Source organism: Phycicoccus sp. Soil748 (assembly GCF_001428025.1).
Taxonomy (GTDB): Bacteria; Actinomycetota; Actinomycetes; order Actinomycetales; family Dermatophilaceae; genus Pedococcus.
In genome coordinates this window covers 1-94966 of record NZ_LMSC01000009.1, presented here as the reverse complement: position 1 = coordinate 94966, position 94966 = coordinate 1, and the positions used below count along the sequence as shown (strand labels likewise).

At 72.3% G+C, this 94966-nt stretch carries 89 protein-coding genes, 2 tRNA genes and 1 other RNA gene; 66 read left to right on the top strand and 26 right to left on the bottom strand.

All coding sequences use genetic code 11. The features are described 5' to 3' along the window. From ASG70_RS20090 to ASG70_RS14400, 3 genes are all read left to right on the top strand, one after another. Positions 1–181: hypothetical protein (locus tag ASG70_RS20090; protein ID WP_235531515.1), on the top strand; the 181-nt coding region annotated here is incomplete at its 5' end. Next, positions 178–408, top strand: a complete 231-nt coding sequence (locus tag ASG70_RS14405; RefSeq protein ID WP_082590824.1) for an AlpA family transcriptional regulator — start codon at positions 178–180, stop codon at positions 406–408. The genes ASG70_RS20090 and ASG70_RS14405, both read left to right, overlap by 4 nt. Before the next feature lie 344 nt (positions 409–752). Next, complete coding sequence (locus ASG70_RS14400; RefSeq protein ID WP_235531537.1) at positions 753–1448, top strand: site-specific integrase; 696 nt, start codon at positions 753–755, stop codon at positions 1446–1448. Between the two features lie 37 nt (positions 1449–1485). Here the strand turns inward: ASG70_RS14400 and ASG70_RS14395 are convergent. Beyond that, positions 1486–1562: transfer RNA gene (locus tag ASG70_RS14395), tRNA-Ile, on the bottom strand. Positions 1563–1730: 168 nt separating this feature from the next. Between ASG70_RS14395 and ASG70_RS14390 the strand changes: the two genes are divergently transcribed. Then, positions 1731–2222 (top strand): hypothetical protein, encoded by a 492-nt coding sequence (locus tag ASG70_RS14390; protein ID WP_056884556.1) that lies wholly within the window; start codon positions 1731–1733, stop codon positions 2220–2222. Positions 2223–2523: 301 nt separating this feature from the next. Then, on the top strand, positions 2524–3000 hold the full coding sequence (locus ASG70_RS14385; RefSeq protein ID WP_082590822.1) for a DUF3145 domain-containing protein: 477 nt from the start codon (positions 2524–2526) through the stop codon (positions 2998–3000). Positions 3001–3098: 98 nt separating this feature from the next. On the opposite strand, the gene ASG70_RS14380 is transcribed toward ASG70_RS14385, so the two are convergent. Further along, positions 3099–3935, bottom strand: a complete 837-nt coding sequence (locus ASG70_RS14380) for a DUF1996 domain-containing protein (protein ID WP_056884555.1) — start codon at positions 3933–3935, stop codon at positions 3099–3101. A gap of 468 nt (positions 3936–4403) precedes the next feature. On the opposite strand from ASG70_RS14380, the gene ASG70_RS14375 reads away from it, so the two are divergent. After that, on the top strand, positions 4404–5042 hold the full coding sequence (locus tag ASG70_RS14375; protein ID WP_156400020.1) for a hypothetical protein: 639 nt from the start codon (positions 4404–4406) through the stop codon (positions 5040–5042). 1 nt (position 5043) lies between these two features. Here the strand turns inward: ASG70_RS14375 and ASG70_RS14370 are convergent, their stop codons facing one another. The 6 genes from ASG70_RS14370 to ASG70_RS14345 all read right to left on the bottom strand — a co-directional run bounded on the left by ASG70_RS14370 (position 5044) and on the right by ASG70_RS14345 (position 10818). Continuing rightward, positions 5044–5670, bottom strand: a complete 627-nt coding sequence (locus ASG70_RS14370) for a hypothetical protein (protein WP_056884553.1) — start codon at positions 5668–5670, stop codon at positions 5044–5046. 157 nt (positions 5671–5827) lie between these two features. Then, a complete protein-coding gene (gene fabF / locus ASG70_RS14365) occupies positions 5828–7072 on the bottom strand; it encodes a beta-ketoacyl-ACP synthase II (protein ID WP_056884552.1) in 1245 nt (414 codons plus the stop codon). 122 nt (positions 7073–7194) lie between these two features. Continuing rightward, positions 7195–7443 carry an acyl carrier protein gene (locus tag ASG70_RS14360; protein WP_056884551.1) on the bottom strand — a complete coding sequence of 83 codons (249 nt, stop codon included), beginning with the start codon at positions 7441–7443 and terminating at the stop codon, positions 7195–7197. A gap of 96 nt (positions 7444–7539) precedes the next feature. Continuing rightward, positions 7540–8559 carry a beta-ketoacyl-ACP synthase III gene (locus ASG70_RS14355; protein WP_056884550.1) on the bottom strand — a complete coding sequence of 340 codons (1020 nt, stop codon included), beginning with the start codon at positions 8557–8559 and terminating at the stop codon, positions 7540–7542. Position 8560: 1 nt separating this feature from the next. Then, positions 8561–9529 (bottom strand): ACP S-malonyltransferase, encoded by a 969-nt coding sequence (locus ASG70_RS14350; RefSeq protein ID WP_056884549.1) that lies wholly within the window; start codon positions 9527–9529, stop codon positions 8561–8563. 95 nt (positions 9530–9624) lie between these two features. Beyond that, a complete protein-coding gene (locus tag ASG70_RS14345; protein WP_056884548.1) occupies positions 9625–10818 on the bottom strand; it encodes a CdaR family transcriptional regulator in 1194 nt (397 codons plus the stop codon). 129 nt (positions 10819–10947) lie between these two features. Here ASG70_RS14345 and ASG70_RS14340 point away from each other — a divergent pair, with 129 nt between their 5' ends. Beyond that, positions 10948–12117, top strand: coding sequence for a glycerophosphodiester phosphodiesterase (locus tag ASG70_RS14340; protein WP_056884547.1), 1170 nt, complete (start codon positions 10948–10950; stop codon positions 12115–12117). 78 nt (positions 12118–12195) lie between these two features. Here the strand turns inward: ASG70_RS14340 and ASG70_RS14335 are convergent, their stop codons facing one another. Next, positions 12196–13086: an NAD(P)-dependent oxidoreductase gene (locus ASG70_RS14335; protein WP_056884546.1), complete on the bottom strand. Its 891-nt coding sequence runs from the start codon at positions 13084–13086 to the stop codon at positions 12196–12198. Between the two features lie 110 nt (positions 13087–13196). Then, entirely contained in the window at positions 13197–15962 is a 2766-nt protein-coding gene (gene aceE, locus ASG70_RS14330; RefSeq protein ID WP_056884545.1) for a pyruvate dehydrogenase (acetyl-transferring), homodimeric type, read from the bottom strand. A gap of 185 nt (positions 15963–16147) precedes the next feature. Between aceE and ASG70_RS14325 the strand changes: the two genes are divergently transcribed. After that, positions 16148–18289, top strand: a complete 2142-nt coding sequence (locus ASG70_RS14325; RefSeq protein ID WP_156400019.1) for an acyltransferase family protein — start codon at positions 16148–16150, stop codon at positions 18287–18289. 57 nt (positions 18290–18346) lie between these two features. Here the strand turns inward: ASG70_RS14325 and fdhD are convergent, their stop codons facing one another. Further along, positions 18347–19183, bottom strand: a complete 837-nt coding sequence (fdhD, locus tag ASG70_RS14320; RefSeq protein WP_056884543.1) for a formate dehydrogenase accessory sulfurtransferase FdhD — start codon at positions 19181–19183, stop codon at positions 18347–18349. A gap of 92 nt (positions 19184–19275) precedes the next feature. Between fdhD and ASG70_RS14315 the strand changes: the two genes are divergently transcribed. From ASG70_RS14315 to ASG70_RS14300, 4 genes are all read left to right on the top strand, one after another. After that, entirely contained in the window at positions 19276–19812 is a 537-nt protein-coding gene (locus ASG70_RS14315) for a PH domain-containing protein (protein ID WP_235531514.1), read from the top strand. A 32-nt stretch (positions 19813–19844) separates the two neighbouring features. Next, positions 19845–21350 carry a PH domain-containing protein gene (locus ASG70_RS14310; protein WP_156400018.1) on the top strand — a complete coding sequence of 502 codons (1506 nt, stop codon included), beginning with the start codon at positions 19845–19847 and terminating at the stop codon, positions 21348–21350. 120 nt (positions 21351–21470) lie between these two features. Further along, positions 21471–21896, top strand: coding sequence for a DUF3052 domain-containing protein (locus ASG70_RS14305; RefSeq protein WP_056884541.1), 426 nt, complete (start codon positions 21471–21473; stop codon positions 21894–21896). Positions 21897–21918: 22 nt separating this feature from the next. Beyond that, positions 21919–22389: a peroxiredoxin gene (locus tag ASG70_RS14300; protein WP_056884540.1), complete on the top strand. Its 471-nt coding sequence runs from the start codon at positions 21919–21921 to the stop codon at positions 22387–22389. A 75-nt stretch (positions 22390–22464) separates the two neighbouring features. Here ASG70_RS14300 and ASG70_RS14295 read toward each other — a convergent pair whose 3' ends face one another. Further along, positions 22465–25314 carry an immune inhibitor A domain-containing protein gene (locus ASG70_RS14295; protein WP_056884539.1) on the bottom strand — a complete coding sequence of 950 codons (2850 nt, stop codon included), beginning with the start codon at positions 25312–25314 and terminating at the stop codon, positions 22465–22467. 203 nt (positions 25315–25517) lie between these two features. Between ASG70_RS14295 and ASG70_RS14290 the strand changes: the two genes are divergently transcribed. The 6 genes from ASG70_RS14290 to ASG70_RS14265 all read left to right on the top strand — a co-directional run bounded on the left by ASG70_RS14290 (position 25518) and on the right by ASG70_RS14265 (position 30060). Next, a tRNA-Val gene (locus ASG70_RS14290) sits at positions 25518–25590 on the top strand. 1 nt (position 25591) lies between these two features. After that, the gene (locus tag ASG70_RS14285; protein WP_056884814.1) at positions 25592–26443 is read left to right on the top strand and encodes a Nif3-like dinuclear metal center hexameric protein; all 852 of its coding nucleotides are present in this window, start codon (positions 25592–25594) and stop codon (positions 26441–26443) included. Continuing rightward, the gene (locus ASG70_RS14280; protein WP_369818933.1) at positions 26398–27180 is read left to right on the top strand and encodes a zinc ribbon domain-containing protein; all 783 of its coding nucleotides are present in this window, start codon (positions 26398–26400) and stop codon (positions 27178–27180) included. The genes ASG70_RS14285 and ASG70_RS14280 overlap by 46 nt, the downstream gene beginning before the upstream one ends. 3 nt (positions 27181–27183) lie before the next feature. Next, on the top strand, positions 27184–28374 hold the full coding sequence (locus ASG70_RS14275; RefSeq protein WP_056884538.1) for a bifunctional RNase H/acid phosphatase: 1191 nt from the start codon (positions 27184–27186) through the stop codon (positions 28372–28374). 94 nt (positions 28375–28468) lie between these two features. Next, positions 28469–28882 carry a rhodanese-like domain-containing protein gene (locus ASG70_RS14270; protein WP_056884537.1) on the top strand — a complete coding sequence of 138 codons (414 nt, stop codon included), beginning with the start codon at positions 28469–28471 and terminating at the stop codon, positions 28880–28882. After that, entirely contained in the window at positions 28879–30060 is a 1182-nt protein-coding gene (locus ASG70_RS14265) for an O-succinylhomoserine sulfhydrylase (protein ID WP_056884536.1), read from the top strand. Before ASG70_RS14270 ends, ASG70_RS14265 begins: the two co-directional genes overlap by 4 nt. On the opposite strand, the gene ASG70_RS14260 is transcribed toward ASG70_RS14265, so the two are convergent. Together ASG70_RS14260 and ASG70_RS14255 are read right to left on the bottom strand one after the other, a co-directional pair. Then, complete coding sequence (locus tag ASG70_RS14260) at positions 30057–31154, bottom strand: SLC13 family permease (RefSeq protein WP_056884535.1); 1098 nt, start codon at positions 31152–31154, stop codon at positions 30057–30059. The two genes, ASG70_RS14265 and ASG70_RS14260, sit on opposite strands and share 4 nt — an antisense overlap. Before the next feature lie 10 nt (positions 31155–31164). After that, positions 31165–31914 carry a YaaA family protein gene (locus tag ASG70_RS14255; RefSeq protein WP_056884534.1) on the bottom strand — a complete coding sequence of 250 codons (750 nt, stop codon included), beginning with the start codon at positions 31912–31914 and terminating at the stop codon, positions 31165–31167. A gap of 55 nt (positions 31915–31969) precedes the next feature. Between ASG70_RS14255 and ASG70_RS14250 the strand changes: the two genes are divergently transcribed. Then, positions 31970–33418 carry an RNB domain-containing ribonuclease gene (locus ASG70_RS14250; RefSeq protein WP_056884533.1) on the top strand — a complete coding sequence of 483 codons (1449 nt, stop codon included), beginning with the start codon at positions 31970–31972 and terminating at the stop codon, positions 33416–33418. 19 nt (positions 33419–33437) lie between these two features. Here ASG70_RS14250 and ASG70_RS20445 read toward each other — a convergent pair whose 3' ends face one another. Continuing rightward, complete coding sequence (locus tag ASG70_RS20445) at positions 33438–34862, bottom strand: lytic transglycosylase domain-containing protein (protein WP_056884532.1); 1425 nt, start codon at positions 34860–34862, stop codon at positions 33438–33440. 191 nt (positions 34863–35053) lie between these two features. On the opposite strand from ASG70_RS20445, the gene rnpB reads away from it, so the two are divergent. From rnpB to ASG70_RS14230, 4 genes are all read left to right on the top strand, one after another. Further along, an RNA gene (rnpB, locus tag ASG70_RS16000) (RNase P RNA component class A) lies at positions 35054–35453 on the top strand. A 113-nt stretch (positions 35454–35566) separates the two neighbouring features. After that, positions 35567–35962 carry a YciI family protein gene (locus ASG70_RS14240; protein WP_255353851.1) on the top strand — a complete coding sequence of 132 codons (396 nt, stop codon included), beginning with the start codon at positions 35567–35569 and terminating at the stop codon, positions 35960–35962. A gap of 69 nt (positions 35963–36031) precedes the next feature. Further along, complete coding sequence (locus tag ASG70_RS14235) at positions 36032–37318, top strand: RNA polymerase sigma factor (protein ID WP_056884530.1); 1287 nt, start codon at positions 36032–36034, stop codon at positions 37316–37318. 45 nt (positions 37319–37363) lie between these two features. After that, positions 37364–38209, top strand: a complete 846-nt coding sequence (locus ASG70_RS14230; protein ID WP_056884529.1) for an alpha/beta fold hydrolase — start codon at positions 37364–37366, stop codon at positions 38207–38209. Positions 38210–38294: 85 nt separating this feature from the next. Here the strand turns inward: ASG70_RS14230 and ASG70_RS14225 are convergent, their stop codons facing one another. Continuing rightward, positions 38295–38492 (bottom strand): hypothetical protein, encoded by a 198-nt coding sequence (locus tag ASG70_RS14225; protein WP_156400017.1) that lies wholly within the window; start codon positions 38490–38492, stop codon positions 38295–38297. Between the two features lie 213 nt (positions 38493–38705). Beyond that, positions 38706–39587, bottom strand: a complete 882-nt coding sequence (locus tag ASG70_RS14220) for a DUF1996 domain-containing protein (RefSeq protein ID WP_056884527.1) — start codon at positions 39585–39587, stop codon at positions 38706–38708. A gap of 461 nt (positions 39588–40048) precedes the next feature. Here ASG70_RS14220 and ASG70_RS14215 point away from each other — a divergent pair, with 461 nt between their 5' ends. The 4 genes from ASG70_RS14215 (at position 40049) to ASG70_RS14200 (ending at position 44018) form a co-directional block, all read left to right on the top strand. After that, the gene (locus ASG70_RS14215) at positions 40049–40705 is read left to right on the top strand and encodes an ANTAR domain-containing protein (RefSeq protein WP_056884526.1); all 657 of its coding nucleotides are present in this window, start codon (positions 40049–40051) and stop codon (positions 40703–40705) included. A gap of 311 nt (positions 40706–41016) precedes the next feature. Next, positions 41017–41673, top strand: a complete 657-nt coding sequence (locus ASG70_RS14210; RefSeq protein ID WP_056884525.1) for an MBL fold metallo-hydrolase — start codon at positions 41017–41019, stop codon at positions 41671–41673. A gap of 27 nt (positions 41674–41700) precedes the next feature. Next, positions 41701–42471 carry an ABC transporter ATP-binding protein gene (locus ASG70_RS14205; RefSeq protein WP_056884524.1) on the top strand — a complete coding sequence of 257 codons (771 nt, stop codon included), beginning with the start codon at positions 41701–41703 and terminating at the stop codon, positions 42469–42471. Further along, positions 42447–44018, top strand: a complete 1572-nt coding sequence (locus ASG70_RS14200) for a hypothetical protein (protein WP_056884523.1) — start codon at positions 42447–42449, stop codon at positions 44016–44018. Before ASG70_RS14205 ends, ASG70_RS14200 begins: the two co-directional genes overlap by 25 nt. A gap of 35 nt (positions 44019–44053) precedes the next feature. Here ASG70_RS14200 and ppgK read toward each other — a convergent pair whose 3' ends face one another. Next, entirely contained in the window at positions 44054–44836 is a 783-nt protein-coding gene (gene ppgK, locus ASG70_RS14195; protein ID WP_056884522.1) for a polyphosphate--glucose phosphotransferase, read from the bottom strand. Between the two features lie 45 nt (positions 44837–44881). After that, positions 44882–45745, bottom strand: a complete 864-nt coding sequence (gene map / locus ASG70_RS14190; protein WP_056884521.1) for a type I methionyl aminopeptidase — start codon at positions 45743–45745, stop codon at positions 44882–44884. A 49-nt stretch (positions 45746–45794) separates the two neighbouring features. On the opposite strand from map, the gene ASG70_RS14185 reads away from it, so the two are divergent. Further along, entirely contained in the window at positions 45795–45983 is a 189-nt protein-coding gene (locus ASG70_RS14185; RefSeq protein ID WP_056884520.1) for a hypothetical protein, read from the top strand. A 16-nt stretch (positions 45984–45999) separates the two neighbouring features. On the opposite strand, the gene ASG70_RS14180 is transcribed toward ASG70_RS14185, so the two are convergent. Beyond that, a complete protein-coding gene (locus ASG70_RS14180) occupies positions 46000–46626 on the bottom strand; it encodes a bifunctional 2-polyprenyl-6-hydroxyphenol methylase/3-demethylubiquinol 3-O-methyltransferase UbiG (protein WP_056884519.1) in 627 nt (208 codons plus the stop codon). 76 nt (positions 46627–46702) lie between these two features. After that, on the bottom strand, positions 46703–47713 hold the full coding sequence (gene fgd / locus ASG70_RS14175) for a glucose-6-phosphate dehydrogenase (coenzyme-F420) (protein ID WP_056884518.1): 1011 nt from the start codon (positions 47711–47713) through the stop codon (positions 46703–46705). Positions 47714–47785: 72 nt separating this feature from the next. On the opposite strand from fgd, the gene ASG70_RS14170 reads away from it, so the two are divergent. After that, positions 47786–49087 carry an ArgE/DapE family deacylase gene (locus tag ASG70_RS14170; RefSeq protein WP_056884517.1) on the top strand — a complete coding sequence of 434 codons (1302 nt, stop codon included), beginning with the start codon at positions 47786–47788 and terminating at the stop codon, positions 49085–49087. Positions 49088–49133: 46 nt separating this feature from the next. Here the strand turns inward: ASG70_RS14170 and ASG70_RS14165 are convergent, their stop codons facing one another. Continuing rightward, positions 49134–50195: a M36 family metallopeptidase gene (locus tag ASG70_RS14165; protein WP_056884516.1), complete on the bottom strand. Its 1062-nt coding sequence runs from the start codon at positions 50193–50195 to the stop codon at positions 49134–49136. 105 nt (positions 50196–50300) lie between these two features. Then, positions 50301–51179, bottom strand: coding sequence for a 3-methyl-2-oxobutanoate hydroxymethyltransferase (panB, locus tag ASG70_RS14160; RefSeq protein WP_056884515.1), 879 nt, complete (start codon positions 51177–51179; stop codon positions 50301–50303). Between the two features lie 268 nt (positions 51180–51447). Here panB and ASG70_RS14155 point away from each other — a divergent pair, with 268 nt between their 5' ends. The 13 genes from ASG70_RS14155 to ASG70_RS14095 all read left to right on the top strand — a co-directional run bounded on the left by ASG70_RS14155 (position 51448) and on the right by ASG70_RS14095 (position 67631). After that, positions 51448–53760, top strand: a complete 2313-nt coding sequence (locus ASG70_RS14155; RefSeq protein ID WP_369818919.1) for an immune inhibitor A domain-containing protein — start codon at positions 51448–51450, stop codon at positions 53758–53760. Between the two features lie 171 nt (positions 53761–53931). Continuing rightward, entirely contained in the window at positions 53932–54225 is a 294-nt protein-coding gene (locus ASG70_RS14150) for a hypothetical protein (RefSeq protein ID WP_056884513.1), read from the top strand. Positions 54226–54235: 10 nt separating this feature from the next. Further along, a complete protein-coding gene (locus tag ASG70_RS14145; protein ID WP_082590814.1) occupies positions 54236–55786 on the top strand; it encodes an NAD(P)/FAD-dependent oxidoreductase in 1551 nt (516 codons plus the stop codon). Positions 55787–55841: 55 nt separating this feature from the next. Then, a complete protein-coding gene (gene glnA / locus ASG70_RS14140; RefSeq protein ID WP_056884511.1) occupies positions 55842–57179 on the top strand; it encodes a type I glutamate--ammonia ligase in 1338 nt (445 codons plus the stop codon). Beyond that, positions 57179–60205: a bifunctional [glutamine synthetase] adenylyltransferase/[glutamine synthetase]-adenylyl-L-tyrosine phosphorylase gene (locus ASG70_RS14135; protein ID WP_056884812.1), complete on the top strand. Its 3027-nt coding sequence runs from the start codon at positions 57179–57181 to the stop codon at positions 60203–60205. Before glnA ends, ASG70_RS14135 begins: the two co-directional genes overlap by 1 nt. Before the next feature lie 17 nt (positions 60206–60222). After that, positions 60223–61599 (top strand): MFS transporter, encoded by a 1377-nt coding sequence (locus tag ASG70_RS14130; protein ID WP_056884510.1) that lies wholly within the window; start codon positions 60223–60225, stop codon positions 61597–61599. A 54-nt stretch (positions 61600–61653) separates the two neighbouring features. After that, the gene (gene hisD, locus ASG70_RS14125; RefSeq protein ID WP_056884509.1) at positions 61654–62997 is read left to right on the top strand and encodes a histidinol dehydrogenase; all 1344 of its coding nucleotides are present in this window, start codon (positions 61654–61656) and stop codon (positions 62995–62997) included. 16 nt (positions 62998–63013) lie between these two features. Continuing rightward, a complete protein-coding gene (locus tag ASG70_RS14120; RefSeq protein ID WP_235531511.1) occupies positions 63014–64180 on the top strand; it encodes a histidinol-phosphate transaminase in 1167 nt (388 codons plus the stop codon). Continuing rightward, positions 64177–64791: an imidazoleglycerol-phosphate dehydratase HisB gene (gene hisB, locus ASG70_RS14115; protein WP_056884508.1), complete on the top strand. Its 615-nt coding sequence runs from the start codon at positions 64177–64179 to the stop codon at positions 64789–64791. The genes ASG70_RS14120 and hisB overlap by 4 nt, the downstream gene beginning before the upstream one ends. Further along, entirely contained in the window at positions 64788–65411 is a 624-nt protein-coding gene (locus ASG70_RS14110) for a hypothetical protein (RefSeq protein WP_156400016.1), read from the top strand. The genes hisB and ASG70_RS14110 overlap by 4 nt, the downstream gene beginning before the upstream one ends. Then, positions 65411–66049, top strand: a complete 639-nt coding sequence (hisH, locus tag ASG70_RS14105) for an imidazole glycerol phosphate synthase subunit HisH (protein WP_056884506.1) — start codon at positions 65411–65413, stop codon at positions 66047–66049. The genes ASG70_RS14110 and hisH overlap by 1 nt, the downstream gene beginning before the upstream one ends. A 119-nt stretch (positions 66050–66168) precedes the next feature. After that, entirely contained in the window at positions 66169–66903 is a 735-nt protein-coding gene (gene priA, locus ASG70_RS14100; RefSeq protein WP_056884505.1) for a bifunctional 1-(5-phosphoribosyl)-5-((5-phosphoribosylamino)methylideneamino)imidazole-4-carboxamide isomerase/phosphoribosylanthranilate isomerase PriA, read from the top strand. Further along, on the top strand, positions 66900–67631 hold the full coding sequence (locus ASG70_RS14095) for an SseB family protein (RefSeq protein ID WP_056884504.1): 732 nt from the start codon (positions 66900–66902) through the stop codon (positions 67629–67631). Before priA ends, ASG70_RS14095 begins: the two co-directional genes overlap by 4 nt. Before the next feature lie 6 nt (positions 67632–67637). Here the strand turns inward: ASG70_RS14095 and ASG70_RS14090 are convergent, their stop codons facing one another. Both ASG70_RS14090 and ASG70_RS14085 read right to left on the bottom strand, forming a co-directional pair. After that, a complete protein-coding gene (locus ASG70_RS14090) occupies positions 67638–67970 on the bottom strand; it encodes a DUF952 domain-containing protein (protein WP_056884503.1) in 333 nt (110 codons plus the stop codon). 57 nt (positions 67971–68027) lie between these two features. Further along, positions 68028–69617 (bottom strand): catalase, encoded by a 1590-nt coding sequence (locus ASG70_RS14085; RefSeq protein WP_056884502.1) that lies wholly within the window; start codon positions 69615–69617, stop codon positions 68028–68030. Between the two features lie 180 nt (positions 69618–69797). On the opposite strand from ASG70_RS14085, the gene ASG70_RS14080 reads away from it, so the two are divergent. After that, positions 69798–71042 (top strand): MFS transporter, encoded by a 1245-nt coding sequence (locus ASG70_RS14080; protein WP_056884501.1) that lies wholly within the window; start codon positions 69798–69800, stop codon positions 71040–71042. Positions 71043–71206: 164 nt separating this feature from the next. Here ASG70_RS14080 and ASG70_RS14075 read toward each other — a convergent pair whose 3' ends face one another. Further along, complete coding sequence (locus ASG70_RS14075; protein ID WP_235531536.1) at positions 71207–71536, bottom strand: DUF1844 domain-containing protein; 330 nt, start codon at positions 71534–71536, stop codon at positions 71207–71209. Positions 71537–71924: 388 nt separating this feature from the next. Here ASG70_RS14075 and infC point away from each other — a divergent pair, with 388 nt between their 5' ends. From infC to tyrS, 23 genes are all read left to right on the top strand, one after another. Next, positions 71925–72614 (top strand): translation initiation factor IF-3, encoded by a 690-nt coding sequence (gene infC / locus ASG70_RS14070; RefSeq protein WP_082590903.1) that lies wholly within the window; start codon positions 71925–71927, stop codon positions 72612–72614. A 117-nt stretch (positions 72615–72731) separates the two neighbouring features. After that, positions 72732–72926 (top strand): 50S ribosomal protein L35, encoded by a 195-nt coding sequence (rpmI, locus tag ASG70_RS14065; RefSeq protein ID WP_056884498.1) that lies wholly within the window; start codon positions 72732–72734, stop codon positions 72924–72926. A gap of 78 nt (positions 72927–73004) precedes the next feature. Further along, positions 73005–73385 carry a 50S ribosomal protein L20 gene (gene rplT / locus ASG70_RS14060; RefSeq protein ID WP_056884497.1) on the top strand — a complete coding sequence of 127 codons (381 nt, stop codon included), beginning with the start codon at positions 73005–73007 and terminating at the stop codon, positions 73383–73385. 35 nt (positions 73386–73420) lie between these two features. Beyond that, on the top strand, positions 73421–74230 hold the full coding sequence (locus ASG70_RS14055) for an RNA methyltransferase (protein ID WP_056884496.1): 810 nt from the start codon (positions 73421–73423) through the stop codon (positions 74228–74230). A 10-nt stretch (positions 74231–74240) separates the two neighbouring features. Then, complete coding sequence (locus ASG70_RS14050; protein ID WP_056884495.1) at positions 74241–75359, top strand: ATP-binding protein; 1119 nt, start codon at positions 74241–74243, stop codon at positions 75357–75359. A 255-nt stretch (positions 75360–75614) separates the two neighbouring features. Next, positions 75615–76709, top strand: coding sequence for a phenylalanine--tRNA ligase subunit alpha (pheS, locus tag ASG70_RS14045; RefSeq protein ID WP_056884494.1), 1095 nt, complete (start codon positions 75615–75617; stop codon positions 76707–76709). Then, positions 76709–79264, top strand: coding sequence for a phenylalanine--tRNA ligase subunit beta (gene pheT / locus ASG70_RS14040; RefSeq protein WP_056884493.1), 2556 nt, complete (start codon positions 76709–76711; stop codon positions 79262–79264). Before pheS ends, pheT begins: the two co-directional genes overlap by 1 nt. Positions 79265–79299: 35 nt before the next feature. Then, entirely contained in the window at positions 79300–80016 is a 717-nt protein-coding gene (locus ASG70_RS14035; protein WP_369818918.1) for an SDR family oxidoreductase, read from the top strand. Between the two features lie 91 nt (positions 80017–80107). Then, the gene (locus tag ASG70_RS14030; protein WP_056884491.1) at positions 80108–80953 is read left to right on the top strand and encodes a class I SAM-dependent methyltransferase; all 846 of its coding nucleotides are present in this window, start codon (positions 80108–80110) and stop codon (positions 80951–80953) included. Between the two features lie 87 nt (positions 80954–81040). Continuing rightward, a complete protein-coding gene (argC, locus tag ASG70_RS14025) occupies positions 81041–82084 on the top strand; it encodes an N-acetyl-gamma-glutamyl-phosphate reductase (protein ID WP_056884490.1) in 1044 nt (347 codons plus the stop codon). Beyond that, the gene (locus ASG70_RS14020) at positions 82081–82491 is read left to right on the top strand and encodes an ACT domain-containing protein (RefSeq protein ID WP_235531510.1); all 411 of its coding nucleotides are present in this window, start codon (positions 82081–82083) and stop codon (positions 82489–82491) included. Before argC ends, ASG70_RS14020 begins: the two co-directional genes overlap by 4 nt. Further along, positions 82488–83639, top strand: coding sequence for a bifunctional glutamate N-acetyltransferase/amino-acid acetyltransferase ArgJ (gene argJ / locus ASG70_RS14015; RefSeq protein WP_056884489.1), 1152 nt, complete (start codon positions 82488–82490; stop codon positions 83637–83639). Before ASG70_RS14020 ends, argJ begins: the two co-directional genes overlap by 4 nt. 8 nt (positions 83640–83647) lie before the next feature. Continuing rightward, a complete protein-coding gene (argB, locus tag ASG70_RS14010; protein WP_056884488.1) occupies positions 83648–84604 on the top strand; it encodes an acetylglutamate kinase in 957 nt (318 codons plus the stop codon). Between the two features lie 2 nt (positions 84605–84606). Further along, positions 84607–85809, top strand: a complete 1203-nt coding sequence (locus ASG70_RS14005) for an acetylornithine transaminase (RefSeq protein ID WP_056884809.1) — start codon at positions 84607–84609, stop codon at positions 85807–85809. Continuing rightward, positions 85806–86741, top strand: coding sequence for an ornithine carbamoyltransferase (argF, locus tag ASG70_RS14000; RefSeq protein WP_056884487.1), 936 nt, complete (start codon positions 85806–85808; stop codon positions 86739–86741). Before ASG70_RS14005 ends, argF begins: the two co-directional genes overlap by 4 nt. Beyond that, positions 86738–87232, top strand: coding sequence for a hypothetical protein (locus tag ASG70_RS13995; RefSeq protein WP_056884486.1), 495 nt, complete (start codon positions 86738–86740; stop codon positions 87230–87232). The genes argF and ASG70_RS13995 overlap by 4 nt, the downstream gene beginning before the upstream one ends. Before the next feature lie 113 nt (positions 87233–87345). After that, on the top strand, positions 87346–88815 hold the full coding sequence (gene argH / locus ASG70_RS13990) for an argininosuccinate lyase (RefSeq protein ID WP_056884485.1): 1470 nt from the start codon (positions 87346–87348) through the stop codon (positions 88813–88815). Between the two features lie 148 nt (positions 88816–88963). Next, positions 88964–89254 (top strand): hypothetical protein, encoded by a 291-nt coding sequence (locus ASG70_RS13985; RefSeq protein ID WP_056884484.1) that lies wholly within the window; start codon positions 88964–88966, stop codon positions 89252–89254. Position 89255: 1 nt separating this feature from the next. Further along, a complete protein-coding gene (locus ASG70_RS13980; protein WP_056884483.1) occupies positions 89256–90071 on the top strand; it encodes a hypothetical protein in 816 nt (271 codons plus the stop codon). Positions 90072–90080: 9 nt separating this feature from the next. Next, on the top strand, positions 90081–92048 hold the full coding sequence (locus ASG70_RS13975; protein WP_056884482.1) for a fumarate reductase/succinate dehydrogenase flavoprotein subunit: 1968 nt from the start codon (positions 90081–90083) through the stop codon (positions 92046–92048). Then, on the top strand, positions 92045–92797 hold the full coding sequence (locus tag ASG70_RS13970; protein WP_056884481.1) for a succinate dehydrogenase/fumarate reductase iron-sulfur subunit: 753 nt from the start codon (positions 92045–92047) through the stop codon (positions 92795–92797). Before ASG70_RS13975 ends, ASG70_RS13970 begins: the two co-directional genes overlap by 4 nt. Continuing rightward, positions 92761–93435 carry a DNA-3-methyladenine glycosylase gene (locus tag ASG70_RS13965; protein WP_235531509.1) on the top strand — a complete coding sequence of 225 codons (675 nt, stop codon included), beginning with the start codon at positions 92761–92763 and terminating at the stop codon, positions 93433–93435. Before ASG70_RS13970 ends, ASG70_RS13965 begins: the two co-directional genes overlap by 37 nt. A gap of 64 nt (positions 93436–93499) precedes the next feature. Continuing rightward, positions 93500–94780 (top strand): tyrosine--tRNA ligase, encoded by a 1281-nt coding sequence (tyrS, locus tag ASG70_RS13960; RefSeq protein WP_056884480.1) that lies wholly within the window; start codon positions 93500–93502, stop codon positions 94778–94780. Positions 94781–94966: the final 186 nt, after the last annotated feature.

The following is a 94966-nucleotide window of genomic DNA, read 5'->3' as shown; positions in this document are numbered from 1 at the left end:
GGCTGTGGACGACGACCAAGCCACCACCGTCGTCATCGGAGCATGGACCTACAGCCACACCGGGTGGGACACCCCCGGCGACGCAGCCCTCGCCAAAGCCGCCGCCGCGGCCGCCCGCGAACACGACCAGGAGCGAGTAGCGCAGCGGAAGGCACACATCGATAAGGAGGACAGGCAATGAGAAGACAACGGACGACCGATGAGCCGCCGAGACCGACGTCATCGAAGGTGGTGGCGATCGAGCCTCTGTGGACGATCCACGATGTCTCGAAGTACCTCGGCGTCCCGGTGGGGACCCTCTACCAGTGGCGCCATCGGGGGATGGGGCCGCCCGCGGTGCGCCTGGGCAAACACCTGCGCTACCAACCGGCCGCGGTCCGGACTTGGGTCACGGAGCAGGTGGCCTGACGATGGCCAGCATCACGAAGGACCCGCGCAACGGTCAATGGCTGGCCCGCTGGCGTGACCCGCAGCACCGGCAGCGCAAGAAGTCGTTCAGCAGGAAGGTCGACGCCGAGCGCTTCCTCGCGGCTCTCCTGGCTGAGATGAACCGCGGCAACTACCTCGACCCGGCGGCAGGCAAGGTCACCGTCGGGGAGTTCGCCAAGGTGTGGGTGGCCGGCCTTTCGCACCTGAAGNCCCGCCTGTCCGGCGTGGCTCCCTCGGACGTAGCGGCGTGGATCGGCGAGCTGACCGAGGGCGGGGCGAGGCCATCGACGGTCCGGCAGGTCCACCGCGTGTTCTCCCTGATCATGGATCTCGCCCTGCGCGACGGCCGCATCGGTCGCAACCCGGCTGTGGGGGTGCGATTGCCGAGAGCCGTGCGCGGAGAGCCACGCTTCCTCTCTCCGCCTGAGCTGACAGCACTCGTGCGCGCATCGGGGTCGGGTGGTCTGGCCATCTGCATCCTGGCTTTCACCGGCATCCGCTTCGGCGAGCTCACCGCCCTTCGGGTGGTCCGCGTGGACCTCGAGCGACGACGGCTGCACATCGCCGAGAGCGCCTCCGAGATCGGCGGCCGCCTCGTCTGGAGCACGACCAAGAACCACCAGACGCGGTCCGTTCCCGTTCCCCCTGGGCTGGTACCGATGCTCGCGGAAGCGGTCGCGGGCAAGGAGCCGGGGGACCTGGTCTTCATGTCGCCGCACGGGGGTCCGCTCCGACTGGGCAACTGGCGCACCCGAGTCTTCGACCCCGCGTGTGCCTCCGCCGGGATCGTCGGGCTGACTCCGCACGACCTGCGCCACACCGCCGCCTCCCTGGCCATCGCCGCTGGGGCGAACGTCAAGGCCGTCCAGCGGATGCTCGGGCACTCCTCGGCCGCGATGACGCTCGACGTCTACGCCGGACTGTTCGGTGACGACCTCGACACGGTGGCCGCTCTGCTCGATGCGCATGTGCCACAAATGCGCCACAGCGCTGAGATCACGGCTGCTGCCGGAGGTTGAAATGACGCCGCATAGGGCGCTGACCTGCATTGATGCATGGTGGGGCAGGTCGGGCTTGAACCGACGACCGACGGATTATGAGTCCGCTGCTCTGACCGACTGAGCTACTGCCCCGGGACGGCTCGCACCGCCAGGGCGAGATTGTGTCAGACCCGGTGACGACGGCGAGAACGCCCGCTCACAGCGAGCCACAGCCAGTGACAGCAGATCCACGGCCCAGCCCGGACGCTGCCACAGGGCGCCGCCCGACCGTGGAGCCCCACCCACCACGAGGAGCACTCCATGAAGATCCGCATCGTCCCCGTCGCCGCCGGCCTCGCCGCAGCCGCCGGCATCGCCCTCACCGGCGCGTCCCTGGCCAGCGCCGACACCAGCACCCCGGCCGCCTCGACCGCCTCCTACGGTGCCAGCGCCCCCGCAGCGGGCGAGGCACCAGCCGCAGCCAACGGCAACACCGACCCGACCAAGCCGATGCGCTCGGATGAGACGCTGCTCACCGGCGACGTGGCGGCCAGGGTCACCGCGGCCGCCAAGGCCAAGGAGCCGACCGCGACCATCGAGCGGGTCGAGACCGACTCCGACGGCGTGTACGAGGCGCACATGGTGCGCACGGACGGCACGCACATCATCGTGCAGGTCGACAAGAGCTACGCCATGACGGCCGTCCAGGAGGGCGGCGCTGGCGGCGGGCCCGGGGCACGGGGCGGCCAGGGCGGCGCACCCTCGCCGTCGTCCGGGCAGGCCTCGTCCTCGACGGCGCCCTCCGCCAGCTGAGCCGGGGACGCCCCGACAAGGCGGAACCCACCCGCGTCAGCGGGTAGTGCAGCACGGTCCACCCAGAAGAGGGGACGGTATGGCGTCGGGGCCACCCGACGCCGTACCGCACCAGGGGCCCACCGCCGACCGCCACCAGCGCCGCGGTGAGCACGCGAGGGATGTTTCGCTCGATACTGGTGATAGTGCTGGTGTCGCTGTGGTCCGTGGTGCACAATGGGCGCCAGCACAGCCAAACTGAAGAGTCGCGGCGACCAGCCGAGCCACCAGCAGTGCAGAGGTTCGTGGGGAAGACGTCCNGGTGTTCATTCACTCCACCCCGAAAGCGCTGTGCCCGCACATCACCTGGGCGCTGGAGTCCGCCCTCGACAGCCGGCTCTCCATCGAGTGGACGCCTCAACCTGCCGGTGCCGCCCTCGTCCGCGCGGAGTTCCCGTGGACTGGTGCACAAGGCACCGGCGCCAAGCTCGCCTCGACGCTGCGCGGGTGGGACAACCTGCGCTACGAGATCACCGAGGAGCCCAGCCCCGGTGCCGACGGGTCGCGGTGGTCGCACACCCCGTCCCTCGGGATCCACCACACGTGGACCTCGGCGGCCGGCGACGCGGTCGTCAACGAGGACCGGCTGCGCGAGGTGCTGCGCCTGTCGCAAGGCTCGCCCGAGGCGATGGCCGACATGCTCGAGGAGATCCTGGGCGCCGACTGGGACGCCGAGCTCGAGCCCTTCCGCTACGCCGGCGACGGCGCGCCCGTGCGCTGGCTGCACAAGGTCGGCTGAACACGCAAGTGCCCCCTCCCGCCGAAGGCAGGAGGGGGCACTCGTCGTGCTCGGGGCCGTCAGGACGGCCGGCCGTCACGAACCGGGGAGCGGTCCGGTCACGGCTGGCAGCTGGCGGTCGAGAAGCTCGACGAGGAGTTGATGCAGGTGGACACGAACTTCTCGAAGTCGGGCTGGCGCCAGGTGTTCCAGAAGTCGCCGTGCAGGGTCTCGCCGTCCTTGACCCCGGCGTGGGAGTCCGAGTCGAGCGAGATGTCGTTGCCGGCACCGGTGTAGGTGAACTGGAACGTCTCACGCAGCTCGACCATCTTGTTCGGGAAGCCGGACGGGCACGTGGAGACCCCGCTCTTCTTCACCGCGTAGGCGTAGTGGGCGTTGTCGTTGGTGTTACCCACGTCGGTCGACTTGTGGTTGGGCAGCACCCCGTCCCAGCAGGACGGGAAGTCGACGTGCGCCGTCAGCGTGTGACCCGGCTTGCCGGACTGGCCGACGCAGGACGGGATCGACGGGCCGGTCGGCACGCCGGAGTACTGGCCGCAGCCCCAGTCGTGCTTGGTGGCGACCAGACGCGTGTCCGCGGGGAAGGCCTTGGCCTGGCCGAAGTCCTTGTGGTCGAAGGACCGGTAGTACGCGGTGAACGCCTGCGCGGGGACGAGCTGGCCGGCCTTGGCGCCGGAGTTGTAACGCAGCGTGGGGACCCAGTAGCCGGCGGAGTCCGCCGACGTGGACTGGCCGAGGACGGCGGCGCAGTTGTTGGCCTTGCCGGCGAGGTCGGCGTAGTTGGCCTTGTCCGGGTTCGACAGCGAGTGCCAGGCGATGTTGCCGAAGAACTGGTGCTCGTGCTCGGAACCGGTGCCGTTGTGGTTGACGATGGGGTCGTAGCGTCCGACGGCGACCACGGGCTGGCTGTTCTCGTCACACTTGACCTTGCCCATTGCGTTAGCTGGGGCGGCCGACATGAGGGCTGTGACCGATACGAGGGCGATCAGAGCCAGGGCTATGCGTTGACGCATTCTTCTCCTTGGTTGGGGGAACGGCTGCGTCCGGGCATGCCAGAGCTCGGCACGCTGGACGGGCCCCTTTGGGGGGAGGGGCGCGCGCGTGACGGCATGACGACGCAGTCGTCGTCACGTTCGCCGACACATCTCGGCGCCGAACCGGGTCGCCCTGCGTTCGCCGGTCGGCACGACCCCGGGCACTCCGCGCTCACCGCGGATCACATCGGGGGCTCGACCCCGGAACGCGGGGCCAACGAGCAGCCGCGGACGAGAGTACATCATCTCCGCCCCTTCACCACATCGCTGATCTTTCGGACATCGGGCGAGCCGCTGACCTGCACGGTTCGGCGTCTGCCGAGTCCGTCTGTAGCCTCTTCGGCTGACCAACCGACCCGGAGGTGTCCCTTGACCCGTCGCGAAGCCGCGGCAAGGACGAGCGTGGTGGCGTCGGCCGCAGCAGGAGGCGTGATCCTGCTGTGGTCCGCCTGGCGCGTCCTGACCGCCCCACTACCCACCGCCGCCGCCACCGCAGCCTGGCTGCTGTGGGGGGTCTCGGTCGTCGCCCTGGTGACCTTCGTGCTCTACCTGCGCGAGATGGCCCGCCACGGGCTGGGATCGCGCCACGCCAGCTGGAAGCCGTTGCCCGGCGTGCTGCTGCTGTGGGTGGGCGGACTCACCGCCCTGGTGGCGTTCGGGTTCGTGCTGCCGGACCGCCCGGGCGACACGGCCCAGCCCGACGTGGACACCGCCGCGACCTCACCCAGCACGACCGCTGCGCCGGCCCCGGCGGCCACGAGCGCCCCGAGGACCTCGCCGACCACACCCCGCGCCACCCGAGCCGCGGTGGCACCCGCCCGGGCCACGTCGCAGCCGCAGCCCGTCTCGCCCCCCTCGACCGTGCAGTCGACGACCCGCACGGCGACGTCGGCACCCTCGCCGACCAGCACGACCCCCACGCCCACGGCAACCACCACCACCACGCCGTTGCTCGACATCGTCCTGCCGCCCGGCCGCGGGCACGCGAAGCCCCCGCACACCCGCTGAGCTAGCGGACGAGCTTGCCGAAGCGCTGGGCGAGCGTGAGCGGTGGCGCCTCGCCGGCGACGTCGAGCGGCCGGTCGGCCCGGCCCTCTCCGAGGGGCAGGAACGCCTTGCCGGCGCGGGCCCGGATGACGCTGAGCTCGTGCGGCCGGAACAGCTCCACGGGCAGCGCCCAGAAGGTGGGACGGTGCTCGATGACGACGACGTCGTCGTACTGGTGCACGGCGGTGACCAGCGAGTAGCCGTACTCCACCGCGGAGTCCAGGTCGCGGACCCTGATCGACTCCTGGCCCACGGTGACGGCGATGAAGCGGCCGGGCACCACCTCGCGCGCCAGCCACTCGTCGTGACGGCGCATCATGAGCAGGACGATCACGACGTAGGCGAGGACGCCCACTGCCGGCAGCCCTCCCATCAGCCACCACACCAGGGTGTCGGAGCGCTCCGCGTACTCCCAGGCGCAGACCAGGGACGCCACGGCGGCGACGACGAGGACAGGCACGACCTGCCGCAGGACCATCGGGCAGCGCAGCGTGTACCGCCACAGCCCGCGCCTCAGGCGCTCGGCGAGGTGGTCGTCGATGATGTGTACGCGTTCGCGGCCCCAGCCCCGCGCAGCGGTCGATCCCACCAACTCCGTGCCCCCTGACTCATCCGGGGCACACGCTACTGAGTCGACCGGGTCACGGCTTCGTCACCGGACAAACACCATCCGAACGGGGGACCAGCCCTTAACTGTGCTGGTCCGCCGCCCGGAAAGTGAATGCGTGGTGTGAGGCGCCCGACGGTCAGACCGAGGTGAAGACCACCGCGACGTTGTGGCCCCCGAAGCCGAACGAGTTGTTCAGGGCCGCGATGTCGCCCTGCGGCAGCTTGCGGGCCTCGCCGTGCACGACGTCGAGCTTGATGGCCGGGTCGAAGTCGTCGAGGTTGATCGTGGCCGGTGCCGTGCGGTGGTGCAGCGCGAGCACCGTCAGGACGCCCTCGAGCGCACCCGCGGCACCCAGGAGGTGACCGGTCATCGACTTCGTGGCGCTGACCGGCATGCCGTCGGCGTCGTCACCGAACGCGCGGCGGATGGCGTTGGACTCGGCGACGTCACCGACGGGCGTCGAGGTGGCGTGGGCGTTGACGTGCACGATGTCCTTGGCCTGCAAGCCTGCTCGCTGCACGGCCTCGACCATCGCACGGGACGCGCCGGCGCCCTCCGGCTCGGGCGCGGCAATGTGGTGGGAGTCGGCCGACATGCCGACGCCACCGATCTCGGCGTAGATCTTGGCGCCGCGGGCCTTGGCGGCCTCGTACTCCTCGAGCACCATCACCGCGGCACCCTCGCCGAGGACGAACCCGTCGCGGCCGGTGTCGTAGGGCCGGGACGCACGCTCCGGCTCGTCGTTGCGGGTCGACAGGGCCTGCATGGCGGCGAAGCCGGCGATGGGCAGCGCGTGCACGGCGCCCTCCGTGCCACCGGCGACCGCGATGTCGGCGCGGCCGGAGCGGATCATCTCGTAGGCGTAGCCCATGGCCTCGAGGCCCGAGGCGCAGGCCGACACGGGGGTGTGGGCACCGGCGCGGGCGCCGAGCTCGAGCGAGACCGCGGCCGAGGAGGCATTGGGCATGAGCATCGGGACGGCGAGGGGGAAGACCCGGCGAGGGCCCTTCTCCTTGAGGTTGTCCCACTGCGACAGCAGGGTCCACACGCCGCCGATGCCGGTGCCGATGCATGCGGCGAGACGCTCCGGGTCACCCTCGGGCGAGCCGGCGTCGGCCCAGGCCTCGCGGGCGGCGATGAGGGCGTACTGCGCGCTGGGATCCATGCGCCGGACCTCGACCTTGGTGAGGACCTGGTCGGCAGGCGTCTCCAGCGTCGCGGCGAACTTCACCGGGAGGTCGTACTTCTCCACCCACTCGTAGGGCATGGTCTTGGCGCCGGAGCGGCCGGCCAGGATGGCGTCCCACGTGTCGGGGACGTTGCCCCCCACCGGGGTGGTGGCTCCGAGGCCCGTGACGACGACGCGTCGTTCGGCGGTCATGGCTGGAGGTGCTCCTTCGTGAGGGGTGGAGGGAAGGGGTGGTGCTGCGGGGTGGGCGCCGGCGCCCCGGGTAGGGGGCGCGGCGCGCCACCCCGCGGTGGTGCGTGGTGGAGCGCCGGGGCTCAGGCCTGGTTCTTGGAGATGAAGGACACGGCGTCGCCGACCGTCTTGAGGTTCTTGACCTCGTCGTCGGGGATGCGCACGCCGAACTTCTCCTCGGCGTTGACGACGATCGTCATCATCGACAGGGAGTCGATGTCGAGGTCGTCGGTGAAGGACTTCTCCGACTGCACCGACTCGGTGTCCAGGCCGGTCTCCTCGTTGACGATCTCGGCCAGACCCTCGAGGATCTCCTGCTCGCTCTGCGCCATTCGGCTCAGCTCCTTCGTGTATCGACTGCTGTCGGGTGGGTGGTTGGCCCTGGTGTTCCGTGTTTCACCCGCGGGCCAGCGGGAGTCGTGGTGCCGCTAGGGCAGGACGATGACCTGCGCCGCGTAGACGAGGCCGGCGCCGAAGCCGATCTGCAGCGCGAGGCCTCCGTGGGGCGCCTCGCCCTCGCGCAGCATCCGCTCGGTGGCGAGCGGGATGGACGCGGCGGAGGTGTTGGCGGTCTCGGCGATGTCGCGGGCGACGGCGATGTCGGTCGGCAGCTTGAGCTGCTTGATCATCGCGTCGATGATCCGCATGTTGGCCTGGTGGGGGATGAACGCGTCGAGGTCCTCGGCCCGCACCCCGGCGGCGTCGAGCGCCTTCTGGGCCACGGGCGCCATACCCCACACGGCCCACCGGAAGACCGACTGGCCGGCCATCCCGATCGCGGGCCAACCCAGGTCCTTCTCGCGGACGTCGACCCAGGAGTCGCGCTGGGAGATGGTCTTCCACTGCGCGCCCTCGGAGCCCCAGACCGTGGGGCCGATGGCGGGGGTGTCCGACGGGCCCACGACGGCAGCGCCGGCGCCGTCGCCGAAGATGAACGCGGACCCGCGGTCGGTGAGGTCGGTGAAGTCCGACAGCTTCTCGACGCCGATCACCAGGACGTGGCGCGCGCTGCCGCCACGGACCATGTCGCTGGCGAGGCTGATGCCGTGGCAGTAGCCGGCGCAGGCGGCGGAGATGTCGAACGCCGCGGCCTGGATGCCGAGGCGGTCGGCCACGATCGGTGCAGCCGCCGGGGTCTGGTAGGGGTGGGTGACCGTGGCGACGATGACGGCGTCGATGGCCGACGGCTCGAGGCCGGCGGCGCGCAGGGCCTCGAGCGAGGCGGCGACGGACATGTCGACGACGGACTCGTCCTTGGCGGCGAAGCGGCGGCTCTTGATGCCGGACCGCTCCTGGATCCACTCGTCGGAGGAGTCGATGGCCTCGACGAGCTCGGCGTTCATCACGACACGCTCGGGGCGGTAGCCGCCGACGCCCATGATGCGCGAGAAGGCGGCGCCCTCGGGAGCGGTGATGGATCCGGTGCCCTTGGGGGAGGGAGTGGTCATGTCAGGCCTCGCGCTCGGGGGTGGTGGCCTCGGAGGCGGGGTCGCCGCCCTGCGCCGAGTCGGTGATCAGCTGCTGTGCCGCCGTGAGGTCGTCGGGCGTCTTGACGGCCACCGTGGTGACCCCCGGCATCCCGCGCTTGGCGAGGCCGGTGAGGGTGCCGGCGGGGCAGAGCTCGACGAGCGCGGTGACCCCGCTGTCGACCATGGTCTGCATGCACAGGTCCCAGCGCACGGGGCTGCTCACCTGGCGGACGAGGCGGGCCAGGGCGTCGGTGCCTCCTGCGACCGGGCGGCCGTCGGCGTTGGACAGCAGCGTCACCCCCGGGTCGCTGACGTCGAAGTCGGCGGCGAGGGTCTCCAGGGCGGCCACGGCAGGCGCCATGTGGTGGGTGTGGAACGCACCTGCGACCTGCAGCGGGATGACCCGGGCCCGGGCAGGCGGGTCGGCCGCGAGGGCGGCGAGCTGCTCGAGGGTGCCGGCGGCGACCGTCTGCCCGGCACCGTTGGCGTTGGCGGCGGTGAGCCCGTGGCGCTCGAGCACGGTCTGGACCTCCGCGGGATCGCCCCCGAGGACGGCGCTCATGCCGGTCGGAGCCTGCGCCGCGGCGGCGGCCATGCCGGTGCCGCGCTCACGGACGAAGACCATGGCGTCGTGGCCCGACAGCACGCCGGCCAGGCCTGCGGCCGTGATCTCGCCGACCGAGTGGCCGGCGGTGACGCCGACCGGACCGACCGGGCCGTCGGGCAGGAGCACCGCTGCGGCGGCGAGCCCGGCCGCGACGATGAGCGGCTGCGCGACCGCGGTGTCCTTGATCGTGTCGGCGTCGGAGGTGGTGCCGTGGGCGACCAGGTCCAGGCCGGCCACGTCGGACAGCGCCTCCAGGCGCTCACGGAACGGGGCCAGCTCGAGCCAGGGCGCGAGGAAGCCGGGGGTCTGGGAGCCCTGTCCGGGGCAGACGATGGCGAGCACGGTCCCAGCCTCGCGTGCGGACCTCGCCCGGGACGTGACCGTTTGGCACGAACATCCCGCGCGGGTTTTGGAGGTTTCCTCCAAAGAGGGGGGCGTCAGGCCGGTGGGGCGTAGCGCACGGCGGCGGGCACGGCACGGCTCAGCCGCCCGAGGGCGAGCGCGATCCGCACGGTGTGCGCGTCGTGGGGGTCGGTCAGCTGGTAGCCGGTGAGGTCGGCGATCTTGCCCAGGCGGTAGCGCACCGTGTTGGGGTGGACGAAGAGCAGGCGGGCCGTCCCCTCGAGCCCGCCGCCGGTCTCCAGGTAGGAGGCGGCGGTCTCGAGCAGGGCGCCGCCGCTGGTCGCGAGCGGGTGCCAGATGCGGTCGAGCAGGAGGGCGCGGGCGGGTGCGTCGCCGATGAGCACCCGCTCGGCCAGCAGGTCGTCGGCGGCCACCGGTCGCGGCGCCTCCGGCCACGCCTGGGCGCACGAGTGCCCCGCGAGGGCGGCCCGGGCGCTGCGCCCGGCGGCGAACAGGTGGGGCACGGTCGGGCCGACCACCACGGGCCCGTCGCCGAACTGGTCGCCGACCTCCCGCGCAGAGGCCATCGCGTCCTGCACGTTGCCGAGGATGCACACGAGGCGGCGGCCCTGGACCGCGACGAGGGTGTCCACGCCGACCCGTTCCGCCGCACGGCGCAGGCCGTCGACCACGCCGGCCGGGCTGCCCTCGGGCGTGCTGCCCGCGACGACGGCCACCCGGGTTGTGGTGCCCCATCCCAGCGCGGCGGCGCGCGACTGCATCGAGTCGTCGGCCTCGCCACGCAGGACGGCGTCGACGACCAGGCCCTCGAGGCGGGCGTCCCAGGCACCCCGGGCCTCGGCCGCGTGGGCATAGACCTCGGCGGCCGCGAAGGCGATCTCGCGTGAGTAGCGCAGCACCGACTCGCGCAGCGCCTGCTCCTCACCGGGCTCGGCCAGGGCGGTGGCGTCCTGCTCGACGACGTCGACGACCGACCGCACGAGGTCCAGCGTCTGCCGCAGGGTGATCGACCGGGTCAGCTCTCGCGGGGCGGTGCCGAAGACGTCGGCCGTGACCGGGGTCTGGTCGCCACCCTCACGCAGCCACGCGATGAACGCCGCGATGCCGGCCTGGGCGACCAGGCCGACCCAGGAGCGGTCCTCCGCCGACAGCGCGCGGTACCAGTCGTGGGCAGCCTCCATGCGCCTCGTGGCGCCGCTCGACAGCTCGCCGGCCGCGCGCTCCACCCGCTGGAGGGTGGCGGGAGAGGTGCGCAGGGCCGCAGGCATGCTCGGAGTCTATTTGTATGGGGCCCACAACCGCGTGCACGGGAGCGCGCCCAGGGTTCGGCACGGCTTCACCCGCCGGCCACCGCCGAGTCGCCCGCCGCGGACGGCCGGTTCCTAGCGTCCGGGGGCATGACCAGAACCCTGCCCGTCCTCGCCACCACTGCCGCACTCCTCCTGGCCGGCACCGTCGCCGCGTCGACCGCCGGTGCCGCACCGGCCGCCCGCCCGGGTCCGGGTGCCGGCACCAACCCGGGCTCCGCGCAGTACGTCCGCCAGGCACCCACCGCCCACCCGCTGGTCATCGCGCACCGCGGTGCCTCCGGCTACCGGCCCGAGCACACCACTGCGGCCTACGAGCTGGCGGTGGCCATGGGCGCCGACTACATCGAGCCCGACCTGGTGATGACCAGGGACGGCGTGCTCGTGGACCGCCACGAGCCGGAGATCTCCGGGACCACCGACGTCGCCGACCACCCCGAGTTCGCCGACCGCCGGACGACCAAGGTGCTCGACGGCGTGCGCACCACCGGCTGGTTCACCGAGGACTTCACCCTCGCCGAGCTCAGGACGCTGCGGGCCAAGGAGCGGCTGCCGCAGATCCGCCAGGAGAACACGCTCTACGACGGCCGCTACCCGGTGCCCACCTTCGCCGAGGTGCTGGCGCTGCGGGAGAAGCTCTCGCGGGAGTACGGCCGCCCGGTGGGGATCATCCCCGAGATCAAGCACTCGACGTACTTCCACGCCCAGGGCCTCGACCCCGAGACCGCGCTGATGAAGCTCGTGCGCCGCTACTCGCTCAACCGCCCGGACGCGCCCCTGTGGGTGCAGAGCTTCGAGCTGACCAACCTCGTCGCCCTGCGCCGGGACCACGGCTACCGGGCGAACGAGGTCTTCCTCGCCAGCGGGTCCGGGGCGCCGTTCGACCTGCAGAGCACCGGCGACCCGCGCACCTACGCCGACCTGCTGAGCCCGGCGGGACTGCGCGGCCTGGCGCGCACCGTCGACGGCATCGGCCCGGACAAGAACCTGGTCATCGCGCGCGAGGCTGACGGCAGCCTCGGTGCGCCGACCGGGCTCGTCGGTGCGGCGCACGCTTCGGGCCTGGCGGTGACGCCGTACACCTTCCGCGCCGAGAACACCTTCCTGCCGACCGACTACCGCGTCGGGACCGACCCTGCCGACTTCGGCCGGGCCGTCGACGAGGACGTGGCGTTCATGCGGGCCGGCGTCGACGGGCTGTTCTGCGACCAGCCCGACATCTGCGTCACCGCGCGCAAGCAGTTCCTCGGGCGCGACTGACCCTCAGCGGCACCTCAGCGGCACCTCAGCGGCACCTCGGCGGAACCGGGCGCTGGGCGCGCGCGAGTCCGTTCCGGCTCAGCCTGCGTGGTCGCGCCAGGAGTGCTGGGGGTCGTAGCCCAGCACGCGTCGCGCCTTGTCGATGCCGAGGAGCGTCTCGTGCTCGCCCAGCTCCTTGCGGACCTCGACACCGGGGAAGACCTCGGCGACGAGGTCCGCACTCGAGCGGCTCATCACCGTGTCGGCGTTGGCGATGACGAACACCTCGACGCCGGGCTCGGTGCGCTCCAGCCCCAGACGCACCGCCTGGGCGCCGTCGCGGGCGTCGATGTAGCCCCAGAGGTTCCACTTGCGCAGCGAGGCGTCGGCGTCGAAGGCGGGGAACGCTGCGTAGTCCTCGGGGTCCATGACGTTGGAGAACCGCAGGCCGACCATCGTCAGCTCGGGGTCCCAGCGGCAGAAGTGCCTCGCCATCTCCTCCTCGAGCGCCTTGTTGAGCGAGTAGGTCGACTCCGGTCGCGGGTCGTACTCCTCGTCGACGGGCACGTAGGGCGGGGGAGTGTCGAACGGCAGCCCGAGCACCGTCTCGCTGGACGCCCAGACGATGCTGCGGATCCGCAGCGCCCGGGCGGCCGCGAACACGTTGTAGGTCGCGGCCGAGTTGTTGGCGAAGGTGGCCGCGTTGGTGCTCAGGCCCGGTGCCGGGATGGCCGCGAGGTGCACGACCGCGTCGACGGGGGTCGGGTGCTCGTCGACGCCGCCGGACAGCGCCTCGAGGACCTGCCCGTAGTCGGTGAGGTCGACCGCCACGAACGGCGTCTCCGGCGAGGCCGGACGGGTCCGGTCGAGCGCCAGCACGTCGTAGCCGCGGTCGGCCAGGTGGGCGACGACGGTGCGGCCGAGCTTGCCGGAAGAACCCGTGACGGCGACCCGGCGGGCGGGCTGGGCGGACTGCGCGGAGGAGGTCATCCGACCATCCTGCCCCAGACGCACGTATGCCGCCCGCTCAGGATGAGCGGGCGGCATACCTGTTGTGCCACACGGAGATCCGTCACTGACGGACGGGTCGGGTTAGGCGGTCAGCTCTCGCCGCCGGCGTTGCCGGAGGTGCCGGCGGTGACGTCGAGCAGGCGGTAGCGGGCCGCCGCCTCGCGCGGGACGGAGCCGTCGATCTCGCCACGCTCGGCGAGCATCTGCAGCGTCCGCACCGCCATCGACGGGCCGTCGATGTGGAAGAAGCGGCGCGCCGCCGGCCGGGTGTCGGAGAACCCGAACCCGTCGGCACCGAGCGACGCGAAGTCACCGGGCACCCACTGCTGGATCTGGTCCTGCACTTGGCGCATGTAGTCGGACACCGCCACGACGGGGCCCCTGGTGTCGCGCAGGCGCTGCGTGACGTAGGGGACGCGGCGCTCCTCGTCAGGGTGGAGGAAGGCGTGCTCGTCGGCGGCGAGGCCGTCGCGACGCAGCTCGGTCCACGACGTCACCGACCAGACGTCCGCCACCACGCCCCAGTCGTTGCGCAGCAGCTCCTGGGCCTCGAGGGCCCACGGGACGCCGACGCCGGAGGCGAGAAGCTGGGCCCGCGGCGCGTCGTCGCCGAGGCCGTCGCTGGTGCCGCGGGCGAACAGGTACATGCCCTTGAGAATGCCCTCGCGGTCGACGTCCTCCGGCTCGGCCGGCTGGCTCATCGGCTCGTTGTAGACGGTGATGTAGTAGATGACGTTCTCGGGGTTGTCGCCGTACATGCGGCGCAGCCCGTCCTCCATGATGTGGCCGATCTCGAAGGCGAACGCGGGGTCGTAGGACACGACCGCCGGGTTGGTCGCCGCGAGGATCGGGCTGTGGCCGTCGGCGTGCTGCAGGCCCTCACCGGTCAGGGTGGTGCGGCCCGCTGTCGCGCCGATGAGGAAGCCGCGCGTCATCTGGTCGGCAGCCGCCCAGATCGAGTCGCCGGTGCGCTGGAACCCGAACATCGAGTAGAAGACGTAGATCGGGATCATCGGCTCGCCGTGCGTGGCGTAGGACGTGCCCGCCGCGGTGAAGGCCGCCATAGAGCCCGCCTCGTTGATGCCGAGGTGCAGGATCTGCCCGTCCTTGGCCTCCTTGTAGGCCAGCATCAGCTCGGCGTCGACCGACGTGTACTTCTGCCCGTGCGGGTTGTAGATCTTGATCGTCGGGAAGAACGAGTCCATCCCGAAGGTGCGCGCCTCGTCGGGGATGATCGGCACGACGCGCTTGCCGAACTCCTTGTCGCGCATGAGCTCCTTGAGCAGCCGCACGAAGGCCATGGTCGTGGCGACCTGCTGCTTGCCGGTGCCCTTCTTGACCACGGCGTACGCGGAGTGGTCGGGGAGCTTGAGCGGCTCGTGCTGGACACGACGTACCGGCAGCGGGCCGCCGAGCTTCTGGCGCCGCTCGCGCAGGTACTGGATGGTCGGGTCGTCCGGTCCCGGGTGGAAGTACGGGGGACGGTAGGGGTCCTTCTCGAGCTGCTCGTCGCTGACGGGGATCTTCAGGCTGTCGCGCAAGCCCTTGAGGTCGTCGAGGGTGAACTTCTTCATCTGGTGCGTGGCGTTGCGGCCGGCGAAGTGCGTCCCGAGCCCGTAGCCCTTGATCGTCTTCGCGAGGATGACGGTCGGCTGGCCGTTGTGGTTCATCGCGGCCTGGTAGGCGGCGAACACCTTGCGGTAGTCGTGGCCGCCGCGCTTGAGCTTCCACCAGATGTCCTCGTCGGACCAGTCCTTGACCATCTCGCGGGTGCGCGGGTCGCGGCCGAAGAAGTTCTCGCGGACGTACTTGCCGTCGTTGGCGCGGAAGGTCTGGTAGTCGCCGTCGCTCGTGGTGTTCATGATGTGCGCGAGGGCGCCGTCACGGTCCGCCGCGAGCAGCGGGTCCCAGCCGCGGCCCCAGACGACCTTGATGACGTTCCAGCCCGCGCCGCGGAAGAACGACTCGAGCTCCTGGATGATCTTGCCGTTGCCGCGGACCGGGCCGTCGAGGCGCTGCAGGTTGCAGTTGATGACGAAGGTGAGGTTGTCGAGCTCCTCGCCGGCCGCGAGCTGCAGCAGCCCACGGGACTCCGGCTCGTCCATCTCGCCGTCGCCGAGGAACGCCCAGACGTGCTGCTGGCTGGTGTCCTTGAGGCCGCGGTTGTGCAGGTACTTGTTGAACTGTGCCTGGTAGATCGCGTTCATCGGGCCGATGCCCATGGACACGGTCGGGAACTGCCAGAAGTCCGGCATGAGGCGCGGGTGCGGGTAGGACGGCAGCGCGAGCGGCTGGCCGGCCACGACGTGGCTGTGCTCCTGGCGGAAGCCGTCGAGCTGGTCCTCGGAGAGCCGGCCCTCGAGGAACGCCCGGGCGTACATGCCCGGGGAGGCGTGGCCCTGGAAGAACACCTGGTCGCCGCCGCCGGGGTGGTCGGCGCCGCGCCAGAAGTGGTTGAAACCCACCTCGTAGAGGGTGGCTGCCGAGGCGTACGTCGAGATGTGGCCGCCGACCCCGATGCCGGGGGCCTGGGCGCGGTGGACCATGACGCCGGCGTTCCAGCGCAGGTAGGCGCGGTAGCGGCGCTCGACCTCCTCGTCGCCGGGGAACCACGGCTCGGCCTCGGGGCTGATCGTGTTGATGTAGTCGGTCGCCGTCAGCGACGGCACCCCGACCTGCATCTCCCGAGCGCGCTCGAGCAACTTGAGCATGACGTAGCGGGCCCGCTGGCGACCGCCCTCCTCGATGACTCCGTCGAGGGAGTCGAGCCACTCCTGGGTCTCATCGGGGTCGATGTCCGGGAGCTGGCTGGGGATGCCGTTGAGAATGGGTCCGGCTTCCTCGCGTGCGGCCACGGTGGTGAGTCCTTTCTCGCGCCACGGTCGCGGGGTTGCCTGCGACCAGCACCCATCTTCCCCCCTTCCATGGCGAGGGTCACAACCCGGTCGGCCCTACTGGCCAGTATGCGGAGCACGCGGCAGTGCGCCCGGGGCGCGCGCCGATTTCACCCACGGCTCCCGAGTTGGGAGACTGGGTGCCGATGTCTTCCCTCCTGGTCAACCCCACCACCCCCGGTGAGGACTCCCGCAGTGCGCGTCGTGCCCGGTTCCGTGGCGACATCGAGGGCCTGCGCGCCGTGGCCGTCACCGCCGTCGTGGCGTTCCACGCGGGCCTCGGTCTCGTCAGCGGCGGCTTCGTCGGCGTCGACGTCTTCTTCGTCCTGTCGGGCTTCCTCATCACCGGCCTGCTCGTCGACGAGCTGGCCCGGACGGGGCGCATCTCCCTGACCCACTTCTACGCCCGGCGCGTGCGCCGACTGCTGCCGCTGGCGGCCCTCGTGCTGGCCACGACCGCGGCGGCCACCCAGGTCCTCGTGCCCGCCATCGACCGCGCGGGCGTCGCGGTCGACCTGGCCGCGGCCGCCCTCGGGGTGGCCAACTGGCGCTTCGCCCTCGAGGCGACGCAGTACATGGCCGACACCGACAAGTCGCCGGTCCTGCACTTCTGGTCCCTCGGGGTCGAGGAGCAGTTCTACGTCGTGTGGCCGCTGCTCCTCGTCGTGCTCATCGGCATGTCCGGGGTGGCGCGCAGGTCGTGGGCCGTGGCGTTCCGCCGCATGGCCTGGGCGCTCGGCGGGGTCTTCGTGGTCTCGCTCCTGCTGTCGATCCAGCAGACGAGCTCCGGTGCGGCCGGGGCCTACTACGGGCTCCACACCCGCGCCTGGGAGCTCGCCGCCGGTGGCGGGCTCGCCCTCGTGCGCCCGGTGCTCGGCCAGCTGACCCGGCGCGCGGCCACGGGTGCCGCCTGGCTGGGCGCAGCCCTCGTCGTGGGCTCTGTGCTCCTGATGGACGAGGCCACGCCGTTCCCGGGTCTCGCTGCGGCAGTGCCCGTGCTGGGCACTGTGCTGCTGTTGGTCGGAGGCGTCAAGGCCGGCGACCGGGGGGTCTCGGCGCTCCTGAGCCAGGCCGGGCCGCGGTTCGTCGGGCGCGTGTCGTACGCGTGGTACCTCTGGCACTGGCCCTGCCTGGTCCTCGCCGGGGCGCGGTGGCCAGAGGTCAGTGCCGACGGGGCGGCGTCCCCCGGCAACCACGCCCGGCCGCTGGTGGTGGTCGCGGCCCTGGTGGTGTCGTTCCTCCTCGCCGTGGCCAGCCACTACCTCGTCGAGCAGCCGCTGCGGGCCGCGCAGTTCCTCACCGTCTCGCGCCGCCGGTCGGCCCAGTGGGGTGGCGTCTTCGTCGCGACCTCCCTCGTCGCTGCGTGCGGCCTGGCCGTGAGCACCAAGCTCGCGGGGGAGCAGCCCGTGGCCGCGGTCGCCTCCGCCAAGGCCACCCGCGGAGCCACCGCCCACCTCGCCACCGACGTCGCGGGGCCTCGCACGCCGTCCGATGCGCGCGCGAGTCGGCCGAAGGACAGCACCCCGTGCTACACGGGGTACGCGACCACCGACGCGCCCCCGCCGGAGGAGTGCCGCATCGGGCCTGCCGACGGTGGGAAGAAGACCATCGCCCTGCTCGGTGACTCACACGCGCAGCAGTGGCTCCCGGCGCTCGCCCGGGCGGCCGAGGAGAAGGGCTGGACGGTCTACCACTACGCCAAGCCGTCGTGCACCATGACCGACGTCCCGATCTTCCACGTGCAGGCCAAGGGCCGCTACACCGCGTGCGAGGAGTGGCGTGGCCACGTCCTGGACCAGGTCTCGAAGATCGACGGGCTCGACGCCGTCGTCATCGGGCGCTGGAAGGACTACAAGGACATCGCCCTGCAGGCCGACGGCTCACGGGCGACGCCGGACACCATCGCCGACCTGTGGTCCAAGGGCTCCGCACGGACCTACCCGACGCTGGCGAAGGTGGCGCCGAGGATCGTGGTCATGACCGACACCCCGCGCCCGCCGCACGACGTGCCCGCGTGCCTGTCCCGCACCGAGGACGCGGCCGACTGCGCCTTCGACCGGACCGCGACGACGCACCAGGACGGTGCGCTCCTGGCGGCCGAGAAGGCGGCGGCGCCGAAGGCGTTCCGCACCATCGACCTGACGCCCGTGATCTGCCCGCAGCAGTCGTGCCCGGTCGTGTCGCCGGCAGGGTTGATCATGTACCGCGACTCCAACCACCTCACCGACGGCTACAGCGAGAGCCTCTGGAAGCTCATGGCCTCCGAGCTCACCAGGGCGATGGCCTGACGGGGAGCCCCGGCAGTGACCGGGTGGCAACCCGCCCGACCCGCACCCCCAGCAGCCTCAGGTGTCGAGGCGGTGCTCGCCGGCGTAGACGGTGAGGCGTGGGGCGCGGGCGAAGCCCACCAGGGTCAGGCCCGCCTCGCGGGCGAGGCCGACTGCGAGGGACGACGGGGCGGACACCGCCACCAGGGCGGGGATGCCGGCCATGACCGCCTTCTGCACGAGCTCGAAGCTGGCCCGGCCGCTCACCACGAGGACGTGCCCGGTCAGCGGCAGCCGCCCCTCTCGACCGGCCCAGCCGACGACCTTGTCGACGGCGTTGTGGCGGCCGACGTCCTCCCGCACGACGAGCGCCTGGCCGTCAGCCGTGAACAGGCCTGCGGCATGGAGCCCTCCCGTCCGGTCGAACGCCTTCTGGTGGGTGCGCAGCTCGTCGGGCATCGCCACGAGCGTCGCGGGGGACAGGCGCACGGGGTCGGCGTCCACGGCGTACGGGCGGCGCGTGGTGATGGCGTCGATGCTCGTCTTGCCGCACACCCCACAGGCGCTGGACGTGTACTCGTGGCGCTCGCTGCGCGACAGGTCCAGCGTCGCGCCGGGCGCCAGGGTCACGTCCACGACGTTGTAGGTGGGGGAGCCGGACTCGTCCTCGTCGAGGCAGTGCATCAGCGTCGCCACGTCGGCGGCGTCGCGCAGGGCGCCCTCGGTGAGCAGGTGCCCGATGGTGAGGTCGAAGTCGTCACCGGGCGTGCGCATCGTCACCGACATCGACGTGCCGCCCACGCGCATCTCGAGGGGCTCCTCGACCGCGACGGTGTCGGGCCGGGCTCTCGACACCACTCCGTCGGGGGTCACCTCGAGCCGGACCGCCGGAGTTCGCTGCGTCACCCTGCCCACACCCGCACACTATGCCGACGCCGGACGGGGTGCGCGGTGGCGTCCTGCCGAAGCGCCGGTCCACCGGGCCGCCGCCCGGTTAGGTTGGTGGCGTGAGCGACTCGACCTCTCCCGGGCCCCTGGACGGCACCGTCGACGCGCGGGTGGTGGTGCGGCTCCACGGTGACGGCGGCCTGCCGTGGCGGTCCGTGTCGCCGCGCCTGCGCACTGCCCGCCTCACCGTCGCGGCGTGCGTCCTCACCCCGCTGCTCGTCGTGGCGCTGCTGGTCGCCGTGCTCGCCTGGACGTGGGCCTGGGTCGTGGTCGCGGGACTCGTCCTCGCAGCAGGTGTCGCCGCGTGGGTCGTCACGCGCCAGGTGTCGGCGATCTCGTGGGCTGAGACGGCCGAGGAGCTGGTCGTCCGGCGCGGCCGGCTGTTCCGCTCGCTGGTGTCGGTGCCCTACGGCCGGCTGCAGTACGTCGACGTGCAGTCCGGCCCGCTGGTCCGTCGCCTCGGCATGGCGACCGTCGAGCTGCACACCGCCTCACCGGAGAGCGGCGGTCGCATCCCCGGTCTGCCCACGGCCGAGGCGGAGGCCCTGCGCGAACGGCTCGCCGCCCGCGGCGAGTCCCAGCGCGCGGGACTGTGAGCGACCCGGTGAGCGACCCGGTGAGGGACGGGGTGAGCGACGCGGTGTACGACTCCGTGGACGGGGCCGACCACGGGCCTGCCCCGGCGGTCGAAGAGGCCGACTGGCAGCACCTGCACCCGCTGTCCCCGCTGCTGCGCGGCGGCCTCGCGTTCCTCGCGGTGATGGCCTACGTCGTGTCGCAGCAGGCCGACCGGCTCGTGGGTGCCGCGGGCGACGACCCCACCGACGGGCACCTGGGGTGGGCCGCGATCGGGGTGCTCGTCGTCCTGCTGGCCATCGTCGGCGGCGCCTGGCTGTCGTGGCGGTTCTCCCGCTACCGGGTCACGGCCACCCTCATCGAGCTGCGCACCGGCTTCGTGTTCCGCCAGCACCGGCAGGTGCGGTTCGACCGGGTCCAGGCCGTCGACGTCGGGCGACCGCTGCTCGCCCGCCTGACGGGGCTGTCCGAGGTCGTGGTGCGCTCGGCCGGGGGGCGCGACTCGCACCTCACCCTGGCGTTCCTCTCCGACGCCCGCGCCCAGGAGGTCCGCGAACAGCTGGTCGCGCTCGCCGCCCGCGAGGACGAGCTGTCCCGTCCGCACGAGACCGCCGGCCGCCTCACTGACGAGCCCTTCGCCGACGCCGCCTCGGCCGAGGGGCCAGGACGAGTCGTCGCCGAACAGGTCGCCGAGGGGGTCGTGTCCGTGCCCAACAGCCGTGTCGTGCAGTCGATCCTCTTCACGGGCCAGTCCCTGCTGCTGGTCCTGGCGGTGCCCGCCCTCGTCGGCTCGATCCTCGGGGGCATCCCCGGGATGCTGGCCTGGCTCGGCCCGACCGCGCTGGCCATCGGGGGCGCCCAGGCCAAGCGGCTCACCCACGAGACCAACTTCGAGGTGGTCCACCAGGGCGACCGGCTGCGGCTGCGCCACGGGCTGACCGACCTGCGCACGACGACGGTGCCGCTGCACCGCATCCAGGCCGTCGAGGTGAGCCAGTCGCTGCCGTGGCGGTTGACCGGGTGGTGGCGGCTGCGGGTCAACGTCGCGGGCGCCGGCCGCGGCGACGACGAGACCGACACGGTGCTGCTGCCGGTGGGCACGCTCGACGAGGCGCTGGCCGTGCTGTCGCTGGTCCAGCCCGGCGCCGTAGCCCCCGTCGCGGTGGCCGCCCTGACGGGGCACGGCACGTCCCAGGGGTTCACGACGGCCACCCGACGTGCCCGCTTCCTCGACCCCCTCAGCTGGCGGCGGCGCGGGTATGCCGTGCTGCCGGACCTGCTCGTGACCCGGCGCGGGCTGCTCTACCGCAGCGCGCAGTTCGTGCCGCACGCCCGGGTGCAGTCGCTCGCGGTGACGCAGGGGCCGGTGGAGCGCGCCGCCGGCGTCGCCACCGTCCGGCTCGTCTCCACGCCGGGACCTGTGAGGCCGCTGGTCGCCCACCTCGACAGCGCCGACGCCGAACAGCTGCTGACCGAGCAGGTCGTGCGCTCCGCCCGTGCCCGCAACCGCGTGCACAGCCCGGCAGGCCAGTGGCCGGGGCGTCCACATCGCGGCTGAACAGCGGCGATTCCGTGGACCTGGTTGCGCAAACGGGCCGGACAGAGTGGACTGTGCGCCACAGTGGGGCAGCACGGTCGACACAGGGTCGACGCCCACGAGGAGAATCGGAGAAGGTACGTGAGCACGTCCGCGCAGACGGCGCCGCAGAGTGGGGCCGGCCGTCTGGGGTTCGCCGCAGGCCAGGTGATCCAGGAGTTCGGCTACGACACGGACGTCGACGACGACCTCCGGTTCGCCATCGAGGACCTCACGGGCACCGAGCTGGAGGACGAGGACTACGCCGACGTCGCCGACGCGGTCCTCATCTGGTGGCGTGAGGGCGACGGCGACCTCGTCGACGCCGTCGTCGACGCCCTGACCAACCTCGCCGAGGGCGCCTTCATCGTGGTCCTGGCCCCCAAGGCGGGTCGCCCGGGCCACGTCCAGGCCAGCGACATCGAGGAGGCCGCCACCACGGCCGGCCTGCACACCTCGGGCACCGTCAACGCCTGCGACGACTGGACCGGTACCCGCCTCGTCGCCCCCAAGTCGGTGCGTCGCTGAGATCGCTGGCAGACTGCCGGCCATGACCACACCGCTGTCCGTCGGGGACGTCGCGCCCGACTTCACGCTCAAGGACCAGAACGGCCAGGACGTCACCCTGTCGTCCTTCAAGGGCGCCAAGAACGTCGTCGTGGTGTTCTACCCCTTCGCCTTCTCCGGCATCTGCACCGGGGAGCTGTGCGAGATCCGCGACAACCTCGGCGCCTTCGTCTCCGACGACGTCCAGGTGCTCGCCATCTCGACCGACCACATGTTCAGCCAGCGCGCCTGGGCCGACAAGGAGGGCTACTTCTTCCCCCTGCTGTCGGACTTCTGGCCGCACGGGGCCGTGGCAGAGTCCTTCGGGGTCCTCAACGAGCAGGCCGGGGCCGCGCTGCGCGGCACGTTCCTGCTCGACCGCGAGGGGGTCGTGCGCTGGACCCTCATCAACGAGATCGGCCAGGGCCGTGACTTCACCGGCTACCACGAGGCGCTGCGCGAGCTGTCTGCCTGACACCTGACCCGGACAGGGCCGGTGCACCGTCTCGGTGCACCGGCCCTGCCGTGTTCCTGCCGTGTGTCCCCGCCGCTACGGCGTGGGCGGCGTGATGCGGATCTGCGCAGCCATGTTGTCCTGCATGGCCTTGGTGACCTTGACCACCGTGCCGTAGCCGACACCGTCGTCGGCGGGGTTGCCGGTGCCCAGCGGCGTGGCCACCCCGATGTCCTCACCGAACAGCTCGGGGATGAGCTTCCCGCGCTGGTCGACGATGCGGACGCTGTAGGGCGCGTTGTCCTGCGAGGGCACGACCGTCGAGGCGTCGGCGTCGCGGTAGAACAGCCGGCCGTCGTCGCGCAGCTCGAACCCGGGGTACCAGCCCTGGTCGTCGGTGAAGGTCGTCACCGCACCCTGGGCCGGGTGGGTGTTGCACTTCTCCACGGTGATCGCGTCGTCGGTCAGGCACTCCTTGAAGGAGTACGAGCCGAAGAGGTTGAACGCCGCGTTGGACGACTGCGGGCGCGACGGCAGGTTCTTCAGCGTCGTCGGGTCCAGGGCTGCCGCGGCGCCGGTGCGGCGCAGCGGGTCGAAGTGGCTGTCCACGATGAGCAGGCCGCCCTTGGCGCCCTCGCTCGGCAGTGACGTGAGGTTGTTCAGGACGTGGTTGGCGCTGCCGTAGGAGGTGTCGCGGTACCAGACCAGGGCGCCGGGGGCGTTGTACCTGATCTTCTCCACCTTCCATGCGCCGCCCTCACCGAGCTTCTGGTACGTGGTGTCGTAGGCGTACTTCAGGCCCTTGTCGAAGCCGTCGGTGTTGCGCCACTCGACCAGGTAGTACTGCGCCTGGCTGGAGGTGCCGGTGTCGAGCACCCAGCCGGCCCCGCTCGTGTCGACCCAGGTGCCGACGGTCGCGGTCCAGCCGTTGTTGGCCTCGGCGTCGTCGCTCCAGAGCGTCGAGCCACCCGCGGTGACCGCGAGGTCGTCGACGAACCAGCCCTTGTCCTCGAAGCCGGCGTCGGTGGCATACAGCATCCGCACCTTGACCGTCTTCCCGGCGTACGCGGCCAGGCTGATCCAGTCGTGCTCCCAGCCGTCTGTCGCACCGGTGAGGCCGTACTTCTTGCCGCCGTAGTCCTTCATCCGGCCGTTGGGGTCGGAGTACCCGTCGGGGGTGGACACCTCGGCGCCGGACTCGTCGAAGACCTTCTGCTCCGTCCAGGTCGCGCCACCGTCGGTGGACACCTCGACGAACCCGAAGTCCCAGTCGGCCTCGATGGAGTAGTCGTTCCACATCCAGAACCTGGCGTCGCCGGCTCCGGCGGGGACGGTGACGTCACGGGCGAGGGTGTTCTTCGCCCACGACTGGTCGGCGCTGGAGTACCACATGGTCGACCCGCTGTGCGGTGTCGCCAGGGTCAGGGTCTTGTTGGGCAGGTTGACCTTGATGCCGTCGGCCGTGCCCTTCGGGGTGCGGCTCGTCTGGCCCACGACGACCGTGCGCGACTTGTCGCCGGGGTTGACGACGACCGGGTCGGCCCAGCCGAGGACCCACTTGTCCCAGATGCCCATGTGCGTGGGGATCGACTGGAAGATCGGGCCGGAGTGCGAGCCCGAGCTCATGAGGTCCCAGAAGTCGACGTCGGAGTCGCCGCCGCTGGCGGTGTCGTAGAGGTCCGGCAGGCCGAGGTCGTGGCCGTACTCGTGGGCGAAGACGCCGACGCCGGAGTCCTCAGGTTGGACGATGTAGTTGCTCAACCGCAGGTTGGTCCCGGGGACCGGGGCACCACCGGCGACCGCCGAGGAGTGCGCCCAGATGGCGTACGGGCCCTCGGCGCCGCCACCACCGGACTTGTCCTCGCCGGCGTGGACCAGCACGACGTGGTCGATGACGCCGTCAGGCTCGAAGACGTTGCCGTCACCGTCGACGTCGCCCTGGTCCTCGACGTCGTAGTCGGCCCACGGGAAGCTCGGGTCGGCGGCGGCGAGCGCGGCGACCGCGTCGATGGGGAGCTGGCCCGGCCCGAGGGGGTTGCTCGGGTGGCCCTGCATGTCCTGGATCGCGCCGTACGTCCACTCACCGGTGGTGGGGTCCTGGAAGCAGCGGGTGGCGCCGTAGTAGGCCTCGGAGTGCGGCACGGTCACCCACGGGGTGGCGGCGCCGGTCACCGTGTAGGCGCCCTTGGACATCTCCTCGTACATGTTGCGCATCGTGTAGCCGGAGATGTCGAAGCCGGGCTTGCCGTCCGGGCCCTTGAGGTCGGTGCGGACGCGCTCGGTGATGCCCTGCTTCGTGTAGAGCATCGTGTTGTAGTGCTGGGACGAGAAGTCCTTGACCCACATGGAGTTGTTGTCGAGCAGGTCGGAGTCGGCGGGGTTGGGGATCTGGTTGTGGGTCGGTCCGTTCTGGACGTTGCCCTTGACGCAGGTCTCGGCGCCGAAGCCGTCGGGCACCATCGAACCCGAGAAGTCGTCGTTCGCCGACTCGTTGAACTCGACGAGGATCGTGAGGAGCTTGGCCTCCTGGGTGGTCTTCGCCTGCTTGAACTTGTTCTTGATCGCCTTCGGGCTCCTGCCCGACCGGATCGACTCGGCCTCCGCCTTGGCGAGCTGGCGCGCCGCCACGGGGTTGCCCTTGGCGTGCTTGGCGTCGTAGGCCTTGGCCTTGGCCAGCACCTCCGCGCGGCCCTTCGCCGCAGTCCCGGACTTCACGCTGCTGCCCGCCCGGACGTCGGTGCCGAAGGCCGCCTCCGCACGGGGGGCGACCGTGTTGAGGTAGTAGTCGCCACCGGGGGCGACGGGTGCGCTGGCCGGCGAGGGTGCGGGCGCCGCCGCCGTCGAACCCGAGGCGCCGACGGCCGCGAGGCCGGTGGCGACGAGTGCGACGGTGGGTACGACCGCAGCGGCCCGGAGCGAACGCCCCGTGATCCTGCGTTGCGTCATGTTTCCTCCATGTCTGCCCCGAGCCGTGCGGGTCCGCGGGCGCAGTGGACCCCTGCGGTGGGGTCCGAGTGCCGGGCATACTGCTCCCGCCCGGCCGTTTTGGGAAGGGACAGACGACGTATTCCGCGCAGTCCGGGAAGATTCACCGCTGCCACGCCCCACCTGCAACAATGGCGCCGCACGACCCAGCCGCGGTCGTGCGAGGGCCTGTAGCTCAGTTGGTAGAGCACCGCGTTTACACCGCGGGTGTCGTCGGTTCGAGCCCGGCCGGGCCCACGTGCACCCCACCCTCGCCGACGTCGTCCGCGCCCTCGAGGGCCTCTACCCGCCCTCCACCGCCCAGTCGTGGGACCAGGTCGGCCTCGTGTCGGGTGACCTCGCCCAGCCGGTCGAGCGGGTGCTCTTCGCCGTCGACCCGACGCTCGCGGTGATCGAGGAGGCCCGGACCCTGGGGGCCGACCTCCTGGTCACCCACCACCCGTTGCTGCTGCGGGGCGTCCACAGCGTCGCCACGTCGACCGCGAAGGGCGCGAGCGTCACGGCCCTGGTCGTCCACGACATCGCGCTCTACGTCGCCCACACCAACGCAGACTCCGCCTCACCGGGGGTCAACGACGCCCTGGCCGAGGCCTGCGGGCTCCGGGAGAGCGAGCCGCTGACGGTGGTCGAGGGCCGCCCGCTGGGCCGGGTGGGGCAGCTCGCGGAACCCACCACGCTCGAGGACTTCACGACGTCCCTCCAGCGTGCGCTGCCGCGCTCCCCGGGCGGGCTGCGCGTCGCCGGGCCGCCCGACGGCACCGTACGACGCGTGGCCGTGATGGGCGGCGCGGGCGACGACCTGTTCGACGCCGTCCGAGCAGCCGGGGCCGATGTCTACGTCACGGCCGACCTGCGCCACCACCCCGCGCTCGAGGCGCGGGAGGAGGCCCGAGGCGGCACGCCGTACCTCGTCGATGCCGGCCACTGGGCGACCGAGTCGCTGTGGCTGCAGGTGGCGGCGCAGCGGTTGCAGGACGCGCTTGCAGCGACGGACGAGGCGACAACTACAGTGGAGACCCACATTTCCACACTGCGCACCGACCCCTGGGACTTCGTCGTCGGTGCCGAGCCGCCCGGAGGTACGTCCTGAAAGCCGACCCGTCACGCCAGTGGAGGCTGCTCGACCTGCAGGCGATCGACACGCGACTCGACCAGATCGCCCACGCGACGAAGAACCTGCCGCAGCGCGCCCGCCTCGCCGAGCTCGAGCAGCGGGCCGCGGCCCTCGACTCGGAGCTGGTCCGCGCTCGCACCGAGCTCGGTGACATCGAGCGCGAGGTGTCCAAGGCGGAGTCCGACGTGCAGCTGGTCCGCGAGCGGTCCGCCCGCAACCGCTCTCGCCTCGACGCCGGCACCGGCTCGGCCAAGGACCTGCAGGCCCTCCAGCACGAGCTCGACTCCCTGGGCCGGCGGCAGGCCGAGCTCGAGGACGTCGAGATCGAGATCATGGAGCGCGCCGAGGGCGCCGAGGCCGAGGTGGCACGGCTCGAGGCCGAGCACGCCACGCTGGCCACCGAGCTCGAAGCCGCCAAGGTCGCCCGCGACGAGGCCCTGCGCGACTACGAGGCCGAGGCCACGAAGGTCGCTGCCCCGCGCGCCGACACCGTCGCCGGCGTGGGTGAGGACCTGGTGGCGCTCTACGAGAAGATCCGCACCCAGGCCGGTGGCCTCGGGGCGGCTGCCCTGCGCCAACGGCGTTGCGGCGGTTGCCAGCTCGAGCTCAACAACGTCGAGATGAACCGCATCAAGGCAGCTGCGGAAGACGAGGTCCTGCGCTGCGAGGAGTGCCGCCGGATCCTGGTCCGCACCTCCGAGTCCGGCCTCTGACCGGTGGGTCGCGCACTCGTCGTCGAGGCCGACGGCGGCTCCCGGGGCAACCCCGGGGTCGCCGGCTACGGGGCCCTCGTCCGTGACCCCTCCACGGGGCGCGTCCTCTGGGAGGGCGCGGCGCCGCTCGGCAGGGAGTCCAACAACGTCGCCGAGTACTCGGGCCTCATCGCCGGGCTGCGCGCCGCCCAGCGCATCGACCCGGCAGCCGAGGTGCTGGCCCGCCTCGACTCCAAGCTCGTGGTCGAGCAGATGGCGGGGCGCTGGAAGATCAAGCACGAGGACATGCGCCGCCTGGCCCTCGAGGCCAGGGAGCTCGCGGCCGAGCTGAAGCGAGCCGGGGGCTCGGTGGCCTACGCGTGGGTGCCCCGCGCCGAGAACAAGGACGCCGACGCCCTCTCCAACGCGGGCATGGACGGGCGCACCATCGACCGCATGCTCGAGGCGCCTTCGGAGCCGGACCGGCGCGCAGCCGTCGCCGACGAGGACGCGGTGGCCGAGGAGATCGTGCAGGAGATCGTGCAGGAGGTTGTGGAGGAGGTCGTCGACCCGACGCCCGCCGCAGTCCTGCCAGGGCCGGGCCACGGCCCGACGACCCGCATCGTCCTCGTGCGTCACGGCGTCACTGACTTCACGACCGCGGCCCGGCTCGACGGCCGCGGCGGCAGTGACCCCTCGCTCAACGACGCCGGTCGCGACCAGGCGGCGTCCGCCGGTCGCGCCCTGGCGCACCTGCTCGGCGGCTCGGAGGCGCGGCTGGTCACCTCGTCCCTGGCCCGCGCCCGGGAGACCGGCGCGGCGGTGGGGGAGGCCATCGGCGCCACCCCGGTCGTCGACGCCGCCTGGGACGAGCAGGACTTCGGCGACTGGGACGGCGCGAGCGTGCACGACCTGGCGCGCGAGCAGCCCGACGAGCTCGCCCGCCTGCGCCACGACGCGGCATACGCACGTCCCGGCGGCGAGACCCACGCCGAGCTGGCGGAGCGCGTCCTCGCGGCCTACTCGCGCGTCGTCGCTGCCGGCGGCACGACCGTCGTGGTCTGCCACCGCAAGCCCATCATGGTGGTCCTCGCCGACGTGCTGGGCATCCCGCACGACCGCGTGTGGCGGCTGGCCGCGGCTCCCGGCTCGCTCAACGCCCTCGAGGTCTGGCCCGACGGCACCGTGAGCGTGGTCTTCACCAACCGCACCTGAGCAGCTCAACCGCACCCTCGCCCGACCGCACCCTCGCTCGACCACCATGTGGCCCGCTCGTCTCGCCATGTGGCGGCCGTCCTAGGCTGGCGGCATGAGCTATGCGGGAGACGTCGCGCCCGAGGAGGCGTATGCAGCCCTGGCCGCGGACGAGGACGCCGTCCTCGTGGACGTGCGCACGAGCGCGGAGTGGAGCTACGTCGGGCTGCCCGACCTGACCGCCCTGGGCAAGAAGGTCGTCCTGGTGGAGTGGCAGCGCTACCCCGACGGCGCCGTCAACGGCGACTTCGTCGAGCAGTTGCGCGACGCCGGGCTGCCGGACGGCGCCCCGCTGTACTTCCTGTGCCGCTCCGGGGTGCGGTCGGTCGCCGCCGCCGAGGCCGCCACCGGCGCCGGGCTCGAGCCGTCGTTCAACGTCCTCGACGGCTTCGAGGGACCGCACGACGACCGGGGCCACCGCAGCGTCGCCGGGTGGAAGAACGCGGGCCTGCCGTGGAGGCAGGGATGAGCGAGGGCCGCACCTACCGCCCTGACACCCTCGCCGTGCGAGCAGGACTGGCGCGCAGCGGGTTCGACGAGACCTCCGAGGCGCTGTTCCTCACCTCCGGCTTCGTCTACGAGAGCGCCGAGCAGGCCGAGGCGGCGTTCAAGGACGAGGTCGACCACTTCATCTACTCCCGCTACGGCAACCCCACGGTGACCATGTTCGAGCAGCGGCTGCGCGAGCTCGAGGGCGCCGAGGCCTGCTTCGCCACCGCGTCGGGGATGTCGGCCGTGTTCGTCGCCCTGGCAGCCCTGCTCGGCCAGGGCGACCGCGTCGTCTCCTCGCGCGGGCTGTTCGGCTCGTGCTTCGTGATCCTCGACGAGATTCTGCCGCGCTGGGGGGTCGAGACCGTGTTCGTCGACGGTCCGGACCTCGACCAGTGGCGCGAGGCGCTGTCGGTGCCCACCCAGGCGGTGTTCTTCGAGACGCCGAGCAACCCCATGCAGGAGCTCGTCGACATGCGGGCCGTCTCCGACCTGGCCCACGCGGCCGGGGCGAAGGTCGTCGTCGACAACGTCTTCGGCACGCCGGTCTTCTCCCGGCCCTTGGAGCACGGCGCCGACGTCGTCGTCTACTCCGCCACCAAGCACATCGACGGCCAGGGCCGGACCCTGGGCGGGGCGGTGCTCGGCACGAGCGAGTTCGTCGACGGCCCGGTCAAGAACCTCATGCGCCACACCGGGCCCGCGATGTCACCGTTCAACGCGTGGGTCCTCGTCAAGGGGCTCGAGACGCTCGGCCTGCGCGTGCGGCAGCAGGCCGCCAACGCGCTCGCCGTGGCCGAGGCGCTCGAGGCGCACCCGTCGGTGACGACGGTGCTCTACCCGTGGCTGCCCTCCCACCCGCAGCACGAGCTGGCGCGACGGCAGATGCTCGGGGGTGGCACCGTGGTGACGTTCGAGCTCGCCGGCGGCAAGGCCGAGGCGTTCACGCTGATGAACGCCCTCGAGGTCGTCGACATCAGCAACAACCTCGGCGACGCGAAGTCGATGGTCACCCACCCGGCCACGACGACGCACCGCCGGCTCACGCCCGAGGCCCGGGCAGCCGTCGGCATCACCGACGGCACCGTGCGCATCTCCGTCGGGCTCGAGGACCCGCTGGACGTCATCGAGGACCTCCTGCGAGGCCTGCCCGGCTAGGGCAGCCAGGCGAGGGCAGCGACGGAGAGCCCGCCGGCGACCAGCGCGCACGCCGTTCCCTGGCCGGCGAGGCGCCACGGGCTCACCGTCAGCCCGCGCGCGCGGCACCGCTGGGCCCAGAGCAGGGTGGCCAGCGAGGCCCATGGCGTCACGAGCGGTGCGACGTTGACCCCGATGAGCAGGGCCATGAGCCGCTGCGGGGCGTCCGCGGTCACCGACTCGAGCCCGATGTAGGCGGGCAGGTTGTTCGCGACGTTGGCGGCCAGGGCGCCGCTGCCGGCCACGCGGAAGAGGTCGGCAGGCGTCGTGCCCGAGCCGGCCAACGAGGCGAGCAGCGGCTGCAGACCGTGGCGCAGCGCCACGTCGATCACGACGAAGAGGGCCGCCACCCCCAGCGCCATCTGCCACGGGACGGAGACCGACCGCAGCCTCCTGCGGTCGCGCAGGGCGACCGCGACGAGCAGGACCACCGCGGCGACGCCGGACACCCAGGCGGGGGAGAGCCCCAGCGCGAAGAGCGGGCCCACCGCGAGGCACACCGCCCCGGCGATGCGCAGCATGACGGCGTCGTGCGGCTCCGGCGGAGCGTCGGGGGCGTAGCGACCGCGCAGGTCGCGGCAGTGGAAGACCCACAGCACGAGCAGGGTGCCCACGACGGCGGCGGTGGCCGGTGCCGCTGCCAGGCGCACGTACCCGGCGTGCCCCACGGACATCTCGTCGAAGCGGTGCAGCGACAGCAGGTTGCTGAGGTTGGAGACGGGCAGGAGCAGGCTGGCGGTGTTGGCCAGCCACAGCGTCGTCATGGCGAACGGCAGGGGCGAGATGCCCAGCTGGGCGGCGATCGCGAGCCCCACCGGCGTCAGCAGCACCGCGGTGGTGTCGAGGCTCAGGAAGACTGTGCAGGCGACTGCGACCACGACGAACAGCAACCACAGCACAGGCACGCGATGGCGTCCGGCTCGGGACGCCCAGTGCCCGGCGACGTCGAAGACGCCCGCGGCCTCGGCGATCTCGGCGACCACCGTGATGGCGACGAAGAAGACCAGGACCGGGACGACCCGGGCCGCGAGGTCGGCGAGCTCGGCCGTGCTCATGCGTGGCTGGTCACTCTGGGGCCGTCGCGTCGAGCACCCACGGCTTGCCGGGGCGACCGGGCGCGGAGAGCGTGACGTCGAACGCGTCCTGGAGCACCTCGACCAGCTGGGGCACGCGGCGTACGTCCCGGCCCACCTGGCAGAGGTGCCGCGCGACCAGCCCGCGGGTGTGCTTGGCCATGTGCGTCGCCCCCGGCACGCGAACCTGCACCCAGCGGTCGGCGAGGTCGTCCTGGGGGACCCAGGCCGCGGCGTACGTGCTGGAGCGGCAGTCGACGACGACGCCGCGCGAGGCGGCCTGCGGCAGCACCCGGCCGAGCTCGGGCTTCCACACGGAGGCGAGCGGGCCGACGCCCGGGAGGTTGACGGCCATGGACAGGCGGTAGGGGACGATCGCATCGGTGGGGCGCACGGCGCCGTACAGGGCCGACACGACGACGAGCCAGCGGTTGGCCCGGCGCCGGGCGGCCACGTCGAGGGAAGGGTAGTCCAGGGCGTCATAGAGCACCCCCGTGTAGACCTGCGCCGCCGGCAGCGTGGCGGCCGTGGCCAGCCTGGTGTTGCGCGCGATGTCGTCGGCGAGGTTGGGGCTCACCCCGAGGATCTCCGCCGCACCGGGCCGTGCGCTGACCTCGGCGAGGGCGCCTGCGACCTGCGCGCGGGTGGCGCCCAGCTCCGGGAAGCTCAGGCGGTCGCCGTCGAGGCGGCGCCCCCGGGCCCGGCCCGTCTTCGACTCCGACGGGGGCAGGAGGATGAGCACGAGGGCAAGACTAGGTCGGCGGGCAGCGCGGCACCCCGCTGGGTAGGTTGACGCCATGCCCCAGCGCCGAATCCAGGTCCAGCGGCCCGTCGCCGAGCGCGCGGTCGCCCAGTCCACCGAGCTGCAGGCGCGCTTCGCCGCGATCCGCGCCGAGGCCGGTGTGCCGGAGGCGTTCCCGCGCGAGGTGGACGCGGAGGCCGAGCGGGTCTCGTCGTCGCCCGACCTGCCCGACCGCGACGAGACCGCGGTCGCGTTCCTCACCATCGACCCGCCGGGGTCGATGGACCTCGACCAGGCCCTGCACATCGAACGGCTCGGCGACGGGCACCGCGTCCGCTACGCCATCGCCGACGTACCCGCCTTCGTGCGCCCCGGCGGGGTCCTCGACGCCGAGACCCGTCGGCGCGGCCAGACGATCTACGCCCCCGACCAGCGCACCCCCCTGCACCCGCCGGTGATGAGCGAGGGTGCCGCGAGCCTGCTGCCCGGGCAGGTGCGGTCGGCGTTCGTCTGGGACCTGCAGCTCGACGGCGAGGGCGAAGTCGTCGAGACCGCCCTGTACCGCGCCCGCGTCCGCAGCACCGACCGGCTGGACTACGTCGGGGTCCAGAAGGCGCTCGACGCAGGCGGGGCCGACGAGCGGCTGGAGCTGCTCAAGGAGGTGGGACTGCGACGGCTGGAGCTGGAGCGTCGTCGCGGCGGCGCCAGTCTGCCCATGCCGGAGCAGGAGGTGACCGAGGACGAGAGCGGCCACTACCGCCTGCACTTCCGCCCCCCGCTGGACGTCGAGGACTGGAACGCCCAGGTCTCCCTCATGACCGGTATGGCCGCCGCCCAGCTCATGATCAAGGCCGGCGTGGGCATCCTGCGCACGATGCCGGCCCCGGACGCCGACGCCGTGGGGCGGTTCCGGCACGCGAGCCGCGCCCTGGGCGTCGAGTGGGCCAAGGGCACGCCGTACGGCGAGTTCCTCCGCACGCTCGACCGCACCAACCCGAAGCACCTCGCCCTCATCCACGAGGCGACGGCGCTGTTCCGCGGGGCCGGCTACACCCCCTTCGACGGCGAGGTGCCGGCCGAGCCCGAGCACGCTGCCGTCGCCGCGCCGTACGCCCACGTCACCGCACCGCTGCGTCGCCTCGTCGACCGGTTCGGGCTGGCCGTCTGCGAGGCCGTCGCCAGTGGACGGGACGTGCCGGGCTGGGCCAGGGAGGCACTCCCGTCCCTGCCCGAGGTCATGGCCGCTTCCGACAAGGTGGCCTCGGCGGTCGAGCGGGGCTGCGCCGACGCGGTCGAGGCCGCCGCGCTGGAGGACCAGGTGGGGCAGGAGTTCGACGCCATGGTGGTCGACCAGCGCGAGGCGGACCGGGCCGTCGTGCAGGTGCAGGACCCGGCCGTGCTCGCCAACGCCACGGGAGCCCACGAGCTGGGTACGCGGGTGCGGGTGCGTCTCACGGAGGCCACGGTGGCCACGAGCACGGTGCGGTTCGCGATCGTCGGCTGAGGTCCGCAGGGTAGGGGGCTCAGCCCCCTGACGGCCCTTCGGTGCTGTTCGCGGTGGCCGTGGTCGTCGTGTTCGCGGTGGCCGTGCTGGTCGTGGCGGCGGTCGTGGTGGTGGCGGCGGTCGTGGTGGTCGCTGAGGTGGTGGTCGAGGGGCTGGTGGCGCACGGGTCGGGGATGATCGTGGTGGGACTCGAGCTGCTCGAGGGAGATGCGGTCGGGCTGGTCGTGCTCGACGTGCTCGTCGAGGCACTGGTGGTGGGGCTGCTCGGGGTCGGGCAGGTCGTGCTGGACGAGGACGGGGTCGTCGTCGGCGGGGACGTGGTCGATGACGTCGGGGAGGACGTGGTCGATGACGTCGGGGAGGACGTCGGGGAGGACGTCGGCGACGTGGTCGAGGCCGTCGGAGCGCTCGTGGTGGTCGTGGACGGTGGCCGTGTGGTGGTCGAGGTACCAGTGTCCGTCGAGCTGCTCGAGCTGCTCGAGGGGCGCGTGGCCGTGGTCGTCGCCGTGGTCGTCGCCGTGGTCGTGGTCGGCGCAGCGGAACCCGTCGTCGTGGCCGGGGCGGCGGCGACCTGGGGGACCGCGCCACCGGGCGTCATGGTGGGAGCCAGGCGGAGCACGTCGGCGAGGTAGGCCGCCGAGTGGTTGTAGGACAGGATCGCCGAGCGCAGGCCGGGAGCGGTGGCGAGGTCGCGCCCGCCGGCGCACAGGTAGGCGGCCGCCGACCACGCGCTGTCCTCGACGTTCTGGGGGTCACTGGTTCCGTCGCCGTTGCCGTCCCGGCCCCAGCGGGCCCAGGTGGAGGGGATGAACTGCATCGGGCCGACAGCCCGGTCCCAGGTCGTGTCGTGGTCCCAGCGGCCCCCGTCGGTGTCGGGGATGGCTGCATACCCGTGGCCGTCCAGCACCGGGCCCAGCACGGCGGGCACCGCTCGGTGGTGGCTGTCGAGGCCGCGGCCGGCGAGCGAGCCGGACTCGACCTGGCCGATGGCGGCGAGCAGCCCCACGGGCAGGTGGCAGGCGGTCGGGACCGAGGACGCGGCGGAGCGGTAGGCGCTCCAGAGGACCTCGGGCACCTGCGTCGGACCGACGAGCGGTGGCACGGCCCGGTCTGCGGAGGTGACCACGGACCCGGTGACCACCAGTGGAGCCCCGAGCCGCGTCTGCACGACCTGCACGAAGTCCAGCGCTCCTGCGCGCCGCTGGCCCACGAGGAGGTCGCGCTGCGTCACGTCCCAGTCGTCGGCGCGGCTCGACCCCACGGCGGCCTCGGACGTCTCGGCGGGCGACGCGGTCGCACCGGCGGAGGAGGGGGGACCGGAGGCGGCTCCGCCACCGAAGAGCAGCGCGCCCCCGAGCAGCAGGGCCGAGGCGGCAGTGGTGGCGGGGCGGCTCACCGACAGCCGGACCACGCGAGGCCCAGGGCCGTGCGGTGTGTCGGCCATCAGTCCTCCCACCAGGTTGGCCGTCGTGCGCGCTGCGGGGATGCGGCCTTCCGGACGCCCCCGTCGCGCGATGGTAAGCACGCCACCCGCGCCGTGGCGACCCCCTCCTGCACGGTATTTCGCACCTGTGGGACTGGTGTGGCGGAAGGGGTGGGTGTGGCACCTCCGGCTGCCCTATCCTTGCTCTCGGATGAGTCGGCCAGGCGGTCGCGTCGGTGGGCAACCACCGCCGAGGAACGTCCGGGCTCCACAGGGCAGGGTGGTGGCCAACAGCCACCCGGGGTGACCCGCGGGACAGTGCCACAGAGAACAGACCGCCACGGTGGACCACGCAGCCCTCGGGCCGCGCAGGCACCGTGGTAAGGGTGAAACGGTGGTGTAAGAGACCACCAGCGGGCCAGGTGACTGGCCCGGCTAGGTAAACCCCACCCGGAGCAAGCTCAGACAGTGTGCGTTCGAGGGCGGCCCGCCCGAGCACACGGGTAGAGCGCTGGAGGCAGTCGGCAACGGCTGTCGTAGATGGATGACCGTCACCGGGAGCCGGGCAACCAGCTCCCGGGACAGAACCCGGCGTATCGGTCGACTCATCCCCCGCGGCCCGCGGTGGGAACTGCTGAGCGCACCTAGAGAAGAACTTCTCGGGGTCGATGTCGAAGAGCCCCGTTGCCGTTCGACGTGTGTGCAAGAGAGCATGACCCACCCGAATGGAAGGACCACCTGAGATGCCTCGCTTCATGGGATTCGTCAAGATGGAAGAAGGATCGGGCGCGCCGCCGCAGGCGCTGTTCGACGCGATGGACGGCTACATCGGCGAGCAGGCCGCCAAGGGCGCGTTCCTCGACGGGGGTGGCCTCTTCGGCACCGAGGACGCCGTGAACTTCGTCGTCCGCAGGGGCGAGACCTCACGTGTCGATGGCCCCTTCGCAGAGGCCAAGGAGGTCGTCGGCGGATGGGCCATCCTGCAGTACGACACCCTCGAGGAGGCCATCGAGGGGCAGCGCGAGTTCGCCGACCTGCACGCGAAGTACTGGCCCGAGTGCAACATGGTCGCCACCCTGCGCCAGATCTCCGAAGCGCCGCCGGAGGCCGCCGACGCCTGACCGCGGTCGGCCACCCCCAGCCGGGGCGGACGCCGCCTGTGGGCGACGTCCGCCCCCTAGGCTGAGGACGTGCCAGGCGAGACCCCGACTGTCGCGGCGATCACCACCGCCTGGCGGCGGGAGTCGGCGCGGATCGTCGGCGCCCTCACCCGGATGACGCGCGACGTCGAGCTCGCCGAGGACCTGGCGCAGGACGCCCTCGTGGCCGCACTCGAGCAGTGGCCGCTGACCGGCGTCCCGATCAACCCCGCCGCGTGGCTCATGACGACCGCCAAGCGCCGGGGGATCGACCACTTCCGTCGTGCCGACAACCTCCGTCGCAAGACCGAGGAGCTGGGGCAGGCGCTGGTCGCGGGAGAGGAGGAGCAGGTGCCCGACCTCGACGCCCAGGTCGACCACATCGAGGACGACGTGCTGCGCCTCATCTTCCTGACCTGCCACCCCTCCCTGAGTGCGGAGTCGCGCGCCGCGCTCACCCTTCGCCTCGTCGCCGGCCTCACCACCAGTGAGATCGCCAGAGGTTTCCTGTCCACCGAAACCGCCATGGGACAACGGATCTCGCGGGCGAAGAAGACGCTGTCGGAGGCCCGTGCAGACTTCGAGCTCCCCACGGGCACAGAGCGGGACGCGCGCCTCGATGACGTGATGGCGGTGATCTACCTCGTCTTCAACGAGGGCTACTCGGCTGCCGCCGGCGAGGACTGGATGCGGCCGGAGCTGGCGAGCGAGGGCATCCGGCTGGCGCGGATGCTGGCCGAGCTCATGCCCCTCGAGCCCGAGGTGCTGGGACTTCAGGCGCTGCTGGAGATCCAGGGCTCGCGTCTCGCCGCGCGGCTGGACGACGACGGCGCGCCGGTGCTGCTGGAGGCGCAGGACCGGACCCGGTGGGACGAGCTGCTCGTCCGGCGTGGGCTGGCCGCGCTGCGTCGGGCCCAGGCGCTCGCCGTGCGTGGCAGACCCATAGGGAAGTACTTCCTCCAGGCGTCGATCGCAGCGCAGCACGCGCGCGCTCCACGGGCGGAGGACACCGACTGGCGCCAGATCGCGAGGCTGTACGACGTCCTGGCCACGGCGGCGCCGGGGCCGGTGGTCGAGGTCAACCGCGCGGTCGCCCACGGACGGGCGTTCGACCCCGCAGCCGGGCTGGCCGTGCTCGCGGGGCTCACCGGGGACGAGCTCGGTGGCTCGCCCCTCCTGCCCAGCGTGCGCGGCGACCTGCTCGAGCGGGCGGGCAGGCACGCCGACGCAGCAGCCGCCTTCAGCGAGGCGGCTGCCCTGTCCCGCAACGAGGCCGAGCGCTCGGTGCTGCGGCGGCGGGCAGAGGAGAACCTCGCGAGCGTGTCGAAACCCGGCTGACCCGTTCGACGTACGGGGGAAGACGTCCCACACCGAGGAGAGACCATGCCCAACCGGACCAGCGCCAGGACCCCAGCCAGCACCACGAGCGGCACCCGCTTCGTCACCTCCGCCGACGGCACCGCGATCGCGTACGACGTGACCGGGACCGGACCAGCCGTCGTCGTGGTCGAGGGCGCCCTCTGCCAGCGGACGATGGGCACGGCCAAGGCCCTCATCCCGGTGCTGTCGCAGGACCATGCGGTCCACGCCTACGACCGGCGCGGTCGCGGCGAGAGCGGTCCCGGCACGGCGCCGTACTCGGTCGAGCGAGAGGTGGAGGACCTGGTGGCCGTCCTCGAGGCGGCGGGTCCCGACGCGCTCGTCGTCGGAGCCTCGTCGGGGGCCGCGCTGGTGCTCGAGGCGTTGCGGGCGGGCGTGCCGATGGGCAGGGTCGCGCTGTACGAGGTGCCCTTCATCGTCGACGGCAGCCATGCCCCCCACGGCACCGACCTCGGCGCGCGGACCCAGCGGCTGGTCGACTCCGGCCGACGGGGCGAGGCGGTCACGCTGTTCCTGCGCACGGTCGGCGTGCCTGCAACGGGGGTGGCGCTGATGCGCCTGATGCCGGTCTGGAAGAAGGTGTGCGCCGTCGCGCACACCCTGCCCCACGACTACGCGATCGTCCTGGACCACCAACAGGGAGAGCCGCTCCCGGACGGCTACCTGGCGGGCGTCACGGTGCCGGTGCTGGTACTCGTGGGCGGAAAGAGCCCTGCGTACATGAAGAACGCGCAGGCCGCGGTCGCCGGTGCGCTGCCGGACGCAACGCTGCGGGAACTGCCCGGCGAGTCGCACATGGTGCGGGGCAGGGCCACGGCGCCTGCGCTGCAAGAGTTCTGGGAGAGCTGAACGGGCTCCGGGCGAACCGGGCAACCGGGCAACCCCGGCTTCCGCGGCACCCGTCGCCTGGGGCGGGGCCCCGCGCGGGCCTCGGCTACCAGCCGCCTCCGCCGCCGCTGGACCCGAAGCGGTCGTCCCCCCTCTGCTGCCTGCTCGCCCGGTCGGACCAGTCCTGCCAGTCGTCCGCCTTCGGCTGGTAGCGGCGTCGCCGCACCACCGCAGCGATGGTCCCCATCACCAGCAACAGGACGAGGAACGGCAGGAGAACCCAGAACGCGACTGTCCAGAACACGGCGATCACCCCTTCAGGCCGGCACCACCAGTCTCCCGCGGGGGCGAATACCTGGGTATGGCTCGGTGTGACCATCGCACGTTCGTGCGTATGGCGACGGGCCCGGACGACTTTGAAGCGCCACCCACGCCCTGGCGTTGGTGGCGCTTCAAGCTCGAGGGGGCGGTGGCCGCCGCAGGTGCGTCGGGAGAGCCGGGCGCGCGGCAGTCCTTGCTACAACGCGCAGTTGGGCTCGGCGGGGGTGTTGATGCAGGCGGTCACCAGGCTCTGCAGGCTGGCCTGCTGCCAGGTGTTCCAGAAGTCGCCGTGGGCGGAGCGGCCGTCGGTCGTCCCGGCCATCGAGTCGGACGACAGCCCCACGTCGGTGCCTGCGCCGATGTACTTGAACTGCAACGACTCCCGCAGCGAGATCATCTTGTAGGGGAAGCCGGTGGGGCACGAGACGACGCCGCTCTTCTTGGTGGAGTAGGCGTAGTGGGCGTTGTCCGTGGTGTTGCCGACCGTCGTCGTGTAGTGGCGCGGCCGCACGCCGTCCCAGCAGTTCGGGAAGTCGATGTGCAGCGTCAGGGTCTTGCCGGGGGAGCCGTCGGCACCCAGGCAGCTCGGGACGGACAGCGAGGGCGCGACCGGCATGTACTGCCCGCACGTCCACGCGTACCGGGTCCCGATGAGCCGGGTGTCCGCCGGGAACGCCATACCCGGGCCGGTGTCCGGGCCGCCGACGCCGGTGAAGGGGCGGTAGTAGGCGGTGAAGGCCTGCACGGGGATGGTCTGGCGGGTGCCGGTGGTGTAGCGCAGCGTGGGGGTCCAGTACCCGGCGGTGTCGCTCAGCTCGCGGCAGTTGGTGCCCTTGCTCACGAGGTCGGCGTAGTTGGCGAAGTTGCCCTTGGACAGCCAGCCGTTGTTGCCGAAGAACTGGTGGGTGTGGACCATCGCCATGGTCTCGTTGTGGTGGACGATCGGGTCGACGGCAGCGGTGCCGGTGGTCTGCTTGCACTTGACCTTGAGCAGGGCCGAGGCGGAGGAGGCGGAGCCGACGAGGCCGGCGAGGACGAGGGCTGCGGCGAGGGCGGCAGCGGAGAGTCTGCGGTGCATCTGGGTGTCCTTGGTACGGCGCCACACGGGCGGGCAGGGGGAGTGGCCGCGCTCGGGACCAGCCCGAGGGGGGGTCACGGCCAGGGCCGAAGGTAGCCGCGGTGGGCTGTCGCCCGACTTCGTACCAGCCGGCAGGCGGCCGAACGATCGACCGGTCCCAGCCCAACGGTGGAGCGCTGCGGACGGATCTGGCAGGCGACGGCAAAGAGTTGGTCAACCGCCGACCCGGCGTGCTCTCGCGGGTGTATGGCGCAAGGTTGCCCCCGCCTGCATGAGGCAGACGGGGGCGACCAGGTCGTCGACCGGGAGCAGGGGGCTCCCGGACGACCGCGCGATGCTACCCCTCGGAACGCCCGTTCCGCTCTGACGAAACGCCGCATGGGGCATAATCGGTAGCGGTCAAAGCGTGGCCTTCCCCGCCCGGGCGCATCAGGTGCCCGGGTGTCGCAGAGGAGACCACGTTGACACCCGAGACCGGCAGCTCCGGCGCCGCCATGACGTTCGACCTGCACGTCGGCGAGGAGCGGTGGTGCTGGTCGGAGTCGCTGCGCGAGCTCCTCGGCGTCGCGCCGGACGAGCCGGCCACGACCTCGCGGCTGTTCGCCAACGTCGCCCACGACGACCTGGCTGCCACCTGGTCGGCGTTCCGGGAGGCGACCCGGCGTGAGGGGACGTTCTCGTTCACGTTCGACCTGCGCGACGCCCGGCACCGCCTGTGCCGGGTCGTGATGGCCGGGCACAGCATCGCCCGGGACGGCACGGTCGAGGAGCTGTCCGGCTTCCTCGTCGACATCACCGAGACGCTGCGCGCCAACGAGCAGCACGCCGTCGAGGCGTCCAGCGTCCACCGCGCCGCCATCGAGCAGGCCAAGGGCGCCCTCATGCTGAGCTTCGGCATCTCCGACGAGGCGGCCTTCGAGATCCTGCGTGCGGAGTCCAACCGGCACAACCTCAAGCTGGCCGTGGTCGCCCAGCGGATCACCGCACGCCTCAGCGACCCGGTGTTCGCCCGGGAGGACCCGGTGAGGTCGCTGCTCGACATCCTCAAGACGCTGCCCCTGCCGGAGCGGCCGTCGGCGCTGTCGCCCGAGGAGCCCGCGCCCGGCACGTCCGTCTGACCCGGCCTCCGCCGCTGGGCGTGCGGCCCGAGGAGCACCTGCCCCCGCACGAATCCGCGGGCCGCACGTCCCTTCAGTTCCCACCCGACCCCACCGTCAAACGCAGTGGGGACGCGCAGTTTGCAGTATGGCCACCGGCGGTGGGTCGCTCCGAGAATGGCTCCATGGTTCGCCAGGCCGTGCTCGACGGGATCGCCTCGATCGTGACGGCCTCCATGCTCGTGGCTGCGTGGGCGGCCGGGCGGCACGGCGGCCTCTGGTGACCTGACGCGTACGGTGCGGGCGCCGGCCCCGCGTCATACCGTGGGGCCATGCGGATCACCCACCTCGGCCATGCCTGCCTCCTCGTCGAGATCGGCGACGCGCGCATCCTGCTCGACCCGGGCACGTTCTCGCCGGCGGCAGCCGACCAGCGCGACCTCGACGCAGTCCTGGTGACCCACCAGCACGCCGACCACCTCGATGTCGACCGGTTGCCCGACCTGCTGGCGGCCAATGACGGCGCGCAGCTGCTGGTCGACCCGGAGTCGGCGGAGCTGCTGCGCGGCAAGGGGATCGAGGCGCAGCCGGTCGCGGGCGGCGACACCGCCACGGTCAAGGGCGTGACCGTCACGGGGGTGGGGGAGATGCACGCCCTCATCCACGACGAGGTCCCGAGGATCCACAACACCGGCATGCGGCTGTCCGCCGACGGTGAGCCGACGTTCTTCCACCCCGGCGACGCGCTCGACGCAGAGCCCGGCCAGGTGGACGTCCTCGCCTTCCCGCTCAGCGCCCCCTGGTCGCGCAGCCGGGACATGACCGCGTTCCTGCGCCGCCTCGAAGCGCCTCATGCGGTGCCGATCCACGACGCGATCCTCAGCGACGTGGGGCGCAAGCTCTACCTCACCCAGGCGGGCAACCTGGGCTGCGCCACGACCCGCATCCACGACCTCGCCGGCGGGCGCAGCGAGGACTTCACCACCTGAGCCGCGCGGCTTCGCTAGCGTCAGGGCATGCCGGACGACCAGATCGCCCTCCGCCTGCGGGGCCTGACCAAGCGCTTCGGGGCGATGACCGCGGTCGACCGCCTCGACCTCGACGTGCCGCGGGGCTCGTTCTTCGGGCTGGTCGGGCCGAACGGCGCAGGGAAGACCACCACGCTGTCCATGGCCACCGGGCTGCTGCGCCCCGACGCCGGCAGCGCCCACGTGCTCGGGACCGACGTCTGGGCCGACCCGGTCGCAGCCAAGGCCCGTATCGGCGTCCTCCCGGACGGCCTGCGCCTGTTCGACCGCCTCACCGGGCTCCAGCTGGTCACCTACGCCGGCCTCCTGCGCGGTATGGAGCGTGGGCTCGTCGCCCAGCGCGTCCGGGAGCTGCTCGCGGCGCTCGGCCTCACCGAGGCGCAGGACAAGCTCGTCATCGACTACTCCGCCGGCATGACGAAGAAGATCACCCTCGCGTGCGCCCTCGTCCACGCGCCCCGGCTGCTCGTCCTGGACGAGCCGTTCGAGGCGGTGGACCCGGTGTCCGCCCGCACCATCCGGGGCATCCTGGAGGACTTCGCGGCCAACGGCGGCACCGTCGTGCTGTCCAGCCACGTGATGGACCTCGTCGAGCGGATCTGCAGCCACGTCGCGATCATCGCCGGCGGCCAGGTCCGGGCCGTCGGCACCGTGGACGAGGTCCGCGGCGGCATGAGCCTCGACGACAGGTTCCTCGACCTCGTCGGGGGGAGCACGGACGTGGAGGGGCTCGCGTGGTTGCGCACCTCCTCCGACTGAAGCTCCACCTGCTGCGCAACGGCCTGCGCCGCAGCCCCGCGGCGCTGATCGGCATGGTCCTCGGGGTGCTCTACGGCGGGGGCATCGTCGTCGCCGTGGTCAGCGGTCTCATCGCCCTGCGCTTCGCGCCGGACGCCGAGCTCGCACGTGCCCTGGTCGTCGTGGGCGGTTCGGCCACGGTCGCCGGCTGGGCGCTCCTGCCGGTGGTCCTGTTCGGGATCGACCCCACCCTCGACCCCGCACGCTTCGCCACCTTCTCCGTCCGTGAGCGCACGCTGGCCCTCGGCCTGGCCCTGGGCGCCCTCGTCGGGCTGCCCGGCGTGGCCACCGTCGTCGTCGTGCTGGCCACCGTCTTCACCGGGTCGCGCACCCCGGTGGCCGCCCTGGTCGCCCTCCTCGGTGGCGTCCTCGGGCTCGCCAGCTGCGTGCTCGTGAGCCGCATCGTCGCCGGGGCCTCCTCGGCCGTGCTGGCGACACGTCGCGGTCGGGACGTCGCCGGGGTCGGCGGCCTGCTCGTGCTGCTCAGCCTCGGCCCGGTCGCCGGGCTGGTCAACGACGGGGGCATCACCGTCGCCGGCCTCAAGACGCTCGGCCGCGTGCTCGCCTGGACCCCGCTCGGCTGGGCCTGGGCGGCGTCGGGTGACGTCGTGGCCGGTGACTGGGGCGTTGCCGGTATCCGCCTCCTCCTCGCGGCGGCCCTCTGCCTGGTCCTCTTCGCGGTCTGGGAGCGGCTGCTCGTGGCGGTGCTGCGCAACCCGCACTCCACGGCCGCCAGTGGCTCCGGTGGCGCTCGCCGCGGCCTCGGCCTGTTCGCGCGGCTGCCCGGTACGCCCATGGGCGCGATCGCCGCGCGGGCCGGCACCTACTGGCTGCGCGACCCACGGTTCAACTTCCCCGCCATCATGACCACCCTGCTGCCGGCCGGCCTGCTCTTCCCCGGCATGGCGGGCTCCCACCTGGCGCTCGCGGCGATGCCGCTGGTGTCCGCCTACCTCATCGGCTGGGGGCAGCACAACGACGTCGGGTACGACTCGACCGCCTTCTGGCTCCACGTCGCCTCCGGCGTCGACGGGGTCGCGGACCGGGTGGGTCGGCTGTTCCCCTCCGCGGTACTGGCGTTGGTGTGCGTCCCGGGGTACGCGGTGCTCGGCCCGCTCGTGGGCGGCTCGTGGGCGCTGCTGCCGGCATCGCTCGGCGCAGGGATCGGCCTGGCCCTCAGCGGGTTCGCGGTGGCGTGCGTGACCAGTGCGGTCAAGCAGTACGCCGTGCCGGTGCCGGGCGAGAGCCCCTTCAGCAGCAGGCCGGGGTCGGTGGGGGTCACCTTCGCGGTGCAGACGGTCTGCGGCGGCGCCGTGGTCGTGCTGTCGCTGCCGGTCCTGGTCCTGGCCGGCCTGGCCTTCTTCGGCTGGCACTGGGCCGGCTGGGCGGCACTGGTCGTCGGGCCCGTCGTGGGAGTGCTGGCCTTCGTCGCCGGGGTTCGCCTCGGGGCGAGCCTGTTCGGTCGGCGCCAGGCCGACCTGCTCCAGGACCTCGTCTCGATGGCCTGACCCTCCGAACCGCCCGGGTCCGCTCGGGTCAGGCCTCAGTGCTGGCGGCGGTCGTGCTCCTCGTGGGCGAGGTGCGCGGCGCCGATGATGCCGGCCTTGTTCTGCAGGGTCGCGGCCACGATCGGGGTCTTGAGCTTGAGCAGCGGCAGGAACTGCTCGGCGTCCTTGGACACCCCGCCGCCCACGACGAAAAGGTCCGGCCAGAGCAGCGCCTCGACGTGGCTGTAGTAGCGCTGGAGCCGCTTGGCCCACTCCGGGTAGCTCAGATCCTCCTTGTCCTTGACCGAGGAGGCGGCCCTGGACTCGGCGTCGTAGCCGTCGATCTCGAGGTGGCCGAGCTCGGAGTTGGGGATGAGCTTGCCGTCGTAGATCAGGGCCGAGCCGATCCCGGTGCCCAGGGTCGTCATGACGACCAGACCCTGGTGTCCCTTGGCTGCGCCGTAGTGCATCTCGGCCACGCCGGCGGCGTCGGCGTCGTTGACCAGGACGATGTCGTGCCCGAGCTTCGCCTCGAGCATCGGCTCGGCGTCGAAGTCGAGCCAGGACTTGTCGATGTTCGCGGCCGAGCGCACCACGCCGTGGGTGACGACACCGGGGATGGTGACACCGATGGGGGAGTCACCCCGGACGTCCTCGAAGTGCTCGACCACCTGGTTGATGACGTTGGCGACCGCCTCGGGCGTCGACACCACCGGGGTGTCGATGCGCAGCCGCTTGGCCGCGAACGTCCCCTCGGACAGGTCGACCGGCGCACCCTTGATCCCGCTGCCGCCGACGTCGATCCCGAGCGGGAGTCCCTGCTTCTCGTGCTTGGCCATGGTGTGCCGCCTCCTTGCGGCCGCCGTGCGTCGGGGTGGAGCTGGTCAGGGCAGGGTCAGGATCTCGTTGCCGTGCTCGGTGATGAGGATGGTGTGCTCGAACTGCGCCGAACGTCGGCGGTCCTTGGTGACCACGGTCCAGCCGTCGTCCCACATCTCCCAGTCGGGCGTCCCGAGGTTGAGCATGGGCTCGATGGTGAACGTCATGCCCGGCTCGATCACCGTGGCGTACGAGGGGGCAGCGTCGTAGTGGGGGATGACCAGGCCGCTGTGGAACGACCGGCCGATGCCGTGGCCCGTGAAGTCGCGCACGACGCCGTAGCCGAAACGCTTGGCATAGCTCTGGATGACCCGGCCGATGATGTTGATCTCCCGGCCCGGGACCGCTGCCTTGATGCCGCGCATCATCGCCTCGCGGGTGCGCTCGACCAGCAGGCGGGACTCCTCGTCGACGTCGCCGACGAGGTAGGTGGCATCGGTGTCACCGTGCACGCCACCGATGTAGGCGGTGATGTCGATGTTGACGATGTCGCCGTCCTCGAGCGGGCGGCTGTCCGGGATGCCGTGGCAGATGACCTCGTTGACCGACGTGCACAGCGACTTCGGGAAGCCCTTGTAGCCGAGGGTCGAGGGGTAGGCGCCGTGGTCCATGAGGAACTCGTGCCCGACTCGGTCGACCTCGTCCGTCGTCACCCCTGGCGAGATGACGGCCGCGGCGACGGCCATGGCCTGGGCGGCGATCCGTCCCGCCACGCGCATCTTCTCGATCGTCTCGGCGTCCTTGACGTCGCCGCCCTCCTCGCGCACCGGCGCCGGCCGGTCGACGTACTCGGGCCGCTCGATGGTGGTGGGCACCGGGCGGCGCGGAGACACCTCTCCGGGGGCCACGCTTGCGTACGTCAACGGCATACGGTGGAGTCTAGAGAGGTCCACAGATCCGTCGAGTTGGAGGCACCCCATGGCTTACTGGTTCAACGTCGATACGCGTCAGGTCGAGACCGACGACAACAAGAGCCAGGGGGACCACCTCATGGGCCCCTACGACACCCAGGACGCGGCGTCCCGCGCCCTCGACAGCGCGCGCGAGCGCTCGGAGAAGTGGGACGCCGAGGACCGCGCCTGGGAAGAGGGCCGCTCCGAGGACTGACCGCCGGTCAGCCTCGTCAGTCCGCGAGCCGGTGCACCGAGACCGCGTAGCCGCCGCCCTCGTGCCAGGCCGTCCGGTCCCACGCGCCATGGCGCCGGACGAACGTCAGCCCGGTCACCTCGCAGGCCCGGTCGTAGTCCGCCAGCGGCGTGACGGGGCAGCCCTGCGGCAGGTGCGCGGCGTCCAGCCCGAAGCCGGCGACGAGCAGGCCGCCCGGCTGGAGGTGGGCAGCGATGCGCTCCACCGTCGACAGCAGCGTGCCCGGGGCCAGCAGCGGGATGACGTTGCCGGCGAGCACAGCCATCTCGAACGCCTGGGAGCGCAGCTGCAGCCGGCTGAGGTCCTGGCGCACCCAGGTGGTCGACGGGTCACGCTGCTCGGCCACCTCGATCATCGCGGCGTCAGCGTCGACGCCGGTGCAGTGGTAGCCGAGCGCGGTGAGCTGGATGGCGACCCGGCCCGTGCCGCAGCCCGCGTCCAGGACCCGGACGGGCGGGCTCATCAACGAGGCGACGAACGCCGCCTCACCATGGATGTCCATGCCCTTGGCGGCCAGGTCGTCGAAGCGCTGCTGGTAGGCCGTGGCGGCGCCGGGTCCCCCGGACACCTCGGACCAGCGCGTACGCGGCTCCATCTCGGTCATGCTCGCTCACCTCTTCCTCCCACGGCGGACACCCAGCCTAGGTTCCGTTGGGACGCAGCGGAACCCGTCCCGACGGTCACTCGCCCAGCTCACGGAGCCCGGGCAGCACGCGGTCGGCTAACGTCGTCAGGAACCGCGACTGGTCGGCGCCCGGGCCGTGGAAGACCAGGTGGTTGAAACCGAGGTCGACGTAGGGCCGCACGGCGTCGACGACCTCCTCCGGGTCGTCGGTGACGATCCACCGCGACGCCACCTGCTCGTCGGGCAGGTCGTCGCCGAGGCGCTCCATCTCCATCGGGTCGGTCGTCCCGTGCTTCTGCTCCGCAGTGAGCGACAGCGCCGCCCAGAAGCGGCAGTTCGCCACGGCCTGCTCACGGTCGGGGTCCCAGGAGAGCTTGACCTCGATCATCCGGTCGAGGTCCTCGCGGGTGCGCCCCGACTTCTCCAGCCCCTCGTCCACTGCGGGCAGCAGCTTGTCGCGGTAGAGCTCCTCGCCCTTGCCGGACGTGCAGATGAACCCGTCACCAGCCCGCCCGGCGTAGCGCGCGACCAGCGGTCCACCGGCTGCGACGTAGACGGGCACGGGCTGGTCCGGCTTGTCGTAGACGGTCGCGTCGGTGGTGCGGTAGTAGTCGCCCTCGAACGTCACCCGGTCCTCGGTCCAGAGCCGGCGCATCAGCGTGACGGCCTCGCGCAGCCGGGCGAACCGCTCCTTGAACTCCGGCCACTCCTCGACCGACCCGACGACGACCTCGTTGAGTGCCTCGCCGGTGCCGATGCCGAGCATCAGGCGGCCCGGCTGCAGGCACGCGAGGGTGCCGAAGGCCTGCGCCACGACCGCCGGGTTGTAGCGGAACGTCGGAGTCATGACCGAGGTGCCGATCTGCACCCGCTCGGTGCGCTCGCCGAGGGCGGCGAGCCACGCCAGGGAGAACGGCGCGTGCCCACCGTGGTGGCGCCAGGGCTGGAAGTGGTCGGAGACCATGACGCTGTCGAGCCCGAGCTGCTCCGCCTGGACGGCGAAGTCGAGCAGCTCCCGGGGGGAGAACTGCTCGGCGGAGGCCTTGTACCCGATGCGCAGCGTCATGCGCCCCACCGTATGCCGCGCACGGCGGCGGCGCGCTGCCCGGGCGCCACGTGCGCGTGGCAGGGTCCTCCCATGGACACCGACGCCCCGCCGCTGACCGATCTCGAGACCAAGGTGCTCCAGGCGCTCGACCCCGAGGCGATGCTGGCCGACCTCGCCGAGCTCGTCGCGTTCGCCCCGGTGGGCGGGACCGACGGTGAGGACGCGGTGCAGCGCTGGTGCGCCCGGCGGCTGCGCGAGCTCGGGTTCACGGTGCACGAGTGGGACGTCGACCTGGCCGCGGCGCGCAGCAGCGCCGCCTACCCGGGCGAGGAGGTGCGGCGCGACCGCCTCGTCGGGGTCGTCGGGCAGCGAGGCGGCGCGGAGGGAGAAGCGCCTGCCCTGGTCCTGTGCGGCCACACCGACGTCGTGCCCGCAGGTGACCCCGGCCGGTGGGGCAGCGACCCGTTCGCCCTGCAGGTCCACGGAGACGGCGACGTGCGCGTGCTCACCGGTCGGGGGACCTGCGACATGCTCGGTGGCGTCGCGGCCGTCCTCGCCGCCGCCCGCGCCCTCGCCTCCTGCGGGGTGGAGACCAGCCGTGGCCTCGCGGTGCACCTCGTCAGCGGTGAGGAGGACGGTGGCGTCGGCGCCTGGTCCACCCTCGCCGCCGGCCACCGCGGAGACGCCTGCGTCATCGCCGAGCCCACGGGCGGTGCCGTCATCCCGGCCAACGCCGGCTCGCTGACGTTCCGCCTCGAGGTGCCGGGGCGCTCGGCCCACGGGTCCACCCGCACCCTCGGAGAGAGCGCGGTGGACCACTTCGTCGGGGTGCTCGCGACCCTGCGCTCACTGGAGGCGGCCCGCAACGCGCACGCGCCCTACGACTTCGCCCACCTCGACCTCGTCGCGCCCATCGCGGTCGGCATCGTCAGGGCGGGGGAGTGGGCGAGCACCGTCCCCGACCGGCTCGTGGCAGAGGGCCGGTACGGCGTGCTGCCGGGCGAGCCCTTGGAGGAGGCCCGCGCGGCGTTCGAGGCCGCGGTGGCCGCGACCGGTGACCAGGACCCCTGGCTGCGCGAGCACCCGGTGGTCGTGAGCTGGCCGGGTGGCGCGTTCGCCTCGGGAGCCCTGCCCGACGGGCACCCGCTGCTCGAGGAGACTTGTGCCGCAGCCACCTCGGCAGGTGCCGGCCGACCACGGGTCGAGGGGGCTCCCTACGGCTCGGACCTGCGGCACTACGCGGAGCGCGGCATCCCGACGCTGCAGTACGGGCCGGGATCGCTCGGTGCGGCGCACGCGGTCGACGAGTCGGTGACCGCCCGCGAGCTCATGACCTGTGCGCGCACCTACGCGCTGCTGGCCCTGCGCCGCTGCGGCGCGACCGCCCCCTAGGGACGAGCGCGCCGCAGCAGCACCGTGGCTCAGCAGGAGGGTCAGGTCAGAAGACGATCCCTCGCGCGGCGAACTTGTCCTTGACGAGCTTGGCCGCGGCGGCGCCGTCGTGGGCCAGTGCCTCGGTGTACGTCGCCTTCGCCGCAGCCGAGAAGCTGGTGTCGGGCGCGTAGCTGAACTGGCTGTTGACCAGGGTGCGGTCCCACGCGGCCGTCGTCTTGCCGAGCGACACGTAGCCCTTGCGGATCTCCCACAGCGCCTGGCTCCAGATCTGCCCGTCGTAGTGCACCTCGCCCTTCTTGTCGGCCACCGTGAGGTTGAGGTCGAAACGCCGGATGCAGTGCGGCGCAGCGGTGTACGACGTGGAGTCCCAGTCCATGGGGCACGCCTCCTGCGCCTTCATCGGCCAGCCGTACTGCTTGTCGGCGGCCAGGCCGACGGACACCGCGAGGTAGTCGCCGAAGGACTCGCCGATCGAGCCCGCCTCCTCGCTGGTGCCGTAGCCGGGGACCTGCGAGGCGTGCACGGCGTGGCCGTACTCGTGGACGATGACCTCGGCGTCCTCCGCGTCGTCGACGCCGCCCTTGCCGAGACGGATCCGGTAGGGCTTGTCGGTCTGGTAGGAGTTGTCGCCGCCGTACTGGTCGACCTTGACGCTGAACTGCTCCTTCACCACGCCGGGCAGCGTGGACCCGAACCCGAGGGACTGCAGGTACTCCTGCGCCTGGTTGACCCAGAAGTAGGCCATCACCTGCTCGAACTGGTCCTGGTGGCGCGTGTAGTCGAACGTGTTGGTGGTGCTGAACGCCGGTGTCCCCGTAGCCGACTCGACCTGGACCCACGACCCGCGCAGGTAACCGGAGCCGTCGAGGTTGCGCAGCGGGACGGTGGCGTAGGCCGACGCGGGGACCGCGGCGTCGGAGTCCTTCTGGTCGGTCAGGGACTGGTCGCCCGAGGACTGCACCGGGTTGACCATGAACACCGATCCGCGGCCGGTGGTGGATCCGCTGCCGGCCTTGGTCGCCTGGGCCGGTGCTGCGGCCAGGCACAGGGCCAGCGCGGTGGCGCCGACGGCAAGGGCACTGGCGGTACGTCGGGTGGGGGTCACGTGGGTCCTCCGCTCACGAGGGTGCGGCCCCGCCGGGTCCGGTCGGGGTCCACCGGTGGACGTTAGCCCGCCGGTGGCCCTGGTGGGGTCCTACGCGTGGTGGAGCTACTCGAGAAAGGAGTGCTCGGACGCGGGGAACGCGCCGGAGGCGACGTCGGCGGCATACGCGGAGGCAGCCCGACCGAGCTCGCCGCGCAGGTCGGCGTACTTCTTGACGAAGCGCGGGGCCTTGCCGCCCCGCAGGCCGGCCATGTCCTGCCAGACGAGGACCTGGGCGTCGCACTCCGGGCCGGCGCCGATGCCGATCGTGGGGATGGACAGCACCTCGGTGACCCTCGCCGCCAGCGGTGCCGGGACCATCTCCATGACGACGGCGAAGCAGCCGGCCTCCTGCAGGGCCAGCGCGTCCTCGACGAGGCGGTCGGCGGAGTCGCCGCGGCCCTGCACCTTGTAGCCGCCCAGGACGTGCTCGCTCTGGGGGGTGAAGCCGATGTGGCCCATGACGGGGATGCCGGCACGGACGAGCAGCTCGACCTCGGGCACCATCGACGCGCCGCCCTCGAGCTTGACCGCGTGCGCCATGCCCTCCTTCATGAACCGGGTCGCCGTGGCGAGGGCCTGCTGCGGGCTGGCCTGGTAGGACCCGAAGGGGAGGTCGGCGACGACCATCGCGCGTCGCGCCGAGGAGGTGACCGCGCGCACGAGGGGCACGAGGTGGTCGACGGTCACGGGCACGGTGGTCTCGAAGCCGTAGACGTTGTTGCCGGCCGAGTCGCCCACGAGCAGGACGGGGATCCCTGCCTCGTCGAAGATCTCTGCGGCATACATGTCGTAGGCGGTGAGCATCGCCCACTTCTCGCCGCGCTCCTTCATGGCCTGCAGGTGCGGGACCCGGACCCGGCGCTGCGGGGCGGCCTGCGCGCCCGTGCCGTAGGGGGCCGTGACCTCGGTCGGGGTGCTCGTCGTCGAGGGGTGGTCGCTCATGCAGGCATCCTAGGAGGAGGCGCCCGGGCGGCCCGTGCGCCGGCCCACGAGAGGGCTCGGTACCACCTGTCGGGCCGTTCGTGCGGAATGCGCCTCCAGTTGTCATTCACAGAACATCAATAGGCCGAACGGGTGAATCTCTTTACCGAGTCCTGACCATTCCAGACATTCCGTATGGCCTGATCCCGTGTTTGGGTCGTCCCTATGTGTGTCGGAACCCGGCGTGCAGACGTGAATGTCAATTGGAGGATCAGTGAAGAGACGTTACGTGAGCGTTCTCTCGGGGGTGGCTGTCGCAGCCGTCGCCATGAGCATGGCTTCGGCACCTGCGCAGGCAAAGCCTGCCCCCAAGGTGGCCAGCGAGCCCAACTACCAGAACCGTTCCCACGACCTGCCCAACCCGCTCGGTGACGCCCAGCGCGACCTGCGCGAGGAGGCGGTCAAGCAGCTCATCAAGGGTGAGGCCACGACCGAGACCCGCGGTGGCGAGCGGGTCATCAAGGTGAAGGGCAGCAAGAACGCCAAGGCCAAGGGCACCAAGGCCGCCAAGGACAAGTACGTCGACTGGCCCGTCAACCGCGAGGAGGACATCTTCACCGTCCTCGCCGACTTCGGCAGCCAGACCAAGCCTGTCACGGGCGGCACGGCCGGTCCGGTGCACAACCAGATCCCGTCGCCCGACCGCAAGTGGGACGGCAGCAAGACCGACGACAACTCCACGTACTGGACCGCGGACTTCAACCGCGAGCACTACCTGGACATGATGTTCGGCGAGGGGGAGTCGTTCAAGGACTTCTACACCAAGCTCTCCAACGGCCGCTTCCTGGCCAAGGGCGACGTCTCCAACTGGGTCCAGGTGCCCTACAACGAGTCCGCCTACGGCAGCAACAACCAGAGCGACGCCGCCGGCTACTGGCCGTTCATCGCCGACACCGCGACGGCTTGGTACAACGACCAGAAGGCGCAGGGCAAGACCGACGCCGAGATCAAGACCTACCTGTCGCAGTTCGACAAGATCGACCGCTACGACTACGACGGTGACGGCAACTTCAACGAGCCCGACGGCTACATCGACCACTTCCAGGCCATCCACGCCGGTGAGGGCGAGGAGGCCGGTGGTGGCGCGCAGGGCGAGGACGCCATCTGGTCGCACCGCTGGTACGCCTACTCCAACAACCAGGGCAAGACCGGCCCCGCCGGCAACCTGCTCGGTGGCGTGCCGCTCGGCAACTCCGGCATGTGGATCGGTGACTACACCACCGAGCCCGAGAACGGTGGCCTCGGTGTGTTCGCGCACGAGTTCGGCCACGACCTCGGCCTGCCGGACCTCTACGACACCGCGGGTGGCGACAACGGCACCGGCTTCTGGACGCTGATGTCCGGTGGCTCGTGGCTCAACCACGGCACCGACTCGATCGGCACCACCCCCGGCAACATGGGTGCGTGGGAGAAGCTGCAGCTCGGCTGGCTCGACTACCAGCAGGTCGACTACGGCTACGACCGTGACGTCAAGGTCGGCCCGGCCGACCGTGACAGCAAGACGCTGCCGCAGGCCCTGCTGGTCAACCTCCCGGACAAGACCGTGGCGACCAGCTACAACAAGCCGCACAGCGGTGCCACCGAGTGGTGGGGCGGTTCCGCCGACAGCCTCAACAGCACGCTGACCCGGACCATCGACCTCACGGGCAAGACGTCCGCCTCGATCTCGGCCTGGATGCAGTACAACATCGAGCAGGACTACGACGCCCTGTACGCCGAGGCCTCCACCAACGGTGGCAGCACCTGGGAGCAGGTCGGCGACCTCGTCGACGGGCCGGCCGGCAACGCCGCGCTGACCCCGTGGGCCCAGAAGACCTGGGACCTGTCCAAGTACGCGGGCCAGAGCATCAGCTTCCGGTTCCGCTACGCGACCGACGGCGGCCTGCACTACCAGGGCCCGTTCCTGGACGACATCACCATCACCGCCAACGGCGCCCCGGTCCTGACCGACGACGTCGAGAACGGTGACAACGGCTGGACCGCGTCCGGCTTCACCCGCATGGGTGGCTCGACCTCCAAGGTGGTGCAGCACTACTACCTGGCCGAGAACCGCGTCTACAACGGCTACGACAAGACGCTGAAGACCGGGCCGTACAACTTCGGCTGGTCCAACACCCGTCCTGACTGGGTGGAGCGGTTCCCGTACCAGAACGGCCTGCTGGTCACCTATGTCGACGGGCAGTACAGCGACAACAACACCAGCGTGCACCCGGGCCACGGCCTCGTGCTCCCGGTGGATGCCCGCTACCTGCCGATCAAGTTCCCGAACGGGACCCTGCTCGGCAACCGTCGCCAGCCGTTCGACGCCACCTTCGGGCAGGAGAAGACCGACGCGGTCACCTTCCACCTCAACGGTGTGCCGACCACGGTGAAGTCGAGCAAGGCCATCCCGACCTTCTACGACCTCGACAAGAAGGCGTACTGGACCGCGGACAACCCGATGAACTCCGTCCAGGTGGCCGGTTCGGGCACGAGCATCACGGTGGCCAAGACCACCAACCACGCGCAGGACATGACGCTCAAGGTGCGCTTCGACAAGTAGCCACCACGCCGGCCACGGCCGGTGAGCGGCACCCTCACGGCAGGGCCCCGGGACACGTCCCGGGGCCCTGTTCCGTGCTGTCCGGGTGGTGGCGGCCGGGCCGGGGCACCAGACTCGGGCGCGAGGGCGCCCGGCCGGGTGCTCCCACCACGGACGAGGAGGTTGCGGGAGATGACTGAGGGCTTCGAGGTCGGACACGCCAGTGGCGAGCTGGACGACGCGACGCGGCACGCGCTGGTGGCTGCACAGCTGCGCGGCGAGGAGAAGGCCAAGGGCCGCGACCCGGAGGCCGTCATCGCCGCCGTCGCCGAGGAGATCCGTGGCCTGGGCCTCGAGCCCGACCAGCAGGAGCTCGAGCGCCGGTACGCCGCCATCGACCCTGACCTCCCCGTGACCAGCGACACCGAGCAGGCGCGCGAGGACACGCAGACCGGGGAGCCCGTGGAGCAGGAGCCCACTCCGTAGGCTGCCGGGCGTGATCTACGACGACGTCGTCATCGGAGCCGGCCACAACGGGCTCACCACCGCTGCCTACCTAGCCCGGGCGGGGCGCACCGTCCTGGTGCTGGAGGCCGCCGACCACGTCGGCGGGGCGGCGGTGTCGGCGCAGGCGTTCCCCGGTGTGGACGCGCGCCTGTCGCGCTACTCCTACCTGGTCTCGCTGCTGCCGCGACAGGTGATGGCCGACCTCGACCTGGATGTCCGGCTGATCCGGCGCCGCTACTCGTCCTTCACGCCCGTGCCGGGCGATCCGACGCGGGGGCTGCTCGTCGACCACGGGGACCCCGGCGCGACAGCCGCCGGCTTCGAGGCGCTCACCGGCAGCCGCGCCGAGTACGCCGCGTGGCAGGACTTCTACGGGCGGGTGCAGCGCCTCGCCGAGCGGGTCTTTCCCACGGTCCTGGAACCCCTGCGCACCCAGGCCGACCTGGCCGCCCGGGTCGGCGACGACGCGCTGTGGGAGGCGCTGGTGCGCCGCCCGCTCGGCGAGGTGCTCGAGCAGACCTTCGGTGACGACACGGTGCGCGGCGTCGTGGCGACCGACGCGCTGATCGGCACGTTCGCGGACCTGCGGGGCGCGGACCTGCGGCAGAACGTCTGCTTCCTCTACCACCTCATCGGCGGCGGCACGGGCGACTGGGACGTGCCCGTGGGTGGCATGGGCGCTGTCACCGACGGACTGGCCCGAACCGCCGTGGCCGCAGGTGCCGAGATCCGCACGGGGACAAGGGTGCTCGCGGTCGACCCCGACGGAGAGGTGTCCTGGGAGGGCGGCTCGGCCCGCGCCCGTACCATCCACGCCGCCTGTGCGCCGGCGGTCCTCAACCGGTTGCTGGAGGCCGCGGGCGCCGCCGCCGTGGAGACCGAGGTGGAGCCCGAGGGTGCCCAGCTCAAGGTCAACATGCTGCTGTCGCGGCTGCCACGACTGCGCGACGCCTCGGTCGACCCGGCCGGTGCGTTCGCCGGCACGTTCCACATCAACGAGGGCTACGGCCAGCTGCAGGAGTCGTGGGCGGCGGCGTCCGCGGGCCGGGTGCCCCAGCTGCCGCCGTGCGAGATCTACTGCCACAGCCTGTCCGACCGCTCGATCCTCGGTCCCGAGCTCGCCGCGACCGACGCCCAGACGCTGACGCTGTTCGGGCTTCACCTGCCGGCCCGGCTGTTCCGGGGCTCGCCCGAGGACCACGACGCGGTCAAGGACCTGGCGCTCGCCCGCACGCTGGAGTCGCTCAACTCGGTGCTGGCCGAGCCCATCCAGGACGTGCTGCTGCGCGACGGCGACGGCGCCTACTGCCTCGAGGCGCGGACCCCGGTCGAGCTCGAGGCCGACCTCGGGCTCCCCGGCGGCAACATCTTCCACCGCTCGCTCCAGTGGCCCTGGGCGGAGCAGGAGTCCGAGGTGGGCACCTGGGGCGTCGAGACCCGGCACGCGAAGGTGCGGGTGTCCGGGGCCGGGGCGCGTCGTGGTGGTGGCGTCAGCGGCATCCCGGGCCACAACAGCGCGCAGTCGGTTCTCACGGGCTGAGCGCTGCGGCGCTGCGAGGCGCACCGCGGCGCACGACTAGGGCAGGATCACCCCCATGGATCGTCAGCAGGAGTTCGTCCTTCGCACCATCGAGGAGCGCGACATCCGCTTCGTGCGGCTGTGGTTCACCGACGTGCTCGGCACCCTGAAGTCGGTGGCCGTGGCGCCGGCCGAGCTCGAGGGCGCGTTCGCCGAGGGCATCGGCTTCGACGGCTCCGCGATCGAGGGGTTCGCCCGGGTCTACGAGGCCGACATGCTGGCCAAGCCCGACCCGGCGACGTTCCAGGTGCTCCCGTGGCGTGGTGAGAACCCCGGCACCGCCCGCATGTTCTGCGACATCACCCTGCCCGACGGGTCGCCCAGCTTCGCCGACCCGCGCCACGTGCTGCAGCGCGCGCTGGGCAAGGCCTCCGACCTCGGGTTCACCTTCTACACCCACCCCGAGATCGAGTTCTACCTGCTGAAGCAGGGGTTCGCGCCGGGGGAGAGCCCCGAACCCGTCGACCAGGCCGGCTACTTCGACCACGTGCCGCACGGCACCGGCCACGACTTCCGCCGCGCCGCCATCACCATGCTCGAGTCGATGGGCATCTCGGTCGAGTTCAGCCACCATGAGGGCGGCCCGGGCCAGAACGAGATCGACCTGCGCTACGCCGACGCGCTCTCGACGGCCGACAACATCATGACGTTCCGGACGGTCATCAAGGAGGTCGCGCTCGAGCAGGGCATCTTCGCGTCGTTCATGCCCAAGCCCTTCGCGCAGCACCCGGGCTCGGGGATGCACACGCACATGTCGCTGTTCGACGGCGACAGCAACGCCTTCTACGAGGCGGGCGCGCCCTACCAGCTGAGCAAGGTGGGCCGTCAGTTCATCGCCGGGCTGCTGCACCACGGCGCCGAGATCACCGCCGTCACCAACCAGTGGGTCAACTCCTACAAGCGGCTGTGGGGCGGCGGGGAGGCCCCGGCGCACCTCACGTGGGGCCACAACAACCGCTCGGCCATGGTGCGCGTGCCGATGTACAAGCCCACCAAGGGCCAGAGCAGCCGGGTCGAGGTCCGCACCCTCGACGCCGCCGCCAACCCCTACCTCGCGTTCGCGCTGATGCTCGCGGCCGGCCTCAAGGGCATCGAGGAGGACTACCCGCTGCCCGCCGAGACCGAGGACGACGTGTGGGGCCTCACCTCCGGTGAGCGCCAGGCGATGGGTATCGAGCCGCTGCCCACCTCGCTCCACGAGGCCATCCGCGTCATGGAGAAGAGCGACCTGGTGGCCGACACCCTGGGCGAGCACGTGTTCGACTTCTTCCTGCGCAACAAGCGCGCCGAGTGGGACGACTACCGCGGCGAGATCACCCGCTTCGAGCTCGAGCGCTACCTGCCCGGGCTGTGATCTCGGGCCGCGCGACCTCCCGGTCGGCGACGCTCGCACGGCTGGGCTTCGCCGACCCGCCCCGGGCCGAGCAGCTGCTGGCCGACCCGGCGCTCTCCGGTCTGGTCGACCCCCTCGACGACGTCTTCAACGACGGCCTGCCCGACGCGCTCGGCGCCGTCGCCGACCCCGACCTCGCCCTGCTCAGCGTCGTGCGCCTCATGGAGGCGCTGCGGGCCTCCGAGCCCAGGCGCCGTGACGAGGAGTCGGGAGCGGCCACCGAGGTGACAGGCCTGGTCGCGGCCCTGCGCCACCCGGGCGCGGCCCGCGACCGGCTGCTCGCGGTCCTCGGTGCCTCGAGCGCCCTCGGCGACCACCTCGTGGCGCACCCCGAGCACTGGCGCAGCGTCGCCGAGGCGCGACCGCGCACGCCGGAGCAGCGGGTCGAGGAACTGGTCACCGCCGTGCGCGAGACCGGCGGCCGCACGCCGTACGACGCCCTGCGCATCGGCTACCGGCGGCAGCTGCTCGGCATCGCGGCGCTCGACCTCACCACCGACGACGCCCCCGCCGCGCTGCCCGAGGCGGCGGCAGCGCTGGCGGACCTCGCCGAGGCGGCGCTCGAGGCGGCCCTGCAGATCGCCCGCGACCACGTCGGTGACGACGCGGACCTGTGCGACTTCGCGGTGATCGGGATGGGCAAGACCGGGGGGCGCGAGCTCAACTACGTCAGCGACGTCGACGTCATCTTCGTGGCCGAGCCGCGCGAGGGCGTCGACGAGCCACGTGCGCTCGCCGCGGGCACCGCGCTCGCGACCCACCTCATGCGGGCGTGCTCCACCTCGACGGGGGAGGGCACGCTGTGGCCGGTCGACGCGGCCCTGCGCCCCGAGGGCAAGAACGGTCCGCTGGTGAGGACCGTCGAGAGCCACCGCGCCTACTACGAGCGCTGGGCCAAGACCTGGGAGTTCCAGGCGCTGCTCAAGGCGCGACCCGTCGCCGGCGACCGGGCGCTGGGTGGGGCCTACCTGGAGGCGGTGCGGCCGATGGTGTGGCAGGCGGCCTCGCGGGACAACTTCGTCGAGGACGTCCAGGCGATGCGTCGCCGGGTGGAGCAGCACGTGCCCGCCGCCGAGGCCGACCGCCAGCTGAAGCTCGGGCCGGGCGGGCTGCGCGACGTCGAGTTCAGCGTGCAGCTGCTGCAGCTGGTGCACGGCCGGGCCGACGCCTCGCTGCGCTCCGGCACCACGCTCGAGGCGCTGGACGCCCTCGCCAGGGGTGGCTACGTGGGGCGCGACGACGCCGCGACGCTCGATGCCGCCTACCGGCTGCTGCGGACCCTGGAGCACCGGATCCAGCTGTTCCGGCTGCGCCGCACCCACCTCATGCCCACGGCGGAGGCCGACCTGCGCCGGCTCGGCCGCGCCCTGGGGCACCGGTCGGACGCCGCCAAGGCGGTCGAGGCCCAGCGGCAGGCGCAGGCCCGGGAGGTGCGCCGCATCCACGAGCGGCTGTTCTACCGGCCCCTGCTCGCCGCGGTCGCACGCCTCAGCACCAGCGACGCGCGGCTGGGGCCGGAGGCCGCCCGCGAGCGGCTGGCCGCCCTGGGCTTCCGCGACCCCGCCGGGGCCATCCGCCACCTCGAGGCGCTCACCTCCGGGGTGAGCCGCCGGGCCGCGATCCAGCGGACGCTGCTGCCGGTGATGCTCGCTTGGTTCGCCGACGAGGCCGATCCCGACGGTGGGCTGCTCGCGTTCCGCAAGGTCAGCGAGGAGCTGGGGTCGACCCACTGGTACCTGCGCCTCCTGCGTGACGAGGGCTCGGCCGCCGAGCGGCTGGCGCACACCCTGGCCCGCAGCCGCTACGCCGCCGACCTGCTCGTCGGGGCGCCCGAGTCGGTGGCGATGCTGGGCGACCCGGGCGGGCTCACCCCCCTTCCGCGGGCCGACCTCGTCCGGCGGATGACCGCCGCGGCCGGCCGGCAGGCCGACCCCGACCGGGCCGTGCGGGCCGCGCGCAGCCTGCGGCGCCAGGAGCTCTTCCGCATCGCCGTCGCCGACCTCACCGGCGAGCTCGACCTCCAGCAGGTCGGCACCGCCCTCACCGACCTCACCGCCGCCCTGCTCGAGACAGCGCTCTCGGTGGCGGTCCGGGTCGTCGAGGAGCGCCACGGGCCGCGGTGCACCCGCCTGCTCGTCGTCGGGATGGGGCGCCTCGGTGGGGGAGAGGTGGGGTACGGCTCCGACGCCGACGTGCTCTTCGTCCACGACCCCCTCGACGGCGCCGACGAGAAGGTCGCCCAGGAGCAGGCGCTGGAGACCGTGCAGGAGCTGCGCCGGCTGCTCGGGTCCGCGGGTCCGGACCCCGCGCTCGGGCTCGACGCCGACCTGCGCCCCGAGGGCAAGAGCGGACCGCTCGTCCGCAGCCTCGCGAGCTACCGCGCCTACTACGCGCGCTGGTCGCTCACGTGGGAGTCGCAGGCGCTGCTGCGGGCGATGCCGATCGCCGCCGACGGGGAGCTGGGCACGAGATTCCTCGAGCTCGTCGACCCGCTGCGCTGGCCCGACGAGGGCCTCACGGCCACCCAGGTGCGCGAGATCCGGCGGCTCAAGGCCCGGATGGAGGCCGAGCGCCTGCCCCGCGGCGCCGACCCGAAGAGCCACTTCAAGCTCGGGCGCGGTGGTCTCAGCGACGTCGAGTGGACCGTCCAGCTGGTCCAGATGCAGCACGCCCACGAGGTCGAGGGACTGCGCACGACCTCGACGCTGCCCGCCCTGGAGGCCGCGGTCGGGGCGGGGTACCTCGACGAGGAGCAGGGCGAGGCGCTGCGGGCGTCGTGGACCATGGCCTCCCGGCTTCGCAACGCCGCGGTGCTCTTCCGGGGCAAGCCCGCCGAGAGCGTCCCGTCCGACCTGCGGGTCGCCGACGGCGTCAGCCGCATCCTGGGCGGCGAACCGGGCTCCGGCGCCGACCTCGCCGGGGCCTACCGGCGGGTGGCGAGGCACGCCCGCGCGGTCACCGAGTCCAACTTTTACGGGTCCCGGTAGCGGGGTACGGTCGGTCAATGGTCAGCGGGAAGGACGGCGCCGTCGCGGTGCCCTCGTACACCGAGGTGCTCCGCACCCCCGTGTTCCTCCCCGTCTTCGCCGCCTCCACCCTGTCCACCTGGGGCGACTACATCGCCCGGATCACGGTGGCGGCCGTGGTCTACACGTGGACCGGGTCGGCGCTCGCGACGGCAGCCACCTTCGCGGTGTCCCTCGTCCCTAGCATCCTCGGACGGGCGCTGCTCGCCCCGCTCTGCGACCGGCTGGCCCCGCGGACCACCCTCGTCGGCACCCACCTCATCCGGGCTGCCCTCGTGGTGCTGCTCGTGCTCGCCGTCCGCACCACCGAGTCCGTGTCGCTCGTGCTCGGCCTCGTCTTCGTGCTCGAGTTCGTGGGTGGTCCCGCCATGACCGCCAGCCAGATGCTGCTCACCGACCTGTTCCCCGTACGCCGCGTGTACGCCCGTGCGTTCGGGCTCACCACCCTGGCCACGCAGGTCAACCAGGCCATCGGGCTCGCCCTCGGCGGCGTCGTCGTGGGGCTGGTGGGTGACACCACGGCGCTGCTGCTCGACCTCGCCACCTTCCTCGTCGGCGCCGTCGTGCTCGCCGTCGTCACGCCACCGAAGGCAGTGGTCGACGGCGCGGACGGCCCGCTGTCCGGGCTGCTGGGCGACCTGGCCGAGGGTTGGCGACAGATCCGCACCAGCAGCGTCCTGACCATGCTGCTCCTGCTGTCCCTGGCCAGCGCCCTCGCCGCCGCGGCGCCGGAGGCGGTGGCGCTGCCCTACGCGAGCGACCACACCGGGTCCTCCACGTGGGGCGGCCTGCTCATGGCCGCCCCCATCCTCGGCGCCGTGGCCGGCCTCCTGCTCCTGGGCCGGCTGCCCGCGGAGCGCCAGTTCCGCCTCGTGCTCCGGCTGGCCCTGGTCATGCCGCTGCCGCTGCTCGTGACGATCTTCGAGCCGCCGCTGCCGGTGGTGTGGGCTGCGTGGTTCGTCTCAGGTGCCCTGCAGAGCTACATGCTGCCGCTGCAGTCGGCCTTCACCCTCCTGGTGCCCACCGCAATGCGCGGCCGGGTGTTCGGCCTCGCCGGCGCCCTGTCGGTCGGGGTCACCGGTCTCTGCTTCCTCGCCGCGGGCTGGGTCTCGGAGCACACCTCGCCGGCCGCCTCGGTCGGGATCTGCGCCGTCCTCACGCTGGGCATGTTCGTGCTGCTGGCGGCCCGCTGGCCGGGGGAGCAGATGCAGGACGAGATCGACGCGACGTTCGGCCCCGTCGAGACGAGCGTGACCCTCGCCGCGACCCAGCCAGACCCTGCCGGGGAGCAGCCCGCGCCCCCACAGCCCGAGCCCGGGGGCGACCCCGTGCTCCGTCGGTCATCCGGGGGCTGAGACCGCCACCGGCGGGGTTCGGACGTCCACAGGGCCCCGCCTAGACTTGGGCCCATGATGTCCACGATCGACCTGCGCGGACGCGACCTCGGTGCCCGCGAGCTGCGCCACCTGCTGCCGCGAGCCGAGTTCGACGTGGCGGCGGCCGTCGAGACCGTCCGGCCCCTGTGCGAGGACGTGCGCCACCGCGGCGCGGAGGCCCTCTACGAGCTCGGTGAGCGCTTCGACGGCGTCCGCCCGCCCACGCTGCGGGTGCCGGCCGAGGTCATCACCGCAGCCCTCGACACGCTGGCCCCGGACGTCTGGGCCGCCCTCGACGAGTCCATCCGCCGCGCCCGCCTCGTGCACGAGGACCAGCGCCGCAGCACCACGACCACCCAGGTGGTCCCCGGTGGCTCCGTCACCGAGCGCTGGGTGCCGGTCGACAGGGTCGGGCTCTACGTGCCCGGCGGCCGGGCCGTCTACCCCTCCAGCGTGGTCATGAACGTCGTCCCCGCGCAGGTTGCCGAGGTCGGTTCCCTCGCGGTCGCCAGCCCTCCCCAACGTGAGAACACCGGTATCTTCGCCGGCTACCCGCACCCGACGGTCCTGGCCGCCTGCGCCCTGCTGGGGGTCGAGGAGGTGTATGCCGTCGGCGGCGCCCAGGCCGTGGCTGCGTTCGCCTACGGCTTCACCGACGGTGAGGGAGACGACGCGGTCGTCGCCGAGCCCGTCGACCTGGTCACCGGCCCGGGCAACATCTACGTCACCGCGGCCAAGCGGCTGCTCAAGGGGCTCATCGGCATCGACTCGGAGGCTGGCACCACCGAGATCGCCATCCTCGCCGACGACTCCGCCGACCCGGTCCACGTCGCCGCCGACCTCATCAGCCAGGCCGAGCACGACCCGTTCGCCGCCTCCGTCCTGGTCACCGCGAGCACGGAGCTGGCCGACGCCGTCGCCGCCGCCGTCGAGCGGCGCGTGCCGGCGACCAAGCACGCCGACCGGGTGCGCACCGCCCTCACCGGCCCGCAGTCCGGGCTGGTGCTCGTCGACGACCTCGACCAGGGGCTGCAGGTGGTCAACGCCTACGCCGCGGAGCACCTCGAGATCCAGACCGACGACGCCGCCGCCGTGGCCGCACGGGTGCGCAACGCCGGCGCGGTGTTCGTCGGCGCCTTCTCGCCCGTGAGCCTCGGCGACTACGTCGCCGGGTCCAACCACGTCCTGCCCACCGGGGGCTGCGCCTGCCACAGCAGCGGCCTGTCCGTGCAGTCGTTCCTGCGCGGCACCCACGTCGTCGACTACAGCCGCGAGGCACTGCAGGACGTTGCCCACCACGTCGTCGCCCTGTCGCAGGCCGAGGACCTCCCCGCCCACGGCGAGGCGGTCACCGCCCGCTTCGACGACGGCCGTTGAGGCGGTGCGACCGACCGTGAGCGGGTCCACCGACGTGACCACCGACCTCGACGCCAACCGGGCGCGCCTCGACGCCCTCCTGCGCGAGGACCTGCGTGGCGCGAGCCCCTACGGCGCGCCCCAGCTCGACGTCCCCGTGCGGCTCAACACCAACGAGAGCTCCTACCCCGTGCCCGAGGACGTGGTCGCGGACATCACGGCGCGCGTGGCCGCGGTGGCGCCGACGCTCAACCGCTATCCCGACCGCGAGTTCACCGAGCTCCGCACGGCGCTCGCGGCATACCTGACCTCCGCCTCGGGCGTCGAGGTGGAGCCGGCGCAGGTCTGGGCCGGCAACGGGTCCAACGAGGTGCTCCAGCACGTCGTCCTGGCGTTCGGCGGTCCCGGGCGCACGGCCCTCGGGTTCACGCCGGCCTACTCGATGCACCCCCTGATCAGCACCGGCACGGGCATGACGTGGGTGGACGGGCTGCGCGGCGCCGGTCCCTACGCGCCGTTCGACCTCACCGCCGAGTCGGCGGTGGAGCAGGTGCGCGAGCACCAGCCGCACGTCGTCTTCCTCTGCTCGCCCAACAACCCGACCGGCACCGCGCTGGGCCTCGACGTGGTGGAGGCGGTGTACGCCGCGGCCGAGCGGGCCGTCGTCGTCGTGGACGAGGCGTACGCCGAGTTCGCCCGTCCCGGCACCCCGAGCGCGCTGACCCTGCTCGAAGGGCGTCCGCGCCTGGTCGTCACCCGGACCATGAGCAAGGCGTTCGCCTTCGCGGGCGGTCGCCTCGGCTACCTCGCGGCGGACCCCGCCCTCGTCGACGCGCTGCGGCTCGTGCGGCTGCCCTACCACCTGTCGGCCCCCACGCAGGCGATCGCGCTGGGCGCCCTCGCGCACGCCGACCAGATGCTCGGCACCGTCGAGGCCATCAAGGAGCAGCGCGACCGCATGGTGTCCCGGCTCGCCGAGCTCGGCTACGCCCCGGTCGCCAGCGACGCCAACTTCGTCCTGTTCGGCGGTCTCGCCGACGCCGCGGCGACGTGGCGGGCGCTGCTCGAGCGGGGTGTGCTGGTCCGCGACGTCGGCATCCCCCACTATCTTCGTGTCACGGCCGGGACCCCGGCCGAGACGGACGCGTTCCTGGCCGCCGTGGCCGAGATCGCCGACACCGCCACCGACAGGAGCGCCCCGTGACCGCAGGTGACCGCAGGGTCTCGCTGAGCCGGTCGACCTCGGAGTCCAGCGTCGAGCTCGAGCTCGACCTCGACGGCACCGGTGTTGCCGACGTCTCGACCGGCGTGCGGTTCTACGACCACATGCTCACCTCGCTGGCCAAGCACTCGCTCATCGACCTGCGCGTCAAGGCCACCGGTGACGTCGACGTCGACGCCCACCACACCGTCGAGGACGTCGCCATCGTGCTCGGCGACGCCCTGCGCGAGGCCCTGGGCGACAAGAGCGGCATCTCCCGCTTCGGCGACGCCACCGTCCCGCTCGACGAGGCGCTGGTCCACGCGGTCGTCGACGTCGCGGGGCGGCCCTACGTCGTCCACACCGGCGAGCCCGAGGGCCAGGCCTACGTCGTCATCGGGGGCACCTACGTCGGTTCGCTCACGCGCCACGTCTGGGAGTCGTTCGCCGGCCGCGCCGGCATCGCGCTGCACGTCCGGGTGCTGTCCGGCCGCGACCCGCACCACATCGTCGAGGCACAGTTCAAGGCCGTGGCGCGGGCGCTGCGTGCCGCGGTGGCCCGCGACCCGCGCGTGAGCGGCGTACCCAGCGCGAAGGGCAGCCTCTCCACGTGAGCGTGCCGCGGCAGTCCGCGCGGGCGTCGCGCGGACTGCTCCTCGTGCGCGGCGAGCCCGCGCGCGCCTCGGGCTGGGTGCGACGCGGCCTGGTCGCCTGCGAGGTCGTGCCTCAGGGGGAGTGGATCGCACTCGTCCCGGCCGAGCCCGCTTCGCGCGCCGGTGCGCCGTACGACGACCCGGTCGCGACCCTCGTCGGGCGGCCACTGCCCGGCAGGATCCGTCCCGCCCTCGGCTTCTTCGTCGTGGGCGACCGGGCGGTGGTGTCGGTCCGGCCTCGCGGCTGGCGCGCCACCCAGCGCTGGCTCGTCTGGGAACCGGGGGAGGGCCGCGTCCGGACGCCGGCCCTCGAGGTGGCCCGCCCCACCGACCTGGTCGCGGCGGCGCACGCCCGGTCGGGACCGGGAGCAGTGGCCGCTGTCGTCGCCGACCGCTCCGGGGACGCCACCGGGTGGCTGCGCACGCTGATGGCGACCCTGGGCCTGCCGGGGTCCGACCTGCTGACGGCGGGTGCGTCCCCACGTGGCCAGGTCGTGGCCCCGACCGCCCAGGCGGTCGCCCGCTTCGAGTCCCGCATGGCAGAGCAGGCGCGGCACCGCGCCGAGATGGAGGAGAGCTGATGGCGCACGTCGTGGTGTTCGACTACGGCAGCGGCAACGTCCGGTCCGCCGTCCGTGCCCTCGAGCACGTCGGCGCCGAGGTCACCCTGACCGGCGACAAGGCAACGGCCCTGGACGCCGACGGCCTGTTCGTCCCCGGGGTGGGCAACTTCCACGCCTGCCTCACCGGGCTGCGGGCCGCCGAGGGACCCCTGGTGATCGAGACCCGGCTGGCCGGCGGGCGTCCCGTGCTCGGCGTCTGTGTCGGGATGCAGGTGCTGTTCGACGGCAGCGAGGAGCCCGGCGCCAGCCCCGAGGAGGGGCTGGGCGAGTGGCCCGGCACCGTGACGAGGCTGCAGGCCGACGTGGTGCCGCACATGGGCTGGAGCGAGGTCACCGTGGCCCAGGGCACCCGGCTGTTCGCCGGCGTCGAGTCCGAGCGGTTCTACTTCGTGCACTCCTACGCCGTCCAGGAGTGGGTGCTCGAGCCGCCCACCGGTGCGTTCGCCGTGGTCGCCCCCAAGGTCACCTGGTCCGAGCACGGCCGTCCCTTCGTCGCGGCGGTCGAGAACGGACCCCTGTCGGCCACCCAGTTCCACCCCGAGAAGTCGGGCGACGCGGGCCTGACCCTGCTCGAGAACTGGGTGCACTCGCTGTGACCCCCACCGTCAGCTGATCCCCCACGCCGTCGTCCCCGCACGTCTGCGCCACCCCGGCTCCACCCTCAACCCGACCAGCCCCCAACCCGACCAGCCCCACCCCGACCGCAAGGACCCCCATGACCGGCCCCCGCCTCGAACTCCTGCCCGCCGTCGACGTCGCTGACGGCCAGGCCGTCCAGCTCGTGCAGGGGGTGGCCGGCACGGGTGGCCAGTTCGGCGACCCGTGGCAGGCGGCGCTCGCCTGGCAGGAGCAGGGGGCCGAGTGGCTGCACCTCGTCGACCTCGACGCGGCGTTCGGGCGCGGCTCCAACCGCGAGCTGCTGGCCGACATCGTCGGGCGCCTGGACGTCAAGGTGGAGATGAGCGGCGGGATCCGGGACGCCGCCTCCCTCGAGGCCGCGCTCGCCACCGGCTGCCGCCGGGTCAACCTCGGCACCGCGGCCCTGGAGGACCCCGAGTGGACCGCCGCCGCCATCGCGGAACACGGCGACCGCATCGCCGTGGGCCTCGACGTGCGCGGCACCACCCTGGCCGCCCGCGGCTGGACCCAGGAGGGCGGCGACCTGTGGGAGACCCTGGCGCGCCTGGACCGTGAGGGCTGCGCCCGCTACGTCGTCACCGACGTCAACAAGGACGGGATGCTCAAGGGCCCCAACCTGGAGCTGCTGCGTGACGTGTGCGCCCGCACGGACCGTCCGGTCGTCGCCTCCGGCGGCGTCTCGACCCTCGAGGACATCGAGGCCATCCGGGGGCTCGTGCCCGACGGCGTCGAGGGCGCGATCGTGGGGTCGGCGCTCTACCGGGGCGCGTTCACGCTGCCCGACGCCCTCGACGTGGCAGGCCGCCCGTGACCAGCCCTACACCGCCGCACGACTCGGCCGGGATCCCCTTCGGTGGCCGGGAGCTGACCGGCACCGGGTTCGACGGGGACACCGGCGCCGCCGACCCCGCGCTGGTCGCCGCGATGTCCGACCCCGGGGACGAGCGTGCCCTCGTGGCCGCGGTCTCCGCGGCGCGCCTGCTGGTGCCGATCGTGGCCGAGCCCGTCTCCACCGTCTCCACCGGCGAGCTCGTCGTGGAGAAGCAGACCGACATGGCAGCCGTCACGCTGGTCGCCCCCGACGGCGCCCGGGCGCTGCCGGTCTTCAGCTCCATGCAGGCGATCGCCGCGTGGGACCCGCAGGCCCGCCCCGTACCCGTCACCGCGGCCCGCGCCGCCCAGGCGGCGGTCAGCGAACGGTGCGACGTGATGGTCCTCGACGTGGCGGGGGAGAGGCCGCTCGCCCTGCGCCCGAGCATGGTCTGGGCCCTGGCCCAGCAGCGCGAGTGGCTGCCGGCGCACGAGGACGACTCGGTGGCCCGCGCGGTCGCCGACGCGGTGCGCGAGCAGCCCGACGTCGTCGGTCACGAGCTCGCCGCCGGGGCGCCGGGCGAGGGCGTCCTGCGGGTGCAGCTCACGCTGGTGCCGGGTCTGGCCGCCGAACGGGTGCAGGCCGTGGCGACGGCCATCGGGGAACGCCTCGCCACCGACGGCGAGATCAGGGCCCGCATCGACGGGCTCGCCTTCTCGATCTCCTGAGCGACCTCAGCCGCCGTGCGGCGCGGGGAGCTCGGTGACGCCGGCGACCGCGTCGACCGGCAGGGCCCGGTACAGGTGGGGGAACGTCTCGCCCGTCGCAGGGTTGCCCACCTCGACCACGGGTGGCTCGGGCAGCCGGGACTCGTCGATCTCGAGCAGCAGCAGCGGGCCGGTCACGTCCCGGTAGAACGACCTGCGCACCACCGGCCACTGCTCGGCGGAGGAGCAGTGGATGAAGCCCTCGTCGGCGAGGGTGCGCCCACGGGTGGACTGCGTGTAGCTGCCCGTCCGCTGCGCCTGCCCCCAGTGCTCGGGCTCCGCCAGGTGGTAGATCGTCATCCGGGGAGCGTATGCCGCGTGCCCCGCGAAGGGGGGCACGCGGCACGGCGCAGCTCGCTAGCGGCCCGCCTGCGTGCGGGTCTCGACGACGGGCTCGTGCAGGTCCTTGGCGTCGTCCGCCTCGCCGCCGGGGTTCGTGCCCCCGGAGCCCGCGCGCACGGCCTCCTCGATCTGCTTGCCGGTGTCGGCGTCCACGTTCTTCCAGTACTCGAACGCCCGCTCGAGCACGGGGCTTCGCACCCCGCCGAGCAGGTGGCCGGCCACGGTCTTCACGAACTGCTCGCGCTGGTCGTCGTCCCAGACCTCGCGCACCAGGGTGCCGGCCTGGCCGAAGTCGTCGTCGTCCTCGCGCAGCGTGTAGGCCTGGCGCACCATCGCGCCGTCGGACTCCCAGCTCTCCTCGGCCTCGCCGACCTGGTCGGCGTACCCGCGGCCCTCGCTGTTGGGTGCGTAGACGGGCTGGTCACCGTGGTGGTCGTAGGCCATCGGCCCGTCCTGCGTGTAGGTGTTGAGCTCGGCGACCGCCTTGGCCCGGTTCACCGGCAGCTGGTGGTAGTTCGGGCCGATGCGGTAGCGGTGGGTGTCTGCGTACGCGAACGCCCGCCCCAGCAGCATCTTGTCGGGGGAGAAGCCGATCCCCGGCACCAGGGCCGACGGCTCGAACGCGGCCTGCTCGACCTCGGCGAAGAAGTTCTCCGGGTTGCGGTTCAGGGTCATCGTGCCGACCTTGATGAGCGGGTAGTCCGAGTGCGGCCAGACCTTGGTGAGGTCGAACGGGTTGAGGTGGTAGGTCTTCGCGTCCTCGTACGGCATGACCTGCACCGACAGCGTCCAGCTGGGGTGCTCGCCGCGCTCGATCGCCTCGTACAGGTCGCGGCGGTGGAAGTCGGCGTCCTGCCCGGCGATGACCGTGGCCTCGTCGCCGGTGAGGCCCTGGACGCCCTGGTCGCTGTGGAAGTGGTACTTGACCCAGGACTTCTCGCCGGCCGCGTTGACCCACATGTAGGTGTGGGACCCGTAGCCGTTCATGTGCCGGAACGAGCGGGGGATGCCCCGGTCGCCCATGAGGTAGGTGACCTGGTGGGCGGACTCGGGGTTGAGGCTCCAGAAGTCCCACTGCATGTGGTTGTCGCGCAGACCCGAGCCGCCGCGGCGCTTCTGGCTGCGGATGAAGTGCGGGAACTTCATGGTGTCGCGGATGAAGAAGACCGGCGTGTTGTTGCCGACGAGGTCGTAGTTGCCCTCGGGCGTGTAGAACTTCAGCGCGAACCCGCGCGGGTCGCGCCAGGTGTCGGGGGAGCCCTGCTCACCTGCGACGGTCGAGAAGCGGGCCAGCATCTCGACCGTGCTCCCCTTCTGGAACAGCGCAGCCTTGGTGTGTGCCGAGACGTCCTCCGTGCAGACGAACTCGCCGAACGCACCGGAGCCCTTGGCGTGCACGTTGCGCTCGGGGATGCGCTCGCGGTTGAAGTGCGCCATCTGGTTCAGGAAGTGCACGTCGTGCAGGACGATCGGCCCGTCCGGGCCGATGGTGAGGCTGTTGCGGTCGCTGGGGGCAGGGGCGCCGGTGTCGGTCGTCGACCCGAGCCGGGCCTCCTCGCTCGGTGCGGTCCGGATCGACTCCGGCGTGGCCTGCTGGTCCGTCATCGCTGCTCCTTCGTGTGGTGGTGGTTGCGTTCTCTCGTCCCGACGCGGGCCCGAGCAGCGTCTCCACCCTCCCTCCGGAACGCCCGTGCCGCATCCGGACGGTGGTCCGTTCGTCTCGACCCTGCTGTCAGGGGCCAAATCCGTTTGGCCGGTGTCGGTGCCTGCTGGGACAGTGGGGCAGTGCTCCACCGCTACCGCCGCGTCCTCGCCCTGCCGGCCCTGCGCCGGGCCCTCGTCCTGGGGTTCCTCGTGCGGCTGCCGGTGTTCACCGGGGGCATCGTCCTCACGCTCCACGTCGTGTCCGCCCTCGACCGCTCGTACGGCGCCGCCGGCCTGGTCTCGGCAGCCGCGACCGTCGCGATCGCGGTGAGTGGGCCGTGGCGCGGGCGCCTGCTCGACCGGATGGGCCTGCGGCGCGTCGTCGTGCCGTCGATCGTGGTCGCAGCTGCCTGCTGGTCGGTCGCGCCCTTCGTGTCCTACTGGCCGCTGCTCGTCCTGGCCTCGCTGGCCGGCCTCTTCGTGATCCCGGCGTTCTCCATCATCCGCCAGGCGATCATCGCCGCGGTGCCGGAGAGCGACCGCCGCACCGCGATCTCGCTCGACTCCGTCGCCGTCGAGCTGTCCTTCATGGTCGGGCCGGCCCTCGGGGTCTGGGCGGCCACGGTGTGGCCGACGTCGTGGGTGCTGTTCGCCATCCAGATGCTCGGGGTGGCCGCAGGCATCCTGCTGTGGGTCGTCAACCCGGTGATCCGCGAGGAGGCCGCGCGCGAGGTCGACGACCAGGGTGTCCCCGTCGAGACGGCCTCGGCCGTGCGCCGCTCGGCGTGGTTCAGGCCCCCGTTCGTCGCCGTCTGCCTGAGCGCGTTCGCAGCCACCCTGGTGCTCGGCGGCTCCGACATCTCGTTCGTCGCGGCGCTGCGCGACTTCGGCACTCCCGCGTCCATCGGCTGGGTGCTGGCCGTGTGGGGCCTCGGCTCACTGGTCGGCGGCCTCGTCTACGGCGGGCTGCACCGGTCGGTCTCGGCGTTCTGGCTGCTCGGCGGGCTGGCCGTGGTCACCGCGCCGATGGCGCTCGCCTCCGGGGCGCCGTCGCTGGCGGTCCTGGGGTTCGTCGCCGGCCTGTTCTGCGCCCCGACGATCACCGCGACGGTCGACCAGGCCAGCCGCGTCGTGCCGGCGGACGCCCGGGGCGAGGCGATGGGGTGGCACGGGTCCTTCATGACCGCGGGCTCTGCGCTCGGCGCGCCGCTGGCCGGGGTCGCCATCGACCACGTCGCCTGGGGGGCCGGGTTCGTGGTGGTCGCCGTCGCCGGGCTCCTGCTGGCCCTCGTCGGCGCGGCCGCGACCTCCGGACGGGCCCGGCGCCACCGGGCCCACCGCGCCCAGCGGTCCGAGGACCGCGCCCGCGCGGCCGCGACCGTGTGACCCGGCGCCACCCAGCCCTGACTTCCTGCGGGCCTCGTGCAAAGCGGGTGTCGTTCGGCAACCAGAGGACGAATAGCCCCCGTGTTGCCGAACGACACCCGCTTTGCGGTGGTAGTCGAGCTGCGGCGGGCAGTCGAGTGCGACGAGTGGCCCAGCCCGGCGGCTCAGACGACGGAGCCGGTGAGCTTCTCGCCGGGGCCCTGTCCGGGCGAGTCGGGGATGACCGACGCCTCGCGGAACGCCAGCTGCAGCGACTTGAGGCCGTCCCGCAGGGGAGCGGCGTGCTGGCTGCCGAGGTCGGGCGCCGAGGCGGTGATCAGGCCGGCGAGGGCGTTGATGAGGCGACGGGCCTCGTCGAGGTCGAGGTGCTCGGCAGCGTCCGGTCCCTCGGCCAGCCCGCACTTGACGGCTGCGGCGCTCATGAGGTGGATCGCCGCGGTGGTGATGACCTCGACGGCCGGCACCTCGGAGATGTCGCGCGTCTGCTGGGCCAGGGCGGCGCCGGAGTCACCGGGACCGGCGGGGGACCCGGGTGCCGCGTCGGGGTCGGTCGGGTGGGGATTGGGAGATTCCGTGCTCACGCTGGTAGCCTTGCAGATCGACCGGCCGTGACCACGCACGGGGTCGCCTTGGGAAGGTTCCGCGGCGGCCACGACAGGGCCACGGTGTGCAAGAGAAGCAGCACCTGCTTCCACCCGCGTCGACCACTTCGGTCGCCGGGTCCCCCGGGTCACCGAGGCGTAGGCCGCGGGCGTGAGCTCCGCAGCATACGGTCCCTCGGGGTCCCGTGACGGAACTGGTGAGGCTTCTCGCGCGACAGCGGCGAGGAGCCTCTTCTCGTTGGGTGCGGTCGGACGTTTCCCTGACCGAAGGAGCAGCACCATCAGCGAGCCTCGCATCAACGACCGCATCCGGGTTCCGGAAGTGCGGTTGGTTGGCCCCAACGGAGAGCAGGTCGGCATCGTGCGCGTCGAGGACGCGCTGCGGCTCGCCGCCGAGGCAGACCTCGACCTCGTCGAGGTCGCCCCGATGGCCAAGCCTCCAGTCGCCAAGCTCATGGACTTCGGCAAGTTCAAGTACGAAGCCGCACTGAAGGCGCGCGAAGCGCGCAAGAACCAGGTCAACACGGTCATCAAGGAGATCAAGCTCCGCCCGAAGATCGACCCGCACGACTACGGCACCAAGAAGGGCCACGTCGAGCGCTTCCTCAAGGGCGGCGACAAGGTCAAGGTGACGATCATGTTCCGCGGACGCGAGCAGTCGCGCCCCGAGCTGGGCTTCCGCCTCCTGCAGCGCCTCGCCGAGGACGTGCTGGAGCTGGGCACGGTCGAGTCCGCGCCCAAGCAGGACGGCCGCAACATGATCATGGTCCTGGCCCCCACGAAGAAGAAGTCCGAGGCGATGGCAGAGCAGCGCCGCGCACGGACCTCCGACTCGGGCCACGCCGCCCAGGCCGCCGATGCCCCTGAGACACCCGCCGAGGCACCGGAGGCCGCACCGGTCGCCGAGACGCCGGAGGCGACACCGGCCGCCGACGCGACCGCTGTCCCCGAGGCGACGACGGCCGAGTAGGCCGCCCCCACCACGTAGTTCCGACCACTGGCCCCACCAGCTGGTCACGTTCCACCCGGCTACACCACCCCGGCCGCACCACCCCCGGCCACGTCAACAGCAAGGAGATCGGCAGCCATGCCGAAGATGAAGACGCACTCCGGTGCCAAGAAGCGCTTCCGGATCACGGGCAAGGGCAAGGTCATGCGCGAGCAGGCCAACGGCCGCCACCTGCTCGAGCACAAGTCCTCGCGCTACACCCGCTCGATCGCGAACGACGTCGAGGTGTCCAAGCCGGACTCCAAGAAGGTCAAGAAGCTCCTCGGCCGCTGAGCCGAGCCCATCCACCCCATTGTTTGGCCGGGCTCAGCACGAAGCCTCGCAAGCAGATAGACAGCAAGGAGAACTCACGTGGCACGCGTGAAGCGGGCAGTCAACGCCCAGAAGAAGCGCCGGGTCGTCCTCGAGCGCGCCAGCGGTTACCGCGGGCAGCGTTCGCGGCTCTACCGCAAGGCCAAGGAGCAGGTCACCCACAGCCTCGGCTATGCCTACCGGGACCGTCGCGCCAAGAAGGGTGACTTCCGTCGCCTCTGGATCCAGCGCATCAACGCCGGCGCCCGCGCCAACGGCATGACCTACAACCGCTTCATCCAGGGCCTCAAGGCCGCGGAGATCGAGGTCGACCGCCGCATGCTGGCCGAGCTGGCCGTCAACGACGAGGCTGCCTTCGCCGCGCTCGTCGAGATCGCGCGCGCGAACGTCCCGGCCGTGGCCGAGACCGCCAGCGCCTGATCCAGCGCGTCACCGCACCACTCGAGCGCCGGGACATGGCCCCGCCGTCCTCACCCCTGACCAACCCCCGGTCGGACAGGGTCAAGGCGGTCCGGGCCCTGTCCCGGCGCTCGGTGCGTGAGAAGGCCGGCCGCTTCCTCGTCGAGGGACCCCAGTCGGTGCGGGAGGTCGTCCGCCACCGGCCCGAGCTGGTCCTGGACCTCTACCTCACAGCCGACGCCGCGGCGCGGTATGCCGAGGTCGTCGAGGCGGCACGCGCTGCCGACCTCTACGTCCACGAGGTCTCCGACGAGGTCCTCGCCGCGATGAGCGAGACGCCGACTCCCCAAGGCCTCGCTGCGGTGTGCCGGGTGCCCGGCGGCTCGCTCGACGACGTCCTCTCCGGGTCGCCGCGGCTGCTGGTCCTGCTGACCAACGTGCGGGACCCCGGCAACGCGGGCACCGTCATCCGCGGCGCGGACGCCGCGGGGGCCGACGCCGTACTCGTCAGCGACGCCTCCGTGGACGTGCTCTCGCCCAAGGTCGTGCGCTCCACGGCCGGGTCGCTCTTCCACCTGCCGGTGGTGACCGGGCTGCCCGTCGAGGCCACCATCGACCGGCTGCGCGAGGCGGGCATCCGCGTCCTCGCCGCAGACGGTGCCGGCACCGTCCTGCTCCCCGACGTCGACCTCGCTCCGTCGCACGCGTGGGTGATGGGCAACGAGGCGTGGGGTCTGGAGGAGTCCGTCCGCGCACGCTGCGACGAGGTCGTCCGGGTGCCGATCCACGGCAAGGCCGAGTCGCTCAACCTCGCCATGGCCGCCACGGTCTGCCTCTACGCGTCCGCGGCAGCCCAGAGGGGCTAGGGTTCGCGCCATGGACTACCGGCCCGGCTCCATCCTCGACCCCGAACGGGCAGCCCAGGCCAGTGAGCTGCTCCCGGACGGGCTCGTCGCGGCCGAGGCAGACGCCACCGTCAGCTTCCTCAACCGGCGCGCGACCCAGGTGCTCGGCATGCGTCGACGCGACCTGCTCGGCCGCGACATCCGCGAGGCGCTCATCCTGCGTGACAGCGACGGCACGGACTGGTGGGAGGCCACCGACCCCTGGTCCGGGATCAACATCCGCACCGGGCACCGGGAGAAGTTCCTCATGCTCGAGGGCGGCCGCGAGGTGCTGGTCACCGCCAAGTACCTGCGTCCCGCGCGCAACCAGCCGGTCAACCGGGTGCTCATCATGGTCCGCGACGCCGAGGCACGACGCCGGCTCGAGGCCGACCACGCGGCGCTCATCTCCACCGTGGCCCACGAGCTGCGGTCCCCGCTGACCTCCGTCAAGGGCTTCTCCTCGACCCTGCTGCGCCGGTGGGACCGGTTCACCGACGACCAGAAGCGGCTGATGATCGAGACGATCGAGGCCGACGCCGACCGGGTCACCCGCCTCATCACCGAGCTGCTCGACGTGTCGCGCATCGACGCGGGGCGCCTGCAGATCCGCCCGCAGCCGATCGACGTGGCCGCGGTGTTCGGCCGCCACGTCGAGCGGGCGGTCGCCAGCGGGCAGGACCGGGAGCGCTTCCGGGTCGAGGTGCCCGAGGACCTGCCCGAGGTGTGGGCCGACCCCGACCGGCTCGACCAGATCCTGTCCAACCTCATCGAGAACGCCTTCCGCCACGGCGACGGCGTCACCACGCTCGCGGCACTGCCGTCCGAGGGCGACTCGCAGGAGGGGCTCGCCGCCCGCGGCCACCGCACCACCGGAGTCGACCTCGTGGTGAGCGACGAGGGCAAGGGCATCACCCCCGACCACCGCGACCTCGTGTTCAGCCGGTTCTGGCACGGCTCGGGCCGCGGCAGCACCGGGCTCGGGCTCTACGTCGTCAAGGGCCTGGTCGAGGCGCACGGAGGCCAGGTGCGGGTCGAGTCCGCCGAGCCCAGCGGCGGCGCCCAGTTCCGCCTGACCCTGCCCTCGGAGCCTCCGGACTACCTCGCCTGAGTCGAGTGCTCGGAACCGGGTTGCGTGACTGGCAGGACAGCGGCCAGTCTGGGTGGATGCTCCTCGCCCACCTGCGATTTACCGCGCCTCCGGCCGCGGTCGCACTGCTGCGCTGAGGGTGTTCCCGCTCGCCGGAGGCTGAACCCCGACCGTGCGGCGCCGCCGCACGCCCCTAGACTCGGTGGGCCCGTTCCGGGCGCCGAGAGCACGCACCGCAGGTCCGCTCCTGCGACCCGTGTCGACAGAGGAAAAGGCATGTCTGGACCCAACACGCAGTACGACCCGGTCGAGGTCGCCGCACTGGACCCCGCGGCCGTCGAGCAGGCCGTGACCGATGCGCTGGCGGCGATCGCCGCCGCCGACTCGCTCGAGGCCCTCAAGGCCGCTCGCCTCGCGCACCAGGGCGAGAAGAGCCCCCTGGCCCTCGCCAACCGGGAGATCGGCGCCCTCCCGCCGAGCGCCAAGGCCGAGGCCGGCAAGCGCGTCGGGCAGGCCCGGGGCCGGGTCGGGCAGGCGCTGGCCGGCCGCCAGGTCGAGCTCGAGGCGGAGCGGGACGCGCGCATCCTCGTGGAGGAGACGGTCGACCTGACCGTCCGCACCCCGCGTCGCCCGCTCGGTGCGCGGCACCCGATCAGCCTGGTCTCCGAGCGGATCGAGGACATCTTCGTGGCCATGGGCTGGGAGATCGCCGAGGGCCCGGAGGTCGAGTCGGAGTGGCTCAACTTCGACGCGCTCAACCTCTCGCCGGACCACCCGGCCCGTGGTGAGGCCGACACCTTCTTCGTCGCCCCCGCCGGCTCCGGGCTGGTGCTGCGCACCCACACCTCGCCCGTTCAGGTGCGCACCATGCTCGACCGCGAGCCGCCCATCTACATCCTGTGCCCGGGCAAGGTGTTCCGCACCGACGACCTCGACGCCACGCACACGCCGGTGTTCCACCAGTTCGAGGGCCTGGTCGTCGACGAGGGCATCACCATGGCCCACCTCAAGGGCGCGCTCGACGCGTTCGTCCAGCGGCTCTTCGGCGACGGCATCGTCACCCGGCTGCGCCCCAACTACTTCCCCTTCACCGAGCCCAGCGCCGAGATCGACTGCCAGTGCTGGGTGTGCGGTGGCGCCGACGCGTCGTGCCGCACCTGCGGCGGCACCGGCTGGATCGAGCTCGGCGGCTGCGGCATGGTCAACCAGCGCGTGCTGCGCGCCGCGGGCGTCGACCCGCAGCGCTACTCGGGGTTCGCCTTCGGCCTCGGCATCGAGCGATCGCTGATGCTGCGCCACGGGGTGGGGGACATGCACGACATCGTCGAGGGAGACGTCCGCTTCTCCCGCCAGTTCGGAATGGAGATCTGATGCACGCGCCCGTGTCCTGGCTACGCGAGCTGGCCGACGTGCCCGCCGACGCCACCGGTGCCGACATCGCCGCAGCGCTCGTCAAGGTCGGCCTCGAGGAGGAGGGCCTGAGCGGTGGCGACATCAGCGGCCCCATCGTCGTCGGCCGCGTCCTGACCGTCGAGCCCGAGCCGCAGAAGAACGGCAAGACCGTCAACTGGTGCACCGTCGACGTGGGCGACCACGGCCAGCGGGTCACCGAGGGCAAGGCCCAGGAGATCGTCTGCGGCGCCCACAACTTCTCCGCCGGTGACCTGGTGGTCTGTGTGCTCCCGGGTGGCGTGCTGCCCGGCGGGTTCGAGATCTCGGCGCGCAAGACCTACGGCCACGTCTCCAACGGCATGATCTGCTCGGCCCGCGAGCTCGGCCTCGGCGACGACCACGACGGCATCATCCTGCTCACCGAGCTCCTGGGCGCCGACGCCGCTGCGTCGCTCCAGCCCGGCGACGACGCCATCGCCCTGCTCGGCCTGGCCGACGAGGTCGTCGAGGTCAACGTCACGCCCGACCGTGGGTACTGCTTCTCACTGCGCGGCATCGCCCGCGAGTACGCCCTGTCGACCGGTGCCGCCTACCGCGATCCGGCCGACCTGCGCGTCGCCGAGGGTGATGGCACGGGGTACCCGGTCCACCTCACCGACGACGCGCCGGTCGAGGGCGTCGTCGGGTGCGACCGATACGTCGCCCGCGTCGTGCGCGGGGTGGACGTGGGCGCGGCGACACCGCAGTGGATGCGCAAGCGCCTCACCCAGGTGGGCATGCGCCCGATCTCGCTGGCCGTCGACGTGACCAACTACGTCATGATGCTGCTCGGCCAGCCGCTGCACGCGTTCGACCTGCAGACGCTGTCGGGCGCCGTGGGCACCCGCCGCGCCCGAGTGGGGGAGAAGCTCACGACCCTCGATGACGTGGCGAGGGCGCTCGACCCCGAGGACCTGCTCATCGTCGACGGCTCCGACACCCCTCTGGCGATCGCGGGCGTGATGGGGGGCGAGGCCTCGGAGGTCACGTCCGCCACGACCGACGTCCTCATCGAGGCGGCACACTTCGACCCGATCTCGATCGCGCGGTCGTCGCGCCGGCACCGCCTGGTGACCGAGGCCTCCAAGCGCTTCGAGCGCGGCGTCGACCCGGCCGTGGCCGCGGCCGCCGCCCAGCTGGCCGTCGACCTGCTCGTCGAGCACGGTGGCGGCACCGCTGACCCGGGGGCCACCGACGTCGGCGAGCCGCGGACTCCTGCGGCGATCGCCTTCGACACCGCCCTGCCGACGCGCTACGTCGGCCTCGACTACCCGCGCGAGGAGGTGCTGTCCACGCTGCGCGCCATCGGGTGCGTGGTGCAGGACGACGCCGGTGACGCCGGTGACGCTGGTGACGACGTCGTGACCGTGCAGCCGCCGTCGTGGCGCCCGGACCTGGCCGACGGCCCGGACCTCGTGGAGGAGGTCGCCCGTGTCCGGGGGTACGACCAGATCCCCTCGGTGCTGCCCCAGCCCAAGGACGGCCACGGCCTGACCCACGGGCAGCGGGTGCGTCGAGTCATCGCGACGACCCTGGCCCACCAGGGACTGGTCGAGGTGCTCACCTACCCCTTCGTCGCCCGCGACCTGTTCGACCGCCTCGGTTACGCCCCCGACGACTCGCGCCGGCGCGCCGAGGCCCTGGTGAACCCCCTGTCCGAGGAGGCGCCGCTGATGCGCACCTCGGTGCTCGACACCCTGCAGGACGCCTTGCGCCGCAACGTCGCCCGCGGTCACCGGGACGTCGCCGTGTACGAGGTCGGCCTGGTCACCGTTGGTCGTGAGGACGCCGCGGTGGCTCCGGTGCCCGGCATCGAGGTCCGGCCCGACGACGCCACGCTCGACCGCATCCGCGAGGCGGTGCCCGCCCAGCCGCGCCACGTGGCGATGGCCGCGGCGGGAGACGCCTCCGTGGCAGGTCCGTGGGGGCCGGCGCGGCCGTACGACGCCTCCGACGCGGTGGCATGGGTCCTCACCCTCGGCACCGCGCTCGGGCTCGACCTCGAGGTGCAGGCGGCCGACCGCTCGCCGTGGCACCCGGGCCGCTGCGCGAGCATCTCCCTGCCCGACGGCACGGTGGTCGGGCACGCGGGCGAGCTGCACCCGAAGGTCACCGCGGCACTCGACCTCCCCGCGCGCAGCGTCGCTGCCGAGGTCGACGTCGACGTGCTCATCGCCGCGACCGGGACGCCCCGCCAGGCGGACGAGCTGTCCACCTACCCCGCCGCCCACACCGACGTGGCGCTGGTCGTCGACGAACAGGTTCCCGCCGGCCGTGTCGAGGCCGCCCTGCGCGCAGGAGCGGGGGAGGGCCTGGAGTCGGTGCACCTGTTCGACGTCTACCGCGGCGAGCAGGTCGGGGACGGGCGCAAGTCGCTGGCCTACCGCCTGACCTTCCGCGCCCCGGACCGCACGCTGACCACCGACGAGGTCAGCGCCCTGCGCGACGCGGCGGTCGCCGCCGCGGCCGAGCAGACCGGCGCGGTGCAGCGGTGAGCGCAGGTCCGGCAGAGGCGCGCCCCGTTGCAGTCGTGACTGGGGCCTCGCGCGGCATCGGCAGGCACCTGGCCGACGCGTTCGAGCAGGCCGGGTACGTCGTCGAGCGCGGCTCCAGCGCGGTCGCCGACGTGACCGACCGCGCCGCCGTCGACCGATGGGTGGCCGACGTGGTGGACCGCCGCGGCCGCGTCGACGTCCTCGTCAACAACGCCGGTGTGATCGACACCGAGGTCCCCATCCACGAGGCCGACCCCGACGAGTGGTGGCGCACCATGGAGGTCAACGTCCTCGGTCCGTTCCTCGTGACCCGGGCCGTGCTGCCGCACATGCTCGCCGCCGGCTCGGGCCGCGTGCTCAACCTCAACAGCGGCGCCGGCGTCCGTCCGGGTGCCGTCGCGTCGGCCTACAACGCGAGCAAGACGGCGCTCGCCCGCGTCACCGGTTCCACGCAGCTCGCCGGCGAGGGGCGCGGCGTCCTGGCCTTCGACCTCGCCCCCGGGGTGGTCAGGACCGACATGACCGAGGCGATGACCGCGCACGAGGACCGCACCGAGTGGACCGACCCGGGTGAGGTGACCGCGTTGGCTCTGGCACTGGCCTCCGGCGAGCTCGACGTCTGGGCGGGTCGTATGGTGCGCGCCGGTGTGGACACGCCCGCCTCGCTGCACGACCGGGCCGCGGGCGGCCTGGACGACGTGGACCGCACCATCACGCTGATGCCGTGGGGCGACGACGACCCCCTCGGGTAGATGACGCGCGCCTCCACCGAGAGGACCGGGCGATGGTGTACCTCGGCGGTGGGCAACCGCTACCGTGGCCGGACCAAGGGGAGGGGACACGATGACGGGGACGACGCGACCGACGGTGGAGCACCGGGTGGAGGCTGCCGGGGAGCAGCCTGACTACTCGGGACGTGAGTTCAGCCCTGAGGAGGTCGAGGCAGGGGCGCACCGGGACTTCATCGGAGGAGTCTGGGACAGCCACGGCCAGCGCCAGCTGGACTACCAGGTGGGGCGTGGGCTCCAGCCGCACCACCGGGTGCTGGACATCGGGTGCGGGCCGTTCCGGGCCGGGCGGCACTTCGTCGACTACCTGGAGCCGGGCCACTACTACGGCATCGACGCCAACCGCTCCCTCATCCAGGCCGGCTACGACGTCGAGCTCTCGGACGCCCAGCGCGACCGCCTGCCCGTGACGAACCTGCGCGCCAACGACCGCTTCGACGGCGACTTCGGGGTGCTCGTCGACGTCGCCATGGCCCAGTCGGTCTTCACGCACGTCTCGCTCAACCACATCAGGCTCTGCCTGCACCGGACCGCCAAGGTGGTCCGGCCCGGTGGGTCGTTCTACGCGACCTTCTTCGAGCGTCCCGCCACGACCCCCGTGGACACGATCATCCCGTCCAAGAAGGGCAAGCCGTTCTTCACGGAGAAGAACGTCTTCTGGTACTACCGCGACGACCTCGCGTGGGCTGCGTCGTTCGGTCCCTGGGAGTACCGCTACATCGGCGAGTGGGGGCACCCCGCGCACCAGAAGATGGCCCAGTTCGTCCGGCTCACCGACGCGGAGGCGGCCCGGCGCGCCCGAGCGGCGCAGGCGGGGCAGGCCTCGGCGCTCGGGCCCCAGGTCAAGCGGTTCGTACGGCGTGGCCGGCGCTGGGCCGCCCGTCACCTCGACCCGGGCTGAGCCGCGGACGCCGCGGACGCCGCGGGCGTCGCGGGGTCGCGCGCCCCCCGCTGAATACTTTTGTCATGCCGTGTATAGTCATGCGTCATGGTGCGAGTGGCAGTGGCGGGTGCGAGTGGCTACGCGGGCGGGGAGGTCCTCCGGCTGCTCCTGGCCCACCCGAACGTCGAGATCGGTGCCGTCACCGCGGCCTCGAGCGCCGGACAGCTGCTCGGCGCAGTGCACCCGCACCTGACCACGCTGGGGTCGCGCGTGCTCGAGGAGACGACGCCGCAGACCCTGGCCGGGCACGACGTCGTGTTCCTCGCCCTGCCCCACGGCCACTCGGGCGCGCTGGTCGCCGAGCTCGACGACCAGGTCGTGGTCGTCGACTGCGGCGCGGACTTCCGGCTGCGTGACGCGACCGCCTGGGAGGCCTTCTACGACACCCCCCACGCCGGCACCTGGGCCTACGGCCTGCCCGAGCTGCCCGTCGGTGGCGGCGGCCGGCAGCGCACGGCGATCCAGGGCCAGACCAGGGTCGCGGTGCCCGGCTGCTACCCGACCGCCGTGTCCCTCGCCCTGGCCCCCGGCTTCGCGGCCGGCCTGCTCGGCAGGGACGGCGTGGTCGTCGTCGCCGCCTCCGGCACCTCCGGGGCGGGCAAGGCGCTCAAGCCCCACCTGCTCGGGGCGGAGGTCATGGGTGCCATGTCGCCGTACGGCGTCGGCGGCACCCACCGGCACACCCCCGAGATCGAGCAGAACCTCACCGCCGCCGCGGGGGAGCCGGTCGCGGTGTCCTTCACCCCGACGCTCGCGCCGATGCCCCGGGGCATCCTCGCGACCTGTACCGCGCCGCTCGCGGAGGGCGTGGACCCCACCGCCGTCCGCGCGGCCTGGGAGGACGCGTATGCCGACGAGCCGTTCGTCCACCTGCTGCCGCTGGGGACGTGGCCGTCCACGGGCAGCGTCCTCGGCAGCAACCTCGTGCACCTCCAGGTCACCGTCGACGAGCGCGTCGGCAGGGTCGTGGTCGTGGCCGCGGTCGACAACCTCACCAAGGGCACGGCGGGCGCGGCGGTGCAGTGCATGAACCTCGTGCTGGGGCTGCCCGAGACGACCGGCCTGCCCGTGGCGGGGGTGGCGCCGTGAGCCTGCCGCTGCACCTGATGAGGCACGACCAGGACGTCGCGTTCGTGCGCCTGCCGGCAGGGGAGGAGCCGACGTGGGACTGGCGCACCGGCCCCCTGGCCTCCATCACCTACACCGACAGCGAGACCTCGCTCGTCGCCGCCTTCGACACGCTGCCCGACGGTGTGCGCCGCCAGGGCCCGCTCACGGCGTTCGAGATCGCCGGGCCGCTCGACTTCACCATGGTGGGTGTGCTCTCCGGGTTGCTGGAACCGTTGGCGCGCAAGGGGATCAGCATCCTGGCGCTGTCGACCTACGACACCGACTGGATCCTCGTCGACAGCGAGCGCGCCGACGACGCGGCCGACACCTGGCGGCGGGGCGGCAACACCGTCGCCCCGGCGCGGCTGACCGGAGGTGCGTCATGAGCGTCACCGCGGCCAAGGGGTTCCGCGCCGCCGGGGTGGCCGCCGGGCTCAAGAGCACCGGCGCGCCAGACCTGGCCCTGGTCGTCAACGACGGGCCGGACCACCGCGCTGCCGCCGTCTTCACGAGCAACCGCGTCGAGGCCGCGCCCGTGACGTGGTCGCGCCAGGCCTGCCTCGACGGCCGGGTCGACGCGGTCGTCCTCAACTCCGGGGGCGCCAACGCCTGCACCGGGCCCCAGGGCTTCGCCGACACCCATGCCACCGCCGAGCGCGTCGCCGAAGTCCTGGGTGTGGCGTCCCACGACGTCGCCGTCTGCTCCACCGGCCTCATCGGCGAGCTGTTGCCCATGGACAAGGTCCTGGCCGGCGTCGACGCCGCCGCCGGCGCGCTGGGCCCCGACGGCGGGGAGGCGGCTGCGGTCGCCATACGCACCACCGACACGGTCCACAAGCAGGCCGTGGCCCACCGCGACGGCTGGACCGTCGGCGGCATGGCCAAGGGCGCGGGCATGCTCGCACCGGCGCTGGCCACGATGCTCGTGGTCGTCACCACCGACGCGGTGGTCGGCGAGGGCGTCCTCGACGGCGTCCTGCGGGAGGCCACGGCGACGACCTTCGACCGGGTCGACTCCGACGGGTGCCAGTCGACCAACGACACCGTCCTCCTGCTCGCCTCCGGCGCCTCGGGCGTCGCCCCTGGCCCGGACGAGCTGGCTGCCGCGGTGACGCAGGTCTGTGCCGACCTGGCGCGACAGCTCGTCGCCGACGCCGAGGGCGCCCACCACGACATCGCCATCGAGGTGATCGGCGCCGCCAGCGAGGCCGACGCCCTCGAGGTGGCCCGCGCGGTCGCGCGCAACAACCTGTTCAAGTGCGCGGTGTTCGGCAACGACCCCAACTGGGGCCGCGTCCTCGCAGCGGTCGGCACGACGTCGGCGCAGTTCGACCCCCACGCCCTGGACGTCTCCATGAACGGTGTGCAGGTGTGCCGGTCCGGGGGAGTGGGCGAGGACCGGTCGCTGGTCGACCTCACGTCCCGCGAGGTGCACGTCGTCGTCGACCTGCACGCGGGCACCGAGGCCGCGACCATCTGGACCAACGACCTCACCCACGACTACGTCCACGAGAACTCGGCCTACTCGAGCTGAAGGAAGCCATGCCCCCGTCCCCGAGCACCATCCGCGGCCACATCGGCGCCGCGGCCCTGCGCGTCGCCCAGGGCAAGGCGCAGACCCTGGTCGAGGCCCTGCCGTGGCTCGAGCGGTTCCGCGGGGCCCTGGTCGTCGTCAAGTACGGCGGCAACGCCATGGTCGACGACACCCTGAAGGCCGCGTTCGCCCAGGACGTGGCGTTCCTGCGCTACGCCGGCCTGCGCCCCGTCGTGGTCCACGGCGGCGGCCCCCAGATCGCGTCGATGCTCGACCGCCTCGGGCTACGCAGCGAGTTCGTCTCCGGGCTGCGGGTGACGACCCCGGAGGTGATGGACGTCGTCCGCATGGTGCTCACCGGCCAGGTCGGTCGTGAGCTCGTCGGCCTCCTCAACCAGCACGGCCCCGTCGCCGTAGGGCTGTCAGGAGAGGACGCCGGGCTGTTCGGCGCCCGACGCCGTGGCACGGTCGTCGACGGCGAGGACGTCGACCTCGGGCTCGTGGGCGACGTCGTCACGGTCGACCCCGGCGCGGTCCAGGACATCCTCGACGCCGGGCGCATCCCCGTGGTCTCCACCGTCGCACCGGACCTCGACGTCGACGGCCAGGTGCTCAACATCAACGCCGACACCGCGGCTGCTGCACTCGCGGTGGCCCTGGGCGCGCACAAGCTCGTCATGCTCACCGACGTCGAGGGCATCTACGCCGCGTGGCCCGACCCGGACTCGCTGCTGTCGTCGCTACCCGTCAGCGAGGCCCGGGACCTGCTCGACCGCGTCGACGCCGGCATGATCCCCAAGCTCGAGGCGTGCATCCGCGCCGTCGACCAGGGCGTGCCACAGGCGCACGTCATCGACGGCCGGCAGCCGCACTCGCTGCTCCTGGAGGTCTTCACCTCCGAGGGCATCGGCACCATGGTCGTCCCCGACGAGCCCAACCCCAGCGAGACGGAAGGCGGCCAGTGACCGTGACCCACAACGACGAGCTCCTCGCCCGCTACGAGAACTCGGTCCTGGGCGTCTTCGGCCGCCCACCGCTGGTGCTGTCCCACGGCGAGGGCTGCTGGGTCTGGGACGTCGACGGGCGCCGCTACCTCGACCTGGTGGGCGGCATCGCCGTCAACGCCCTGGGCCACGGCCACCCGGCCCTGGTCAGTGCCGTCAGCAAGCAGGCCGGCGAGGCCATCCACATCTCCAACCTGTTCACCTCACCGGCCCAGATCGCCCTGGCCGAGCGGCTCCTCGGCATCGCCGAGGCCCCCGAGGGCTCCCGGGTCTTCTTCGCCAACTCGGGCGCCGAGGCCATCGAGGCCGCCATCAAGCTGAGCCGGCGCACCGGCCGTCCGGGCATCGTCGCTGCGGAGGGCGCCTTCCACGGGCGCACCACTGGGGCGCTGGCCCTCACCCACAAGGCGGCCTACCGCGAGCCGTTCGCCCCGCTCATGCCCGGCGTCTCCCACGTCCCGTACGGCGACGAGGAGGCCCTGCGCGCTGCCGTGGGACCGGACACCGGTGCTGTCGTCCTCGAGCCCGTCCAGGGCGAGGCGGGCGTGCTCGACGCTGGCGCTGCCTACCTGCGCCTGGCCCGGGAGCTCACCTCGGCGGCGGGTGCCCTGCTGGTCCTGGACGAGATCCAGACGGGTATCGGGCGCACCGGCACGTGGTTCGCGTTCCAGCAGGCGGGCGTGGTGCCCGATGCCATCACGGTGGCCAAGGGGCTCGGCGGGGGTGTGCCGATCGGGGCGCTCGTGACGTTCGGACCCGCGGTCTCCGGACTGCTCACCGCCGGCCAGCACGGCTCCACCTTCGGGGGCAACCCGCTCGCGGCCGCGGCCGGGCTCGCCGTCATCGACACCGTCGAGGCGGAGGGGCTGCTCAGCCATGCCGCGCGGGCAGGGGAGCACCTCGTCGAGGCCGTGACGGCGCTGGGCCACCCGCTCGTCGCCGGGGTGCGAGGCCGTGGGCTGCTCCGCGCGATCACCTTCACCGCGCCCGTGGCCGCCCAACTCGCTGCCGCCGCCCGTGACGCGGGGTTCATCGTCAATCCCGTCGCGCCCGACGCGCTGCGGCTCGCCCCGCCGCTCGTCGTCACCCTCGACCAGCTCGACACGTTCGTCGCCGCCCTGCCTGCCCTGCTCGACGCCGCCACCGCCCCGGAGGAGAACCCGTGACCCGCCACTTCCTGCGCGACGACGACCTGACCGCCGAGGAGCAGGCCCTGGTCCTGCAGCGCGCGCTGGAGCTCAAGGCGGCGCCGTTCTCCCGCCGCCCCCTGGAGGGTCCCCGGACCGTCTCGGTGGTCTTCGACAAGCCCACCCTGCGCACGCAGGTGTCGTTCGCCGGCGCCATCAGCCAGCTCGGCGGCCTGCCGCTGGTCGTCGACGGCAACCTGGCCCAGATCGGCACCCGGGAGTCCATCGCCGACGTCGCCCGCGTCCTCGGCCCGCAGTCGGCCGCGATCGTGTGGCGCACCCACGGCCAGGACCGCATCGAGGAGATGGCCCGGTACGCCGGTGTCCCCGTCGTCAACGCCCTCACCGACGAGTTCCACCCCTGCCAGATCCTCGCCGACCTGCTCACCGTCCTCGAGCACAAGGGCAGCCTAAAGGGCCTGACGCTCGCCTACGTCGGCGACGGGGCCAACAACATGGCGCACTCCTACCTGCTGGGCTGCGCCCTGGCCGGCATGCACGTGCGCATCGGCACGCCGCCGAGCCACCAGCCCGACGCCGCGATCCTCGCCAGGGCGCAGGAGATCGCCGCCGAGCAGGGCGGGTCGGCCACCGTGCACGCCGACGCGGCGCAGGCCGTGGCCGGCGCCGACGCGGTCGTCACGGACACCTGGGTCTCGATGGGCATGGAGGAGCAGAAGGGCGACCGGCAGGGCGCCGACAGCCCCTTCGTCCCCTATGCCGTGACCGAGGAGCTGATGGCCGGCGCCGACGCCGACGCGCTGTTCCTGCACTGCCTCCCGGCCTACCGGGGCTTCGAGGTGGTCTCCGCGGTGATCGACGGGCCGCAGTCGGTGGTCTGGGACGAGGCCGAGAACCGGCTGCACGCCCAGAAGGCCCTGCTGTCCTTCCTCCTCGAGGGGCCCGCGTGACCATCGCCGCCACCCGCACCGGTCGCCAGCGCCGCATCGTCGAGCTGCTCGGCCGCCACGAGGTGCGTTCGCAGGGCGACCTGCTCGGCCTCCTCGCCCAGGACGGCATCGAGGTCACCCAGGCCACGCTCTCGCGCGACCTGCTCGACCTCGGCGCCGTCAAGGTGCGGTCGGGGCGCGCGCTCGTGTACGCCGTGCCGGGAGAGGGCGGCGACCGCACCGCGCGCCCGGCCCCCGACGGCGGTGAGGTGAGTGCCCGGCTGCGACGGGTGTGCGAGGAGCTGCTCGTGACGGCCGAGCCGTCGCACAACCTCGTGGTCCTGCGCACGCCCCCCGGGGCGGCGAGCTTCCTCGCCTCGGCGCTCGACCACACCACCCTGCCGGGGGTGCTCGGCACCATCGCCGGCGACGACACCATCATGGTGATCACCACCGGTGCGCCGGCGAGCAGGAGCACCGCGGCGACCCTGTTGGCGCTCGCCAGCGACTGACGCGGGACGCCCGCCCCCGCGTCGCACCACCCCGTACACCGGCGGCCGCCCCCCCAGCAGCCGCCCAGCAGGACACCACCCCGCCCCTCCCGCCACACCACCCAGGAGCACCCGTGAGCCCCGTCACCGAGCACACCCCCGACCCCGGCACGACGCCGTCCGAGTCCCGGGTCAGCCTGTGGGGCGGTCGCTTCGCCGGGGGGCCGGCGGACGCGCTCGCGGCGCTGAGCCGGTCCACGCACTTCGACTGGAGGCTCGCGCCGTACGACATCGCGGGCTCGCGCGCCCACGCCCGGGTGCTGCACGCAGCCGGCCTGCTCGATGAGGCCACGCTCGCGGAGATGCTCGAGGGGCTGGCGCAGCTCCTCGCGGACGTCGAGTCCGGTGCCTTCGCGCCGGGCGAGGACGACGAGGACGTGCACACCGCCCTGGAGCGGGGCCTGATCGAGCGTGCCGGGGCCGACGTGGGAGGCCGCCTGCGCGCCGGGCGGTCCCGCAACGACCAGGTCGCCACGCTCTTCCGCATGTACCTGCGCGACCACGCCCGCGTGGTCGCGGCGCTGGTGCTCGACGTCGTCGACGCCCTGGTGTCGCAGGCGGCACGCCACGAAGGGGTCGCGATGCCCGGACGCACCCACCTCCAGCACGCCCAGCCCGTCCTGCTCGGCCACCACCTGCTCGCCCACGCCTGGGCGCTGCTGCGCGACGTCCAGCGCCTGAAGGACTGGGACGTCCGGGCTGCGGTCTCGCCCTACGGTTCGGGCGCGCTCGCTGGCTCCTCGTTGGGCCTGGACCCCGAGGCGGTCGCCTCCGACCTCGGCTTCACGACGTCGGTGGAGAACTCGATCGACGGCACGGCGTCGCGGGACTTCGTGGCCGAGCTGGCCTTCGTCGCCGCGATGACCGCGGTCGACGTCTCCCGGCTGGCCGAGGAGGTCGTGCTCTGGGCGACCAAGGAGTTCTCCTTCGTCAGGCTCGACGACGCCTACTCCACGGGGTCGAGCATCATGCCGCAGAAGAAGAACCCCGACGTGGCCGAGCTCGCGCGCGGCAAGGCCGGCCGGCTGGTGGGTGACCTCGCGGGTCTGCTGACCACGCTCAAGGCGCTGCCGCTGGCCTACAACCGCGACCTCCAGGAGGACAAGGAGCCGGTCTTCGACGCCGTCGACACCCTCGAGCTCCTGCTGCCCGCCTTCAGCGGGATGGTCGAGACCATGGAGTTCGACACCGAGCGGCTGGCCTCCCTGGCGCCGCAGGGGTTCTCGCTCGCGACCGACGTCGCCGAGTGGCTCGTGCGCGAGGGGGTGCCTTTCCGCGTCGCCCACGAGGTGGCCGGCGCCTGCGTGCGCGAGTGCGAGGAGCGGGGTATCGAGCTCTGGGACCTCACGGACGCGGACCTTTCCGCCATCTCGGAGCACCTGACCCCCGGCGTCCGCGACGTGCTCAGCGTCGAGGGTTCCCTCGCCTCACGGGACGCCAAGGGCGGCACGGCACCGGCCCGGGTCGCCGAGCAGCTGGGGCGGGTGCGCGAGGCGGTCGCCTCGGCCCGCGCCTGGGCGGCGGCGCCCATCGCGGTCCGCTGACCGAGCGGTCGGCCGAAACAGCCGGCCGAAGCAGCGGTCCCCAGAAACGCGTTCGGCGGAGTGCCACGAATTCGGGCTGCCTTCGCGCTAGGTTCGGTGACGTGGGTCACAGTCGACCCGCCTCGACCTCCGCGACAAGGACGGTGCCATGGGTGTCAGCGACGACCTCACAGCAGCTGCGGGTCACGTGGCCGGACTCCGACGGGCGGTGACCGCGCTCACCAAGGAGCTCGGCAACACCCTCGACCTCCAACGGCTGCGCGACGACGTCGTCCGCCTCGCCGACGACGTCGACCTCGTGGCCCGGGGTGCCGGTGTCGGCTCCCAGGACCGCGCCGGGGGCCCCGGCGAGATCGTGTTCATCCCCGACGAGGACTACGACCCGGCGCTCTGGTCGGACGCCGAGGACGAGGGCGTCGGTCCGTCCCGGGGCCGCTGAGGTGTCGAACGCCCCCTTCAGCGGAGGCGTCCACGCCCCCGGCCGGGCCAGGATCGCTGCACGCACGCTCCGTGAGGACCGGTGGTGGCTGCAGCCCTTCCTCACCTTCGTCTGCTTCAGCGCGTGGCTGCTCTACGGCCTGGTCCGCGCCAGCCTCCAGAAGGACTACTTCGTCGCCGACTACGGCTACCTCACGCCCTTCTACTCGCCGTGCCTGTCCACGTCGTGCGAGCCCGGGTCCGCCCACTTCGGGACGCCGTTCGGTGAGTGGCCGGCGCTGATCCCGTTCGCGGCCCTGACGCTGCCGTTCCTGCTGCTGTTCCGGCTGACGTGCTACTACTACCGCAAGGCCTACTACCGCTCGTTCTGGATGAGCCCGCCGGCCTGCGCGGTCCCGGAGGCGCACCGCGACTACTCCGGTGAGACGCGCTTCCCGCTCATCATGCAGAACCTCCACCGCTACTTCTTCTACGCCGCGGTGCTCATCAGCCTCATCAACACCTACGACGTGTTGCACGCCTTCCGGGGCAAGGACGGCGGTTTCGGACTCGGCCTCGGCACGCTGATCCTGCTCGCCAACGTCGTCCTCCTCTGGTGCTACACGCTCGGGTGCCACTCCTGCCGCAACATCGTCGGGGGCCGGCTCAACCACTTCAGCAAGCACCCGCTGCGCTACAAGGCGTGGGGCCTGGTGGGCAGGCTGAACGCCCGGCACATGACGTTCGCGTGGGTGACCCTCGGCAGCCTCGTCGTCACCGACGCCTACATCGCCCTGGTCTCCGCCGGGACGATCTCCGACCTGCGGATCATCAACTAGGGAGCGCGTGTGACCGACGCCGAACGTCCACAGGGCCGCGAGGGCCTCGACGCCGAGAGCCCCGAGCGGCACGAGTACGACGTGATCGTCATCGGTGCGGGTGGGGCCGGCCTGCGGGCGGCGATCGAGGCGCGCGAGCAGGGGCTGCGCACCGCCGTCATCTGCAAGAGCCTGTTCGGCAAGGCGCACACGGTCATGGCCGAGGGCGGCATCGCCGCGTCGATGGGCAACGCCAACGCCAAGGACAGCTGGCAGGTCCACTTCCGCGACACCCTGCGCGGCGGCAAGTTCCTCAACAACCCGCGCATGGCCGAGCTGCACGCCAAGGAGGCGCCGCAGCGGGTGTGGGAGCTCGAGACCTACGGTGCGCTGTTCGACCGCACCAAGGACGGCCGCATCAGCCAGCGCAACTTCGGCGGCCACGAGTACCCGCGGCTGGCCCACGTCGGCGACCGCACCGGCCTGGAGCTGATCCGCACCCTGCAGCAGAAGATCGTCAGCCTGCAGCAGCAGGACCGCCGCGAGACCGGCGACTACGAGTCCCGCCTGCGGGTGTTCGCCGAGCTCACCGTCACCGACATCCTCAAGGACGCCTCGGGCGCGGTGTCGGGCGCCGTCGGCTACTGGCGCGAGACGGGACGGTTCGTCCACTTCTCGGCGCCGGCGATCGTCCTGGCCACCGGGGGGATCGGCAAGTCCTTCAAGGTCACCAGCAACTCCTGGGAGTACACCGGCGACGGCCACGCCCTGGCCCTTCGCGCCGGCGCGGCCCTGATCAACATGGAGTTCATCCAGTTCCACCCCACCGGCATGGTCTGGCCCCCGTCGGTCAAGGGGATCCTCGTCACCGAGTCGGTGCGTGGCGACGGGGGAGTGCTGCGCAACTCCGACGGCAAGCGCTTCATGTTCGACTACGTCCCCGACGTGTTCCGGGGCCAGTACGCCGACTCCGAGGAGGAGGCCGACCGCTGGTACGAGGACCCGGAGAACAACAAGCGACCGCCCGAGCTGCTGCCCCGGGACGAGGTCGCCCGGGCGATCAACAGCGAGGTGAAGGAGGGCCGCGGATCACCCCACGGCGGTGTCTTCCTCGACGTCTCGACGCGGCTGCCGGCCGAGGAGATCATCCGCCGGCTGCCCTCGATGCACCACCAGTTCAAGGAGCTCGCCGACGTCGACATCACGGCCGAGCCGATGGAGGTGGGGCCCACGTGCCACTACGTCATGGGTGGCGTGGAGGTCGACGCCGACACGGCGGCCACGGCGGTGCCCGGGCTCTACGCCGCGGGCGAGGTGGCTGGTGGCATGCACGGCTCCAACCGCCTGGGTGGCAACAGCCTGTCGGACCTGCTGGTGTTCGGTCGACGCGCGGGACTTGGCGCCGCGGAATACGTTGCGGGGCTTGGTGGCTCGCGTCCGTCGACGAGTGAGGCCGACGTCCTGGCCGCGCTGGAGACGGCGCTGGCGCCCTACCGCGAGGCGGACGAGAACCCGTACGCGCTGCACAGCGAGATGCAGCAGAAGATGAACGACCTCGTCGGGATCATCCGCCGGGAGGGCGAGGTCCGCGAGGCCCTCGAGGTGCTCGACGAGCTGGACGAGCGGGCGAAGAACGTTGGTGTGCAAGGGGGACGCGCGTTCAACCCCGGGTGGCACCTCGCGCTCGACCTGCGCAACATGCTGGCCGTCTGCCGCTGCGTGGCGATGGCGGCCCTGGAGCGGACCGAGTCCCGTGGCGGCCACACCCGCGAGGACTTCCCGGGCATGGACCCGAAGTGGCGTGGCGTCAACCTCGTGTGCACCCTCGAGGGCGACGGGGGGATCGCCCTGCGGCACCAGCCGGTGCCGGAGATCCGGCAGGACCTGCTCGAGCTCTTCGAGCGCACCGAGCTGGCCAAGTACCTCACCGAGGGCGAGCTGGCCCGCCGCGACGGTCCGGGTGCAGCGCAGCAGAGCGACGACGGGAGCGGGGCATGAGCTACGACGCGAGGTTCAAGGTGTGGCGTGGCGACGCCGACGGCGGTGGCCTGCAGGACTACACCGTCGAGGTCAACGAGGGGGAGGTCGTCCTCGACATCATCCACCGGCTCCAGGCCACGCAGGCCCCCGACCTCGCGGTCCGGTGGAACTGCAAGGCGGGCAAGTGCGGCTCGTGCAGCGCCGAGGTCAACGGTCGGCCGCGCCTGCTGTGCATGACGCGGATGAGCACCTTCGAGGAGAGCCAGACCATCACGGTGACGCCGCTGCGCACGTTCCCCGTGCAGCGCGACCTTGTCACCGACGTGTCCTTCAACTACCAGAAGGCCCGTGAGGTGCAGGCGTTCACGCCGCCGGAGGACCTGCAGCCCGGCGACTACCGGATGCAGCAGGTCGACGTGCAGCGCAGCCAGGAGTTCCGCAAGTGCATCGAGTGCTTCCTGTGCCAGGACGTCTGCCACGTGGTGCGCGACCACGAGGACAACAAGCAGGCCTTCGCCGGGCCCCGGTTCCTCATGCGGGTCGCCGAGCTCGACATGCACCCGCTCGACACCGCTGACCGGCGGCCGGCCGCGCGTGAGCAGCACGGCCTCGGCTACTGCAACATCACCAAGTGCTGCACCGAGGTCTGCCCCGAGCACATCAAGATCACCGACAACGCCCTGATCCCCCTGAAGGAGCGCGTCGTGGACCGTCACTACGATCCCGTGGTGTGGCTCGGCTCCAAGATCCGCCGGCGCAAGGACTGAGCGAGGTCCTGCGCGGCGAACGGCTGCCGCGGTCGTTCTTCGCCCGCGACGTCCTCACCGTCGCCCGGGAGCTGCTCGGTGCCACGGTCTCCCACGCCGGTGTGCGCATCCGGCTCACCGAGGTGGAGGCGTACGCGGGGCAGGCCGACCCCGGGTCGCACGCCTTCCGCGGCCCCACCCCGCGCACCGAGGTGATGTTCGGTCCCGCGGGTCACCTCTACGTCTACTTCACCTACGGCATGCACTGGTGCGCCAACGTCGTGTGCGGCACCGAGGGCAGCGCCAGCGCGGTCCTGCTGCGGGCCGGCGAGGTGGTCGAGGGGGAGGACGTCGCCGCTGCGCGGCGTGAGGGGGTACGCCGCCGCGACTGGGCGCGCGGGCCGGCTCGGCTCGCCACGACGCTGGGCGTCGACGGCGCGCTCACCGGTGCCGACGCCTGCGTGCCAGGGTCGGTCGTGGCGTTCCACGCCCCCGCGGCGGGAGCCGGGACCGGTGAGGTGCACACCGGCCCGCGGGTCGGTGTCGCAGGGGCCGGAGGCGACGCCCTGGCGCACCCGTGGAGGTTCTGGCTCGCCGACGAGCCCACCGTCTCGGTGTACCGGCCCGCGAAACCCCGTCCACGGCGCGGACCGTCATAGGGCAGGCTGTGCCCGTGCGCGCGGTCCCGCGAGGCACGACGACCGGACAAGGAGAACCCACACCGTGAGCGACATCCTCGACGAGCTGCAGTGGCGAGGGCTGGTGGCGCAGACCACCGACGAGTCCGCGCTGCGCCAGGCACTCGCCGACGGGCCGATCACGGCGTATTGCGGCTTCGACCCCACGGCTCCGTCGCTGCACTTCGGCAACCTCGTGCAGCTGGTCGTCATGCGGCACCTGCAACGAGCGGGCCACCGCATCATCTGCCTCGTGGGTGGCTCCACGGGACTGATCGGCGACCCGCGCCCGTCCTCGGAGCGGGTCCTGAAGACCAAGGAGCAGACGGCCCAGTGGGTCGCCGGCATCCAGGAGCAGGTGCGTCCCTTCCTCGACTTCGAGGGCGACAACGCCGCCATCATGGTCAACAACCTCGACTGGACGGCGCCGATGTCGGCGCTGGACTTCCTGCGCGACATCGGCAAGCACTTCCGGGTCAACCAGATGGTCAAGAAGGACGCTGTCGCCGCGCGGCTGAACAGCGACGAGGGCATCTCCTACACCGAGTTCAGCTACCAGATCCTCCAAGGCCTGGACTACCTACAGCTCTACCGCGACTACGGCTGCACGCTGCAGACCGGTGGGCAGGACCAGTGGGGCAACCTCACCGCCGGTTCCGACCTGATCCACCGGGTGGAGGGGAGGTCGGTGCACCTGCTGACGACCCCGCTCATCACCGACGCGTCGGGCACCAAGTTCGGCAAGAGCGAGGGCAACGCCATCTGGCTCAACGCCGAGATGACCAGCCCGTACGCCTGGTACCAGTACTGGATCAACGTCGAGGACGCCTCCGTCGTCAAGCTGCTCAAGGTCTTCACCGATCGCAGCGCCGACGACATCGCCCGGCTCGAGCAGTCGCTGGAGGAGAAGCCGTTCCTGCGTGAGGCACAGAAGGCGCTGGCCGCCGACGTGACGACGCTCGTGCACGGTGCCGAGGCGACGGCCGCGGTCCAGGCGGCGTCCGAGGCCCTGTTCGGCAAGGGTGACGTCACCGCGCTGGACGCCCGCACCCTCGGCGACGCCACCGGGGAGCTGCCCGGGGGAGCGGTGTCCGTCGGGATGTCGGTGACCGATGCGCTCGTCGCCGTCGGCCTGGTCGACTCCCGCAACGCCGCGCGCCGGGCGATCGGCGACGGCGGGGCCTCGCTCAACAACGTCAAGCTGTCCGACCCCGAGCGGGTGCTCGAGGAGGACGACTTCCTGCACGGGTCGGTCGCCCTGCTGCGGCGTGGGCGCAAGTCCCTGGCGGCCGGGCGCAGGGTGGCTGAAGAGGCCGCAGCCCGCTGACCTGCGGATTTGTCTTTCGCGTCGAGTCCCGTCTAATGTTCTCGACGTCAGCCCGACAGGGAGGAACGGACACCACCGCGGTCACCACCGCGAAGAAGGCCGGTCCCGGGGCTGAACCCCACATGCAGTACAGTTCTTCTCCGGCGCGCTTCGGTGCGCCGCACAGCAAGAGCGTGGGGGCTTTCC

Excerpts from the sequence above, each read along its gene's own strand:
- ASG70_RS14405 (WP_082590824.1), top strand. The coding sequence starts at position 178 with ATGAGAAGACAACGGACGACCGATGAGCCGCCGAGACCGACGTCATCG.
- ASG70_RS14400 (WP_235531537.1), top strand. The coding sequence starts at position 753 with ATGGATCTCGCCCTGCGCGACGGCCGCATCGGTCGCAACCCGGCTGTG.
- ASG70_RS14390 (WP_056884556.1), top strand. The coding sequence starts at position 1,731 with ATGAAGATCCGCATCGTCCCCGTCGCCGCCGGCCTCGCCGCAGCCGCC.
- ASG70_RS14380 (WP_056884555.1), bottom strand. The coding sequence starts at position 3,935 with ATGGGCAAGGTCAAGTGTGACGAGAACAGCCAGCCCGTGGTCGCCGTC.
- fabF (WP_056884552.1), bottom strand. The coding sequence starts at position 7,072 with ATGACCGCCGAACGACGCGTCGTCGTCACGGGCCTCGGAGCCACCACC.
- ASG70_RS14360 (WP_056884551.1), bottom strand. The coding sequence starts at position 7,443 with ATGGCGCAGAGCGAGCAGGAGATCCTCGAGGGTCTGGCCGAGATCGTC.
- ASG70_RS14355 (WP_056884550.1), bottom strand. The coding sequence starts at position 8,559 with ATGACCACTCCCTCCCCCAAGGGCACCGGATCCATCACCGCTCCCGAG.
- ASG70_RS14345 (WP_056884548.1), bottom strand. The coding sequence starts at position 10,818 with ATGCCTGCGGCCCTGCGCACCTCTCCCGCCACCCTCCAGCGGGTGGAG.
- ASG70_RS14340 (WP_056884547.1), top strand. The coding sequence starts at position 10,948 with ATGACCAGAACCCTGCCCGTCCTCGCCACCACTGCCGCACTCCTCCTG.
- ASG70_RS14335 (WP_056884546.1), bottom strand. The coding sequence starts at position 13,086 with ATGACCTCCTCCGCGCAGTCCGCCCAGCCCGCCCGCCGGGTCGCCGTC.
- ASG70_RS14325 (WP_156400019.1), top strand. The coding sequence starts at position 16,148 with ATGTCTTCCCTCCTGGTCAACCCCACCACCCCCGGTGAGGACTCCCGC.
- ASG70_RS14300 (WP_056884540.1), top strand. The coding sequence starts at position 21,919 with ATGACCACACCGCTGTCCGTCGGGGACGTCGCGCCCGACTTCACGCTC.
- ASG70_RS14295 (WP_056884539.1), bottom strand. The coding sequence starts at position 25,314 with ATGACGCAACGCAGGATCACGGGGCGTTCGCTCCGGGCCGCTGCGGTC.
- ASG70_RS14270 (WP_056884537.1), top strand. The coding sequence starts at position 28,469 with ATGAGCTATGCGGGAGACGTCGCGCCCGAGGAGGCGTATGCAGCCCTG.
- ASG70_RS14265 (WP_056884536.1), top strand. The coding sequence starts at position 28,879 with ATGAGCGAGGGCCGCACCTACCGCCCTGACACCCTCGCCGTGCGAGCA.
- ASG70_RS14260 (WP_056884535.1), bottom strand. The coding sequence starts at position 31,154 with ATGAGCACGGCCGAGCTCGCCGACCTCGCGGCCCGGGTCGTCCCGGTC.
- ASG70_RS14250 (WP_056884533.1), top strand. The coding sequence starts at position 31,970 with ATGCCCCAGCGCCGAATCCAGGTCCAGCGGCCCGTCGCCGAGCGCGCG.
- ASG70_RS20445 (WP_056884532.1), bottom strand. The coding sequence starts at position 34,862 with ATGGCCGACACACCGCACGGCCCTGGGCCTCGCGTGGTCCGGCTGTCG.
- ASG70_RS14240 (WP_255353851.1), top strand. The coding sequence starts at position 35,567 with ATGGAAGGACCACCTGAGATGCCTCGCTTCATGGGATTCGTCAAGATG.
- ASG70_RS14230 (WP_056884529.1), top strand. The coding sequence starts at position 37,364 with ATGCCCAACCGGACCAGCGCCAGGACCCCAGCCAGCACCACGAGCGGC.
- ASG70_RS14220 (WP_056884527.1), bottom strand. The coding sequence starts at position 39,587 with ATGCACCGCAGACTCTCCGCTGCCGCCCTCGCCGCAGCCCTCGTCCTC.
- ASG70_RS14210 (WP_056884525.1), top strand. The coding sequence starts at position 41,017 with ATGCGGATCACCCACCTCGGCCATGCCTGCCTCCTCGTCGAGATCGGC.
- ASG70_RS14205 (WP_056884524.1), top strand. The coding sequence starts at position 41,701 with ATGCCGGACGACCAGATCGCCCTCCGCCTGCGGGGCCTGACCAAGCGC.
- ppgK (WP_056884522.1), bottom strand. The coding sequence starts at position 44,836 with ATGGCCAAGCACGAGAAGCAGGGACTCCCGCTCGGGATCGACGTCGGC.
- map (WP_056884521.1), bottom strand. The coding sequence starts at position 45,745 with ATGCCGTTGACGTACGCAAGCGTGGCCCCCGGAGAGGTGTCTCCGCGC.
- ASG70_RS14185 (WP_056884520.1), top strand. The coding sequence starts at position 45,795 with ATGGCTTACTGGTTCAACGTCGATACGCGTCAGGTCGAGACCGACGAC.
- ASG70_RS14180 (WP_056884519.1), bottom strand. The coding sequence starts at position 46,626 with ATGACCGAGATGGAGCCGCGTACGCGCTGGTCCGAGGTGTCCGGGGGA.
- fgd (WP_056884518.1), bottom strand. The coding sequence starts at position 47,713 with ATGACGCTGCGCATCGGGTACAAGGCCTCCGCCGAGCAGTTCTCCCCC.
- ASG70_RS14170 (WP_056884517.1), top strand. The coding sequence starts at position 47,786 with ATGGACACCGACGCCCCGCCGCTGACCGATCTCGAGACCAAGGTGCTC.
- panB (WP_056884515.1), bottom strand. The coding sequence starts at position 51,179 with ATGAGCGACCACCCCTCGACGACGAGCACCCCGACCGAGGTCACGGCC.
- ASG70_RS14150 (WP_056884513.1), top strand. The coding sequence starts at position 53,932 with ATGACTGAGGGCTTCGAGGTCGGACACGCCAGTGGCGAGCTGGACGAC.
- glnA (WP_056884511.1), top strand. The coding sequence starts at position 55,842 with ATGGATCGTCAGCAGGAGTTCGTCCTTCGCACCATCGAGGAGCGCGAC.
- ASG70_RS14130 (WP_056884510.1), top strand. The coding sequence starts at position 60,223 with ATGGTCAGCGGGAAGGACGGCGCCGTCGCGGTGCCCTCGTACACCGAG.
- hisD (WP_056884509.1), top strand. The coding sequence starts at position 61,654 with ATGATGTCCACGATCGACCTGCGCGGACGCGACCTCGGTGCCCGCGAG.
- hisH (WP_056884506.1), top strand. The coding sequence starts at position 65,411 with ATGGCGCACGTCGTGGTGTTCGACTACGGCAGCGGCAACGTCCGGTCC.
- priA (WP_056884505.1), top strand. The coding sequence starts at position 66,169 with ATGACCGGCCCCCGCCTCGAACTCCTGCCCGCCGTCGACGTCGCTGAC.
- ASG70_RS14090 (WP_056884503.1), bottom strand. The coding sequence starts at position 67,970 with ATGACGATCTACCACCTGGCGGAGCCCGAGCACTGGGGGCAGGCGCAG.
- ASG70_RS14085 (WP_056884502.1), bottom strand. The coding sequence starts at position 69,617 with ATGACGGACCAGCAGGCCACGCCGGAGTCGATCCGGACCGCACCGAGC.
- rpmI (WP_056884498.1), top strand. The coding sequence starts at position 72,732 with ATGCCGAAGATGAAGACGCACTCCGGTGCCAAGAAGCGCTTCCGGATC.
- ASG70_RS14055 (WP_056884496.1), top strand. The coding sequence starts at position 73,421 with ATGGCCCCGCCGTCCTCACCCCTGACCAACCCCCGGTCGGACAGGGTC.
- ASG70_RS14050 (WP_056884495.1), top strand. The coding sequence starts at position 74,241 with ATGGACTACCGGCCCGGCTCCATCCTCGACCCCGAACGGGCAGCCCAG.
- pheS (WP_056884494.1), top strand. The coding sequence starts at position 75,615 with ATGTCTGGACCCAACACGCAGTACGACCCGGTCGAGGTCGCCGCACTG.
- pheT (WP_056884493.1), top strand. The coding sequence starts at position 76,709 with ATGCACGCGCCCGTGTCCTGGCTACGCGAGCTGGCCGACGTGCCCGCC.
- ASG70_RS14030 (WP_056884491.1), top strand. The coding sequence starts at position 80,108 with ATGACGGGGACGACGCGACCGACGGTGGAGCACCGGGTGGAGGCTGCC.
- argC (WP_056884490.1), top strand. The coding sequence starts at position 81,041 with ATGGTGCGAGTGGCAGTGGCGGGTGCGAGTGGCTACGCGGGCGGGGAG.
- argJ (WP_056884489.1), top strand. The coding sequence starts at position 82,488 with ATGAGCGTCACCGCGGCCAAGGGGTTCCGCGCCGCCGGGGTGGCCGCC.
- argB (WP_056884488.1), top strand. The coding sequence starts at position 83,648 with ATGCCCCCGTCCCCGAGCACCATCCGCGGCCACATCGGCGCCGCGGCC.
- ASG70_RS13985 (WP_056884484.1), top strand. The coding sequence starts at position 88,964 with ATGGGTGTCAGCGACGACCTCACAGCAGCTGCGGGTCACGTGGCCGGA.
- ASG70_RS13970 (WP_056884481.1), top strand. The coding sequence starts at position 92,045 with ATGAGCTACGACGCGAGGTTCAAGGTGTGGCGTGGCGACGCCGACGGC.